Origin of the sequence: Halorussus pelagicus (assembly GCF_004087835.1) — an archaeon.
In the GTDB taxonomy this organism is placed as follows: Archaea; Halobacteriota; Halobacteria; order Halobacteriales; family Haladaptataceae; genus Halorussus; species Halorussus pelagicus.
Genome location: NZ_CP035119.1, coordinates 1173882 through 1284380, shown reverse-complemented (window position 1 = coordinate 1284380; position 110499 = coordinate 1173882). Strand labels below are relative to the sequence as shown.

Annotated in this window: 115 protein-coding genes, 1 tRNA gene and 2 pseudogenes (2 of these 118 running past the window's edge); 43 read left to right on the top strand and 75 right to left on the bottom strand. The window is 63.9% G+C overall.

Going from position 1 to position 110499, the window contains the following annotated elements; genetic code table 11:
* From EP007_RS06560 to EP007_RS06515, 10 genes are all read right to left on the bottom strand, one after another.
* Window positions 1–133 carry the 5' portion of an AbrB/MazE/SpoVT family DNA-binding domain-containing protein gene (locus tag EP007_RS06560; protein WP_128476883.1) on the bottom strand. The gene continues 170 nt to the left of window position 1, outside the view, so the window shows 133 of its 303 coding nt (coding positions 1–133); its start codon is at window positions 131–133; its stop codon lies off the left edge, out of view.
* Between the two features lie 58 nt (window positions 134–191).
* On the bottom strand, window positions 192–1160 hold the full coding sequence (argF, locus tag EP007_RS06555; RefSeq protein ID WP_128476882.1) for an ornithine carbamoyltransferase: 969 nt from the start codon (window positions 1158–1160) through the stop codon (window positions 192–194).
* A complete protein-coding gene (locus EP007_RS06550) occupies window positions 1157–2293 on the bottom strand; it encodes a M20/M25/M40 family metallo-hydrolase (RefSeq protein ID WP_128476881.1) in 1137 nt (378 codons plus the stop codon). The genes argF and EP007_RS06550 overlap by 4 nt, the downstream gene beginning before the upstream one ends.
* A complete protein-coding gene (locus EP007_RS06545) occupies window positions 2290–3426 on the bottom strand; it encodes an aspartate aminotransferase family protein (protein WP_128476880.1) in 1137 nt (378 codons plus the stop codon). Before EP007_RS06545 ends, EP007_RS06550 begins: the two co-directional genes overlap by 4 nt.
* The gene (locus EP007_RS06540; RefSeq protein ID WP_128476879.1) at window positions 3426–4409 is read right to left on the bottom strand and encodes an acetylglutamate/acetylaminoadipate kinase; all 984 of its coding nucleotides are present in this window, start codon (window positions 4407–4409) and stop codon (window positions 3426–3428) included. Before EP007_RS06540 ends, EP007_RS06545 begins: the two co-directional genes overlap by 1 nt.
* The gene (gene argC, locus EP007_RS06535) at window positions 4406–5500 is read right to left on the bottom strand and encodes an N-acetyl-gamma-glutamyl-phosphate reductase (RefSeq protein WP_128476878.1); all 1095 of its coding nucleotides are present in this window, start codon (window positions 5498–5500) and stop codon (window positions 4406–4408) included. Before argC ends, EP007_RS06540 begins: the two co-directional genes overlap by 4 nt.
* Window positions 5500–6372 carry a lysine biosynthesis protein LysX gene (gene lysX, locus EP007_RS06530; RefSeq protein ID WP_128476877.1) on the bottom strand — a complete coding sequence of 291 codons (873 nt, stop codon included), beginning with the start codon at window positions 6370–6372 and terminating at the stop codon, window positions 5500–5502. Before lysX ends, argC begins: the two co-directional genes overlap by 1 nt.
* 1 nt (window position 6373) lies before the next feature.
* Window positions 6374–6538: a lysine biosynthesis protein LysW gene (gene lysW, locus EP007_RS06525; RefSeq protein ID WP_128476876.1), complete on the bottom strand. Its 165-nt coding sequence runs from the start codon at window positions 6536–6538 to the stop codon at window positions 6374–6376.
* A gap of 171 nt (window positions 6539–6709) precedes the next feature.
* Complete coding sequence (argH, locus tag EP007_RS06520) at window positions 6710–8161, bottom strand: argininosuccinate lyase (protein WP_128476875.1); 1452 nt, start codon at window positions 8159–8161, stop codon at window positions 6710–6712.
* A gap of 4 nt (window positions 8162–8165) precedes the next feature.
* On the bottom strand, window positions 8166–9416 hold the full coding sequence (locus EP007_RS06515) for an argininosuccinate synthase (RefSeq protein ID WP_128476874.1): 1251 nt from the start codon (window positions 9414–9416) through the stop codon (window positions 8166–8168).
* A 392-nt stretch (window positions 9417–9808) separates the two neighbouring features.
* Here EP007_RS06515 and EP007_RS06510 point away from each other — a divergent pair, with 392 nt between their 5' ends.
* Complete coding sequence (locus tag EP007_RS06510; protein WP_128476873.1) at window positions 9809–10315, top strand: 2'-5' RNA ligase family protein; 507 nt, start codon at window positions 9809–9811, stop codon at window positions 10313–10315.
* Between the two features lies 1 nt (window position 10316).
* On the opposite strand, the gene EP007_RS06505 is transcribed toward EP007_RS06510, so the two are convergent.
* The 3 genes from EP007_RS06505 to EP007_RS18145 form a co-directional block, all read right to left on the bottom strand.
* On the bottom strand, window positions 10317–10598 hold the full coding sequence (locus EP007_RS06505) for a hypothetical protein (RefSeq protein ID WP_128476872.1): 282 nt from the start codon (window positions 10596–10598) through the stop codon (window positions 10317–10319).
* A gap of 28 nt (window positions 10599–10626) precedes the next feature.
* Entirely contained in the window at window positions 10627–12822 is a 2196-nt protein-coding gene (locus EP007_RS06500; protein WP_208023566.1) for an ATP-dependent DNA helicase, read from the bottom strand.
* 63 nt (window positions 12823–12885) lie between these two features.
* The gene (locus EP007_RS18145) at window positions 12886–13017 is read right to left on the bottom strand and encodes a hypothetical protein (protein ID WP_281062941.1); all 132 of its coding nucleotides are present in this window, start codon (window positions 13015–13017) and stop codon (window positions 12886–12888) included.
* 399 nt (window positions 13018–13416) lie between these two features.
* Here EP007_RS18145 and EP007_RS17885 point away from each other — a divergent pair, with 399 nt between their 5' ends.
* Window positions 13417–13623, top strand: a complete 207-nt coding sequence (locus EP007_RS17885) for a helix-turn-helix domain-containing protein (protein ID WP_243700457.1) — start codon at window positions 13417–13419, stop codon at window positions 13621–13623.
* Window positions 13624–13645: 22 nt separating this feature from the next.
* Here EP007_RS17885 and EP007_RS06485 read toward each other — a convergent pair whose 3' ends face one another.
* Window positions 13646–14620, bottom strand: a complete 975-nt coding sequence (locus tag EP007_RS06485) for a cation diffusion facilitator family transporter (protein WP_128476869.1) — start codon at window positions 14618–14620, stop codon at window positions 13646–13648.
* A gap of 85 nt (window positions 14621–14705) precedes the next feature.
* Between EP007_RS06485 and EP007_RS06480 the strand changes: the two genes are divergently transcribed.
* Window positions 14706–15245 carry a metallophosphoesterase gene (locus EP007_RS06480; protein ID WP_128476868.1) on the top strand — a complete coding sequence of 180 codons (540 nt, stop codon included), beginning with the start codon at window positions 14706–14708 and terminating at the stop codon, window positions 15243–15245.
* A gap of 253 nt (window positions 15246–15498) precedes the next feature.
* Here EP007_RS06480 and EP007_RS06475 read toward each other — a convergent pair whose 3' ends face one another.
* Window positions 15499–16155 (bottom strand): ArsR/SmtB family transcription factor, encoded by a 657-nt coding sequence (locus EP007_RS06475; protein ID WP_128476867.1) that lies wholly within the window; start codon window positions 16153–16155, stop codon window positions 15499–15501.
* 95 nt (window positions 16156–16250) lie between these two features.
* Here EP007_RS06475 and EP007_RS18140 point away from each other — a divergent pair, with 95 nt between their 5' ends.
* Complete coding sequence (locus tag EP007_RS18140) at window positions 16251–16385, top strand: DUF7859 family protein (RefSeq protein WP_281062940.1); 135 nt, start codon at window positions 16251–16253, stop codon at window positions 16383–16385.
* 50 nt (window positions 16386–16435) lie between these two features.
* On the opposite strand, the gene EP007_RS06470 is transcribed toward EP007_RS18140, so the two are convergent.
* Window positions 16436–17464 carry a threonine aldolase family protein gene (locus tag EP007_RS06470; RefSeq protein ID WP_128478526.1) on the bottom strand — a complete coding sequence of 343 codons (1029 nt, stop codon included), beginning with the start codon at window positions 17462–17464 and terminating at the stop codon, window positions 16436–16438.
* Between the two features lie 168 nt (window positions 17465–17632).
* Here EP007_RS06470 and EP007_RS06465 point away from each other — a divergent pair, with 168 nt between their 5' ends.
* Complete coding sequence (locus tag EP007_RS06465; protein WP_128476866.1) at window positions 17633–18727, top strand: aminopeptidase; 1095 nt, start codon at window positions 17633–17635, stop codon at window positions 18725–18727.
* Between the two features lie 608 nt (window positions 18728–19335).
* Here EP007_RS06465 and EP007_RS06460 read toward each other — a convergent pair.
* A tRNA-Arg gene (locus EP007_RS06460) sits at window positions 19336–19441 on the bottom strand.
* 146 nt (window positions 19442–19587) lie between these two features.
* On the opposite strand from EP007_RS06460, the gene EP007_RS06455 reads away from it, so the two are divergent.
* The 3 genes from EP007_RS06455 to EP007_RS06445 all read left to right on the top strand — a co-directional run bounded on the left by EP007_RS06455 (window position 19588) and on the right by EP007_RS06445 (window position 30213).
* Window positions 19588–20160 carry an AAA family ATPase gene (locus EP007_RS06455; RefSeq protein ID WP_128476865.1) on the top strand — a complete coding sequence of 191 codons (573 nt, stop codon included), beginning with the start codon at window positions 19588–19590 and terminating at the stop codon, window positions 20158–20160.
* Window positions 20161–20166: 6 nt separating this feature from the next.
* The gene (locus EP007_RS06450; RefSeq protein ID WP_128476864.1) at window positions 20167–20586 is read left to right on the top strand and encodes an RNA-binding domain-containing protein; all 420 of its coding nucleotides are present in this window, start codon (window positions 20167–20169) and stop codon (window positions 20584–20586) included.
* A 288-nt stretch (window positions 20587–20874) separates the two neighbouring features.
* The gene (locus EP007_RS06445) at window positions 20875–30213 is read left to right on the top strand and encodes a S8 family serine peptidase (protein ID WP_128476863.1); all 9339 of its coding nucleotides are present in this window, start codon (window positions 20875–20877) and stop codon (window positions 30211–30213) included.
* A gap of 96 nt (window positions 30214–30309) precedes the next feature.
* On the opposite strand, the gene EP007_RS06440 is transcribed toward EP007_RS06445, so the two are convergent.
* Entirely contained in the window at window positions 30310–31311 is a 1002-nt protein-coding gene (locus EP007_RS06440) for an alpha/beta hydrolase (RefSeq protein WP_128476862.1), read from the bottom strand.
* Window positions 31312–31800: 489 nt separating this feature from the next.
* Here EP007_RS06440 and kynU point away from each other — a divergent pair, with 489 nt between their 5' ends.
* Both kynU and EP007_RS06430 read left to right on the top strand, forming a co-directional pair.
* On the top strand, window positions 31801–33117 hold the full coding sequence (kynU, locus tag EP007_RS06435) for a kynureninase (RefSeq protein ID WP_128476861.1): 1317 nt from the start codon (window positions 31801–31803) through the stop codon (window positions 33115–33117).
* A gap of 151 nt (window positions 33118–33268) precedes the next feature.
* Complete coding sequence (locus EP007_RS06430) at window positions 33269–33763, top strand: hypothetical protein (RefSeq protein WP_128476860.1); 495 nt, start codon at window positions 33269–33271, stop codon at window positions 33761–33763.
* A gap of 73 nt (window positions 33764–33836) precedes the next feature.
* Here EP007_RS06430 and EP007_RS06425 read toward each other — a convergent pair whose 3' ends face one another.
* The 4 genes from EP007_RS06425 to EP007_RS18135 all read right to left on the bottom strand — a co-directional run bounded on the left by EP007_RS06425 (window position 33837) and on the right by EP007_RS18135 (window position 36667).
* Complete coding sequence (locus tag EP007_RS06425) at window positions 33837–34394, bottom strand: magnesium transporter (protein WP_128476859.1); 558 nt, start codon at window positions 34392–34394, stop codon at window positions 33837–33839.
* Complete coding sequence (locus tag EP007_RS06420) at window positions 34395–34982, bottom strand: magnesium transporter (RefSeq protein ID WP_128476858.1); 588 nt, start codon at window positions 34980–34982, stop codon at window positions 34395–34397.
* Between the two features lie 43 nt (window positions 34983–35025).
* Window positions 35026–36423 (bottom strand): signal recognition particle protein Srp54, encoded by a 1398-nt coding sequence (locus EP007_RS06415; protein ID WP_128476857.1) that lies wholly within the window; start codon window positions 36421–36423, stop codon window positions 35026–35028.
* Between the two features lie 121 nt (window positions 36424–36544).
* On the bottom strand, window positions 36545–36667 hold the full coding sequence (locus tag EP007_RS18135) for a hypothetical protein (protein WP_281062939.1): 123 nt from the start codon (window positions 36665–36667) through the stop codon (window positions 36545–36547).
* A 420-nt stretch (window positions 36668–37087) separates the two neighbouring features.
* On the opposite strand from EP007_RS18135, the gene EP007_RS06410 reads away from it, so the two are divergent.
* Entirely contained in the window at window positions 37088–37321 is a 234-nt protein-coding gene (locus tag EP007_RS06410; RefSeq protein ID WP_166035464.1) for a hypothetical protein, read from the top strand.
* A gap of 42 nt (window positions 37322–37363) precedes the next feature.
* Here EP007_RS06410 and ftsY read toward each other — a convergent pair whose 3' ends face one another.
* The 13 genes and pseudogenes from ftsY to EP007_RS06355 form a co-directional block, all read right to left on the bottom strand.
* Complete coding sequence (ftsY, locus tag EP007_RS06405) at window positions 37364–38470, bottom strand: signal recognition particle-docking protein FtsY (protein ID WP_128476855.1); 1107 nt, start codon at window positions 38468–38470, stop codon at window positions 37364–37366.
* A gap of 6 nt (window positions 38471–38476) precedes the next feature.
* On the bottom strand, window positions 38477–38938 hold the full coding sequence (pfdA, locus tag EP007_RS06400) for a prefoldin subunit alpha (RefSeq protein ID WP_128478525.1): 462 nt from the start codon (window positions 38936–38938) through the stop codon (window positions 38477–38479).
* Window positions 38938–39114 carry a 50S ribosomal protein L18Ae gene (gene rpl18a / locus EP007_RS06395; RefSeq protein WP_128476854.1) on the bottom strand — a complete coding sequence of 59 codons (177 nt, stop codon included), beginning with the start codon at window positions 39112–39114 and terminating at the stop codon, window positions 38938–38940. The genes pfdA and rpl18a overlap by 1 nt, the downstream gene beginning before the upstream one ends.
* A 60-nt stretch (window positions 39115–39174) precedes the next feature.
* Entirely contained in the window at window positions 39175–39537 is a 363-nt protein-coding gene (locus EP007_RS06390; RefSeq protein WP_128478524.1) for an arsenate-mycothiol transferase ArsC, read from the bottom strand.
* 44 nt (window positions 39538–39581) lie between these two features.
* Window positions 39582–39764 carry a hypothetical protein gene (locus tag EP007_RS06385; protein ID WP_128476853.1) on the bottom strand — a complete coding sequence of 61 codons (183 nt, stop codon included), beginning with the start codon at window positions 39762–39764 and terminating at the stop codon, window positions 39582–39584.
* Between the two features lie 81 nt (window positions 39765–39845).
* Window positions 39846–40973 carry an anthranilate phosphoribosyltransferase gene (locus tag EP007_RS06380; RefSeq protein WP_243700456.1) on the bottom strand — a complete coding sequence of 376 codons (1128 nt, stop codon included), beginning with the start codon at window positions 40971–40973 and terminating at the stop codon, window positions 39846–39848.
* Window positions 40970–41824, bottom strand: a complete 855-nt coding sequence (cobA, locus tag EP007_RS06375) for a uroporphyrinogen-III C-methyltransferase (RefSeq protein WP_128476852.1) — start codon at window positions 41822–41824, stop codon at window positions 40970–40972. Before cobA ends, EP007_RS06380 begins: the two co-directional genes overlap by 4 nt.
* On the bottom strand, window positions 41821–42297 hold the full coding sequence (locus EP007_RS18325) for a hypothetical protein (RefSeq protein ID WP_394346048.1): 477 nt from the start codon (window positions 42295–42297) through the stop codon (window positions 41821–41823). Before EP007_RS18325 ends, cobA begins: the two co-directional genes overlap by 4 nt.
* 3 nt (window positions 42298–42300) lie before the next feature.
* A pseudogene (locus EP007_RS18320) lies at window positions 42301–42504 on the bottom strand (DR2241 family protein); the annotation flags it as partial.
* A gap of 57 nt (window positions 42505–42561) precedes the next feature.
* Window positions 42562–43425 (bottom strand): annotated as a pseudogene (locus EP007_RS18315) (CbiX/SirB N-terminal domain-containing protein); the annotation flags it as partial.
* Window positions 43418–43747 (bottom strand): DUF6360 family protein, encoded by a 330-nt coding sequence (locus EP007_RS06365; protein WP_128476850.1) that lies wholly within the window; start codon window positions 43745–43747, stop codon window positions 43418–43420. The gene EP007_RS06365 and the pseudogene EP007_RS18315, both read right to left, overlap by 8 nt.
* The gene (locus EP007_RS06360; RefSeq protein ID WP_128476849.1) at window positions 43748–45523 is read right to left on the bottom strand and encodes a nitrite/sulfite reductase; all 1776 of its coding nucleotides are present in this window, start codon (window positions 45521–45523) and stop codon (window positions 43748–43750) included.
* Window positions 45524–45661: 138 nt separating this feature from the next.
* The gene (locus EP007_RS06355; protein ID WP_128476848.1) at window positions 45662–45997 is read right to left on the bottom strand and encodes a hypothetical protein; all 336 of its coding nucleotides are present in this window, start codon (window positions 45995–45997) and stop codon (window positions 45662–45664) included.
* A 248-nt stretch (window positions 45998–46245) separates the two neighbouring features.
* Here EP007_RS06355 and EP007_RS06350 point away from each other — a divergent pair, with 248 nt between their 5' ends.
* Both EP007_RS06350 and EP007_RS06345 read left to right on the top strand, forming a co-directional pair.
* The gene (locus EP007_RS06350; protein ID WP_128476847.1) at window positions 46246–46425 is read left to right on the top strand and encodes a hypothetical protein; all 180 of its coding nucleotides are present in this window, start codon (window positions 46246–46248) and stop codon (window positions 46423–46425) included.
* Window positions 46426–46548: 123 nt separating this feature from the next.
* Window positions 46549–46749: a helix-turn-helix domain-containing protein gene (locus tag EP007_RS06345; protein WP_128476846.1), complete on the top strand. Its 201-nt coding sequence runs from the start codon at window positions 46549–46551 to the stop codon at window positions 46747–46749.
* A 4-nt stretch (window positions 46750–46753) separates the two neighbouring features.
* On the opposite strand, the gene EP007_RS06340 is transcribed toward EP007_RS06345, so the two are convergent.
* The 4 genes from EP007_RS06340 to thpR all read right to left on the bottom strand — a co-directional run bounded on the left by EP007_RS06340 (window position 46754) and on the right by thpR (window position 48518).
* Window positions 46754–47419 carry a translation initiation factor IF-6 gene (locus EP007_RS06340; protein WP_128476845.1) on the bottom strand — a complete coding sequence of 222 codons (666 nt, stop codon included), beginning with the start codon at window positions 47417–47419 and terminating at the stop codon, window positions 46754–46756.
* A 4-nt stretch (window positions 47420–47423) separates the two neighbouring features.
* On the bottom strand, window positions 47424–47702 hold the full coding sequence (locus tag EP007_RS06335; RefSeq protein WP_128476844.1) for a 50S ribosomal protein L31e: 279 nt from the start codon (window positions 47700–47702) through the stop codon (window positions 47424–47426).
* On the bottom strand, window positions 47702–47854 hold the full coding sequence (locus EP007_RS06330) for a 50S ribosomal protein L39e (RefSeq protein ID WP_128476843.1): 153 nt from the start codon (window positions 47852–47854) through the stop codon (window positions 47702–47704). Before EP007_RS06330 ends, EP007_RS06335 begins: the two co-directional genes overlap by 1 nt.
* Window positions 47855–47960: 106 nt before the next feature.
* Window positions 47961–48518, bottom strand: a complete 558-nt coding sequence (gene thpR / locus EP007_RS06325; RefSeq protein WP_128476842.1) for an RNA 2',3'-cyclic phosphodiesterase — start codon at window positions 48516–48518, stop codon at window positions 47961–47963.
* Between the two features lie 150 nt (window positions 48519–48668).
* On the opposite strand from thpR, the gene EP007_RS06320 reads away from it, so the two are divergent.
* The 3 genes from EP007_RS06320 (at window position 48669) to EP007_RS06310 (ending at window position 50149) form a co-directional block, all read left to right on the top strand.
* Entirely contained in the window at window positions 48669–48998 is a 330-nt protein-coding gene (locus tag EP007_RS06320; RefSeq protein WP_128476841.1) for a YbjQ family protein, read from the top strand.
* A gap of 108 nt (window positions 48999–49106) precedes the next feature.
* Window positions 49107–49862 carry a tetratricopeptide repeat protein gene (locus EP007_RS06315; protein ID WP_128476840.1) on the top strand — a complete coding sequence of 252 codons (756 nt, stop codon included), beginning with the start codon at window positions 49107–49109 and terminating at the stop codon, window positions 49860–49862.
* Window positions 49859–50149: a DUF424 domain-containing protein gene (locus EP007_RS06310; protein ID WP_128476839.1), complete on the top strand. Its 291-nt coding sequence runs from the start codon at window positions 49859–49861 to the stop codon at window positions 50147–50149. Before EP007_RS06315 ends, EP007_RS06310 begins: the two co-directional genes overlap by 4 nt.
* Here the strand turns inward: EP007_RS06310 and EP007_RS06305 are convergent, their stop codons facing one another.
* Window positions 50150–50374 (bottom strand): hypothetical protein, encoded by a 225-nt coding sequence (locus EP007_RS06305; protein WP_128476838.1) that lies wholly within the window; start codon window positions 50372–50374, stop codon window positions 50150–50152.
* A gap of 184 nt (window positions 50375–50558) precedes the next feature.
* On the opposite strand from EP007_RS06305, the gene EP007_RS06300 reads away from it, so the two are divergent.
* The 3 genes from EP007_RS06300 (at window position 50559) to EP007_RS06290 (ending at window position 54192) form a co-directional block, all read left to right on the top strand.
* Window positions 50559–51797 carry an aminotransferase class V-fold PLP-dependent enzyme gene (locus tag EP007_RS06300; protein WP_368408100.1) on the top strand — a complete coding sequence of 413 codons (1239 nt, stop codon included), beginning with the start codon at window positions 50559–50561 and terminating at the stop codon, window positions 51795–51797.
* Window positions 51798–52246: 449 nt separating this feature from the next.
* Window positions 52247–52891: an HD domain-containing protein gene (locus tag EP007_RS06295; protein WP_128476836.1), complete on the top strand. Its 645-nt coding sequence runs from the start codon at window positions 52247–52249 to the stop codon at window positions 52889–52891.
* 128 nt (window positions 52892–53019) lie between these two features.
* Window positions 53020–54192 (top strand): hypothetical protein, encoded by a 1173-nt coding sequence (locus EP007_RS06290; RefSeq protein WP_128476835.1) that lies wholly within the window; start codon window positions 53020–53022, stop codon window positions 54190–54192.
* Window positions 54193–54217: 25 nt separating this feature from the next.
* Here the strand turns inward: EP007_RS06290 and EP007_RS06285 are convergent, their stop codons facing one another.
* A complete protein-coding gene (locus EP007_RS06285; protein ID WP_128476834.1) occupies window positions 54218–54670 on the bottom strand; it encodes a hypothetical protein in 453 nt (150 codons plus the stop codon).
* A gap of 148 nt (window positions 54671–54818) precedes the next feature.
* Here EP007_RS06285 and EP007_RS06280 point away from each other — a divergent pair, with 148 nt between their 5' ends.
* Both EP007_RS06280 and sufU read left to right on the top strand, forming a co-directional pair.
* Window positions 54819–55265 (top strand): hypothetical protein, encoded by a 447-nt coding sequence (locus EP007_RS06280; protein ID WP_128476833.1) that lies wholly within the window; start codon window positions 54819–54821, stop codon window positions 55263–55265.
* 54 nt (window positions 55266–55319) lie between these two features.
* Window positions 55320–55748 (top strand): Fe-S cluster assembly sulfur transfer protein SufU, encoded by a 429-nt coding sequence (gene sufU, locus EP007_RS06275; RefSeq protein WP_128476832.1) that lies wholly within the window; start codon window positions 55320–55322, stop codon window positions 55746–55748.
* Between the two features lie 204 nt (window positions 55749–55952).
* On the opposite strand, the gene EP007_RS06270 is transcribed toward sufU, so the two are convergent.
* From EP007_RS06270 to htpX, 4 genes are all read right to left on the bottom strand, one after another.
* Complete coding sequence (locus tag EP007_RS06270) at window positions 55953–56942, bottom strand: AI-2E family transporter (protein WP_128476831.1); 990 nt, start codon at window positions 56940–56942, stop codon at window positions 55953–55955.
* A 98-nt stretch (window positions 56943–57040) separates the two neighbouring features.
* A complete protein-coding gene (radA, locus tag EP007_RS06265; RefSeq protein WP_128476830.1) occupies window positions 57041–58075 on the bottom strand; it encodes a DNA repair and recombination protein RadA in 1035 nt (344 codons plus the stop codon).
* A gap of 139 nt (window positions 58076–58214) precedes the next feature.
* Window positions 58215–58838: a PspA-associated protein PspAB gene (pspAB, locus tag EP007_RS06260; RefSeq protein ID WP_128476829.1), complete on the bottom strand. Its 624-nt coding sequence runs from the start codon at window positions 58836–58838 to the stop codon at window positions 58215–58217.
* 69 nt (window positions 58839–58907) lie between these two features.
* Window positions 58908–59768 (bottom strand): zinc metalloprotease HtpX, encoded by an 861-nt coding sequence (htpX, locus tag EP007_RS06255; protein ID WP_128476828.1) that lies wholly within the window; start codon window positions 59766–59768, stop codon window positions 58908–58910.
* A 213-nt stretch (window positions 59769–59981) separates the two neighbouring features.
* Here htpX and EP007_RS06250 point away from each other — a divergent pair, with 213 nt between their 5' ends.
* Window positions 59982–60203, top strand: a complete 222-nt coding sequence (locus tag EP007_RS06250) for a DUF2243 domain-containing protein (protein ID WP_128476827.1) — start codon at window positions 59982–59984, stop codon at window positions 60201–60203.
* Between the two features lie 66 nt (window positions 60204–60269).
* Here the strand turns inward: EP007_RS06250 and EP007_RS18130 are convergent, their stop codons facing one another.
* Window positions 60270–60392, bottom strand: coding sequence for a hypothetical protein (locus tag EP007_RS18130; protein WP_281062938.1), 123 nt, complete (start codon window positions 60390–60392; stop codon window positions 60270–60272).
* Between the two features lie 312 nt (window positions 60393–60704).
* Here EP007_RS18130 and EP007_RS06245 point away from each other — a divergent pair, with 312 nt between their 5' ends.
* Complete coding sequence (locus tag EP007_RS06245; RefSeq protein ID WP_128476826.1) at window positions 60705–61832, top strand: 60S ribosomal export protein NMD3; 1128 nt, start codon at window positions 60705–60707, stop codon at window positions 61830–61832.
* Between the two features lies 1 nt (window position 61833).
* Entirely contained in the window at window positions 61834–62874 is a 1041-nt protein-coding gene (locus EP007_RS06240; RefSeq protein ID WP_128476825.1) for a class I SAM-dependent methyltransferase, read from the top strand.
* A gap of 31 nt (window positions 62875–62905) precedes the next feature.
* Here EP007_RS06240 and EP007_RS06235 read toward each other — a convergent pair whose 3' ends face one another.
* The 7 genes from EP007_RS06235 to EP007_RS06205 form a co-directional block, all read right to left on the bottom strand.
* Window positions 62906–63121 carry a hypothetical protein gene (locus EP007_RS06235; protein WP_128476824.1) on the bottom strand — a complete coding sequence of 72 codons (216 nt, stop codon included), beginning with the start codon at window positions 63119–63121 and terminating at the stop codon, window positions 62906–62908.
* Between the two features lie 41 nt (window positions 63122–63162).
* A complete protein-coding gene (locus EP007_RS06230) occupies window positions 63163–63879 on the bottom strand; it encodes a type 1 glutamine amidotransferase (RefSeq protein WP_128476823.1) in 717 nt (238 codons plus the stop codon).
* Window positions 63880–64007: 128 nt separating this feature from the next.
* Window positions 64008–65393: a class I adenylate-forming enzyme family protein gene (locus EP007_RS17350; protein WP_166035462.1), complete on the bottom strand. Its 1386-nt coding sequence runs from the start codon at window positions 65391–65393 to the stop codon at window positions 64008–64010.
* Between the two features lie 67 nt (window positions 65394–65460).
* The gene (locus tag EP007_RS06220; protein WP_128476822.1) at window positions 65461–65820 is read right to left on the bottom strand and encodes a type II toxin-antitoxin system PemK/MazF family toxin; all 360 of its coding nucleotides are present in this window, start codon (window positions 65818–65820) and stop codon (window positions 65461–65463) included.
* Window positions 65820–66053 carry a hypothetical protein gene (locus tag EP007_RS06215; protein WP_128476821.1) on the bottom strand — a complete coding sequence of 78 codons (234 nt, stop codon included), beginning with the start codon at window positions 66051–66053 and terminating at the stop codon, window positions 65820–65822. The genes EP007_RS06220 and EP007_RS06215 overlap by 1 nt, the downstream gene beginning before the upstream one ends.
* 76 nt (window positions 66054–66129) lie before the next feature.
* Entirely contained in the window at window positions 66130–66942 is an 813-nt protein-coding gene (locus EP007_RS06210; RefSeq protein WP_128476820.1) for an alpha/beta fold hydrolase, read from the bottom strand.
* A gap of 44 nt (window positions 66943–66986) precedes the next feature.
* Window positions 66987–67373, bottom strand: coding sequence for a hypothetical protein (locus EP007_RS06205; RefSeq protein ID WP_128476819.1), 387 nt, complete (start codon window positions 67371–67373; stop codon window positions 66987–66989).
* A 289-nt stretch (window positions 67374–67662) separates the two neighbouring features.
* Between EP007_RS06205 and EP007_RS06200 the strand changes: the two genes are divergently transcribed.
* Window positions 67663–68826, top strand: coding sequence for an HD domain-containing protein (locus tag EP007_RS06200; RefSeq protein WP_128476818.1), 1164 nt, complete (start codon window positions 67663–67665; stop codon window positions 68824–68826).
* A 54-nt stretch (window positions 68827–68880) separates the two neighbouring features.
* On the opposite strand, the gene dps is transcribed toward EP007_RS06200, so the two are convergent.
* Together dps and citZ are read right to left on the bottom strand one after the other, a co-directional pair.
* Window positions 68881–69669: a DNA starvation/stationary phase protection protein Dps gene (gene dps / locus EP007_RS06195; RefSeq protein WP_208023563.1), complete on the bottom strand. Its 789-nt coding sequence runs from the start codon at window positions 69667–69669 to the stop codon at window positions 68881–68883.
* Window positions 69670–69877: 208 nt separating this feature from the next.
* Complete coding sequence (gene citZ / locus EP007_RS06190) at window positions 69878–71017, bottom strand: citrate synthase (RefSeq protein ID WP_128476817.1); 1140 nt, start codon at window positions 71015–71017, stop codon at window positions 69878–69880.
* Window positions 71018–71132: 115 nt separating this feature from the next.
* Here citZ and EP007_RS06185 point away from each other — a divergent pair, with 115 nt between their 5' ends.
* Together EP007_RS06185 and EP007_RS06180 are read left to right on the top strand one after the other, a co-directional pair.
* Window positions 71133–72350, top strand: coding sequence for a potassium channel family protein (locus EP007_RS06185; RefSeq protein WP_128476816.1), 1218 nt, complete (start codon window positions 71133–71135; stop codon window positions 72348–72350).
* Window positions 72347–73267, top strand: coding sequence for a hypothetical protein (locus EP007_RS06180; protein ID WP_243700455.1), 921 nt, complete (start codon window positions 72347–72349; stop codon window positions 73265–73267). The genes EP007_RS06185 and EP007_RS06180 overlap by 4 nt, the downstream gene beginning before the upstream one ends.
* A gap of 186 nt (window positions 73268–73453) precedes the next feature.
* On the opposite strand, the gene EP007_RS06175 is transcribed toward EP007_RS06180, so the two are convergent.
* From EP007_RS06175 to EP007_RS06165, 3 genes are all read right to left on the bottom strand, one after another.
* Window positions 73454–73720, bottom strand: a complete 267-nt coding sequence (locus EP007_RS06175) for a DUF7536 family protein (RefSeq protein ID WP_128476815.1) — start codon at window positions 73718–73720, stop codon at window positions 73454–73456.
* A 222-nt stretch (window positions 73721–73942) separates the two neighbouring features.
* Window positions 73943–74911: a hypothetical protein gene (locus EP007_RS06170; RefSeq protein ID WP_128476814.1), complete on the bottom strand. Its 969-nt coding sequence runs from the start codon at window positions 74909–74911 to the stop codon at window positions 73943–73945.
* A gap of 50 nt (window positions 74912–74961) precedes the next feature.
* Window positions 74962–76290, bottom strand: coding sequence for an MFS transporter (locus tag EP007_RS06165; RefSeq protein ID WP_128476813.1), 1329 nt, complete (start codon window positions 76288–76290; stop codon window positions 74962–74964).
* Window positions 76291–76381: 91 nt separating this feature from the next.
* On the opposite strand from EP007_RS06165, the gene EP007_RS06160 reads away from it, so the two are divergent.
* The gene (locus EP007_RS06160; protein ID WP_128476812.1) at window positions 76382–78424 is read left to right on the top strand and encodes a hypothetical protein; all 2043 of its coding nucleotides are present in this window, start codon (window positions 76382–76384) and stop codon (window positions 78422–78424) included.
* A 324-nt stretch (window positions 78425–78748) separates the two neighbouring features.
* Window positions 78749–79435: a DUF7504 family protein gene (locus tag EP007_RS06155; protein WP_128476811.1), complete on the top strand. Its 687-nt coding sequence runs from the start codon at window positions 78749–78751 to the stop codon at window positions 79433–79435.
* A gap of 344 nt (window positions 79436–79779) precedes the next feature.
* On the opposite strand, the gene EP007_RS06150 is transcribed toward EP007_RS06155, so the two are convergent.
* Window positions 79780–80217: a hypothetical protein gene (locus EP007_RS06150; RefSeq protein ID WP_128476810.1), complete on the bottom strand. Its 438-nt coding sequence runs from the start codon at window positions 80215–80217 to the stop codon at window positions 79780–79782.
* Between the two features lie 110 nt (window positions 80218–80327).
* Here EP007_RS06150 and EP007_RS06145 point away from each other — a divergent pair, with 110 nt between their 5' ends.
* From EP007_RS06145 to EP007_RS06130, 4 genes are all read left to right on the top strand, one after another.
* The gene (locus EP007_RS06145) at window positions 80328–81110 is read left to right on the top strand and encodes a hypothetical protein (RefSeq protein WP_128476809.1); all 783 of its coding nucleotides are present in this window, start codon (window positions 80328–80330) and stop codon (window positions 81108–81110) included.
* 92 nt (window positions 81111–81202) lie between these two features.
* Window positions 81203–82159 carry a succinylglutamate desuccinylase/aspartoacylase family protein gene (locus tag EP007_RS06140; protein WP_128476808.1) on the top strand — a complete coding sequence of 319 codons (957 nt, stop codon included), beginning with the start codon at window positions 81203–81205 and terminating at the stop codon, window positions 82157–82159.
* Between the two features lies 1 nt (window position 82160).
* A complete protein-coding gene (locus EP007_RS06135) occupies window positions 82161–83321 on the top strand; it encodes a threonine synthase (protein WP_128476807.1) in 1161 nt (386 codons plus the stop codon).
* A 13-nt stretch (window positions 83322–83334) separates the two neighbouring features.
* On the top strand, window positions 83335–83859 hold the full coding sequence (locus tag EP007_RS06130; protein ID WP_128476806.1) for an NUDIX hydrolase: 525 nt from the start codon (window positions 83335–83337) through the stop codon (window positions 83857–83859).
* Here EP007_RS06130 and EP007_RS06125 read toward each other — a convergent pair whose 3' ends face one another.
* Window positions 83860–85191: a tRNA(Ile)(2)-agmatinylcytidine synthase gene (locus tag EP007_RS06125; protein WP_128476805.1), complete on the bottom strand. Its 1332-nt coding sequence runs from the start codon at window positions 85189–85191 to the stop codon at window positions 83860–83862.
* Window positions 85192–85341: 150 nt separating this feature from the next.
* Between EP007_RS06125 and EP007_RS06120 the strand changes: the two genes are divergently transcribed.
* Window positions 85342–86301, top strand: a complete 960-nt coding sequence (locus tag EP007_RS06120) for a transcriptional regulator (protein WP_128476804.1) — start codon at window positions 85342–85344, stop codon at window positions 86299–86301.
* 83 nt (window positions 86302–86384) lie between these two features.
* Entirely contained in the window at window positions 86385–87893 is a 1509-nt protein-coding gene (locus EP007_RS06115; RefSeq protein ID WP_128476803.1) for an SIR2 family protein, read from the top strand.
* 26 nt (window positions 87894–87919) lie between these two features.
* Here EP007_RS06115 and EP007_RS06110 read toward each other — a convergent pair whose 3' ends face one another.
* Window positions 87920–88177 (bottom strand): glutaredoxin family protein, encoded by a 258-nt coding sequence (locus tag EP007_RS06110; RefSeq protein WP_128476802.1) that lies wholly within the window; start codon window positions 88175–88177, stop codon window positions 87920–87922.
* Here EP007_RS06110 and EP007_RS18125 point away from each other — a divergent pair.
* A complete protein-coding gene (locus EP007_RS18125) occupies window positions 88176–88298 on the top strand; it encodes a hypothetical protein (protein ID WP_281062937.1) in 123 nt (40 codons plus the stop codon). The genes EP007_RS06110 and EP007_RS18125 overlap by 2 nt on opposite strands.
* A 234-nt stretch (window positions 88299–88532) precedes the next feature.
* Here the strand turns inward: EP007_RS18125 and EP007_RS06105 are convergent, their stop codons facing one another.
* The 6 genes from EP007_RS06105 to EP007_RS06080 all read right to left on the bottom strand — a co-directional run bounded on the left by EP007_RS06105 (window position 88533) and on the right by EP007_RS06080 (window position 94227).
* Window positions 88533–89969 (bottom strand): arylsulfotransferase family protein, encoded by a 1437-nt coding sequence (locus EP007_RS06105; RefSeq protein ID WP_128476801.1) that lies wholly within the window; start codon window positions 89967–89969, stop codon window positions 88533–88535.
* Between the two features lie 68 nt (window positions 89970–90037).
* Entirely contained in the window at window positions 90038–91459 is a 1422-nt protein-coding gene (locus EP007_RS06100) for an NCS2 family permease (RefSeq protein WP_128476800.1), read from the bottom strand.
* Window positions 91460–91605: 146 nt separating this feature from the next.
* On the bottom strand, window positions 91606–92322 hold the full coding sequence (locus EP007_RS06095) for a phosphoribosyltransferase family protein (RefSeq protein WP_128476799.1): 717 nt from the start codon (window positions 92320–92322) through the stop codon (window positions 91606–91608).
* Window positions 92323–92484: 162 nt separating this feature from the next.
* Window positions 92485–93006: an orotate phosphoribosyltransferase gene (gene pyrE / locus EP007_RS06090; protein ID WP_128478520.1), complete on the bottom strand. Its 522-nt coding sequence runs from the start codon at window positions 93004–93006 to the stop codon at window positions 92485–92487.
* Window positions 93007–93120: 114 nt separating this feature from the next.
* Window positions 93121–93480, bottom strand: coding sequence for a winged helix-turn-helix transcriptional regulator (locus EP007_RS06085; protein ID WP_128476798.1), 360 nt, complete (start codon window positions 93478–93480; stop codon window positions 93121–93123).
* A 201-nt stretch (window positions 93481–93681) separates the two neighbouring features.
* On the bottom strand, window positions 93682–94227 hold the full coding sequence (locus EP007_RS06080; RefSeq protein WP_128476797.1) for a CDP-2,3-bis-(O-geranylgeranyl)-sn-glycerol synthase: 546 nt from the start codon (window positions 94225–94227) through the stop codon (window positions 93682–93684).
* A 199-nt stretch (window positions 94228–94426) separates the two neighbouring features.
* Between EP007_RS06080 and EP007_RS06075 the strand changes: the two genes are divergently transcribed.
* Together EP007_RS06075 and EP007_RS06070 are read left to right on the top strand one after the other, a co-directional pair.
* Window positions 94427–95263, top strand: coding sequence for a proline dehydrogenase family protein (locus EP007_RS06075; RefSeq protein ID WP_128476796.1), 837 nt, complete (start codon window positions 94427–94429; stop codon window positions 95261–95263).
* Window positions 95264–95394: 131 nt separating this feature from the next.
* Entirely contained in the window at window positions 95395–96003 is a 609-nt protein-coding gene (locus EP007_RS06070) for a DUF502 domain-containing protein (protein ID WP_128476795.1), read from the top strand.
* 32 nt (window positions 96004–96035) lie between these two features.
* Here the strand turns inward: EP007_RS06070 and EP007_RS06065 are convergent, their stop codons facing one another.
* The 3 genes from EP007_RS06065 to EP007_RS06055 form a co-directional block, all read right to left on the bottom strand.
* Entirely contained in the window at window positions 96036–96971 is a 936-nt protein-coding gene (locus EP007_RS06065) for a branched-chain amino acid transaminase (RefSeq protein ID WP_128476794.1), read from the bottom strand.
* Between the two features lie 147 nt (window positions 96972–97118).
* Window positions 97119–97817 (bottom strand): 3,4-dihydroxy-2-butanone-4-phosphate synthase, encoded by a 699-nt coding sequence (ribB, locus tag EP007_RS06060; protein WP_128476793.1) that lies wholly within the window; start codon window positions 97815–97817, stop codon window positions 97119–97121.
* The gene (locus EP007_RS06055) at window positions 97814–98521 is read right to left on the bottom strand and encodes a DUF120 domain-containing protein (protein ID WP_128476792.1); all 708 of its coding nucleotides are present in this window, start codon (window positions 98519–98521) and stop codon (window positions 97814–97816) included. The genes ribB and EP007_RS06055 overlap by 4 nt, the downstream gene beginning before the upstream one ends.
* Here EP007_RS06055 and EP007_RS17880 point away from each other — a divergent pair.
* On the top strand, window positions 98511–98798 hold the full coding sequence (locus tag EP007_RS17880) for a cupin domain-containing protein (RefSeq protein ID WP_243700454.1): 288 nt from the start codon (window positions 98511–98513) through the stop codon (window positions 98796–98798). The genes EP007_RS06055 and EP007_RS17880 overlap by 11 nt on opposite strands.
* A gap of 1 nt (window position 98799) precedes the next feature.
* Here EP007_RS17880 and twy1 read toward each other — a convergent pair whose 3' ends face one another.
* On the bottom strand, window positions 98800–99777 hold the full coding sequence (twy1, locus tag EP007_RS06045) for a 4-demethylwyosine synthase TYW1 (RefSeq protein WP_128476791.1): 978 nt from the start codon (window positions 99775–99777) through the stop codon (window positions 98800–98802).
* Between the two features lie 210 nt (window positions 99778–99987).
* Between twy1 and EP007_RS06040 the strand changes: the two genes are divergently transcribed.
* Together EP007_RS06040 and argS are read left to right on the top strand one after the other, a co-directional pair.
* Window positions 99988–101550 (top strand): Na+/H+ antiporter NhaC family protein, encoded by a 1563-nt coding sequence (locus EP007_RS06040; protein WP_128476790.1) that lies wholly within the window; start codon window positions 99988–99990, stop codon window positions 101548–101550.
* Between the two features lie 134 nt (window positions 101551–101684).
* Window positions 101685–103460, top strand: coding sequence for an arginine--tRNA ligase (argS, locus tag EP007_RS06035; protein ID WP_128476789.1), 1776 nt, complete (start codon window positions 101685–101687; stop codon window positions 103458–103460).
* Here the strand turns inward: argS and EP007_RS18120 are convergent, their stop codons facing one another.
* Both EP007_RS18120 and minD read right to left on the bottom strand, forming a co-directional pair.
* Entirely contained in the window at window positions 103461–103595 is a 135-nt protein-coding gene (locus EP007_RS18120) for a hypothetical protein (RefSeq protein WP_281062936.1), read from the bottom strand.
* Window positions 103596–103637: 42 nt separating this feature from the next.
* Window positions 103638–105431, bottom strand: a complete 1794-nt coding sequence (gene minD, locus EP007_RS06030) for a cell division ATPase MinD (RefSeq protein WP_128476788.1) — start codon at window positions 105429–105431, stop codon at window positions 103638–103640.
* 250 nt (window positions 105432–105681) lie between these two features.
* Between minD and prf1 the strand changes: the two genes are divergently transcribed.
* Window positions 105682–106923, top strand: a complete 1242-nt coding sequence (prf1, locus tag EP007_RS06025; protein ID WP_128476787.1) for a peptide chain release factor aRF-1 — start codon at window positions 105682–105684, stop codon at window positions 106921–106923.
* A 503-nt stretch (window positions 106924–107426) separates the two neighbouring features.
* On the opposite strand, the gene EP007_RS06020 is transcribed toward prf1, so the two are convergent.
* Entirely contained in the window at window positions 107427–108419 is a 993-nt protein-coding gene (locus EP007_RS06020) for a radical SAM protein (protein ID WP_128476786.1), read from the bottom strand.
* 149 nt (window positions 108420–108568) lie between these two features.
* On the opposite strand from EP007_RS06020, the gene EP007_RS06015 reads away from it, so the two are divergent.
* On the top strand, window positions 108569–109672 hold the full coding sequence (locus EP007_RS06015; protein ID WP_128476785.1) for a DUF373 family protein: 1104 nt from the start codon (window positions 108569–108571) through the stop codon (window positions 109670–109672).
* 26 nt (window positions 109673–109698) lie between these two features.
* On the opposite strand, the gene EP007_RS06010 is transcribed toward EP007_RS06015, so the two are convergent.
* Window positions 109699–110499, bottom strand: the 3' portion of a protein-coding gene (locus EP007_RS06010) for a polyprenyl synthetase family protein (RefSeq protein ID WP_128476784.1). It continues 42 nt past the right edge of the window; only the last 801 of its 843 coding nucleotides appear in the window; its start codon lies off the right edge, out of view; the stop codon is at window positions 109699–109701.

Below are 110499 nucleotides of genomic sequence, written 5' to 3'. Positions count from 1 at the left end.
CGTCCTCGGTCTCTCGAAATCGAACACGTCCGGGGGCGTCGATATCGAACTTCTCCCGGAGCGGCTTCGGAATCGTCGTCTGTCCCTTCTTGGAGACGCGAACGACTTTTCCGCCGTCCGTTTTACTGCTCATCTTGTCTTACTCTACTCTCGGTTAAGACAAAAAAGTTTGTACTACTTTCCCACCGAACTTACTTCTCGCCGAGCAGATGGGTCAACAGCGCCTTCTGGGTGTGCATCCGGTTCTCGGCCTGCTCCCAGACCATCGACCGGTCGCTCTCCAGCACGTCGCCAGTTATCTCCTCGCCACGGTGGGCGGGCAGACAGTGCATCACGCTGGCCTCGGGCGCGGCCGCGAGCAGGTCGTCGTTCACCTGAAAGCCCGCGAAATCGTCCAGTTTCGCCTCGCGTTCGTCCTCCTGCCCCATGCTGACCCACACGTCGGTGTAGACCACGTCCGCGCCCTCGACGGCCGCCTCGGGGTCGTGGACGACCTCCGGGACCTGCCCGGATGCGTCGGCCCGCGCCAGCACGTCCTCGTCGGGTCCGTACCCCTCGGGCGTCGCCATCGTCAGGTCCACGCCCGCCATCGCGGCCCCGACGGCGAACGACTGCCCGACGTTGTTCCCGTCGCCGACCCACGCGACGGTCACGTCCTCGAACCCGCCGAACTGCTCGTAGACGGTCAACAGGTCCGCGAGCGTCTGGCAGGGGTGAGCGGCGTCCGAGAGACCGTTGATTACCGGCACCGTGGCGTACTCCGCCATCGCTTCGAGCGCGCCGTGGTCGAACACGCGGGCCATCACCGCATCGACGTACCGCGAGAGGGCGCGAGCGGTGTCGGCGACCGGTTCGCCGTGGTCGAGGTGGGTCGTGTCCGGGCCGAGATACACGGCGTGGCCGCCCAACTGGGTCATCCCCGTCTCGAAGGAGACCCGCGTCCGGGTGCTTGGCTTCTCGAACAGCATGGCGAGGCTCTGGTTCGGCAGGACCGCGTGGCTTTCTCCGGCGTGATGGGCGCGCTTCAACTCCGCGGCGGTCGAGACCAACTCGGCGAGTTCGTCCGCCGAGAGGTCGTCGATTTGCAGGAAGTGGTTGGCTGGCGGTTCGGTGTTGTGGTCGGTCACGTCGGTCGTGGATTCGGTGGCGTGTTTGCTCATTGATCGGCGAGGTGCTCGGAGACGCGTTCGAGAACCGCGACGGCGCGGTCGAACTCCCCGAGGTCGAGGCGTTCGTTCGGTACGTGGTCCAACTCGGAGTCGCCGGGACCGTAGGTCGCCATCGGGCAGTCCCACGCTCCGGCGTAGAGGTTCATGTCGCTGGTTCCGGTTTTGCGGAGGAGTCGGGGATCGCCCCCGACTCGTCGTATCGCGGTCCGGAACGCTCGCGCAACTTCGCTCCGGGGCGTCTCCATCACGGGCGGAATCGGCTTCCGCCAGTCGATTTTCCCTCCGTCCAACTCGCGCTCGACGGTCTCCCGAATCCCCGCCGCGGTCTCACCCTGCGGAATCCGGAACTGCGCCTCAACGGTCGCCTCCACCGAGAGACCGTCCGCGGCGACGCCACCCGAGAACTCGACGGGCTTGGCGGTCACCTGCTCGAAGACGGCCGGTTCGTCGCTGTCGTCTTTCTCGGCGGTCCCGTTTTTCTCTGCATTCTCGGTGTTCCCGTCTTTCTCGGCGGTCTCGGCGTTCTCGTCGTCGGCCGACGACGAGAACGCCGTTTCGACCGATTGCCACCACGCCATCGCGTCCTGAATCGCGTTCGGGTCGGGCCGCGATGTGTGGGCCGAGTCCGTCTCGACGGCGTACTCGCCCGCCAGAAGGCCCCGGTAGCCCAGCGTCACGCCGTCCCACCCGGAGGGTTCGCCGTTGACCACGGCGTCGGGTTGCTCGCGGTCCTCGACGAGGTGGCGCGCGCCCCGCGAGTCGGTCTCCTCGCCGACGACGCCGACGAAGCTGACGCCGGTTTCGACTGCGGCCGCGGCCATCGCGGCGAGCGGACCCTTCGCATCGACGCTTCCGCGGCCCCAGAGCTCGCCGTCGGTGACTTCGACGGAAATGTCGCCCGGCACGGTGTCGATGTGCGAGGTCAGCAGGACCGAGTCGTCGGCGGGCGCGCGGACGTTGCCGACTTCGTCGAGCCAGACTTCTCGGCCGCGCTCGGCGAAGAAGGCCGCGAGGCGTTCGGCGCACTCGCGCTCGTCGCCGCTCGGCGACTGGATTTCCACGAGGTCGCAGAGGAGTTCGCGGGCCGCCCCGTCGGTGACGCCCGCGTCGGCGCTCTGGCTCACGTCTTCGCCTCCGCGAGGACGCTTTCGAGCGCCGCGACTACCTCGTCGGCGTGAACTTCCGAGACGGTCAGCGGCGGGAGCAGGCGGACCACGGTCCGACCCGCGGGGAGCGCCAGAATCCCGTGGTGCATCGCCAGTTCCTTCAGGACGCGGTTCGCGCCGCGGCCGACCTCCGCGCCGAGGAGCAGACCTTCGCCACGAATCGTGCGAATCGGTAGCTCGGAACCCCTCAGTTTCGACTGGAGATAGTCGCCAACCTGCGCGGCGTTCGCCGCGAGGTCCTGCTCGGCGACGACCGAGAGCGTGGCGTCGGCGGCCGCGCTGACGACCGGCCCGCCCGAGAACGTCGAGCCGTGCGGTCCCGCGTCCTCGGCTATCCAGTCGGCGCAGAGGGTCGCCCCTATCGGGAGACCGCCGCCGAGTCCCTTCGCCGACGTGAGAATGTCGGGCACGATGCCGCGCTTCTCGCAGGCCCAGAGCGCGCCCGTCCGGCCGAGTCCGGTCTGAATCTCGTCCAGAATCAGCGCCGAGTTCGTTTCCTCGGTCACCTCGCGGGCAGTCTGGAGATACCCCTCTGGTGCGGGGTTGACGCCGCCCTCGCCCTGAATCGGTTCGAGCAGGACCGCGGCGGTGTCGTCGTCCACGGCGTCGGCAAGCGCCTCGTCGTCGCCGTAGGGGACGAACTCGAAGTCCTCGGCGAGCGGTTCGAAGGGCTTCTTGTACTTCGGTTTCCACGTCGCCGAGAGCGACCCCATCGTCCGGCCGTGGAACCCGCGCTGGGCCGCGACGATTTTGGAGTTTTGCGTGGCGCTCCGTGCGAACTTGATGGCCGCCTCGTTGGCCTCGGTGCCGGAGTTACAGAGCCAGACGTTCCCCATGTTGCCGGGCGCGACCGCGGCCAGTTTCTCGTAGAGCGCGTCGCGCGCCGAGTTGGGATAGCTGGCCTGCACGAAGGTCAACTTCTCGACCTGCGATTGGACGGTCTCCACGACTTCGGGGTGGCAGTGGCCGACCGCGGCGACCCCGTAACTCGCGCCGAAGTCGAGATATTCGTTTCCGGCGTCGTCGTAGAGGTGGACGCCCTCGCCCGACTCTATCTGAATCGGTTTCTCGGAGTAGACGAATCCGGACATTATCTCACCGCCTCCGGTTCGAAGGTGGTTCCGTGGCCGGTCCGGGCCGCAGTGATGGGGTCGCGGTTGTTCGCATCCGCGACCGTCACCGAGGCCGCGCCGCCCGCTAAGGCTTCGACCGCGGCCATGACCTTCTTGATCATGAACCCCTCCGCGGCGTCCTCGGCGGCGTCCAGTTCCGCGGGGGTCCCGACCGATTCGATGAGCGTGTCGGAGTCGTCGGGGTCCTCGTAGACGCCCGCCACGTCGGTCAGAACGACCAACTCGCCGCCTAACGCCCCCGCAATCGCGGCGGCCGCGCGGTCGGCGTCGGCGTTGACGGGCGTGTACTCGGTCGCGCCCGCGCCGCCTCCCTCGCCGGTTTCGTCACTGCCGCCCTCTTCGGCCAGCATCGGCACCGTGACGACCGGGACGTAACTTCCGGCCAGCAGTTTCGAGAGCAGGTCGTCGTTGACCGCCTCGATTTTCCCCGAGTGGTCGCCGCGCTTTATTTTCTTGCGGCCGTCCTCGACGACCTTGACCGCGGACTTGCGCGGGCCGGTCAGGAGTTTCCCGTCCGCGCCCGAGAGACCGACCGCGTTCACGCCCTGATTCTGGAGTCCGGCGACGAGGTCGGTGTTGAGTTTGCCCGGAAGCACCATCTCGAAGACTTCCATCGTCGTCTCGTCGGTGAAGCGCCCGACGACGCCGCCGGGCGTCTCGACGTACTCGGACTCCTCGCCCATGCGCTCCAGGGTGTCGTCTACCGCGGTCGAACCGCCGTGGACGACCACGACCTCCTCGCCGTTGGCGACGAGGTGCGCGATGTCCGCGAGCGCCCCTTCGGGGTCCACCGCTCGCGCGCCGCCGATTTTGACGACGACGGGCGGGTTCTGCTCGTCGTCCACGAGACCCCCATCAGTCCGCAGTCCGTCGTCGCCGAGGTCGTTGTCCAGTAGCTCTGCGTGTGCCGCTTCGAGTTCCGATTTCGTGTAGTCCGTCATGGGCTTCCCACCGGGTGGAGTCCCTGAAAGTCAAGTCCCGCTGTCTCTTCGAGACCGAGCGCGAGGTTGGCGGCGTGGACCGCCTGCCCGGCCGTTCCTTTCACCAGATTGTCGATGGCGCTGAAGACGACGACGCGCTCGTTACCGGGGTCCAACTCGAAGCCGACCTCCGCGTAGTTGGTCCCCGCCACGGCCTTCGGTTCGGGGTAGCGATAGACGCCCGACCCGCCCGACTGCAGGCGGACGAACGGTTCGTCGTCGTAGGTCCCGCGGAAGGCTCCCCAGAGGTCGCCCTTCGAGACGGGCGAATCCGGGAAGACGTGACACGTCGCGGCCGCACCGCGGACCATGTCCACGGCGTGCGCCGAGAAGGACACCGAGGTACCGAGTTCCTGCTCGATTTCGGCCTCGTGGCGGTGGCCGGTCGGCGCGTAGGGCCTGACGACGCCCGAGCGCTCGGCGTGACTTCCGGCCTTGCTCGCGGTCGCGCCGCCCTCCGAAGAGCCGACTTTCACGTCTGCGACGATTTGCTCGTCGCCCGCCCCGTCCAGAACTCCGGCGTCGAACAACGGACAGAGACCCAGAATCGTCGCGGTGGCATTACAGCCGCCAGCGGCGATGAGGTCCGCGCCGGGCAGTTCCTCGCGGTGGAGTTCCGGCAGGGCGTAGACCGCCTCGTCCAGATACTCGGGCGCGTCGTGGCCGTCGTACCACTCCTCGTACTGCGCTTCGGTGTTCAATCGGAAGTCGGCGCTCAGGTCCACGACGGTATCGGCCGACTCGTAGAAGGCGTCTATCTGTTCCATCGAGACGCCGTGGGGCGTCGCGGCGAACAGCACGTCCACCGAGGCGAGGTCCGCGGGGTCGGAAAAGCGCAGGTCGGTCCCGCGCAGGTTCGGGTGGACCGACCCGACGGACTTGCCCGCGTACTCGCGGCTGGTCGCACCCGCGAGGTCAACGTTCGGGTGGCCCGCGAGAATGCGCAGGAGTTCGCCGCCAGCGAATCCGCTCGCGCCGACGACGGTTGCCGAGAGCGCTTCGCTCGCGGCCGACGCCGTGGCGTCGGCCGCGTCCGCGTCTCCGACCGCCATCAGGCGACCACCTCCTGCTTCGCTTCCTGTGCGGCCTTCGCTTCGAGCCAATCGACCACCGTCGCGGGCACGTCAACGTCTGCGGCGTCGTTCAGCGCCTTGAACTCGACGGTGTGGTTGACTTCGTGGACGGTGTACGAATCTCTGGTCTCCATCAGGTCCACGCCGAGCAGGCCGCCACCGACTGCGTCGCTGGCCTGCTGGACCAGCTTCTCGGCCTCGGCGTCGAGTTCGAAGGTCTCCGTCTCGGCACCCTTCGCGGCGTTCGTGAGCCAGTGGTCCGACGAGCGGACCATCGCGGCGACGGGGTCGCCGTCGGTCGCCAGTACGCGAATGTCACGTCCGGGCTTGTCCACGAACTCTTGGACGTAGAACACCTTGTGTTCGTAGTGGCCGAGCGTGGCCTTGTGTTCGAGAATCGCCTCGGCGGCGCTCTCGGAGTCAATTTTCGCCATCAGGCGACCCCACGACCCGACGACGGGCTTGAGGACGCAGGGGTAGCCGAACTTCTCGATGCTCTCCATCGCCGACTCCGTGGTGAACGCCACGTCCGTCGCGGGCGTGGGCACGCCCGCCCCGGCGAGCGCGAGGCTGTTTTGCACCTTGTCGGCGCAGGTCCGTGCCGTCTCCGCGGAGTTGACCACGGGGACGCCGTACGCCTCGCAGAACTTCGTGGCGTAGAGGCTCCGACTCGTGGCGAGACAGCGGTCCACCACCACGTCGAGGTCCGCGAGGATTTCGGGCGCTTCGTCCAGCCCGAACTGCAACTCGCGCACGTCGATTTTCACCACGTCGTGGCCGCGCTCGCGGAGTTCGGAGAGCAGGAGCTTCTCGTCTTTCCGAATCCGGGAGTAGAGTAGTCCAACCTGCAACTTACTCCCCCCAGTCCTCTTCGAGCTCCGGGGCTCGCTGGAGGACTGGCGGGGTTCGCTCGACGAGTTCCAGTTCCGCGCCGCAGGTCGTGCAGTCGAGTATCTCTCCTACTTCGGCATTGTCGTGCAGGGTCACGTCGGCCCCGCATTCGACGCATTCGGTCATAGCAATCCATTGTATCCCGCATAACTACTTAAAGACATCGAAAGTGTCAAAGAATTTATGTTGCGCAAAAACGTCTCTAACGGTGGAAAATGGCAAATACCGAGTCAGACGAAACCCGATTTCGGACTTCGATAGGTTATAAATGTGGTCCCGAGGGGGACCGGTCGCGGTTCAGGCATATCGACTCACCTCCTCGTCGAGTCGGTCGGCGGTCTCGGCCAGTGCGCCGCGGGCGTCGGCCAGCGTCGTCTCGTCGGCCGCGACTGTCTCCTTGGCCTCAGTCAGGCCCGCGGCGACCGCCTCGGGCGCGGGACCGCCAGTCGAGTCGCGCGACGCGACGCTCTCGGCGGGGTCGAGCGCGGCCTCGACCGCCTCGCGCTCGACGTAGGCCGACAGCGAGTCGTCCAGAATCTCCTCGGCCGCCGCGTCGAGCGCAGCGTAGTCGCTTCCGGTTTCAGCCGCGCTGGCCACCATCTCGTGCGCCTTCCGGAAGGGGACCCCGACCATCGCCAACAGGTCGGCGACCCCGGTCGCCGTCGAGAACCCTTCCCCGGCCGCCTCGGCGAGCGCGTCCTCGTCCCACGTCGCGGTCGCCGCCGCTCCGGCGGCGACCGCGACCGCCTCGCTCACCGCGTCAACGGTCTCCCACGCATGGGGCGTGGCGTTCTGCAAATCGCGGTTGTACGCGCGGGGCAGACCCTTCAGCGTCGTGAGCAGGCCGTTCAGCCCCGCCGCGGCGTCCCCTGCGGTCGCGCGGACGAGTTCGAGCGTGTCGGGGTTCTTCTTCTGGGGCATTATCGAGGAGGTCGAGGAGTAGTCATCGGACAGTTCCACGAGGCCCTTGTTCGAGAACACCACGAGGTCTTCGGCGAGTCCCGAGACGGTCGTAGCGAGGTTGGCGAGCGCGGCGACGACCTCCACGAGGAAGTCGCGCGACGAGACTGCGTCCATCGAGTTCGCCGCGACTCCGTCGAAGCCCAACAACTCGGCCGTGCGCTCCCTATCTACGTCGAAGGGCGTGCCCGCGAACGCCGCGGACCCGAGGGGTGATCGGTTCACGCGCCCGTAGGCGTCGAAGAGGCGCGCGGTGTCGCGGGCGACCGCCTGCTCGTAGGAGAGCAGGTAGTGGCCGACGGTCGTCGGCTGTGCGGGCTGGAGGTGGGTGTAGCCGGGCATCACGGTCTCGGCGTGAGTCTCGGCCACCTCCGTGAGCGACTTGCGAAGCCCGAGGGTCGCCTCCACCATGTCCAGCACGTCTTCGCGCAGGCGATAGCGGATGCAGGTCGCCACCTCGTCGTTGCGCGAACGAGCGGTGTGCATCTTCCCGCCAACGTCGCCCACACGGTTGATGACCGCGGTCTCGATGGCGGCGTGTACGTCCTCACCGTCGGGCAACGCATCGAAACCCGCCTGCTCGACTTCATCGAGCGCCGAGAGGATAGCGGTGGCTTCCTCGTCGTCCACGATTCCCTGCTCGGCCAGCATCACGACGTGGGCGCGGTCGGTAGCGAGGTCGGCCGCAAAGATGCGTTCGTCGTCGGCCATCGAGGAGAGGAACCCGCGGGCGGGACCGCCACTGAAGCGGTCGCGGCGAACCACGTCGCTGGATTCCTCGCTCGCCATCGGTCTACTCCTCCGTCTCCGCGTCGTCGCCGCCGTCGGCCAGCAGTTCCGCTTTCTTCGTCTCGGCGTTCGCGGTGACTTCGTTGGCGAGACGCGACTGGAACCCGTGGTACTTCGCCACGCCGGTCGCGTCCGATTGGGCGATGCCGTCAACCGACTCGGTGTTGAACGAGGCGGCCGACTCCGAGTAGACCGCGTAGTCGCTCTCGCGGCCGACCGGACGGGCCTGTCCGCCCTCGAACTTGACGGTGACGGTGCCCGTGACCTTCTGTTGGGTCGTGTCTACGAATCCGTCGAGGGCGTCCACGAGCGGCGCGGACAGGAGGCCTTCGTAGGCCTTCTCGGCCCACTGCTGGTCTACCTGCGTCTTGAACGCGCGCTCTTCCTCGGTGAGGACGAGTCCTTCGAGCGCCTCGTGGGCGTTGAGCAGGGTCGTCGCGGCCGGATGCTCGTAGTTCTCGCGGACTTTCAGGCCGAGCATGCGGTCTTCCATCATGTCGGTGCGGCCGACGCCGTGGCTTCCGGCGAGGTCGTTGAGATATTCGATGAGTTGGACGGCGGGTAGCTCCTCGCCGTCGATTGCCACGGGCTTGCCCTCCTCGAAGGCGATTTCGATGGTCTCTACGTTCTTCCCGCCGGGCGCGTCGGTCCACTCGTAGATGTCCTCCGGCGGAACGTAGCCGGGGTCTTCGAGGTCGTCGCCCTCGACCGAGCGACTCCAGAGGTTCGTGTCGATGGACCAGTCACCCTCGTTGCCGCCCTCGACGGGCAGGTCCTTCTGGTCGGCGTACTCCATCTCCCACTCGCGGGTGAGGCCGAGTTCGCGGACGGGCGCGATGACCTCCAAATCGGACTCGCGCCAGACCGCCTCGAAGCGCAACTGGTCGTTGCCCTTGCCGGTGCAACCGTGCGCGATGGCGTCGCAGTCCTCGTCTTTCGCCACGTCGAGGATGGCTTCGGCGATGACGGGGCGCGCCAGCGCGGTTCCGAGCGGGTAGCCCTGATACGTCGCGTTGGCGGCCACGGCGTCGAGGCACTGTTCGGCGAAGGCGTCCTTCGCGTCCACGACGTAGTGGTCGAGGTCGAGGGCTTCGGCGGTCTCCTCGGCCTCGTCGAACTCTTCGGCCGGTTGGCCAACGTCTACGGTGACGCCGATTACTTCGTCGTGGTCGTACTCCTTTTCGAGCAGCGGGACGCATACGGTGGTGTCGAGTCCGCCCGAGAAGGCGAGCGCGACTTTCGATTTATCTGTCATTTTGGGTGGTGTGTGTTGTCAGCGTGTCTGGTGGATAGTTCGCGGACGATACGGGTGTCGTCGTGGGGACGAAACCAGCGGAGTCAGGGGGTAAGGATACTAGTGGGGCTAAAGACGCCCCGGTCGTCGTCGCGCGAGAACGAGGGTAGACTCACGGCTCGGGGAAAGCGAGCGCGTTCCCAGACCGCGAGTCTCGGTCATCGATTACTCCTTGAGAGCCAAGGGTTTTAAACTCTTTCGGGGCGGCAACGTTTGCAGTCGCGGATTCGACAGATTTGGGCCGAAAAGAAGTAACTTTCCAGTCCGACAACGCTTCTCTCTTCGCCGACGACCGTCCTCTCCTCGCCCGACGACCGCTATCCTCATGTGTCACTACGCCCGACTGTCCGACAGTGTATAGCCTCAACGTCCCGGTTCCCGGCGAAGTCGAACGCCTCGCCGAGGACCTCCGGCCCGTACTGCTTGAGTTCGACAGCATCCGGGAGCGCCACACCCTCCTCTGCAAGCGCCTCGGCGACGCGCCGCCCGGCGGTACCCCGCGCCTCCGCGAGCAGGTCCGGACCCAACTCGCGGGCGCGCCAGCCTTCGAGGTCCGGGTCACGGGCATCGACTGCTTCGAGTATCCGCCGGTTGGCGAGGGTCCGGTGGTCTATCTCGCCGTCGAGAGTCCGGGCCTGCGTCGGGTCCACGACCGACTGCTCGACGGGTTCTCCGCAATCGATGAGTTTCAGGGCGACGACTACGTGCCCCACGTCACGCTAGCCCGCGGCGGCGACGTGCTGGCGGCCCGCCGACTCGTGGAGCGCGACATCGACCCGGTGACGTGGACGGTAAACAGACTCGCGCTCTGGGACGCGAGGTACGAGGAGGAAGTCGCCACCTTCTCGCTTCCCGGTTGACTCAGTCGTCGTCGCGGTCGGTGCTATCCTCTTCGGCGTCGAACGGTTCCATCCCGGCCGCTTGCCACGCGCCGACGATTTCCTCGGTCAGGCGCTCGACGCCGATTTCCGCTATCGCCTCGGCCGCCTTCGCGGCCTGCTCGGCGTCGGTCGCGTCGTCGCTGGTTGCGTCGGCGTCAGTCGTTTCGTGGTTGGTTCCGTCGCTGTCGGTCGCACCGCCGTCGCTGTTCGGTTCGTGAGTCGTCGCTTCGTCGTCTCCGTCGTCGTTCGATTCCTGACTCATCGTTTTCCTCGGAGTTCGTCATCGCGTCTCATGGCGTCGGGGGTTCGCCGCGCCACGCGTCCTTATCGCTGTAGAAGTTCAACATGGCGAACTTCAACTTCTCGGCTTGCACGTCTAACATCTCGGCGCGCTCCTCGGGCGGAAAGGTTCCGCGGACGCTGTACTTGCCCATCTCGCGCTCGCCCGCCTCGGTGTAGCGTTTGTCCACCAGCACGCGGACGCCGAAGTCGTCGGGCGAGCGAATCACTCGGCCGAGCGCCTGCCGAGTCTTGCGAATCGTCGGAATCTCGACAGCGTACTCCCATCCCGAGTCGCGGCCAGAGCGGTCAGCGAACGTCCGGTCGTAGGCTTCTTGGACGGCATCCATCCGGTCGTTCAGGTGCGGGTAGGGCACGCCGACGACCGCCACCGTCCTGGCTTCGTCGCCGTCGAAACTGACGCCCTCCGCGAGGGTGCCCCACAGCGAGGTGAACAGCGCGGCGTCGTCGTCGGCGACGAACCGCTGGCGCAACTCCTCGACCGACGTGCCGGGTTCGTCCATGTAGAGCGTCGTGTCCGAGCCGTCGTTGCCGAGTTCGCGGTTCAGTCGGTCGTAGTAGCGCTCTGCTTCCGCATAGCTCGGGAAGAACAGCAGGGTGTTGCCCGCCGTGAACTCCACCGAGTCGCGGAGGACGCCCGCGATGGCCGCTTGGGTTTCGGGGTCGTCGCGCTCGCTGGAGAAGAGCGCGGGCGTCTCGACGGCGAACGTCCGGCGGTTCTGTTCGGGGAACTGAAGCCCGTAGGCGATTTCGACGGGGTCGTCCAGGCCCAGCACGGCCGCGCTCACGTCGAACGGCCGGAGGGTCGCGCTCATCAACACCGTCGCGTACACCTCGCCGAAGAGGTCTTCGGTGACTTCTCGGGGGATACAGGTGTACAGTTCCGCCCGGCCGTACACCTCCTCGGTCGCCTCGTCGCGCCGTACCGAGACCACGGGGTACTGGCCCAACTCCGCACTCTCGTCCATGAACGACTGGATGAACGTCGCGGCCTGAAGCGTCTGGCACTCTTGGCGCGTCGTTGACTCGCCGTTTTTGTACGCCTCCTCGTACTCCTCGTCCAACTCGCGGCCGAGGTGGACCGCGAGTTCCAACTCGGTGTCGATTCCCTTCCCGGTGTACTGCTGGAGGAACGCGAGTGTCAGGTCGTCGCGCTTGTCGTCGTTGGCGATTGATACGTCCTCCCAGTCGTCGCCGACCTTCTCTCGGTCCCCGAACCCGAAACTATCCTCGTAGGTCGCTTCGAGCGCCGCGCGGAACGCCGAAACGACGTTGTAGGCGGGTTCGCTCCGCGCGTCGTCCGAATCCTGTAACTCGTCGAGCGCGGAGTCGAGGGTGTTCTCGGTCAGCGTCCGGGTCGCGTGTTCGCGGGCGGTGTCCTCGACGTTGTGCGCCTCGTCGAAGATGGTAATCACGTCCTCGGGGTCCCGGTCTAGCCATCGGAAGAACTGCTCGCGTATCATCGGGTCGAGCAGGTGGTGGTAGTTACAGACGACTAAATCGACCCCCTCCATCCCGTCTTTCAGGAGTTCGTAGCCACAGAGTTGCTGTTGCTCGGCGAACTCGTAGATGTCGTCGGGCGTGCGCACGTCGTCGTAGAGCCACGAATAGAACTCGTCGTTGTCCCCGACGAGGTTGTTGTAATAATACTCGCAGGTGTTTTGCTCCTCCAAGCCCTCGACGCGCTCTTGGACCTGCTCTAACTCGTCCATGACCGCGCTCCGGGCCTCGGCCGCGCGCTCGTCGCCCTCCCGACTCGCTTCGAGCAGTTCCTCTTGGCGGTCCTCCAACTCCGCGAGGTCACTCTCGGCGTCCACGACCTCGTAGGTGTTGTCTCGCAGGACCTGACACTCCTCGAAGCCAACGTCGATGTGACACATCGACCCCTTCCCGCGGAAGACGACGGCGCGAATCGGTTCCTCCTGGGTAATAGCCCGCGCGTCGGCCACGAACTGGCGCATCTGCTGGTGGACGTTAGTCGTGATGACGACCGTCTTGTCCTCCTCGCGGGCGTACTCCAGCGCGGGCACGAGCGACGACAGGGTCTTGCCCGTCCCGCAGGCCCCCTCGAACAGCACGTCTTGCCCGCGGGAGAAGGCGTTGTAGATGCGGTCCATCGCCTCCCGCTGGTTCTGGTACGGCTCCTCGTAAGGGAAAAACCGCATGTACCCGTTCGTCTCTGCCACGGAAGGGGTTTGCTCGGCTTTACGTTTAAACTCTCGCTTGCGAGTGGAAGTGTCAGGAGAGGGTTAGTCGAACCCGAACGGTACGTTACCGTCGTTCGATTTCAGGAACTCCACTGCGTCCTCCTTGCTGGTAAGTCGGACGTTGTCCCGACTTCCTCCGTAGCCCTCGATTGGACCGTCTGGGTCACGAATCATCTCTCGAATGAGTTTCTTTCCTTGACCCTGCTCGTGACTCGGGAGATACCGATTAACTGCCGTGTCAACTCGGATTTTATGACTTCCGATGATTCTGTTTCGGAGAAGTTTCTCCACTATTCGGTTCTGGATATGCTTCTCTGTCATTTTCGCATATCGTCATAATTGACTCACGTCCTATATTTAAGTATGTTGCTTGGAAACTACGATATAGTATTATATGGACAACGCTTATTATGTCGGAGTGTATCTATCCATGTAGCCAAAATGTCCCTCGTCAAAGAAGACAGTGACACGGATTCCTATGCTGAGGACAGCCCTTTCGTCTCTCTTTTCGGCCAACCGGCACGAACCAAAATTCTCGCCGCGTTCGTGAGCGAACGCGGCCGCGATCTGAACGTGAGCTACGTCGCAGACCTCGCGGGGGTTGCCAGAAGCACGGTATACGACCACCTCGATGACCTACAGGCCCTCGGCGTCGTCGAACACACCCGCGATGTGGGCGGAAGTCCGATGTACCAACTGAGCGAGGACAGCGAGATTGCGGAGGAATTAGTTCGACTGGAGGGGGTGACTCTAAATCGGTTGTTCGAGATGGACGACTAATCGACCTGTCGGTGCTGTCCTCCTATTCCGCCGCTTCCCCGCGCCTGCTCTGCCGCCCCTTCTCGGGTTCGATGTAGACCTTGAACACGCTCTTGTTCGACTCGACCAGCGCGTCCTCGATGTCGGTAATCGTCTCGTCCATCTCGGCGGTGGCGATGCCCTTCTCGAAGGCGATGTCGGCGGTGACCAGCACGTCGTCGGGACCGAAGATGACCGTCCGGAAGTCCACGATGCGGACCACACCCTCCCACTCCTCGACGATTCGGCGAAGCTCCTGTTCCTCGCTTTTCGGAAGGCTCTCGCCGAGAAGGAGTCGCTTGTTCTCCCACGCGAGCGCGACGGCGAAGCCCATCAGCATGAGACCGATAAGCAGAGCGGATACGGCGTCGTAGATGGGGTTGCCGGTGGCCCGCGAGAGGTAGACCCCGACCAGCGCGAACCCGGCCCCAGCCATTGCGATGGTGTCCTCGGTGAACGCGGTCAGCGTGGTCACGTTCGCGGTCTTCTTGAACGCCTCGACCAGACCGCTCCACTCGTGTTCCTCGATGTCCTTTTGCATCCCGGCGTAGGCCTTCTTCAGGGCGTAGCTCTCGAACGCGATGGCACCGAGGAGGACGCCGTAGTTGACCCAGACCGCCGGGAACGTCGCACCGACTAGCGTCGCCGACCCCTGTTCGACGGGGTGTGGATGCATGATGGCGCTGTAGCCGTGCTTCGCGCTCTCCCACCCGGCGATGCCGAACAGCAGGACGCTCACGAGAAAACTGTAGAAGAATTCGGCTTTCCCGTACCCGAAGGGATGTCCCCGACTCGCGTCCTTTTCGCTGTAGCGCAGACCGATGAGCAGGAACACCTGATTGCCGGTGTCGGAAACCGAGTGATACGTCTCCGAGAGCATCGCCGCGCTCCCGGTCAGCAGGAACCCGAGAAACTTCAGTATCGCTATCGCCCCGTTGGCGATGAGCGCGGCGACAACGACGGATTTGCTTTCGGCCATTGACCTATCTTCTCGGCCGCCGGGTAAGAAAGTGATTGCAAGCCGGACGGAAACGCTCAGGACCCCGCCGACCGTATGTCTGGCCATGATTACCGTCCTCTCGGACACGCACAGTCGTTCGGGCCACGAACTCTCCGGCCGCGCGAGGGAGGCCGTCGAGCGGAGCGACGCCGTCGTCCACGCGGGCGACTTCCTGAACGCGACCGCGCTCGATGCCTTCGAGTCGGTTTCCCCCCGACTCTACGGCGTCTACGGCAACAACGCCACGCCCGAGGTTCGAGAGCGTCTTCCGCCCGAACGCACATTCGAAATCGAGGGCGTCCGGTTCGTCCTGACTCACGGCGACGACCGCGGCGCGACCGGTCTCTCGCTGTTGGGTCGCCAGCAGGCCGCTGACGTGGTGGTGTTCGGCCACTCCCACCGCCACGCGGCCACCGACGCCGACGACGTGCTCCTGCTCAATCCGGGCAGTCACGCCGACCCGCGCGGGGGTATCCCGACCCACGCGGAACTCAGGCGGCCGACCGAGAACGGCGACCGCGGCGACGCGGCGACCGACGCGCGACTCGTCGGCGAGATTCGCCACCGCGACGGCTCGGTCGTGGAGTCGTTCGAAGTCGAGTGACACCTCCTCGGCGGAGTTGTCGCTCGACGAGTCGAGTATCGGGCGACCGCCCCGCCGCGAGAGGCACAGGAGAGGGCAGTGGAGGGCGCGGCGACCCGTTGGCGGGGTACGTACGGAGCGGGTCAGCGGTGGTGGAGGGCCGAAGCGGGGCGGTACGGTACCCACTACATTCTGGGCTATCAAATAGCTCCCGTAAGCTCAAAAACCCGTTTTAGTTATCCGCTCGGTTGTTCAGTTCGCGCTCGCCAGCGCCTCACTCGCCGCCGTTCGCGTAGTACCACCACGCGAACCCGAGCGCAAGGATCAGCGCGCCCCCGGCGAAGAAGACCAGCCCCGGCGGGATGGCGTTGGCCGCGGCGTCAGCGGCCTGTCCGGCGGCGTCGGTGGACTGGACCGAGATGCCGCCACGGCCCCCGGTCTCGGACATGCTTTCGCCGCCGCTTCCGGCGAGACCGAACAGTTCTCCGAGTCCGTCGCCGTAGACCTGCTGGACCGCGGCGCTCAGGAGACCGAGCGCACCGAACGCGCCCAGCAGGCGCGAGAGCGCGGACTCAAGGCCGGTCGTCTTCTCCTCGTTGCCAGCGAACACGACGAGTGGTCGGTCGGCGGGCGCATACACCTTCATCTCGCGGCCCTTCTCGGAGTAGACAGTATCGGCGACCTGAATCACGTCCGCGTCTTCCAGTTTGCCGAGGTGGTACTGGGTGTTCTGGAGCGAAGTGTCGATGGTCTCGGCGAGGTCGGAGGGCGTCGCGGGGTCCTCGTGGAGCGCCGCCAGCAGTTCGCGGGCGGTGTCCGACGAGAGCGCCCCGAGCAGGTCGTCGGCGTCGTCGCTATCGACGCCGATGACCCGCGGTTCGGAGGACTGCGGAACCGTGGCGTCCGACGTGGAGGGCAGCAAATCAGCCATGTCTCGGCGTTGGCTCCCACGTCTCATGAATTTTGTTCCCTACACGCGACACGAACGTCGAAACGAATTTGTTAGCCGAACGGCAATGGCGACACATGGCATCAGTGTTTAACGACCCGCTCGTCCTCGGTTTTCTGGCCGTCCTGCTCGGGTTCGTCCTCTTCATGTATCTGTTCGTTCGACGAACCATCACTGGATTCCGAGACGGCGTGAACAACGGTCGCAAGTAGCCGACGATTTCCGACGATACCCGACGAGTCGCTTGCCTGCCCGCCCTCGCTCAGTCGAGTTTTTCGACGGCCTCGCTCACGCGCTCTGGGACCGTCTCTACATCCTCGCGGTCCACGTCCCAGTGCGTGCAAAAGCGCGCGACGTGCGTGTCGAACTGGGTGCCCTCTACTCCTTCGTCGGCGCACGCGTCGAGGAACGCGTCCGCTTCGTGGCCCGTGCCCTCGGTGTTCACGAGGACGATGTTCGTCTCGGGGTCCTGAACGGACAGGCCCTCGACGCCCGCCAACTGCTCGGCCAGCACGCGGGCGTTCTCGTGGTCGTCGGCGAGTCGCTCGACGTTCTCCAGCGCGAGTCGGCCCGGTCCCGCGACGATTCCGGCTTGGCGCATCCCGCCGCCGAACAGTTTCCGGTTGCGCCGGGCGCGGTCGATAAACTCCTCGCTTCCGGCCAGTATCGACCCGACAGGCGCGCCGAGTCCCTTCGAGAGACAGAACATCACCGAATCGACGCTCTCGGTCATTCGCTCCGGAGCCACGTCGTGGGCCACCGCGGCGTTCATCACTCGCGCGCCGTCGAGGTGGACCGGGACGCCGAGGTCGCTCGCGGCCTCAGCCGCCGCGTCGATTTTCTCGGGTGCGACGGCGACCCCGCCCTTGCTGTTGTGCGTGTTTTCGAGCGTCAGCAGGCCGGTTCCGGGTCGATGGAGGTCCTCCTCGACGTACTCCTCGCGGACCTGCTCGGGGGTCGGTACCCCCCGCTCGCCGCCGTCGAGCGTCCGGACCTGTAGGGTCGAGAGTTGGGCCATCCCGCCGAGTTCCCACTTGACGACGTGGCTCTCGCGCTCGGTCAGCACCTCTTGGCCCCGCTCGGTGTGGGTCCGAACCGCGACCTGATTGCCCATCGTTCCGGACGGCACATAGAGGGCGTCCTCCATGCCGACGAGGTCGGCGGCCTCGGTCTCTAACCGGTTGACCGTTGGGTCCTCGCCGTACACGTCGTCGCCCACGTCGGCGTCGCGGGCGGCCTCGCGCATCTCCTCGTCGGGCGTCGTCACGGTGTCGCTCCGGAGGTCCATCATGTCACTTCCTTGTCCGCGACGGGTGAAATACCCCGCGGTGGCGGCGAGTCGATTCACCTCGCCCCGCACTGCCGCGAGTTCGACCGTCGCTACCACGCGTCAATAGCGGCGTTCGCCTCGCTGTCCCGGACCGAAAGCGGTTTGCGGCTTTCCCCGTCATCTTTCGGTATGGACTCCCGAGTCAGAGAGCACGCCGAAATCGTCGTCGATCACTCCACCGAAATCGAGGCCGGTGACAACGTCGTCGTCAGCGCCTCGTCGGCCGCCGAGGACCTGACGCTCGCGCTCTGCGAGACCATCGGCGAACGGGGGGCGTTCCCGTTCCACGTCTCGTTCCGCAAGGACCGAAGCCGAGCGGCGTTTCTCGAAGCCGTCGCCCCCGAGGACATCGACACGCCCGACCACGAACTCGCGCTGGCGGAAGCCGCCGACGTATGGATTCACGTCCGTGCCCACGACAACGTTGCCGAGATGAGCGCGGTCGATAGCGACACCATGTCGGCCTTCCGGAAGGCCCAACTCCCCGTCCGCGAGGAGATTCTGGACACGACGTGGGTGTTGACCCAGTACCCCGCGCCCGCCGACGCCCAGAACGCCGAGATGAGTACGGAAGAGTACGAGGAGTTCGTCTGGTCGGCCATCGGCAAGGACTGGGACGAGCAGAAGGCCCACCAGCAACAGATGGTCGAGATTCTGGACGCTGGCGAGGAGGTCCGCATCGTCTCGGGCGACTCCACCGACCTCACCATGAGCGTCGAGGGGATGACGACTATCAACGACCACGCGAAGAACAACCTGCCCGGCGGCGAGGTGTTCACCGCGCCGGTCGCCGACTCCGTGGCGGGCGAAGTGCTGTTCGACAAGCCCCTCATCCACGAGGGGCACGAGGTCACCGACGGCTACCTCCGGTTCGAGGGCGGCGAGGTCGTCGAGTACGGTGCCAGCAAGAACGAGGACGTGCTGGGCCAGATTCTCGACACCGACGAGGGCGCGCGCCGCCTCGGCGAACTCGGCATCGGGATGAACCGCGACATCGACCAGTTCACCTACAACATGCTCTTCGACGAGAAGATGGGAGACACCATCCACCTCGCGGTCGGCCGCGCGTACGACGAGTGTCTACCCGAAGGCGAGACCGGCAACGAGAGTGCGGTCCATGTGGACATGATCGTGGACATGGCCGAGGATTCCTACATCGAAATCGACGGTGAGGTCGTCCAGCGCAACGGTACGTTCCGGTTCGAGGACGGTTTCGAGGAGTAAGGCGGTTTTGGGGCGGTCTTTTTCATCGACGTTTTTGCGAGGAGAGTCGCCGAAGGCGACGCGACGAGGAAAAAGGTCGGACTGGGAGGTTCCGGTTCGAGGACGGTTTCGAGGAGTAAGGCGGTTTTCGAGGGGGAGTGGAGAGCGTATTTTCACTGACGTTTTTCCCGGCCCAATTTGAATCCGAGCCTGTGAATCGTTAACAGGAATACTTTCGAAGCTCAGTCCGGCACTCGAAGATTTATTTCAATCTACTTTGCGCACGAGCTAACGAAGACCGGTGATTTTCGTCCGTACTGGCCGTAAGATTTCTCTATTAACCTTACACTGCAATTTAAGTGTTTGGGCCATAGACACACACCCTGTGACGAAGGTAGCGTGTCCCGACTGTGGTCGCAGTATCGCAATGCACGAACTCGAAACGCGAACCGTCGCGCAGCGTAACGACTTCCAGACTAACTATCGGTGTCCGTTCTGTCGGTCGGACATCAACGATGTCGGCGATTTGTTTTGACCCCGCGGTCCGTTTGTTTTCTTGCTCCGTCGTTGTAGGCGTCCGGGAAGTCGTCGTTGGGAGCACCGACTGTACGAGCGCAGTAACAGGTTGACGGGCACGATGGGATTTGAACCCACGACCGTCGGATGTCTTCCCCACTCGGCCGAAACCGACCGGGATAGAAGTCCGACGCTCTTTCCAGACTGAGCTACGTGCCCTCGTTTCTCCGTATATCACCGGGTGGCAAAAGAACTTAGGATTCGTCCACACCGACTAGCGAGGACTGCGGTCCCGACCGACGCCGTCGCCGATTCCCTTCACCGGAACACAGCGTTTAAGCGCCGCTCACCACTACCAGAATCCAATGAGAGTAATCGGAACCGTGGGTCTACCGGGGAGCGGCAAGGGCGAGGCCGCCTCGGTCGCCGAGGAACACGGGATTCCCGTCGTGACGATGGGCGACGTGATTCGCGCGGAGTGCCGTGACCGGGGACTGGACCCTGCCGAACACCACGGCGAAATCGCGGGCGCGCTCCGCGAGGAGAACGGTCCGGACGCCATCGCCCAGCGCTCGCTCCCGATTATCGAGGACGAACTCGACGCGAACGAGACCGTCCTCGTGGACGGCATCCGGGCGGGCGTCGAAGCCGAGCGCTTTGAGGAGGCCTTTGGCGACGACTTCACGCTGGTCAGCATCCACGCGCCGTTCGAGGTCCGGGCCGACCGCGTCCAGTCGCGGGGACGAGACGCCACCGACGCCGAGACCCTGCGCGAGCGCGACGAGCGCGAGCGCGGGTTCGGCATGGACGAAGCCATCGCCCGCGCCGACGCCGAGATAGACAACACCGCGACGCTGGAGGCGTTCCACGAGAAGATTCGCGCCCTGCTGGCCGAGGGCGTCGAAGGACTCGAACGCGAACGCGCACAGGAGGCCTGATTCACCATGATTTACAGCATCGACGTGCAGATTACGGCACCCGTCAAGGACACCGAAATCGCCGACCGCGTTTCGACCGCCGTCGCCAACGTCTTCCCTGGTGCGGAACCCGAGGAACGGCACGGCGAAGTCGTCGCGGAGGTCCACTCGCTCGACCACTTCTCGGAACTGCTCCACCGCCAAGAGATACTCGACACCGCTCGCGGGGAGTTTTTCAGCACGCGGCGCGGCGACACCTTCGCGTTCGACCTGAAGAAGCAGGCGGCCTTCGAGGGCGTCGTCAACTTCGCGGTCGGCAACCCCGACGAACTCGGCGACATCCACGTCCGGGTTCGCGTCGAGCAACCGTCCGTCGAGGAGTTCATCGACCACATCGCGCCGCCGACGGAGGAGGGGAAACCCGTCACGCAGGACGACTTCGAGTAAGGCGACGTTCTCTCCCGCTCTATTCCGATTCTCGTCCCTGAAATCGCTGGCTTGACTGTGGTTCTACTGATAGACTATTACTATTTTATCGACTAATACTTTCAATTACAAAATTCTTATATGCAACTACTATAATTTGGAGTTAATGAACGTACAGAGATACATTAGGAAGCGGATAAGAGACGACGCGGCGGTTCGCTCTCGTGCTTTCGAGCGTCTCGTCGCTCCGTTTAGGTCGTCGGTTCCGACCGCGGCGACTCGAACGACCACCTCGGTCAAAGGGTCAGCATGACCGACGACCGCCTCTCCGCAATCGTCTTCTCGGTTCTACTGGTCGTCTCGGCCGCGACTGCGGCAGTTCCGGCCGCGGCAGTCACCTCCGCGGGGTCGCTTTCGGTCGGGAACACCGCCGGGAACACGTCGGGCAACACCCCGACGACGACTCTCACGGAAACGACTACGACGGCGGGCAATACGGCGACCACGACGGTCGTAGAAACGACCACGACAGCAGATAACACTGCAACGACGACTCTCACGGAAACGACCACGACGACTACCGTTGACGACACGTCGAACGAGACGACGGGACAGCAGACCCTGCCAGTACCGAAGTCCGACCCCAAGGTCTCGTCGTCGCTTCTCACTCGGGTCGAATCGAGCGAGCGCGGCCCGTCCGCTCAGAGCGTCGGCGGCACCGAGTTCGTTCAGGTCGTCGTTCGGGCGACGCCCGGCCGGAGCGACGACGTTGCCGGACTGGTCGGCACGAACGGCGGCGACGTACAGGTCCGCCACGAGAACTTGGTGCAGGCGCGCGTCCCCGCGGCGGCCGTACAGGCGCTCGCCGACTCTGGCGCGGTCGAGTTCGTTCGCCAGCCACAGAAGGCGTTCACCACCGATGTCACGAGCGCCGGGTTGGAGAACATGGACGTGGGCAACGTCCACGACGCGAACTACACCGGCGACAACGTAACCGTCGCAGTGGTTGACCTCGGGTTCGACGTTACGAACCCCGAAATCTCGGACCAACTCGTGAACTGGCGGAACTTCAGTTCACCGGATAGCCCCCGAACGATGGCGAACGAGAGCGGTCTCCACGGTACCGGGACGGCGGAACTCGTGGCCGACACCGCACCGAACGCCTCCATCGTCGCGGCGAAGGTGAACTACCCGCTCGAACTGTACGAGGCAATCGACTGGATACGGGAGAACACGTCCGCCGACGTGGTCTCGATGTCGGTCGGCTGGTACAACGTCGGTCCGCTTGACGGAACCGCCGAAATGAACCGCGAGATTGGAGAGTCGGTTGATTCGGGCACGCCGTGGGTCATCTCCGCTGGCAACGAGGCGAACGGCGGCCATTGGAACGGTACGTGGTCGGACCGCGACGACAACCAGTGGATGAACTTCGACGGACTCGACGAGCGAATGAACGTCACTCCGGCCGGTGGTTCGGGGAGCGTTCAGATGGCGATTAGCTGGGACGACTGGTCCGCTAGCGACGAGGACTACGATGCGATACTCGTCAACGAGAGCAACGAAATCGTCGCCTCCTCGTCAAACGTTCAGAACGGGACACAGCGACCGACGGAGTACATCTCTCACTACGCCTCCGAGAACGTCTACCTGCGGCTCTGGAACGCCGACGCCAACGGGTCGGCGGATTTCGACGTGTTCTTCGGGGGGAGCGCCGACCCCGAGTACGACACGGACGCGCGGAGCATCACCGTCCCGGCGACTGGTCCGCGCGCCATCACGGTCGGGGCAGTCCACTACAGCAATAACGAACTCGAAGGCTTCTCCTCTCGGGGACCGACCATCGACGGCCGCCTCAAGCCCGACGTGGTCGCGCCCGACGGCGTCCCGACGGACGTGTATCCCGACGGCTTCTACGGCACCTCTGCCGCCGCACCCCACACCGCTGGCGTCGTCGGGTTGATGCTTGACGCCGACCGGACTCTCACGCCCGCCGAGGTCAAGTCGCGGCTTCAGTCTTCGGCGACGCCGCTTCGCCGCACCGAACCGAACAACGAGACCGGATACGGACTCGTCGATGCCGACGGGGCGATTCCCTCGGTCGAGGAAACGTCACCCAACCACGTCGAGTATGCCGGGACCGTCTTGGACGCCGACGGCAACCCCTCCACCGACGACGGAGTCTACGCCGATGATACGACCTCGGAGAGTAGCCACCTCGCCGTCACGAACTCGTCGGGGAACTTCTCAGTAGCGGGCATCGACTCCAGAACGCGCTACAGCGTCGGCTACTTCCAAGACTGGAACGCGACCACCGTCTTTCCGCAGGACGGGACCGCCGACATCTACGTCCTCGACGACGTGAACGCCACCGAGGACGTGAACGTCGGCTCTCGGACGGTACCGGACGCATCGCTCCTCGACGTGCAGGTCGTGGACGAGGACGGCAACCCTGTTCCCGAAGCGAGCGTCTCGGTCACGCATCACCGTCTCGGCGCCTCCACCGGCTTGGGTAACCTCTCGATGAACTCGCAGGGGTACATCACTCCCGGTGAAGGCCGGGGCATCGAGATGACCGGCAACGTCACCGTCGAGGTCACTCCGCCGGATAACGGACTCTACGTCAACCAAACCTACACACGCGACCTCGACGTGACGAGCGATACCGACCTCACGGTCACGCTCGAAGACGACGCCGTGTCGTACTCCGGACAAATCCGCGAGACCGACGGCGACCCCGCAGTGAACGACGACGTAGTCGCCGCCCAACGCGCCGGACGCGACAAGTTCTCCACGACCACCGACGACACGGGGAACTTCTCGGTCCGTGCGGCCGACGAGAATCTCGCGTACGCTATCCGGTACTATCAGGGCGACCGCGACCAGCACGGGAGCGAGTTCATGCCCCGCGACGGGTCGCCCGACCTCTACACGGTGGACTTGGTCAACGGGACGAACTCGACCGACATCGGGAACACGACGCTCCCCGAGGCACACGTCCTGAACGTCTCCGTCGTGGACGCGAGCGGCGACCCCGTGCCGAACGTGACCGTGTACGTCGGTCACGTTCGCTCGGAAGACGGTATCGGTGCCGGAACCGGATTCTTCACTCCGACCGGCGAGAACGGAGCGATTTCGCCGGGTGACGCGCCCGGTATCGAGGTTCTCGGGGATGTCACAGCACGGGTCCACGCACCGGACTCCGACCGATTCGTGGACCAGATATATTCGCGGAACTTCCGCGATCTCTCGTCAGACGCTAACGTCACGTTCAGGCTACAGGAGAAGGTCGATGTCTCCGGGCAGGTCAACGCGCCGGACGGAAATCCGGTGAACGAGAGCTTCGTGTCCTTCGACAGTCCGTCGTCCAGTCGGTTCCTGTACGACTACACGAACGCCGACGGAGGGTTCACCGTCAGCGACGTTTACACCGGGCAGCCCTACAGCGCCACCTTCTTCCAAGGCTTCGGTAGCGACGACAATCCGTACCCCCACGACGGCGTTCCCGACGTGTACGCGCTGGACAGCGTGAACGCGACGGCGGACGCCGACCTCGGTCAGCTCGACCTCCCTAACGCGTCGATGTTGAACGTCCGGGTCGTAGACGAAGTTGGGAGGCCGGTGGAGAACGCGAGCGTGGACATCACCCACCATCACGCGAACGCGACGGCTCTGTTCGCCTTCACGCCGACGGACGCGGAGGGGTACATGACTCCGAGGCGGACCGGCCGTCGAGGGATGGAGTTCGCGGGCAACGTGTCGCTCGCGGTCAGTCCTCCGGAGAACAGCACGCGATTCCCGAATCAGACACAGAATAAGTCGTTCACGCTGACCGACGACCGAAACGTCACGGTCACGCTCGAAACCCCCGAACCGACCATCTCGGCGTTCGACGTGACCGCGATCGGGCAGGACACGGACGTGACCTTCGTGTCGAGCGAGCAGTTGTCGAACGTCACGGTCGGACTCGGCGGTGACGCGTCGGGGACCTTGACGCGCGCGGACTTCACGGAGAACGAATCCGGTCCCTACATCTACCGCGCAAACGTCTCTGAGGGCCAAGACGGGACGTTTGAGGCCACGCTCCTCGATGCGGAGGACGCAGACGGCAACGAGGGCGCGAGCGGACAGACAGACTCGGTGACGGTGGACCTGAACGCTCCAACGCTGTCGGTGAACCTCACTGACGCCACCGACGGCAACGGCGTCGTGAACGACGGCGACGAGGTCCGAATCGAGGCGACGGTGACCGACAACGGTAGCGACATCGACGCTGTGACCGCCGACGCGACCGAGCTGGCCGCTGGAAGCGTCACGCTTGCACACGCCAGCGGGGACACCTACGCGGCGACCGTAACGGTCGCCGACGCGGGCAACGGTACCCAGAACGTCACGGTGACGGCCACCGACGGCAACGAAAACGCGAACAGCGAGAGTGGTTCCGTCGTCGCGGATAACGCCGGAGCTAATATCCCATATTTCAATCTCCAATCATTTGTCAATCAGGAAAACGAATTAGAACTCACGTTCAACTCAGATGAGAAATTAAAAGCTACTCGTCTAACTCTGAGTGACGGCGACGGTAACGTAGTGAAAAATGTCACGAGGTTGAGTACCGACAAAAGTCTTGACTCCTACGAGTATAATACGACGTTCACCGTTTCTAGTGACGGCAGGTATCGAGCAACGTTAGAAGAAGCCACGGACGCGGCTGGCAACGAGAACTTCACCGGAACGACGACTGACACCACCACCGTCGATACGACCGCACCGACCGTCTCGAACTTCTCGGCGGAGATGTACCCCGGAAGCGTGAGAGTCTCGTTCGAGTCTAGCGAGGACTTGGACACCTCTGCGATAGCCGTCGAACTCATCAACGGGTCGGGACAGACCGCTAGCACCGTCACATCGTTCTACAAACTATCCGGGACGTACCGCGCCCAACACGACATACCAAGCGGTCTCGACGAGACGTGGACCGCGAATCTGACGCGGGCAGAGGACAACCACGGCAACGACGGCGCTGACGGACAGACCGACACGACGCCCGCCGATACGACCGCGCCGAACATCTCGGACCTCGACGCGACGCTCGACGACGAGACGGTGACAGTCACCTTCGACTCGGACGAACCGCTGAACCAGACGTTGACGACAGTGACGGTCACGAACGCGAACCAGAGCGAGGTCGCAACGCTCGAATCCTTCGAGGTGTCCGGGTCGTACACCTACACCGCGACCTACGAGGTGCAGTCCCGCGTAGAGGAGTCTCACACGGTCGAACTAACATCCGTCTCCGACCGTTACTGGAACGGGGCCACCTACGACCCAGTGGCGAACGTCGAGGTCGATACGCGCGCGCCGACGGTGGCGAACTTCGATGTCGTCGCCGACGGACAGAACGTTGACGTGGTCCTCGACACCGACGAGGACCTGAGCGAACTGAACGTCTCGCTCGGCGGCGACGCCGACGGAACGCTCTCGCTCGCGGCGTTCGACGAGACGTACGACTCCGCTTCGAACCTGTACACCTACCGCGCGAACGTCTCGGCGGGTCGGGACGGAACGTTCGAGGCGACGCTCCGGAACGCCACCGACGACGATGGGAACGTCCGCGTGAGGGGCCAGACCGACTCGGTCACGGTGGACGTGACTGCTCCGACGTTATCCGTGAACCTCACCGACGCCACCGACGGCGACGGCGTCGTGAACGACGGCGACGAAGTCCGAATTGAGACGACGGCGACCGACAGCGACACCGGCGTGGACTCCGTGACTGCCGACGCGACCGGTCTCGGCGCTGGTAGCGTCACGCTCGCACACGCCAGCGGGGACACCTACGCGGCGACCGTGACGGTTGCCGACGCGGGCAACGGCACCCGGACCGTCACAGTGACGGCCACCGACGGCAACGAAAACGCGAACAGCGAGGATGATTCGGTCGTCGCGGATAACGAAGCGCCACACATACGTCAGCTAGATATCTCCTCGTACGACTCGGAAAAGAGTGTTGAGATTTCGCTCGTTACAGAGGAAGAACTCGATACTCTTCGTCTATCTCTCGCTGAGAGCGACGGAAATGTACTCAAATCGCTTGAAAAGAATGATATGGCGGTCCGAGACGTTTCTGTTGGATACAAATATCAGTTCTCTAACGTTACGGATAACGACGGCACGTATCGAGCAACGTTAGAAGAAGCCACGGACGCGGCTGGTAACGAGAACTTCACCGGAGCGACGACTGACACCACCACCGTCGATACGACCGCACCGACCATCTCGAACTTCTCGGCGAAGATGTACCCCGGAAGCGTGAGGGTCTCGCTCGACTCCAGCGAGGAACTGAATACCTCTGCACTGGCCGTCGAACTGACCGACGCGTCGGGCCAGACCGTTGGCACCGTCTCGTCGTTCTCCAGATACGGCGAGACGTATTACGCCCAGTACGACGTGTCGAGCGGTCTCGACGAGACATGGACTGCGACCCTGACGCGGGCAGAGGACGACGACGGCAACGACGGCGCTGACGGACAGACCGACACGACGCCCGCCGATACGACCGCGCCGAACATCTCGGACCTTGACGCGACGTTCGCCGACGAGATGGTGACAGTCACCTTCGACTCGGACGAACCGCTGAACCAGACGTTGACGACGGTGACGGTCACGAACGCGAACCAGAGCGAGGTCGCAACGCTCGAATCCTTCGAGGTGTCCGGGTCGTACACCTACACCGCGACCTACGAGGTGCAGTCCCGCGTAGAGGAGTCTCACACGGTCGAACTAACATCCGTCTCCGACCGTTACTGGAACGGGGCCACCTACGACCCAGTGGCAAACGTCGAGGTCGATACGCGCGCGCCGACGGTGGCGAACTTCGATGTCGTCGCCGACGGACAGAACGTTGACGTGGTCCTCGACACCGACGAGGACCTGAGCGAACTGAACGTCTCGCTCGGCGGCGACGCCGACGGAACGCTCTCGCTCGCGGCGTTCGACGAGACGTACGACTCCGCTTCGAACCTGTACACCTACCGCGCGAACGTCTCGGCGGGTCGGGGCGGAACGTTCGAGGCGACGCTCCGGAACGCCACCGACGACGACGGGAACGTCCGCGTGAGGGGCCAGACCGACTCGGTGTTCGTCGATGTGACTGCGCCGACCGTCAACACCCGACTGGTCTCTGTCGGAACCACGAACGGGTGGCACACCTCGGCCGTCGAGGTCAACGTCTCGGCGTTCGACGCCACGTCAGGCGTCGCCGAAACGGAGTACCGCGTGGGCGGCGACTGGCAGACTTACGACGGCAACGTCACCATGTCCGCGGACGGACGCCACACCGTCGAGTACCGAAGCACCGACGAAGTCGGAAACGCCGAAACAGGCTCCGTCTCGTTCAAAATCGACACGTTCACGCCGACGACGAGCCTCACGACCAACGTCACCGAAAACCGTCGAGGCTGGTACACCTCCGACGTGAACGTCACGCTCTCGGCAGTCGAACGGCCCGGCGGCCTGAACGCGACGAAGTACCGCCTCAACGGCTCGGAGCAGTGGACCGAGTACGACGAGAGCGAGGGCATCGAACTCACGACCGACGGCGAGTACACCGTCGAGTTCTACAGCGTGGACGAGGCGGGCAACCGCGAGACCACGCAGTCCGAGACCATCAAGATTGACACCCAGAAGCCGACGGTCAGCGGGACGCACCTGTCGAACCGAACCGAAATCCTGCCCGAACACGGAGTTCCGGTCACGGTCAACGCGACCGACAACATCGGCGTCGCGGAAATCGAGGTCGGCGGCGACCGAATCGGGACGGACGGCGACGGCTTCGCTCAGGCGGCGTCCCCGCTCGGCAACCACACCTTCGAGGTGGTCGTCCGCGACGCGGCGGGCAACGAGAAGGTCGTGCAGACCGCCGAGTACAGCGTCGGGCAGAATGTCGAGATGAGCGAGACGGCAAACGACACGCTCGCGGCCGAGACGAACGACACGAACGTCAACGAGGTGTCCATCGAGACGAAGACCGACACCGGCGAGGCGAACGTGACGGTCGGGACGGCGACGACGAACCCGGACCCGGAACGGACCGTCACGAACGGGACCTCCCTGTACTTCCCACAGATAGACACCTCGGTGTCGAACGACAACATCGGTAACGCGACGGTCACGGTGACCGTCGAGCAGTCGCGCGTCCGCCAGCGGTACATCACGCCCGGCACGGTGAAGTTCTGGGTCGAAGAGGAGAACGAATCGACGGGATGGGAGAAAGTTGACGCCGAGCGCGTTGACGCCAGCGAGACCGACGGCACGTACACCTACGAAATCGAGGCCCCGCACTTCTCGACGTACGCCATCACCGGCGAACAGGAATCGACGCCGCCGACTGCCTCGCTCGCCGTGGCGACTGACGACCTCACGCCGGGCGACGTGACCCTCTCGGGGTCGTACGCCGACGACTACTCCGGCGTGGACCCGGCGAACGTCACGCTCCGGTTCGAGGGCGAGAATGGCGGCGAGGATGTGACGAGTGAGGCGACGGTGACCGACGGGGAGGTTTCGTTCACCCGGAACCTCTCGGCGGGGAGCTACGAGGCCGCGCTCGTCGTGACCGACGACGCGGGCAACTCGCTCCCGGAACCCGAGACGGTCTCGTTCACGGTCGCTAACGAGTCCTCGGTCGGAAGCGACGGCGGTAGCTCCGGCGGCGGAGGCGGTGGCGGCGGTGGCGCGGTAGACATCCCGGTGCCGGACGTGCGCGACGACGTGACCGACCTGTCCCCGAGCGGTTTCCGAGGGAAGATTCTCAGCGCCCGGTCGGACTCGCCCGGTCGGCTTTCGCCCGAGGGCGGCGTCTCGGCGGGCGACCTGACCGTTCGGCGGGTGTCGATTCGTCCGAGTAGCGAGGACCCCGTCTCGGAGTTCTACGTTGACGCCAGCGTCGCCGCGAGCGCACCGGGTGGCGCGGGCGCGCCCGACGTGCCGACGCTCGGCTACGTCGAGGTGGCGACGACCGACCTCTCCGCCTCGGCGCTCGAACGCGCGGGCGTCAAATTCTCGGTGCCCGCGAGCGCGGCCGCCGCACCGGAGAACGTCGCGCTCTACCGACTCTCCGGAGAGTCGTGGGAGGCGGTCGAGACCGAAGTGGTCGAGACCGGCGGCGGGCAGTACGTCCTGCGCGGCACGGCCGCGTCTACCGGCACCTTCGCGGTCGGCGTCCGGAGCGGCGCGCTCTCGGTGACCGACGCGTCGGTCGGCGCGACGAGCGTCGAACCGGGCGAGCGCGTCGAAGTCACCGCGACCGTCGAAAACGACGGGTCGGGCACCGCCAGCGACACCGCGGCGGTCTCGGTGGACGGCGAAGTCGTCGCCGAGAAGAGCGTCGAACTCGCGGGCGGCGAGTCGAAGCGCCTCACCTTCGAGGTGGCGCTTGACTTGCCGGGCGAGCGGGAACTCGCGGTTGACGGCGAATCGGCCGGGTTGGTCTCGGTCGCTGACAACGGGACCGACGCCGGGTCGGGCGACGCCGACGGGACGGCCAGCGAGACGACGGACGGCGGCAGTGGCTCTATTCCCGGATTCGGCGTCTCAACTGCGCTGGCCGCGCTACTAGCCGGTCTGGTCGCCGCGCGTCGGCGACTCGACTGACCCCTCGGACGAGATTTTTCGTCCAGCGCTTCTGACGGATACGACTTTTTTCGAGCCAATCAGACCGCATCGAGACCTAACTGCGACGAAAACGGCCTACAGCGACCGCAACTCCTCGCCGATTTCGTCCAGCGCGGCGTCCGCCGCGGAGACCGACTCGGACATGCTGAGGAAGCCGTGTGGCTGGTCGGGGTGGTGGTCGTGGCGCACCTCGACGCCCGCCTCCGCGAGTCGATTCGCGTAAGCCACACCCTCGTCTCGCAGGGGATCGAACCCGCAGGTCACGACCGTCGCGGGCGGGAGGTCGGCGAGGTCGGGCGCGCGGAGCGGCGCGGCGTAGGGGTTCGCGCCGTCCACCTCGCTCCGGAGGTAGCGGTCCCAGAACCAGCGCATGTCGGTCTCGGTTAGGAGCGGGCCGTCGCCGTTCTCGGCGTAGGAGTCGGTGTCGAAGGCGTAGTCGGTGATGGGGTAGAACAGAAACTGGCGCGCGATGTCCGGGACCGATTCGTCGCGCTCGGGGTCCCGTCGCGCGTCTCTCACCCGCATCGCGGTTACGGCGGCCAGATTTCCGCCCGCGCTGGTGCCGCCGACGGCGAGGCGGTCGGGGTCGCCGCCGAACGTCTCGGCGTGGTCGGCGACCCACTGGAGCGCGGCGTCGGCGTCCTCGACCGCGGCGGGGAAGGGGTGTTCGGGCGCAAGCCGATAATCGACCGAGACGACGACGCACTCCCCGCGGCGCGCGAGGCGGCGACAGACGCCGTCGATTGAGTCGAGCGTGCCGAGGACCCATCCGCCGCCGTGGTAGTAGACGAGGACGGGCGCGGGGTCGCCTTCGTCGGTCGCGTCGAGAGCGGCGTGACGATACACCCGAATCGGAATCTCGCGCCCAGAGTCCTCCGCTGACGCGCCCGGTCCCGGAATCGACAGGTCTCGGACGAAGCCGACTTCCGGCGGGTCGCCGCCGGAGAACACCTCGTCCTCGACGCGCCGCGCGGACTCGACCGACATGGCCGACCACTCGGGGACGCCTGCGGATTCGATGTCCGCGATTACTTCCGCGACTTCCGGGTCCAGTTTCGTGCGCAGGGGTTCGGTCATGCCGGGGCGTAGGGAGGCGAGCGGGAAAGGAAGCGGTGGTCGGCGGGCACTCGACCGACGCGGCTGTCGGCGCACTTCGGTCCCGGCGTCTGGACGGACCGCGGTCGCTCGCGCTCGCCGCGACGTTCTTCACGCCGAACGTCAGGCATGCGAGTCACGACTGCTCTGAAAGGACTCGGCGCGGCCGCGGTCTGTCTCGGCGCGGCCGTCGCCGTGGGTCACGCCCGACGACCTCGCACAATCCCCGACCGTACGCGAGTATCTCGACGACGCTATCGCGGACGGCCCACCGTACGTCCGAGTCGTCCGAACCGAACAGCGCGGCGAGTTCCCGCCTCGGCGGTCGGGACGCACCGTGGAAACCGATGGAAGCCACCCAGCACTTCACCGTCCGGCCGCCGGGGTTCGTATCGAAAAACAGTTTCCGAAACAGACGACTCACTCGCTAAAGTCCAAACGACTAACCCGATTCCACCGTTCGCTCCCATCATGAACGCAGACCACGAGTTCGAACTCGGGACCGACTACGTCGCCGAACTGGACGCGGCCGACCCGCTCGCCCACCTCTCGTCGCGGTTCTACGACCCCGACGACGAGTGGTACATGGACGGTAACTCGCTGGGTCTCTGCTCCGAGGAGGCCGAGGAGGCCGTAGACCGAGCGGTCGCCGAGTGGAAGGAGCTGGCCATCCGCGGGTGGACCGATGCCGACCCGCCGTGGTTCTACTACGGTGAGCAGTTGGGCGACCGACTGGCACCGCTCGTCGGTGCCAAGCCCGAGGAGGTCGTCGTCGCCAACTCCACGACGGTCAACATCCACACGCTCGTCGCCACCTTCTACGACCGCGTTCGGGACGCAGACCCCGAGCGGACAAAAATCGTCGTGGACGACCTCGACTTCCCGACCGACCACTACGCTGTCCGCGCCCAGTTGCGCCAGCGCGGCGTGGACCCCGACGAGGCGTTGACCGTGGTCGAGAGCCGCGACGGCCGGACCATCGAGACCGAGGACGTTATCGACGCGCTGGACGACGACACCGCGTTGGTCTTCCTGCCCTCGGTCCTCTACCGGAGCGGCCAGTTGCTCGACATCGAGCGAATCACCGAGGCGGCCCACGAGCGAGGGATTCTGGCGGGCTTCGACCTCGCGCACTCTGTTGGCGTCGTGCCCCACGACCTTTCGGAAATCGGCGTCGATTTCGCGGTCTGGTGCAGTTACAAGTACCTCAACGCCGGGCCGGGGGCTATCGCCGGTCTCTACGTCAACGAGGAGCATTTCGGCGAGACGCCCGCACTCGCTGGCTGGTGGGGCCACGAGAAGGAGACTCAGTTCGAGATGAACTCGACCTACACCCCCGCCGAGGACGCCGGGGCCTACCAGATTGGCACGATTCCGATTCTCTCGGCCGCGCCCCTCGCCGGGTCGCTGGAGATTTTCGAGGACGCGGGCGAGGCGAGCGATTGCTCGGGAATCGAAGCGGTCCGCGAGAAGTCCCTCCGGCTCACGGCGTATCTCACCTTCCTCGCGGACGAGCGCCTGCCCGACTGCGATATCGGGACTCCTCGGGACCCCGAGCGCCGCGGCGGCCACGTCGCCGTCGAACATCCCGAGGCCTACCGGGTCAGCGAGGCGCTGAAGGAGCGCGGCGTCGTCGTGGACTTCCGGCCGCCGAACGTCGTCCGCATCTGTCCCTCGCCGCTGTACACGAGTTTCGAGGACGTGTGGGAGGTCGTCGAGCAGTTGCGGCAGGTCGTGGAAAACCGGGAGTACGAGAACTTCGAGACTCGGGGGAGCGGGGTGACCTAATGGTAGGTAGTGCGATTTCTCTATTCAGAATCGGCCGCGTGACTGTCGCTTAAGACGAAGAAGCGACGGTCCCATACTGTGGATCGGAACGGTGCGCCGACGTTTGTGAAGTCAGGACAACACTTAACAGTTAGTTAAACAACCTCCCTCCATGGAAAATCATCGACTCGTTCCGGTGGTGATGGCTGTCGCTGGATGTGCGGCCGTCGTCGTCGGCGTGTATCAGGGATTAGTTCACGTTGCGCCGGGGTACGAGGGGGCTATCGTATCCGGTTGGGGCGGAGACCTCAATCACGAAGAGGTGTTGCTCGCACAGTTGGGCGTCGTCGGTGTCGGGGGTGCGATTGGTGCCCTCCGGTGGAAACGTCTGGCGAGCGTCCCGTTCGTGATGGGCGGTGTCGTCCTGTTCTACGCGCTCCGAGCGGTATTCAATCTGTTTCAGTCATCCAGAAGGCCGCTCTATCGAGAGTTCTCGCCTCAGGCCCCCGGTTTCGAGGGAGAGACTGTCGTGTTCGTCCTCGGGGCAGAGCCGTTCCTGCTGGCCGGTGGCGCGCTTCTGCTCATCGGTGCCGGTATCGCGGGGTCGAAACTGCGAACTCCCGCCGAGAGCGGCGACGAGGTGACACCCCCGTCGTCGCAAGCGTAGGTCTCTCCGACACTCATCGCCAGTTTGTCCACACGATACTTGCCGGTTGAAAGACCCGCGTTCCTAACTATCCCTAGACCATCACCTGAACCACCGCGAACAGCACCACGACGCCCAGCACGTCACAGACGTTCGTCACGACCGGAATCACCACGTCGTCGGGGTCCAACTCGAAGCGATACGCCGCGTAGGTCGCCACCAGCGTCACCGCGACGGCGACCACAGCGAGCGCCGCGCCGCTGGCAAGCGCCACCGCGACAACAGTGTGCAGAGGCAACTGGGCGTTCCCGAGTGCGAGCGACAGCACCCACGCGCCCGCGCCGACGACTGGAAAGATGGTCAGTGCGAGCGCTACCGTCGCCACCGCGTTGCCCGCGAGTTGTTCGTCTGAAGGGTCGAACGAGAGCGTCCCGAGATGAAATGCCGTCGAGAGTCGCGCCGCGAGGATGCTCCCGAGATTTCCGGCGGTCCCGATGGTCACAGGCACGAGCGTCAACAGCGAGGGGTAGGTCAGCAAGGTCGCCTCGAAGCTCCCCAAGACGAGTCCGCTCCCGATTTCGACCACCGTGAGCGCGAGCAAAATTGGGAGCGTCGCCCGCGTGATTGCCTGGACGCGCCACTCGGTCTGCATCTACGCCCCTCCCAGCGCCAGCACGAACCGGACCGCGAGCAGGAGGAAGGCGATACCGAACACGTCACCGGTCGTCGTCACCAGCGGGCCGACCAGCGTGTCGGGGTTGTACCCGCGCCGGAACCCGACGAAGACGACCGAGACGACTGCGACCGTCAGCGCGACGCCCGAGAGCAGGCCCGCGACCAGCGCGATGGCGAGCAGAGTCGCCAGCGGCGCGACCGGTTCGGCGAGCAGGGTGAGGACCAGCACCGCGACGGTCGCCGCGAAGAGACTGGCCAAGATTCCGTTGGCGAGCGCGGCGGCCACCGCGGCCGTCACTCGACTGTCGCGGTCGAATACCGACCCGAACGCGGGTTCGACAAGCCCCTGATGGAGACCGGTCGAGAGGCGCGCGCCGAGCGACCCGTAGACGTTCCCGCGGGTGGCCAGCAGGGCGGGCACGAGGACGAGCAGGCCGGGCACGGCGCGCAACTCCGCGCGCATCCCGCCGAGGACGACCCCGGCGAACAGGCCGCCGACCACGCTCGCGGCCAGCGCGGGGAGGGCTTCTCGGTACGCCTGCGCGGCGACTTCGCGGACGGACATCTATGTTGAACAGGTGGTCCGGAGTCAAAAAAGCGGTGTGTCGTCAGTCGCCGAACGGACCCATGCCGCCCATGCCGCCGCCACCGCCGCCGCCACCGCCCTGCATCTTCTTCATCATGCGCTCCATGTTTCCTTGGCCCATGCCTTGGAACTGCTTGAGCGTCTGGGACATCATCTTGTGCTGTTCGAGGAGTTCCTGAACGCGCTCCTCGTCTTTCCCGCTCCCGCGGGCGATGCGTTCGACCTGACTCGCGCCGATGGCGCGCGGATTTTCGAGTTCCAACTCGGTCATCGAGTCCATGATGACCTCGAAGCTCCGCATCCGGTCTTGGGTCACGTCCATCGCGTCGTCGGGGAGTTCGTCCATCAGACCGCCGCCGCCCATGCCCGGAATCATGTCCATCACTTGGTCGAGCGGTCCCATGTTGTTCATCGCCTGCATCTGGCGACGCATGTCTTTGAGGGTGAACTCGCCTTTGAGCATGTCCTCGGGGTCCCAGTCCTCCTCTTCCTCCTGGGTCTCCTCCATCGCGCGCTCGACGCGCTCGGTGAGTTGCTTCAAATCGCCCATCCCGAGCAGGCGCGAGATGAACCCCGACGGCTCGAAGCGCTCGATGTCCCGGACTTCCTCACCGGTACCGAGGAAGGCAATCGAGGAGTCGGTCTCGTTGACCGCGGTCAGCGCACCGCCACCTTTCGCGGTCCCGTCGAGTTTCGTGATGGCGACGCCGTCGATGCCGATGGAGTCGTCGAACTGGCTCGCTTGGTCTTTCGCGCCCTGTCCGATGGCGGCGTCGAGGACGAGCAGGTTCCGGTCGGGATCGACGACGCGCTCTATCTCCTCGATTTCGGCGATGAGGTCGTCTTCGAGCGCGTGGCGACCCGCGGTGTCCACGATGTGAACGTCGGCCTCGCTGGTCGCTTCGAGGCCCTTCCGGGCGATTTCCACGGGGTCCTCACAGTCGGGGTCGCCGTAGAAGTCCACTTCGGCGCGACTCGCCATCTCCTTGGCTTGGTCGTACGCACCGGGCCGGAAGGTGTCGGTCTGGACGATGGCCGGTCGGAGTCCCTTCTTGGCGAACCACCACGCCATCTTCGCGGACGTGGTCGTCTTCCCCGACCCCTGCAAGCCAGCGAGCAGGATGGTCTGGTTCTCCAGCGGAATTTCCGTACTATCGCCGACGAGGGCGACCATTTCCTCGTAGACGATGCTCAGGACGTGGTCCCGAGCGGAGGTGCCTGCCGGGGACTCCTCCTCCAGCGCGCGCTCCTTGATGGAATCGGAGAGGTCCATCACGAGGCTGACTTCCACGTCGGCCTGCAGGAGCGACCGCTGAATCTCCTTGACGATGTCCTCCACGTCCTCCTCGGTCACGCGGGACTGCCCGCTGAGTTTGCCGAGGGAGTCACGGAGGGAACTTCCCAAGTCGTCGAGTACCATTGTTACCGTAGGATAGACCGCGCGGGCGTTAAAGCCTTTTTCTACCGCTACAAGTGAAGTGGCGGCTATCGAGTCAAGGACGACCGCGTTCGGAATCCGACCAAGGCAGAGACCCCTCGCCCTATTCGGGATTATCGGGGTCGCTGTCTGCCGACACGGTCAGACCCCACGGCCTGACCTTCAGGTCTACGCTTTCCCAGCGTCTCGGCACGAACCGGAGACTGAGAACACCGACTACGACCATCGCTACCAGCGAAGAGGCTAGCCACAACATGTTTTTTCTCATGCGCAACGTCCTAGCGTTGCGCGAATGTGGATTTCGACTATATTACTTAAATGTTGTAAAAAGAGTTCACGAACCAAAAATCCTATATGGGTAGAACGAATACGAATCGCTGTAGCCGGAGACCGAGACTACTTCGGCCATCGCACCCAGAAGGAAGTCCACATCATCGTTGCGCGGTGTCCTAGCACCGCGCGATTTTCCGTTCTACGGAGACTTTCTAGTAACCTCTCCACACAGTTTTCGACGGTATTCGGTACCTCGTCCAGCGACAACTCCGCCGTTGAACCGGCCGGTATCCTTATTACGTATCGTCAGGGACTCCCGTCCGCATAAGTTCAATGTATGGCACGCGATTTAAACAAGACACGCGATAACTCGGTGGGAACGACGGGCGAGCGCACCGGCGTGGCAGGCGACGCGAGTGACGGAACGACTAGTCTGGCGAGCGAACTGGCTGCCGAACCATACAACATCGTCGCCGCGCTCGGACTTCTGTTGACGGCCTACTGGCTCCTCTTTCGGAATCTCCCGGTCGAACTGTTCACGCTCGGTCTCGTGACCCTGGCGCTCACCGTGGCGAACGTCGTGGTCGCGTTGCGATACCGCGGCTGAACGGGTCAATTCCGAACCTGACGCGAAAAATGGCTCGCCGAACTACTCCTCACCGAGGAGACTTTCGACGAGTTCCTCGGGTTCGAACTTCTCGATGTGGTCGTAGCCCTGTCCGACACCGAGGAAGAGGATGGGCTTGCCCGTGACGTGGGCGATGGAGATGGCCGCGCCGCCTTGGGAGTCGGCGTCGGCCTTCGTCAGCACCGCGCCGTCGATTTCCGCCGCTTCGTTGAACTGCTTGGCGCGCTGGACCGCGTCCTGCCCGGCCACGGCCTCGTCAACGAAGAGGGTCATGTCCGGGTCCACGACGCGCCCGATTTTTTCCAACTGGTCCATCAGGCCCTCGTCGGTGTGCAGGCGACCGGCGGTGTCGCCAAGCACCACGTCGATGTCGTTCGAGTCGGCGAACTCCACGGCGTCGTAGATGACCGCCGCGGGGTCGCCGCCCTGCTCGTGGGAGATGAGCTTTTTGTCGAGGTTGTCGGCGTGTTCCTGAATCTGCTCGTTGGCCCCGGCGCGGTAGGTGTCGCCATTGGCCAGCACCGCCGAGAGACCCTGTTTCTCGAAATACTTCGAGAGCTTTGCGATGGTCGTCGTCTTGCCGACGCCGTTGACGCCCGTGAAGATGATGGTGACGGGCTTGTCGGCCTCCCTGATTCGCTGGTCGAAGTCGAACTGGCCGACCGAGATGACCTTCAGCAGGGAGTCGTGAAGCGCCTGCTCGACCACGTCGGCAGTCTCGCTGCTGAACGACCGCGTCGCGCCCACGAGGTCCTCGCGGATGTTCTCCAGAATCTCGTTGGCGACGTTCATCTCCACGTCGCTCTCCAGCAGAGCCATCTCTAACTCCCAGAGGGGGTCTTCGAGGTCCTGCTCTTCGATGACGATTTCGCCTTTGGCGAACGACTTGGCCTTCTGCGCGAAGCTCCGGCCGGACGAGGCGTCGGACTCGTCGTCCGACGACTCCTCGGACTCCGCAGTTTCAGGGTCGGCCGCCGCCTGCGCCTCGGCGTCGGCCGTCGTCTCGGGTTGGGCTTCGGGTTCCGCGTCGGCGTCCGCGTCCGCCTCGGCTTCCTCGGCCTTCTCCTCGGTTGTCTCCTCTACGTCTTTCCGGAAACTCCCGAGTTTGTCCTTCAGGCTGTCGAACATCGCCGATTACTCGTCCTCGTCGTTCTGCTCGCCCTGCATCTGCTGCATCTGCTGTTGCATCTGCTGTTGCTGGAGTTGCTGGGCCTTCTGCTCCAGTTCCGAACTCTGCTCTTCGACTTCGCTGACTTCGTCTTCGAGGTCCGAAATGCGCTCGTCGAGGGTGTCCTGCTTGTTTTCGAGGGTCTCGACCGCGTTCTCCTCGTCGCGCTCGGCGGCGTAGCCGCCGCCCAGTTCCACGACGATTTCGTCGAGGTCCTGAACTTCCGCGCGGACGTGTGCGCCGCCGCCGAGGGGAACCTGCACGATGGAACCGGTGTCCAGCGCGCCGATGGTCTCGATGGCCTCGTCGATGTCGCCCTTCTCGTCTTCGAGGTCCTCGATTTCGCCTTCGAGTTGTTCCTGTTGCTCTTCGAGTTCCTGAAGCTGCTGGGACAGTTCCTGCAGTTCGGGGTTGCCGCCGCCGCCCATCATTGTCCTTCGACCTCCTCGATCTCGACCTGCGTCCGCTTCAGACCGTGACGACCGCCGAAGTTGGTGTAGGTGCGCTCCTCGGCGACGTTCTCGTTCTCTGCGTTGACACTCGTCTCGAACTCTTGCCAGCCGTCTCTGGCTTGGAACTTGCCGCGTACAGTAAACTCACTCATGGGCCAATCTGGGACACGCGGAGGGAAGAATCTTCCTACTCGGGGACGACAGGTCCCAGTTCAGTCCGCGAGTTCGTCGAAGAGGTCGGCCACTCGCCCCTCGATTTCGTCTCGAATCGCCCGCACGGCGTCGAGACTCTGCCCGTCCGGGTCGTCTAACCCCCAATCGCGGTTCTCGCCCGACCACGTCGCGGGACAGACATCCTCGGCCGAACAGCCCATCGTGATGGCGTAGTCGCAGTCATGCAACTCCTCGCGGGTCACTTCGCGGGGCGTCCGGTCCGAGAGGTCGAAGTCGCGCTCGGCCATCACTTCGACCACTTCCTCGTGGACGTGGTCGGCGGGGTCGGTGCCGCCGGTGACGATTTCGACGGACTCCGTCTCGCGGTCCGCTCTTTCCTGTTCCGCGAACGCGGTCGCCATCTGACTCCGCCCTGCGTTTTGAACGCAGACGAAGGCGATTTTCGTCACGCTTCGACCTCCGAGTCGTCGCCCGCTTTGGTGGCGACGACTCGTCGCTGGGCCGCGTCTCGTTGCACGAATCGTGGTCTTTCTTCTACCGTCTTAGCTCTTTTTCCAGTCTCAGAAACGACGACAATCGTCGCGTCGTCTCGTCGCCCCGCCGTCGATTCGCGGTCGCTCTTAGCCATCTTTGAACAACGTAAAACTAACTATATAATTGTCTAAAACCGCAGAACAACTGTTAAAGACGCACGTAGCTGTCCACCGGCTCACGGCTCGAACGCGCGGAGCGCGTCGAGCCGTTTCGCCGCGCTCCCGTCGGCAAGGGCGTCTCGCGCTCGCTCGACGCCCGCGCCGACCGATTCCGCGCCGCCGCCCGCGTAGATTCGGAATCCAGCGTTGAGCGCCACCGCGTCGGCGAACGGTCCGTCGCGCTCGCCCGAAAGCACCGCCTCGGTGACGCGCGCGGAGTCGGCGGGCAGGTCCTCGACCCGGAGGTCATCGCGCTCGAACTCGACGCCGAAGTTCGCCGTCTCGACTTCGTCGTCCTCGATTCGACCGCCTTCGGTTCCCGACTCGGCGGCCCACTCGGCGACTCGCGTCGTGCCGGGGCGCACGTCGTCGTACCCCTCCATACCTTGGGCCATCACGACGCGCTCGAAGGGCAGTTCCGTGCTCTCGCGGACGGTGCCCGCGATGCGCTCGGCGTACGAGAGGTGGTAGAAGCTCCCGAAGTGAACGGGGGCGTTCGCCGGGTTCGCCAGCGTCTCGACAGTGTTGATGGAGGTCCGGACGCCGACTGACTCGCGGGTCTCCCGCAGGTCGTGGACCAGCGGGTTGAACCGCGACTGGGCGTAGAAACCGAAGCCCACCTCGTCGGTCATCGCTGCGCTGTCTGCGGGGTCGAGGTCGGTCGGAACGCCCAACGCCGCCAGCACGTCGCCGTAGGTCGTGCCGTGCTTGGCGGGGAGCGACGGCCCGCTGTGGGCGACCACGGGCGTCCCCGCCGCGGCCGCGACCAGTCCCGAAGCGACGCCCAGCACCGCGGTCTTTTGCTTGCCGTCGTAGTTGCCCCCGCAGTCCACTGGGTCGGCGTCGGGGGTCGCCGAGACGACCGACCGCTCGCGCATCGAGTCGGCGAACCCGGCCAACTCCTCGGGGGTACTCTCCTTCCAGCGATTCGCCAGCAGGAACGCGCCGAGCGTGGCCGGGTCCGGATTTCCGACCAGTACGCGGTCGAACGCCTCGCGCGATTGCTCGTAGCTCATGTCGTCGGCGGTCTTCGGGCCGGAGCCGATACCCCCTTCCGTCAGGAGGCGGCGGAGCGGCCACTCGCCGTCGATTTCCGGGGCGTCGTCGGCACCGACCGCGCCATCCCGAACTCGCTCGCCGCTCACGGCTGGTTCACCTCGATTTCCTCCTCGGCGCGACCCCCGACGCCGACCGCCGGACCCAACTCGCCCGCGGCCCCGCCGAGGCAGTCCGCGACCGTTTCGCGGACGTTCACCACGTCGCCGACGACGGTGACGGCCGGGGGTTCGATGTCCGTCGCTCGGGCGCGCTCGACGATGGTGTCGAGGGTGCCGGTCACGGTCCGCTCGCTCGGGAGCGTCGCGCGCTCGACCATAGCGACCGGCGTCTCCGTGCCGACGCCGCGGTCTTCGAGCGCGGCGACGTTGTCGGGGAGTCGGCCCACGCCCATCAGCACGACGAGAGTTCCGCCTGCCGACACGATGTCGGCCAGCGCGTCCCAGTCGATGGCGCTGTCCTCCTTCGTCGGGTCCTCGTGGCCCGTGACGACCGCGAGCGCCGAGGCGTGGTCGCGGTGGGTCGCCGGGATGCCTGCGGCGCTCGGTCCCGCAATCGCGCTGGTCACGCCCGGCACGAACTCGAAGGAGACGCCGTGGCGCGCGAGGTATTCGGCCTCCTCGCCGCCCCGGCCGAAGGTGGTCGGGTCGCCGCCCTTCAGTCGCACCACGTCGCGGCCCGCTTTCGCCTCGCGCACGAGCAGATCGTTGATTTCGGCTTGGGGCGTCCGCTCGCCGCCGGGTCGCTTGCCGACGTTCTCGACGGTCGTGCAGTCGGGAATCGTTTCCACGAGGGCGTCGCCCACGAGGTTGTCGTGGAAGACGGTGTCGGCCACGTCGAGCAGTCGCCGGGCTTTGACGGTTAGCAGTTCGGGGTCGCCCGGTCCCGCGCCGACGAGGGAGACGGTGCCGGTAGTCGCGTTTTGGTTCGGGTGGCTCATGGTTCGGGTCGCTCCGTCTGGCCGTCTCGCGCCCGGCGGTACCGAACCCGGTAGACGTTCGCCGGGTCGGTCAGGTCGCCGCGAGGCACGGACGGGTCGCTCTCGGTCGGTCGGTCGTCGGTCGATGCCTCTCCGCTCGATTCGTCGTCGCTCGCGTCTCCCTCGTGGCGGTGGAACTCGCGGGCCGCGGCGACGAGGAACGAACACGGCTCTCGGCAGGGGAGCGCGGTCTCTTCGCCGGACTTACTCTCCGGAGATTCGCCCTCGGCGTCCCACGCTCGCCGCTTCGCGCAGTTGCCGCAGGTCGCTTTGACGGCTCCCGACACTTCCGCCCGCGAGCAGTCGCTCACACAGTCGTAGATGCCAGTCTGGCGGTCGGCGACCGCCCGGAACGGAACCGGGTCGAGGTCGCCAGCGCGCTCGGCGGCCCACTGTTCGACTCCGGCGGGGTAGACGGTCGAAACGGCCTGCAACAACTCGCCGCGGTCGAGACCCGAGGCGACCCATCCCGACGGGAGCGTCGCCTCGCCAGCGAACGGCCGGTATCGTCCGTCGTCGGCGTACCGGACCTCTTCGCGCAGGTCGGCGACGGACCGCGATTCGAGGTCCGCCTCGGGCACGCCGCGGTCGCTCCGGTGGCGCAGGTCGTAGCCCTCGGTCTCGCCGTCGGCCATGCCGACGGCGAGTTCGCCCCAGACGCGGGCGTTGGGAATTCCTTCGACCCACGAGACGAAGGCCTCGCCCGCCGTCTCGCGGACGAAGCGCGAGTCGGTCGGCGTGGCGGAGGCGTCCACGTTTCCGCCCGCCTCCGCGGCGCGTTCGAGAACCACGTCCACGACGAGCGGGTCGGTGCCGACCGCCGAGGAGTACCAGATGCGGCGGTCCTCGACGGTTCCGGGGACGGGATAGCCCGTCTTCGGGTCGTCGGTCAGGCCGAGCAGTTCCGGAATCTCGTCGCGGGTGTGGAACCCGTCGGCGGTGAACAGCGGGACGACGGCGATTTCGTCGGCGTCGAACTCGTCGAGAACGTCCTCGACGTAGGGCGCTTCGTCCATGAACAGCGCGCCGACCGCCGCGAACTCGCTCCCCTCGCGGAGCGCCTCGACGTGGTCGTACACTGCGTCCGCGCTGTTCGGGTTGCGCTCGGTGCCGTGTCCGACGACGGCGAGCGCGGCGTCTTCCGCCGACGCGGCCGCCTCGTCCGCCGACGCGTCGGCGGACTCACCGCCGAGCATTCGCCGAGCGCGCGCCGCGATAACTTCGGTCATCGCGGGATGGGTGCCGATGGGGTCGGCGTAGCGCAGCGTCGGCGCGTCGTCGCCTTCCCCGGCGCGGTCCTCCTCGCCGAGACCGAACTCTCGGGGGAGGACCTGCTCGACGAAGTAGCCCTCGCTGACGAACAGCGGAACGACGATGGCCTCCGCGGCGTCTACGGTGTGGACGACTTCGCGGAGCGACGGCGCTTCCTTCCAGAACGCCGGGCGGACCTCGGCGAAGGAACCGTCATCGCGGGCCGCGGCGACCGCCCGGTGGACCGGGGTCGCCGAATCGGGATTCCGGTGGGAGCCGTGGCCCGCGATTATCAACGCCTGCTCAGTCATCGTCGGCGGTGGTTCCGCTTTCGGCTCTCTTGTCGTCGGCACTCGCCTGCGCTCGCTCGACTCGCTCGGCGTGTTTCTCCAAGTCGGCGGCGAGCGTCCGGGCCTGTTCGGGCGAGAGAGCCACGCTGTCGGCGTGGGACGGGAGCGCGTCGAGGTCCGTGTTGTCGAGTTCGAGTTGCAACTCGACGCGCTCGGGGGCGTTGCGGGCCGCGGTCGCGTTCAGCGTGGCGTACGCCGACTCCTCGAAACCGTGGCCCTCCACGCGGGCGTCCACGAGGTCAAGCGTCGTGTACGCGTTGACCTTCAGCACGCGGTCGGCCATTCAGTCGTCCCCCGAAAGCGGCGCTCCCTGCCCGTCGGTCGGCGCTGGCGAGTCGGCCATCGCGTCCTCATCGGCGTAGGGGTACCACGTCATCTTCGTGTTGTGCATGTAGGGGTCCTCGTAGTCGGTCTCCTCGGGGTCGGCGAGGGCCTGCATTTCGTCCTCGTCGCGGTCCCGAACGAAGTCACGGAAGCTCTCGCCCTCCTCGCGGTCCTCCTCGTAGGTCGCCAACAGATTCCGGATGTAGCCCGGCACCTCGTCGGCGGGGACGCGCATCTCCACCCAGTCGGCGAACTCGGGGTTCTCGCCGAGACCACCGCCGAGACCAACGTCGAAGGCTTCGACCGGTTCGCCGTCCTTGCGAGCCTTCATGCCGCGCAGGGAGATGTCCGCGATTTGGGGCTGTGCGCAGGAGGCCGTACAGCCCGAGAGGTGGATGTGGAAGTCCTCGACGCCCTCGGGAACCGGCACGTTCTCCTTCAGCCAGCGGCCGTACCGGACCATCCGATTCTTCGTCTCCACGATGGAGAGCGAGCAGTATTCCGTTCCGGTGCAGGCGATGGACCCCCGGAGGAACGGATGGGGTTCTGGTGAGTGGTCGTCGAGAAGCGGTTCGTCGAGGAAGTCGTCGAGGTCGTTGTCGGCGATGTCGCCGACGATGAGGTTCTGGCGCTGGGTGACGCCGATCATCTCCGAGCCGTACGACTCGGCGAGGTCGGCGAGTTCGATGACATCCTCGGCGGCCATCCGGCCGACCAGTACCGAGAGACCGACGAAGTTGTCGCCGTCGTGCTGGTCGTGGACGCCTACGTAGTCGCCGGGCGAATCGGCGCGTCCGGCGTTGTAGTCGTACTGCTCGCGCAGGTTCTCGCCCGCGGTCGGGAGTTCGTACTCGACGTACTCTTCTTGAAGCGTCTCGCGGACCTTCTCGGTGCCCCACTCGTCCACGAGGAACTTCATGCGGGCGTTGAAGCGGTCGTCGCGGTCGCCGTAGTCGCGGAACAGCCCCGAGAGACCCGCGGCGACCTCGCTGGCGTTCTCCGGGCGGCAGAACACGTCGATGTCGCGGGCGAACCGGGGTTCCTTCCGGGCGAGACCGCCGCCGACCCGGACGTTGAAGCCCTCGATTTCCTCGCCTTCGACGGTTTTAACGGCCGGTTCGAACGCGAGGTCGTTGATGTCGCCCTGTCCCGCGCCGCGAGTGTCGCCCGTCACCGCGACCTTCCACTTGCGGGGCAGATTCTCGTAGAGGTCGTTGCCCTTGAACTCGTCGTGAAGCTCCTGTACGATTGGCCACACGTCAAGCAGTTCGTCGGCGTCCCGACCTGCGACCGGCGAGCCAACGATGTTGCGCCACGAGTCGCCGCAGGCCTGAATCGTCGAGAGACCGACCGACTCCAACTTCTCGAAGATGTCGGGCACGTCTTCGACCGTTATCCAGTGGAGCTGAATCGACTGGCGCGTCGTGAAGTCGGCGTACGCGTCGCCGAACTCCGGATTCTCGACCGGGCCGGTCGCGTACTCGCGGGCGATTTCGCCGACGACGCGCAACTGCTCGGGCGTCAGGCGACCCATCGGCACGCCGACCCGCATCATGAAGTAGCTCTCTTGGCCCTTCCGCTGGTGGTACAGGCCCCACCACTTGAACCGCTCGAACCACGCGTCGTGTTCGTCCTCCGGGATGGCGTCCCACCCCTCGTCGGCGAAGCGTTCGAGGTGGTCCCGAACGTTGACGCCGTAGAGTTCGTCCTTCCAGCTTTCGACTTTGCTCGGCATGGGAATGCCAACGCGAGGGGGCTGTAAAGGCGCGATTGCTCCGTCAAACTTGCCCGAGGCTCCCGCCAATCGGCGGGCGTTGCCGGTGTTCGAGACGCCCGATTCGGTCTCCGAGGGCGGCCGGTCGGGTGCGCTCGGTCACTCCGGCGTCGCCAACTCGGTCCGGCGCTCGGGGATGTGGACGCCAGAAGGGTCGATTCGACGGAACTCCCCGGTCTCGCGCTCGACGCGACCCAGCGCCAGCCACCCGGTGACGCCGCTCGCGCCACAGCGCACGCACTGCCCGGCGATGCGACCCTCCACGTCGGGCCAATCGACGCCGATTTCCACGAACCCCTCCGCGAGGAAATCGGCGAGGTCGCAGTCGCAGAAGTCGTGGCGCGCGAGCAACCAGAGTTCGCTCACCGGGACCGACCGCGAGTCGTTGACGCTCAGCCACGCGCCGTCGTCCAACTGGTGGATAGAGACGACCATGCTCCCGTGGAGGGCGACCCGGCGAGTAAGCGTGTCGTCGCCCGCGACTGTTGCCGAGTGTCACGCAATTTGTTGACGGCTCCCCGACGCCGAAACTATCCCGAACCGGCGGCTCGAAGGCTCTCCTGATTATTCGTGCTGACCGACGGCCGTCGCGGGTACCGGAAAGAACCGCCTCCGAGCGAGAGCATCGGTAGCGATTACGCCTGAGCGCGGGTTTATTCGGTTCGTCTCCTTATCTGGTATCAATGACCACCGAGGAAACACTCGACGAGCAGTCCGCGGGCGAGGAGTCGGCCGACGGGGACGCCGACGTAGAACGAGACCACCTGACGGACGTGAAAGACGGTGTGGGATGTACGGAAATCTGGGAACACCTGAGCGAGCGCCGCAGGGACGGCGAGGATGACGAATCTGACGAGGAGTAGCGCATCGAAAGCGTGTAGCCAGTGATTACGTGGTCGAAGCCACGAGACCGGTTCTACGCCCGACCCGACCGTTAAAGATAAATTTAATGGTACGTTATATCTTCCCCGCCAGAAGCACGAGACGTGACTACTCGACAGCAAGAGACTTCGGCGAGCGAGTTCGTGAGCGCAATCGAAACGGTAGACTTAGCAACGACGATGAACGTCGCTGAGGAGGTCGGACGCGAGTATCGGTCCGCGTACTACCACCTGAATAGACTTGAAGAAGACGGCGTAGTCGAAAGCAAAAAAATCGGCGCTCATCTCCTCTGGCACACCGAGTAAGACGCTACTCGATGTAACCCAGAGATTGCTCGATGCGGCCCAACTCCGGCCCGGTCGTCTCCTGTCCGACGACGTAGCCGTGTTCGTTGGCGAGCAGGCCCGACCCGACCAGCGGCGCACCGTAGTTGATAGTGCCGATGTCGGCGGGCACGTCCAGTAGGTCCTCCAGTCGGTCGAGTTGGGCGTCGGTCGTCTTCGGGTGACAGAGGACGCCGTGGTTCGTGGCGACTGCGGCGGTGCCGACCGTCCGAACGTCGGCGAGTTCGCCGCGTTCCACATCGACCTCCAACGCGTCCTTGACGGCTTGGACCGCGTTCCGCGAGAGGTCCGGATGGACGTATGCGCCGTTGTCGTTGGCGAGGACGACGTTCCCCGCGGCGTTGATTTTCCCCGGCAGTTGGGTTACGTCCACGTCCGCGGTCTCAGCGATGCGGTCGCACTCGCGGTCGGTGGCGCGACTGCTGACCAGCAGGCCGTTCTCGTTGCCGACCGCCAGCGCGCCGACGGTCGCAGAGCCGCCGACCGTGGTCTCGATAGCGTCTACATCGAGTTCGTCGCTCGCGTCGGCAATCATCTCGTCGTCTATGTCGGGGCGAACTAGCAGATACTCGTCAGTGGCGCGAGCGAAAACGCCGACGTACGACGACCCGACGAAAGCGGCGCGGAGCAACGCTCTACTCGGCGTGTTCCGCTTCGACGACCGTCTCGCCCTCTTCCTCGAATCGGGCGGCGCGGACGCGAAGCTTGCTCGGGGGCTTCTTGCGACCGCGCGACCAGACTTCCTCGTTGATCGAGGGGTCGAGGCGGACTTCGTCGTCGTCTACTTTGAAATGCTGTGCGAGATGGTCGCGGACGAGCGTCATCGCCTTGTCGGCGCGTTCGTGCTTCGCCGCGGCCTTGGCGTCGCGGAGCGGGACAGTGATAACGCGCTCCTCGAAGTCGTTGGCACTCATTATTCGTCGGTGTCGTTACGCCGCCAGTTTCGGCGCTTGGGGTTGCGCTGGGTCTCGCGGTCGGTCTTCATGATGACCCACGCGGGAACGCGGCTGTTCTGCCGGTCGAGCTTGGACAGGCGCTTTTTCTTCGCCTTCGATTTCTTACTCATGGTACCATGCTCTTCCCCGTCGTAGCTTAAAATCGTGTTGCTTTGGGGCCGGTCGGCGTCGTCGGTCCGTGACCGACGACTCACCCGCCGAAAGTACGCTTGGCGGTCACTCCAGCGCGAACGACTCGACGGTCGAGTATTCCGGGCCGTCGTCGGTTAGGACGCTCTCGGTCAGCCGAATCTCGGGCACCTCGGTCGTCCCCACGGTCGGGTCCAGTTGCTCGACGTTCTCTTGGACGAGTTCCTTGCCGCCCGCGTGTTCCATCCGCGCGAGGGTGACGTGGGGCGTGAAGTCGTGGTCCTCCGGGTCGAACCCGAGCCGCGTCACCTCGCGCTCGGTGGCCTCGTGGAGCGCCGTCATCTCTTCGCTCCCGTCGCCGACGCCGAGCCAGAGGACCTGAATGTATCCGAGGTCGGGAAAAACGCCCAGTCCCTCGTAGGTCGCCTCGAACGGTTCGACCTCGGCCTTCTCGATTGCGCGCCGAAGCGCGTTTTTCACCCGCGGGAGTTCGCCGCCATTCACGTCGCCGAGGAACTTGAGCGTGACGTGGGCCTGTTCGGGGTCGGTGAAGCTGAGGCCCGAGGCGTCCGCGAACTCGTCTTGGACGGTCTCGATGTCCGCGGTGAATTCGTCGGGGAGGTCGATGCTGACGAACAGTCGCATGGTTGTCTACTGGTCGGCCGAGGGCTTGAAGATGGGTGGTCAGCGTAGCGGGCGCTCCGTCGGTCGGACAGCCTCCTTTGCCTTCTCAGTGGTCCGTGCTTTCTGTTCTCACGGCGAATTTATCTCCTCGTCCGTCTAACATCAATTCGTATGACAGACATCACTATCACGACGACGGACGGGCTTGACGGACGCGAAGTATCGGAGTATCTCGGCGTCGTCTCGGGCGAAGCGGTCATCGGAGCGAACGTTGTCAGCGACATCGCGGCGGGCATCCGCGACGTGGTCGGCGGCCGAAGCGACTCCTACGAGAAGAAGATAGAGACGGGCCGCGAGGAGGCCATCAAGGACCTCCGGGCGGACGCCGAGGAGTTGGGTGCTGACGCCGTCGTCGGCGCGTCGTTCGACTACGAGGAGATGGCCGAGGGCATGCTGTGGGTCAACCTCTCGGGCACCGCGGTTCGGACGCGAAGTGAGTAGCCGACGGTCCCACTGACAGGGTCCTGCCCCGATTTCTCGACGGAAACGACTATCCCCCGAATATCGATAGCGTAGTTCTTAACCCCGCCGAACGCCAAAGACCGAGACATGACTGACCCCGAGGACCACAACTTCTCCGAGGACGACCGGTTCGACGACCCCTACGAGGGGTTCGACCTCGACCCGCCCGAACTCGACGTGGACCCCGACAAGGTGGACCCGGTGGACTCGCGCGTCGTCGCCGACCTGCTGGACGACCAAAGCGTCCCCGCCGACGAGGTAGACGTGGAAGAACTCGTGGACGTGGGCCTGAGCTACATGAAAATCAATCGCTTCGAGCAGGCCGCCGACACTTTCGAGCGCGCCGCCCAGTTCGCGCCCGACGACAGCAAGCTCGAACAGGAGGCGTGGACGAACAAGGGCGCGGCCCACGCCGAACTCGACGAGTGGGACGCCGCTATCGGTGACTACCGCGAAGCGATTCGCATCGACGAGGAGAGCGAACACGCCGCCACCGCCGAGACGAATCTGGCCTTCGCGCTCTGGGAGGCGGGCCAGAGCGAGCAGGCGCTCGAACACGCCGAGAAGGCGGTCGAAATCGACGAGCGATTCGCCGAGGCGTGGTTCAACCGCGGGTTCTTCCTGCTCGAACGCGGTCTCGCCGAGGACGCGCTGAACAGCCTCGAAAACGCCATTCGCCTCGGCCTGCGGAACTCGCAGGTGCTGGACGAGAAGGCCCGCGCCCTCGAAGAACTCGGCCAGTACGACGAGGCCGAGGAAATCGCCGAGGAGGCCGAGGAGTTGCGCGAGCAGGCCGAGCAGGAACTCATCGACGAGGAGCAGGCACAGCGCCAGGAGCGATGATACTGAACGAGCGCCGAACCGACGAGGGCCTGCTCGTGGCCGTCTGCGACGACGACGTACTCGGCGAGACCTTTGAGGACGACGGCGTCTCGATGACCGTCACCGAGGAGTTCTACGGCGGCGAGGAAGCAGACGAGCAGGCCGTCGTGGACAGTCTCGCCCGCGCCTCCGTGGCGAATCTCGTGGGGACCGAGGCGGTCGAACTGGCGATTCGGGAGGGATTCGTGGACGAGGAGAACGTCCTCGACGTGGAATCGACGCGCCACGCGCAGTTCGTCCGGATGTAGCTATTTTGCAGTCTCGTCATTTTCACCATCTCTACCGTCGCCGCTTCCTTCGCCGAGCGCCGGGAAGTTGACGACCATCAGCGACAGCACGGCGACGCCCGTCACGCCCGCACCGACGGAGGCCAACCCCGTGTCGTAGGCAACCGCCAGAACCGCGTGGGCCGCGCCGACGAACGCGAGACCGAGCAAAAGCAGACTCGCACCGAGTCGTCGTTTCGAGACCATACGGTGTCATCGGGTCGCAGGCTTTTAATCCCGTTCCCGCGGGCGGTCGTGCCCTCCGGTGGCGCGCGCTGGATTCGGTTTCTCCCCCGGACGCTCGGCCGCTCACGAAACCGATTCCGGTTGCGGAACGTCGCCGGGACCGAAGGAATGTTCTTGCTCGAACCCCTACCTTTGTCCAATGGGACTGCAACAATCGGACGCGCTCGACGTGGCGCGCATTCGGGAGGACTTCCCCATCCTACAGCGGGAGTTCGACGGCGATCAACTCGTCTATCTCGACAACGGCGCGACGAGTCAGACGCCGAATCAGGTTATCGACGTCATCTCGGACTACTACCGGACGAACAACGCGAACGTCCACCGCGGCATCCACCACCTGAGCCAAGAGGCCTCCATCGCCTACGAGGAGGCCCACGACACGGTGGCGGAGTTCGTCGGGGCCGACGGCCGCGAGGAGATGGTGTTCACGAAAAACACTACCGAGGCCGAGAACTTGGTGGCTTACGCGTGGGGACTGAACGAACTCGGGCCGGGCGACGAAATCGTCCTGACCGAGATGGAACACCACGCCTCGCTGGTGACGTGGCAACAAATCGGCAAGCGCACCGGCGCGGACGTGAAGTACATCCCCGTCACCGAGGAGGGGTACCTCGACATGGACGCCGCCGCGGACCTCATCACCGACGACACCGAAATGGTCAGCGTCGTCCACGTCTCGAACACGCTCGGGACCGTCAACCCGGTCTCGGAACTCGCGGACATCGCCCACGACCACGATTCCTATATCTTCGTGGACGGTGCCCAATCGGTGCCCAACCGCCCGGTTGACGTGAAAGATATCGACGCTGACTTCTACGCCTTCTCTGCTCACAAGATGGCCGGACCGACCGGCATCGGCGGTCTCTACGGCAAGCGCGAAATTCTGGAAGCGATGGAGCCGTTCCAGTACGGCGGCGGCATGATCGAAAAGGTCGAGTTCGAGGACTCGACGTGGCACGACCTGCCGTGGAAGTTCGAACCCGGAACGCCGCTCATCGCGCAGGGCATCGGCTTCGCCGAGGCCGTCGAGTATCTGGACGACATCGGAATGAGCGCGATTCAGAACCACGAGGAGACGCTGGCCGAGTACGCGCTCGACCAGATGGCCGAGTTCGACGACATCGACATCTACGGCCCGACGGACCCGACCGACCGCGGCGGACTGGTCTCGTTCAACCTCGATTCGGTCCACGCCCACGACCTCGCGTCCATTATGAACGACCACGCCGTCGCCATCCGGGCGGGCGACCACTGCACCCAACCGCTTCACGACAAACTCGGCGTGGCCGCCTCCGCGCGAGCGTCGTTCTACCTCTACAACACGACCGACGAAATCGACGCGCTGATGGACGCCATCGACAGCGCACGGCAGTTGTTCGCCTGATCGCGTAGAATCGCTATTGGGGTTGGAACAACACAAAAATAATAGTGGGGTAGAGACGGAACTCTACTTCATGTTGGATACAATTAATATCGACGACCCAGTCACGAAGGGAGTAGCTATTGGAGTGTTAGCAATTGGTTGTTGTTTCTATTTTCCGCCTGTTTCACCAGCCGTTACGATTTATCTTTTCTACCAAGGTGGTCGCTGGTACATCGCTTCAAATCCTAAGCACACTAAAGCGGGTATCTCTCTGCTTCTTCTCGGAGCGCTTCTAGCTGTATTTTCCTACGTCGCAATCACTGGATATTTCACAGAACCTGGATTTAAATCCTATTAAACAGACACTAACCGGCAGCAACGGACCGACAGAACGACTCCGGAAGCGGTTACTCTCTTCACACCCGGCGAGGAGTCGGGCGTTTTTTCTCTCGCTCGTCTCTGGATGGGGTATGCACGACGAGGTACGCGAGCGCGCCGAACCCTACTTCGAGGGCGCGTCCCCCGCCCACGACTGGCACCACGTCCGGCGAGTCGCCAGACTCGCCGAGACGCTCGTTGAGTCGGACAAAGAGAGCGGAGCAGAGGCCGTGAACGAGGACGTACTCTTCGCCGCTGTCTGGCTTCACGACGTTGGCCGGACGAAGGAGGACCGCGGCGAAATCGAGGACCACGCCGAGTGGGGCGCGAGGGAGGCCGCCGACATTCTCGGGGACCTCGGCGCGGACGACGACACCGTCGAGGCGGTCCAACACTGCATCCGGGCGCACCGCTACTCCAACGACGTGGAACCGGAGACGCGAGAGGCCGAGATTCTCTCGGACGCCGACAACTTGGACGCGCTCGGTGCGGTCGGCATCGCACGCACGTTCAGTTACGGCGGCGAACTCGGCCAACCCATCCACGACCCGGACCTCCCGCCCGAGGCGGACGATTCGTCCGCCGGAGCGACCCAGTTCAACCACCTCCACGAGAAAATCCTCTCGCTCCGCGACCGGATGTACACCGACGCTGGCCGAGAGGTAGCCGACGAGCGCCACGCCTACGTCGCCGAGTTCGCGGAGCGACTTGACCGCGAGGCGATGGGCAAGCGGTGAGGACGCTCTGCAGTTGACCTGGTGATTTAGGTTTAAATTATTTGGTATAAAAACCAACATAAGGATAGATAATATTATATTAATTAGATAAAAGATTAATTTATCATCTCTGCTTTTGTTATATTGCAATGGTAGATGAAGGAACTTTCACGAGGCGTAACACGCTTAAGACGATTGCAGGTAGTGCAGCCGGTCTCACCGCGTTCAGCGGGGCCGTTTCGGCGAACGGATCGAATTCGACTCCGAGCCCAGTAGTTGTTCTTGGCGACGAAGACAACCCGCTCACTCGCGGAGATATCACTTCCGCAGTAAAGCGATACAAGAACGAGTACCGACAGGCGACCGGTGAGAAGTCGCCTAAGGGCTTCCCTTCTCCTGACTTCGACGATAGCGACCAGTACGTCTCTGGATACGTCTATTATATCGGCTCCGACGGCCTCCCGATGGCGCACGTCAGTTATGGCTATCCTATTGGGGAACCGAGCGGCGATGCCTCAACCGATAGCATCACGACCACTACTAGCGCCGTCCCCGGCCACAAACGGGCGAAACAGCAGGCCAAGCAGTTCGAGTCTTCGGGTTCGGCAGGAACCTACAGTATAAGTCCGGATGCGTCTGGCGACGTTAGTACGGCAGCTGACCAAGACGTAACGTCCGGCGAAGGGTGGAACTCTCACGGCGTCGTCACCGGTTCCGGTGAGGCGTCGGATTGGGGCGAGGTCACCATTCAAGGCGAATTATTCCATCTTTCCGAGGATTATGAAGCGTATGACAGCAAGGACGCTTGGGCGATGGTCGGAACGTATCAGGCGAACAACAACGCTTGTAGCAGCTGTTGGGGTGACCGAACTATCAAGGACGCCGAAGTGAATCAGGCTTGGTCGTCGTCCACCATCGAAGTCAAAGAGCCAGAAGTATCCAACTACGTGCCAAGTACGTCCGACTATGGTCGAATCACTGGTACTACCGTTGAAATCGGAGCGAGTGCCAGTTCGAGCGGCGGTACGGCCGGTGGTGCCGTCTCGTGGACGTACCGACAGCCGAAGATGGACACGAACGTTCTGGTAGACGCAGCAGGACACAATAACGACGCCTTCTGGCGATTTAAATATAACGAGGACAACCACACTAACTTCCTCGTTAACCCCGGCAGCGTCTGTTGGCTTGACGACCAAGTCGACAACATCCGGGACAGCTATGCACCTGCTGGTGGGACGGACTTCACCACGAAGTTCTGGGACGATTGGGATGGAAGCACGAAAGAAGTGAACGCGTCTATCATTTGGTCGGCCGAGTACTGAGAGATAGCGCAGTTTGACCGGCAAACTATTTTTTCGGAAGGAGCTTAGTGTAATGGATAGACAGCGAACCGGAAGGCTTGAACTCTGTGTGGCTACTCAGACTGACATCGTTCTCGCTCTGGCCGATTTCACCCTCTAGTGTGACGGAAATCGGGTCGCCGAAGCTAGGATTCGAGACGACGGCTTCGCCCTGTAATTCGTTATCTTCGTTGAATCTAACGACCATCTCGCTCGGTTCGATATCCTCAGTAGCTCCGGTTAGCGTCGTCGTCACGCCGATTTTGATTCCGGAGTCGGACCATTCTTCGACCGTCGCGTCGAACGTCTGGTCTATCGATTTCGGGATACTCGCACGAATCTTTTGGGGCGGCCGTTGGGTTCGAGTCTCAAGCGAGGACTCGGGATTTCTTTGACAACCTGCAAGGCTAGCGGCACTACCAGCGAACAATGTTCGAAGCACCGCTCGTCGAGAGAGCATGTATCTACTATCTCTTCTTCCCAACATATGCTTTTTTTATCCGTAGAGTGGAGTATTTTTGCTAACTCTGGCGAAAGAGGGAGATCTAATTATCTCACCTCTCTCCAGAACCGGCCGCTTTTTGGCGGTTCCGTCACATCCTCCCGACATGGTAGATTGGACGATTGCGGCCGTGATGGCGATTCACGTACTGATGGCGGTCCTCTGGACCGGCGGCTATCTCGTGACGGGAATGTTGGTCTTGCCCGCGGCCCGGCGCAACAACGCGCCGGAGTTCGCGCTCGACGTGCTGGACTCGCTGAAGTGGTTCGCACTCGGCGGTATCGTCGTGATGGGCGCGTCGGGCGGCGGCGCGCTCTGGCTCCTCTACAACAACGAACTCCCCGAGGGGACGCGCGGGACCGCCCTGATAGTGATGATGACCCTCTACGGTATCTTCGCGCTGACGAGCGTCTGGTCGTGGTACGAGACCAAGAGCGCCCGCGAGGACGGCGTCCGGGAACTCCCGACGCGACTGAAGATGTCGTTCCGGATGAACTCGCTGGTCGCCATGCTGCTCGTCGTGGACGCCGCGCTCATCGGCTACGTGGTGTAGCGCAACCGGTCTGCGGAACCCTTTTGGTCCGGACCGGCCTAGATGGCAGTAACAATGGGCATGGGCTCGGATATGTATCGCCAGCAGATTCTTGACCACTACAAGAGTCCCCGAAACTACGGGGAACTGGAGGAGAAGACCTTCTCCCACGCTGGCGAGAACCCGATGTGCGGCGACGAGATAACGATAGACGTGCAACTCGACGAGGACGACGAGGTCATCGAGGGCGTCGCGTTCCGCGGCGACGGCTGTGCCATCAGTCAGGCCAGCGCGAGCATGCTGTCCGGCGAGTTGCAGGGCATGACCGTCGAGGAGATGCAGGACCTCGACCGCGACGACGTAATCGACATGCTCGGGGTGGACATCTCCCCGATGCGTGTCAAGTGTGCGGTCCTCGCCGAGAAGGTGGTACAGGACGGCGCGGACATCTACGAGGGCGAAAAGCAGTTGGAGAAGACGACGACCGAAGACGACGAGGAATAAGCGAGCGGGTCGGTTTCGGGTCTCGCTAGTTACATTTTCCCGAAAACGTCGAGGGTGTTTCGAGGATGCTACGAGGACGCTAGCTTCAGGCGTGAGCAAATGATACCGCACTGCGACCGCACCGCCCACATCGCACCGCGACAGCAGGCCTCACACCGCGAGGCCGCGCCAGCGCGCGCCGAGTCGTTCGCAAGAGTCGGTGCGCTATTCGAGGTCGTAATACTCGCTGAACACCTCGATGGTCTCTTTGAACAGCGCGAGGATGATGGGACCGACGAAGATGCCGATAGCGCCGAGGAAGTACGCCGCGCCGAACACCCCCAGCAGGACGACTCCCGAGTGGAGCGACGACTCCTTGTCGATGACTAGCGCCCGGAGGTAGTCGTCGGTCACCGCGACGACGGTCATGCCGTAGACGACCAGCAGTGTCGCCCCGAGCAGTCGCCCGTCCGCGACGAGATAGATGGTCGCGCCGCCGAGGACCGGCGCGACGCCGACGATGGGAATCATCGCCAGAAACATCATCACGACCGTCCAGAACTCCGCGTTCGGAATCCCGAGCGCGATGAGTCCGAGACCCGACACGAACCCCTGAATGGACGCGACGAGGACGTGACCCTTCAGCACTGCCCACGTCGCTTCCTCGGCCTCGGCGTAGAGGTTGTCTTGCACATCTCGCGGAAGTGGGGTGACATTCTTGGCCCATCGGACCAGCGTGCCGCCGTCTCTGAGCAGGTAGTAGAACAGAAACAGCAACAGCAGAATACCGAGCGTGAAGTGAATCCCGGCGCTCGCCAGTCCGGAACTCCGCTCGGCGACCGCGGAGGTGAAACTCCCGAGCAGTTGGTCGAACCGTGCGCCGATTCGGATGCCGACGACGTTCTCGACCACTCCCTCGATGGACCGATACGTCGGCAGGTCGCTCACGCTGGTCGGCAGATTACCCACATCCGCGAGCGCGACCCGCAGGAACAGGCCGACCGGGCCGACGAACAGCACGACGGTCAGCGTGACGAGCGCGAGCGCCGAGAGTCGCGGGCCGATTTCCGGCGCGAGTCGGCGCTGGGCGGGCCTGAGGACGAACGCCAGTAGCATCGCTCCGAGGACGTAGGTGAGAAACGGTCTGACGACGAGAACCGATAGCCACGCGAGAACGCCGACCAGAGTGGCGGCGAACACGGTCCGCGCCTTCATGTATCCGCACGGACGCTATCGCGGCCTAAAGGCCAAGCGGCCGATTCGAGCGTCCGGAGAAACGTTGAACCGCGAGAGGAAGGAAACTAGAACGTCGCTTACTCGGGCTTCAGTCCGGCGTCTTCGACGCGCATGACCGCCTCGCCGTCGGCGAGATTCGGCGCGTCCACGAGGCGGACGATACGCTTGTCGCCCTTCGACTTACGGAGATACATCCGGAACGTCGATTTGTGGCCGAGGATGTTGCCACCGATAGGCTGGGTCGGGTCGCCGAAGAACGAATCGGGGTTCGAGGCGACCTGATTCGTCACGACGACGGCGGTGTTGTGGAGGTTGCCCACCTTGTCGAGGTCGTGGAGGTGCTTGTTGAGTTTCTGCTGGCGCTCGGCGAGTTCGCCGCGGCCGACGTACTCCGCCCGGAAGTGGGCCGTGAGCGAGTCCACGCAGAGGAGTCTGACCGGGTACTCGTCGTCTTGGGTCTCGTTGGCCAACTCTTGGGCCTTCTCCGCCAGCAACATCTGGTGGTTGGAGTTGAACGCCTTGGCGACGTGAATCTTGTCGAGGAAGTCCTCGACGAGGTCGTCCATCGCCTCGTCGTCGTCGGGCGTGCCCTCGATTTCGCGCTCGTCCATCGCGGCCTGAAGCGCCTCGTCGGGGAGTCCCCGAACCATGTCGTCGATTCGCTCGGGCCGGAAGGTGTCTTCGCTGTCCACGAACATGGCGCTCCCGCCGAGACCGCCGTGTTCGCGCGGCAGTTGGACGTTGACCGAGAGTTGGTGGGTGACCTGTGACTTCCCGGCACCGAACTCGCCGTACACTTCCGTAATCGACTGGGTCTCGACGCCGCCGCCGAGGAGTTCGTCCACCTCGTCGATTTTCCACTTCAACTTCCCGATCTTCTCACGGCGCTCCAGCACTGTCGCGCCGGTCTCGAATCCGCCCACGTCGGCGGCGTCGCGGGCCGCCTGCACGATGTCGGCGGCGGTGGAGTCACCCACGTCGGCGGTGTTTGAGAGTTCGCTCGGGGCCGCGACTGCGAGGCCCTCGTAGGAGTCGTAGCCTGCGTCTCGGAGCTTTTCTGCGGTCGCCGGACCGACGCCCGGCAGTTCTTCGAGGTCTACGTCTGCTGCCATCGTATCTGTGCCTTGTGCGCCTCTTCATATAAACCCCCGCTAACACCAAAGTGAAAGTGAAAATGGCGGAGGGAGTCGAGGTCGTGACGTTCGTCCCACGAGGTTTAAAACGAGAAGCGTCGAACCGGTTCGTCCCGCGCTACTCCCACGGATGCCTGCCGGACGTACTCGGCAGAAGCGCGTACCAGTATTCTTTGTTTCCCTCGATGTCGAGTTCGCCGTCGAGGTTGCTCTCCAGTTTGAACTCCGCGCTGGAGTCGCGGTCGTCGGTCCCCTTCGGCGCGAGGGGGTAGTACGCGCCCCGGCGGAACGAATACACCCAGTAAGCGTACTGGCCGCCCTTCTGTCGGCCGGAGGTGTCTTCGAAGGCGAACAGCGCCGCGAGGAGTCTGGACCCGTATCCGCGCTCCATCAGCGTGTCGGCGGCGAAGTTGAGGCTAGTCACGAGGTCCTCGAAGTCGTCGTCCCGCAGAATCACCCACGAGTAGCCGTAGTCGTCGGTGCGGGCCTCGGTCTCGGTGCCGGTCTCTTCGGCACCGACTTCCAGAATCTCGTGGACCTCCTCAACGGCGTCCGAGAAGTCGGCGCTATCGACCTCTGAGAAACAGAGCGCCGCCTCGCCGACTGCCTCGTAGCCTAACTCAGCCTCCATGGTGACGTAGGCCGTACTCATCCCGAACAGGTCCTCGGGGTCGGCCTTCCGAGTCGCGTCGGTCTCGGCCCGGATACCCAGCACTTCTCGCAGTCCGTCGAACAGTCCCATGTCACTCTCTTCGGGTTCGCGGATAAAAAGGGTCGTTCTACAGTTCGCGGTCCCGTTACAGTCCGCCGCCTACATCTGGCGTTCGAGGTCCCGCAGTCGCTCGACGCGCTTCTCGGTACTGGGGTGCGTGCTGAACACCTTGCCGATGAAGTCGCTCTTGAACGGGATGATGAAGAACGCGTTCATCTCGGACTGCTCGCGGATGTCCTGCTTGGGCACCTTGCTCATCTTGCCGTCGATTGTCATCAGCGCGGAGGCCAGCGCCGAGGGCTTGCCCGTGATGGTCGCGCCCCCGCGGTCGGCCGCGAACTCGCGGTAGCGCGAGAGCGCCCGGATGAGGATAAAGCTGAGTATCCAGACGACCAGCGACGCCGCGATGGCGACCCAAACCTGCGGTTGGCCTTCGTCGTCGCCGCCGAACCACCAACCCCACCGGACCACGAGGAACGCGATGGTCGAGAGGAACGACGCGACGGTCATCACCATCATGTCGCGGTTCTTGACGTGGGCGAGTTCGTGGGCCAACACGCCCTCTAACTCGTCGCTGTCGAGCGTGTTCATCAGGCCGGTCGTGACCGCCACGGCGGCGTTCTTCTGCGAGCGCCCGGTGGCGAAGGCGTTGGGCACGCGGCTATCGACGACGGCGACCTTCGGTTTCGGCAGGTCGGCCTGCTGGGAGAGGCGGCCGAGCGTCCGGTGGAGTTCCGGATACTCGTCTTCGGTGACCTCCTTTGCACCCATACTCCATAGCGCCAGTTTGTCGCTGAAGAAGAACTGGGCGATGGAGAAACTACCCAGTAGCGCGACCGCGAGGAAGATGTCCATGAACTGCGTACTCAGGATGCCGATGAAGGCGACGTACAGCGCGAACAGGAGGAACATCGTCAGGGCCATCCGCCCCCGAAGTCCCCAATCTGCTTTCCACTTCATATCCGCCCGTAGGGTCTCACACCGTTTAAACGTTCGTCGCCCGCTCTCCCGGCGACGATGCCTTGCTCGTCGGATTCGTGCGTCTTGTGGCGTCCTCGAACGACCGCTGACTCACTCTCCGTACTTCGACAGTTCTTGGCCTAAGCCACAGCGACCGTCGTCCCCACTGACCCCGGCCACGGACATTTTGACGGGTCCGACCGAACTCGGCGTGTGAGTCCTCGAAACGGCCGCGAGCGCCGCCTGGTCCTCGGGAGCGGAACGCTCGGAGGTCTGCTCGTCGGTGCCGGACTGTTCACCGTCTTCGACGGCGTCGTGGACCACTACGTGCTGGAGAGTCACGACGCCGTTCACGGCACGCAGGCGTTCAATCCCCACCGAGTCGGCGCGAGTCTGCTGATTTCGGGCGTGGGGATTCTGGTGGTGACGCGGTAGGGTCTATAAATGAGATAGCTATCAAACACGAAAGGACCCAGCTCTGGAGTACCGGGGTGGGTTCCCTTAGTAGACGCCCAGAAGGACCAGTCGTCCTCCGTAGTAGGCCGCCATGAGGACGTACGCCACTGTGCGGGCCCACTTGGGAAGTCGCTCAGGTACTGCCGTGTCGTCGTTGTCAGAACGCATATTCTCGACTCCGACCGGGGCTTCGCCACTGGACCAGAACTGGCAGGGGCTACCACCCCGGTGGGTAGTTCTGCTGTGTCCGACACCAAAATAGTCTCGATTTATATTTTTAGACCATTATCCTTTTATATGGTCCACATGTATATTGTACTGTCGTCAGAACTGGCAGGGGCGACTCACTGCATTCGCAGTGGGGAGTCTGAGTCAGAACGCATACCTTTCTGAACCTTTCACCAAGAGTCACATCTCCACTGTACTCCGAACGGAGTTCCCTTCTTCAGACTTAAACCCGCCAACCTCCTATCCACTTCCATGACTACCGATGCCCGCGAGTTCTGTCCGAACTGCGGGGACCCCATCGAAAACGACCCCGCCGAGCGGACGCCCCTGCCCGACGCCGTCGGCAAGCGTGGCAAGGAGCAGAAGCTCTGCGATTCGTGTTACTTCGACCGATTCGACCTCGTGGAAGCGCCCGACCGCATCGAGGTGCTGGTCTGTGCGCGGTGCGGTGCGGTCCACCGCGGCAACCGCTGGGTGGACATTGACGCCCGCGACTACACCGATATCGCCATCGAGGAGGTCAGCGAGTCGTTGGGCGTCCACCTCGACGCCTACGACGTGTCGTGGCAGGTAGACCCCGAGCAGGTAGACCAGAACACCATCCGGATGCACTGTCAGTTCTCGGGCATCGTCCGCGAGACGTTCGTCGAGGAGGAGGTCGTCGTCCCGGTCAAGATTTCGCGCCAGACCTGCACGCGGTGCGGTCGCATCGCGGGCGACTACTACGCCAGCACGGTACAGGTCCGGGCGCGCGAGCGCGACCCGACCAGCGAGGAGGTCGAACGCGCCGAGGAAATCGCCAACGAAATCGTCGAGGAGATGGAGGAGACCGGCGACCGCAACGCCTTCGTCACCGAGGTCAGCGAGACCGACGACGGCGTGAACATCAAGGTCTCGACCACCAACATCGGGAAGAAAATCGCAGCGAAGATGATAGAGGAGTTCGGTGGTAACTACTCCGACTCCGAGACGCTCGTGACCGAGGACGAGGACGGCGAAGAAGTCTATCGCGTCACGTACGCGGTCCACCTGCCGCCGTACTCGCCCGGCGAAATCATCGATTTGCAGGACGACGACGATGGTCCGGTCGTCGTCAGGAGCGTCCGCGGGAACCTGAAGGGGACGCGACTCACCACCGGCGAGGACTACGAGGCCAGATTCGAGGAGGGCGACGCGCCCGACGCCCGGCGACTGGGCCGGGTCGAAGACGCCGAGGAGACGACGCTCGTCGCCGTCGAAGACGAGCGCGCGGTCCAAGTGCTGGACCCCGAGACCTACCGGACGAAGACCATCGCGCGACCCGACTACATGGACACCGACGCCGAGATGGTCCCGGTGCTGAAGAGTCGCGCGGGTCTCCACGTCGTCCCTGACGAGTAACATGGAGGAAAACGACGAACTCGCGCTCGCCGCCCTCGTTCGCAAACCCGACAGCGAGGCGACCATCGCGGCCCTGCAAGCCGAAGGCGTCTACGACGCGACCCGGAAAGTCCGGGAACACGCCGAGGAACTGGTCGAACTCCCCGTCACCGACCCACCCAGCGAGACCGACGTTCTCGATGTGGTCGAGCAGGTCGCCCCTGAGCGCCGCCTGTCGGACCTCGAATCGCACCTCCGCGAGATGGGGTGGACCGACGAGGAGATAGCGCGCGCGCCGGGGTCGTGGGCGGTCGTCGGAAGCGTCGTCCTCGTCACGTTCGGGGACGAGGACGCCCCCGAGGAGGAACGACTCGACCGCGAGGAGGTCGGTGAAGCTCTCCTCGCGCTCCACGGCGAGGCCGACACCGTCCTCGCCCACGAGGGCGTCTCGGGCGACCACCGCGAACCGACCGTGTCGGTCGTCGCTGGCGCGGGCGACACCGAGACGGTCCACACCGAACACGGTACGCGCTACGCCCTCGACTTCTCGGAGGTCATGTTCTCGCCGGGCAACAAGGCCGAGCGCGCCCGAATGGGCGAAACCGTCGAGTCGGACGAGCGCGTCTTCGACATGTTCGCCGGTATCGGCTACTTCACCCTGCCGATGGCCCGCGCCGGGGCCGACGTGACCGCGGTCGAGCGCAACCCTGCGGCGTTCCGCTTCCTCGTCGAGAACGCGATGCTCAACGACGTGTCCGAGCGCGTTTCGGCGTTCCGCTCGGACTGCCGTGATGTCGAGATGGACCCGCGAGCGGACCGCGTGGTCATGGGCTACTACGACGCGTGGGAGTATCTCGACGCGGCGCTCGCGGCGCTGAAACCCGGCGGCGTCGTCCACATGCACGAGGCGACTCCCGAAGACCTGCTCTGGGAGCGGCCGGTCTCGCGCCTGCGCGAGGCGGCCGCGGACGCCGACCGGGAAATCGAGGTGCTGGACCGCCGGAAGGTCAAGAGCCACAGCGAGGGCGTCTGGCACGTCGTCGTGGACGCCCGAGTGGAGTGAGGGTCGGCCGCCTGCACCGAGGTGGAGACAGTCAGTCGTAGTTCCCGGCCCACCACAGCAACAGGACGAGCGTGCCGAGACAGAGCGCGACGAGGTAGAACGCGAACTCCGTGAGACCGAGCGGAAGGCTCACCACGTAGCCGACGAGTTGCTTCACGGTCCAAACCCCCACGACGAGGACGAGCGTGACCCTCGTCAGAAGCCACTCGCACTCTAACCACGCGTCGAACTTCTCGGACGGGGTCATTAATGACGACGTGTCTGGTTAAAAAGATAAAACGCTCGCCACTACGCCGAGACGGGTCCGCTCTCGCGCTCGGCGTCGTCGTCCCGGACCTCGCGCACGAAGTCGCCGAAGTTCTCGAAGACGAGTTTCGCCTCGCAGGCCGCCCGATAGTTCTCGTCGGTGATGCCCGCCAGCACGTCGTCCATTCGGTCGTCGGCCAAATCCTTGTCCTTCGTCACCGACTCGGCGGTCTCGGCGTCGTACTCGGGGTGGAACTGTAGGCCGAACACGCGGTCTTTGCGGAAGCCGTGGTTCGAGTAGTCGTTCACCGCGATTTCCGCCGCGCCCGGCGGGAGTTCGGTCACGGCGTCGGAGTGGGTTGTGAACACCGTGAATCGGTCGTCGATGCCGTCGAACAGGCGCGAGTCGCCGGTGTGTTCGACCTCCCGGTAGCCGATTTCGTACTCGCCCATGTCGGCGACTTCGCCGCCCAGCACGTCCGCGAGCAGTTGGTGGCCCCAACAGATACCGAGACAGGGGAGTCCGGCGTCGATGGCCTTGCCGACCCATTCTTTGGTCGGTTCTATCCACTCTTCGTCCCAGTAGACCGACGACCGCGAGCCGGAGATTACCACACCGTCGAAGTCGGTGGTCTCGGGCAACTCGCCGCCGGTCGCGTCGAACTCCACGAGGTCGGCGTCCAACTCCCGCCGGAAGTTCCGCCGGGTGTCCGCGCCCTCGTGGGCAGCGTTGACGAACGCGATTCGCAATCGGCTCATTACCGGACACCAAACGCTTCGGTGCCAAAAGGTGTTCCCCTGTGGGGAGTGCTGCCGGTACTCCTTTCGGCTGGCAATACTCGCCGGTCGGGCGACTCGCCCGACTGACCGACCGAGAGCGAAGCGCCTCACTCCCCGTCAAAGCGCTCCTCGCCGCTCAGTTGCCGCCGGAGCGCCGCCCGGTCTAATTCGCCAGCGTCGCCGAGCAGGTAGTAGTCGCCACCCTCGCGGTAGCCGAGGTCGCCCGACGGCACCCACTCGGGGAACGCCTCGGTCGCGTCGTCTCCGCCGTCGCGCTCCAGATACCCCCGCGGCGTCACGGCTCCGCGGAACCGGAGTTCCCCGACCTCGCCCTCCGCCAGGGGGGTTCCGTCGTCGCCCGCGACGCGGACCTCGCAGTCAGGGACCGGTCGGCCCACGCGGTCGGCGTCCGGCGCTTTCGCTGCCTTGTGCGCTCCCGGTACGTTCCGTACGCCCTGCGCTCGCTCCTCGATTTCCGGGGGCACGAACAGGTTGTTCGGTCCGGTCTCGACCCGGCCGTAGGTCCGGACCACGGGCGCGCGCCGGGCCAGTTCCTCGCGGGCGTCCGCTGGGAGCGCCGACCGCGTGGCGATCCACTCGACGCCGTCGAAGTCGGTCGCCGCGAACTCGTCGCCAGCGACGAGTTCGCGGTACTCGGTCGCCCCGGCGAACAGCGCGCTCGCGCCCTCCTCGGCGACCGCGGCCAGCGCGTCCGCGGGGCTGAACGCCCGGAGAAGCGCGACTCGCCCGCCGACGTAGAGAAGCGGAAGCGTGAGGCCGAGGAGTCCGTCGGCGTCCGAGAAGGGGAGCAGCGAGGGCGCGCAGTCGTCCCGGCCCAGTCCCCACGCGGCCGCCGCGGTGATGCAGTTCCACTCGACCGCTCGCGCCGGGAAATCGACCACGCGCGTCGCCTCCGTCGCTCCCTCGCTCAGCGACTCGTCGCGCCGCTCGCGCTCCTCGTCCTCATGAGTCTGCGAACGAGGGGTCGTCGAACCGTGTTCGACGGCGTCTTCCCCGACCACGCGACGGTCGGTCTCGGCCTTCGTGTGAAGGTAGAGCAGCGACTCGTCGGGGTCGCGGTCAGTGCGCTTGTACTCTTCACCGTCGTCACGGCCCAACTCCTCGAAGGAATGTGTCCGCTCGTCGGGCAACTCTCGAACGAGGTCGCGCTGTGCCGCCTCGTGGACGACGACCTCAGGGTCCACGGCGTTCAGCGGTCCCTCGACGGTCGCGGGCGTGAGTCGATGAGAAATCGGCGCGAAGACGCCGCCGAGTCGCCGGACGGCGAAGAAGAGCGCCAGCGTCTCGACGCGGTTGCGCGAGAGGACCGCCACGGTGTCGCCGGGTCCGACCCCGAGCGCCGACAGTTTCCGCGCCATCGCGTCGGTCTCCGAATCGAGGTCGGCGTAGCTTACCCGGCGGTCGGCGCTCGCGTCCACCACCGCAGTTCGGTCCCCCCAGAGCGCGGCCCGGCGTTCGAGCGAGAGCGTCATACCGGAGGTTCGGCGTCACCGACCGTAGGCGTTGTTGCGAAGTCGGGTTCGGCTAGTTGCCGATTCGTCAGTCGAGACCGAGACTCAGTTTCAGTGCATCGTCTATCTCGGCCATTCGCTGTTCGTCGAGACGACCGACAACGGAGTGGATTCGAGAGTCGACGGAAACGACTCGAATTTGGTCAAGACGAACCGATGAGTCCGATTCAAACGGTGAATCGTCCGCTTCTACCAGTACCTCGAAGGGGTACCCCCGGTGAGTCCTCGTCGCCGGAGCAATTATGGTCGTGTTGGCGTTTCGGTTACCGATATCGTTCTGTACGATGACGGCGGGTCTGGTCTTCTTCATCTCGCTTCCTTCGGCGGGGTCCAGTCGGACGATTACGACATCACCCCGACGAACCTCGGGTTCGGTGTCGCCGGTCATCACTCTAAGTCGCCCCACGCTTCGCTTGATGTGTCCTCCCACTCTTCGGTGAGCTTCTTAGCACTCTCAGACGCATCGCGGTACGCGGCGGCCAGTTCCTCTTCGTCAGGGTTGTCCGCTTCAACTTCGACTACGGCGACTGTTACGCGTTTGTTGGCATACTCAGTACCGAGATAGATTCGACCTCGGTCGTCCGTCTCGTTGGTTCGGAGATCGTCAGTGTTCACCTTCATCGTACGCTTACGGACGTTCTGCCGACGAATAAGTATTACCCACTATTACCCACTCTGCCGAGGCAGAGGTTGTTTTTCACTCCTCGACTTGGTCGGTCAGGAACCCGACCAGCGAGTCGTTGACCTCCCGCGAGCGTTCGACGTAGAACAGGCGCTCGCCGGGGAACTCCTCGAACTCGCCCTTCGGAAGCCCCTCGGCCAGCATGCGGCCGTCGTCGGCCGGAATCACGCGGTCGTCCGCGCCGTGGCAGACGAGCGCGGGAATCGTAATCTCGTAGAGGCTGTCGCTGGCGTCGAACTCGGCCATCGCGTCGAAGTGCGCGCGTTGGACTGCCTTCGTGGCGTCTTCCTCGCGCCGCCACCCGACGATTCGCTCCACGAGGTCGTTGCTCTCCATCAGTTCCGCGCTGGCGACCGGTTCGAGCGACTGTCGGAGCGCGGCCGAGTCGTCGGGACTCGCCAGCAGTCGCTTGCGCACGCCGTCGTCGATGGGCGTCGCGCGCGGACCACCCGGTGAGGTGCCAAGCAGGGAAAGCGACCGGGCGCGCGAGAACTCAAGCGCGTACCGGAGCGCGACCATCCCGCCCATCCCCGCGCCGACGAGGTGGGCCTTACGAGCGCCGTGGTCGGCGAGAACCGCTTCGAGGTCCGCGGCCATCGGGTCGATGCTGTACGAGTCGGTGGCGTCCGGGGCGTCCGAGTCGCCGGTCCCGCGCGTGCTGGGGACGACGACTTCGAAGGGTCCGGCGAGCGCCGAGAACTGCCAGCCCCATTGCCACGGGCCGTAGCCCGCGTCGGCCAGCAGGACGACCGGCGCGTCGCTCTCGACTGCGCCGTCGCCGCCGACCTCGTAGTGAACGGAGACGCCGTCGTTGTCCGCGTAAGGCATGGCCGGAGATTCGGGACCGGGGCGTTTCAGTGGTTCGCTCCGGGTTAGCCGCGCGTCGTCATCAGAATCGCCCACGCGAGAAGCGCGAGTCCAGTAATGGCGCTGGTCGCCGCGATGACGGTGACGCCGAAGAAGGGGTACGTCGCCCGGAGGTACCCCGCGAACGCGACGAAGCCGAGACCGCCCACCCCGGCGAGCAGGTGGACGAAGCGATTGGTCAGGAGCGAACCGCGCTTGTAGGACTCGACGGCCGCGCCCACGGCGAACAGGACGCCGAAGAACGCCGGAAAGACCGCCCCGACTTGGCCGTTCTTCGCGTAGAGACCCGCGGCCGCGAACGCAACGAGCGCGATGACGGTTCGGACGCGCGGGTCGAACCAGAGCCGCCGGAAGCGCGAGGACCCGGCCCGCAACGTATGAAAGGTACCCAAGAGTGCCCATGTAGCGACGACCCTGCGTACGCTATCAGACGGCGCGTACACGCCGGACACGGACGCGAGACCGACGACTGCGGTGGCTCCGAACAGCAATAAGCCACCTGCAAATTCGGATTTCGAAGGTTCGCGCGACGCCACGGAGTTGTTCCAGCTACTAGTTGTCAACCGAAAAACGTCTCGGTCCGGCATTCGGGAGTGAGTCGCCTCGCTGACCGACTCGACTCGCCGACCCGCCCGCGACGAGACGGGCCACTTTTGGCATCGGTCTATCAATCCGAACGCAATGAAGGCCATCAAGGACAGCGTCCACGACCACGTCCCCATCTGCGACCTCGCGTCCGACCTGCTCGACACGCCCGAACTCCAACGACTGCGCCACATCAAGCAACTCAGCACGGTCCGACTCGTCTACCCCTCCGCGAACCACACCCGGTTCGAACACAGTCTCGGCGTCTACCACCTCGCTCGAAAGGCCTGCTCGCTCCTCGGTATCGAGGGCGACCGGGCGCTGGCGGTCCGGGCGGCCGCGCTCCTTCACGACGTGGGCCACGGACCCTACGGTCACCAGACCGAGGGCATCATCGAGCGCCGACTCGGCAGGCACCACGACGAGGTGGCCGACCTGCTCGGGTCTGGCCGACTCGCCGAGGTGCTGGAGCGCCACGGACTCGACCCCGCGGAGGTCGCCGCGCTGGTCGAGGGCCGCGGGCGACTCGGCCAGTTGGTCGCCGGGGAACTCGACGTGGACCGGATGGACTACCTCGTCCGGGACGCCCACCACACCGGTGTCCCCTACGGCACCATCGACCACTCGCGCCTGCTTGCGGCGCTCCAGTTCCGCGACGACGACCTCGTCCTCTCGGAGGGCAACGTGCAGACCGCCGAGGGGACGCTCGTGGCGCGGACGCTGATGAACGCGACGGTCTATCGACATCACGTCTCGCGCATCGCTGGCGCGATGCTCGAACGCGCGGGCGAGCGCCTGCTCGATGCGACGGACCTCGACGCCGACCAGTTCGCCCGGATGACCGACGACCGTCTTCTCGGGGCGTTGCGGGACTGTCCGGCGACGGCCGACGCCGCCCGGCGACTCGAATACCGGGACCTCCACAAGCGCGCGGTCTGGGCCAAACTTGAGGCGGTGCCCGAGGATGTCGTGGCGGCCGACTGCGAGGAGGTCCGCGCGTTCGAGCGCGACATCGCCTCGGTCGCGGATGTGGCCCCGGAGGACGTACTGGTCGATACGCCCGGCGAACCGAGCATGCCCGAAACCTCGACGCGCGTGGTCGTGGACGGCGAGATTCGGCGACTCGCCGACGAGTCACCGCTGGTCGAGGGCCTGCGCGCGGCCGGACGAGCGCAGTGGCGACTGGGTGTCTACGCGCCCGAGGAGTCGCTTCCCGAGGTCGAGGCCGCCGCCGAGCGAGTGCTGGGACTGGCGACCTGACGGCGCGAAAGATTGTGCGAGAGGCGAAGTGGATTCGGGGCGTCCGCGCCCAAGCTACCTTCTGCTTCCGCCGTATCGACGCTGGTGCGTCGTCCGTCCCGCCTGTCGCTGAGTGTTTGTCCCCAACTGCTCACGGTACTGGGACGGCGTTCCTCCGTCGGATTGCTGGCCGCCCTGCACTGACGCGCCCGGACTGTCGGGAATCGCGTCGGGAGCCACCGCTTGCAGGTGCGCTTCGAGGAAGTAGAGTTGCTTGTCCACCTCGCGGGACAGTTCGGTGTACATGTCGGCGGTATCCTCGTCGTCGCGTTCGACCGCAATCTCGATTTCGCGCCGGAGGTTGTTGGCGTGGATGCCCACGCGCTCGACCAGTGCCGCGACGTACTCCGGTCCCGTGGTCGCGTCCGGCGGAATCTCGGGAATCCGGGTCGCGCTCGCAGCATTCCGGACGGTGCCGGTCGCCTCGCCGCCTAGTGCGGTCGTTCGCTCGGCGACGATGTCCGCGTGGTCCTCGAACGTCTCGGCGAGTTCGTCGAACAGGAGATGCAACTGGTAGAAGTTCATCCCCTTGACGTTCCAGTGAGCGAACTTGCACTGGGTCATCAGGTCGGTGGTGTCGGCGAGGCTCTGGTTGAGCATCCCCACCATCGCCTGCCGGGTCTCGTCGGGAAGCCCCACCGCGCTCCGGTACATCCGGCCGTGAGACCGGCCGGACAGTCCGTAAAACTGCTCGGACTGTCGCTGAGTCTGACCGGACCGTCCCTGAGACTGCCCGGACTGCGCTCGCTGGCTCCTCTGCCACTGCTCGCCGCTCCGTCGGCGTCGTGACTGTCTCTGTGTCATTCTCTCTCCCCAGTGCGAGGACAACGACGCCGGACAAGAAGGTTCGGGCGTGGCCGACGCCATTGTTCAGATTCTAACTCGACTCAGTCGCTACATTCGTTGAGGCGGTCGAAGTCCTGCATAGAACACTACGAATCCCACCGCCTCATTCTTCACTGCTTATCTGAACAGTACCCTTCTACTGGAACACTGCGCCAGTTGTTCTGACTTACCGCTCGCTAATCGGCACCCACTCTTCGTCCTTCGACCCGGTGTACTTCGCGCGCGGCCGAATCAGGCGGTTGTCGTCGTACTGTTCGAGGACGTGACCGATCCAACCGCCGACCCGCGACATGGCGAAGATGGGGGTGTAGAGGTCGATGGGGATGCCCATCTGGTAGTACGTCGAGGCCGAGTAGAAGTCCACGTTCGGCGCGAGACCCTTCTCGTTTTGCATGTACTCTTCAATGTCCGCCGACATCTCGTACCACTTGGTGTCGCCCGCGGCCTCGCCCAACTCCTCGCTCTTCTCGCCGAGAATCTTCGCGCGGGGGTCCTTGACGTTGTAGACGCGGTGACCGAAGCCCATGATGCGCTCGCCGCGGTCCAAGGCGTCGTCAACCCACGTCTTGGCGTCCTTGCCGCTCTCGTCGAGTTCCTTCAGCATCTTCATGACGTTGGCGTTCGCTCCGCCGTGGAGCGGTCCCGCGAGCGTCCCGACCGCGCTCGTGACCGCGCTGTGGAGGTCCGACAGCGTCGAGGAGGTGACCATCGAGGAGAACGTCGAGGCGTTCAGGCCGTGGTCGGCGTGGAGAACCAGCGCCATGTCGAACGTCTCGGCCAGCACCTCGTCGGGTTCCTCGCCATTGAGCATGTAGAGGAAGTTCTCGGCGTGGTCGAGGTCTTCGCGGGGTTCGACCGGGTCGTCGCCGTCGCGGATGCGCTTGAACGCCGCGATGATGGTCGGAATCTTCGCGGTGATGCGACGACCCTTCCGGAGGTTGACCTCGCGGTCGGTCGGGTCGGCGTCCGAGTCGTCGGGGTCGTTGGCCGAGAGCATCGACACCGCCGTCCGGAGCGCGGCCATCGGTTGTTCGTCGGCCTCGGCGAGTTTCCGCACGGTATCCAGTACGTCCTCGTCGAGTTCGCGCTCGGCGGCCATCTCGCCGGAGAACTCGTCGAGTTCGTCCTGTGTGGGGAGTTCGCCGTGCCAGAGCAGGTAAAGAACCTCTTCGTAGCTCGCGTCACGAGCGAGGTCCTCGATTGCGTAGCCGCGATAAATAAGGCGACCCTCGTCGCCATTGATGAAGCTGAGTCCTGATTCTGCGACGACGACGCCCTCTAGCCCTTTCTTGACCTCTTCTGACATGCGTTGAAATTCTCGTCATGAGCGGAAAAGCATTATCTTTCGTTTCTCTTTGAAACCGGTCCCATCCAAGGTGTAGCGACGAACGTTTTTACCGAATGGCGTCCAACACCGGCCTATGGAACCGTCCGGCGGCGAGGTCGAGTACGAACCCGTTAGCGTCAAGCAGGTGCTGGCGGAGATGAAAGACACCGCGGAACTCCTCATCGACCTCTCGTTTTCGGCCGTCCTCAACGGGAGCAACGATATCGCCGCCGAGGTGCTGGCCCTCGAAGCCCGGATGGACGTGCTACAGATGCGCGCCAGGATGAGCCTCCTGATGGCCGCCAGAAGCACGGACGACGCCGAGCAGTTGGCTCCCGTGCTTGGCGTCGTCGGCGCGGCCGAGAAAATAAGCGACGCCGCGGGCGATGTGGCCAAGGTCGTCTTGGAGGACATCGGCCTGCCCGAGGCGATGCGGGCCGCGCTCCCCGAGGCCGTCGAGACGCTCGTCCGCGCGGAAGTCGCCGACGATTCGGTCCTCGCGGGCCGGACCCTCGGGGAGTTGAACGTCGAGACCGAAACCGGCGTCCGAATCATCGCCATCCGACGGCGGGACGACTGGCTCACGAACCCGGACCGCGACACCGCCCTTGAAGCGGACGACACCGTTCTCCTGCGCGGTCCCAACGAGGGCATCGCTGACCTGTATCGTCGCGCGACCGGCGACGCCTACGAACCACCGTCACCGCCGGAACCCGGCGACGAGGACTTGGAGCGGGCCGTCGATTCCATCGTCCTGATGAAGAATATCAGCGAACTCGCGGTAGACTTGGCCTACGGGAGCGTCCTCTTCGACAGCGCGGAGGTCGCCGAGGAGGTGGTCGAACTCGAAGCCGAGGTGGACGCCCTCCAGTCGCGGTTCGAGGCGTGGACGCTCCGCGCTGCCGCACGCGTGGACGACCCCGTCTCGCTCCGCGGTCTCGTCCACCTCGCCAACGCCACCGAGGTCATCAGCGACGCCGCGGTCGAAATCAGCGAGGGCGTCCTCCGCGGACTGGGCACCCACCCGGTCGTCGAGCAGGCAGTTCAGGAGAGCGACGAGGTCATCGTCCGCCTGACGGTCGCGCCGGGAAGCGAGTTCGACGGCGTGACGCTGGGCGACCGGGAGGTCAAGACCGAGACCGGAATGCGCGTCATCGCGGTCCGGCGCTCCGTGGACGGCGAACGCGACTGGGTGATTCAACCCGGACCGGAGACGGAACTGCGCGCTGGCGACGTGTTCCTCGCAAAGGGGACGCGCTCGGGGACAGAGCGACTGGCGACGTTGACCAGCGCGGAGTATTCGGCGGAGTGACAGGTGTCGGTATCACTTGCGCCAGCTCTTCGGCCTTATCTAATTCACCGAATATAATTGTCCGCCGTGTCCACACACTGACGAATAGGATGCAGGATTTCGTGGTCGACGACGTGAGGGCGTCGCAATCCATCGGGTTCGACGCGACGAAACGCGAGAACCTGACCGTCACCGTGGGGGTTCTGGTGAACCGAACGCAGGAGGCGATGCTTCTGGACGCGCTGTACGAAGAACTTGGCGAGGACGGCTATCTCCCGTTTCGTACCAAGAGCCGAGACCTATCGCTGTCGTCTGACGAGATTCGAAGCGTAATGCGCCGCTGTACCGGGAGAATCGGTATCTGCATCGATCAAGACGAGGTGACGCTTTCATACGCCGAGGCGACTCACTCTGCAATCCTTCTATCCGAACTGAACGTCCCGACGGACGGTACGATTGCTATCGTCGATGGCGACAGAAGCCGAGCGGATTTGCTCTATCACGCGGCGTCGGGAATCGACATCGTTCCCCCTGCGGTCGTAAACTGTACGCAGTCGGAGTTTTACTATCCACACCTCCTGCTGGCCGACCTCATTGCAGGCAACGTCGCCGACCAAGTGGAGACGGACCCGATGGTAGCCACCCGTGTTTCTCCGGAAGGTCCGGTCGAAGCGGTGGCAGATACGACGACGAACTCCCGAAACGGCCGGTGGGAACGGGGCTACTCTGCTAGCGCACGTAGTGAGGGCGACGTGCAACGGCCGACCTTCGAACAGCGATACGCGGATTCGCTCCGAAAGCGCGTTTCGTGTTGGTTCCGCGGTTCGTTCGGGGACCGCGATTCCCATCCACCGACCAGTGACGGAGTTGCACCCGTAGTCGGGCGACTCGAGGCGTTAGACTGTACAGATATCGCTACGTGGCTTGACGACCAGTAGTGAAACGGTACGGATTCCCGCCTCCGCCCCCGTTTCCACGCGGGACCTGTCCGAGGGCGCGAAACGTCGCGTCCCCCGTTCGGGCCGCGTCTTACCGGGATGGCAGGAGCGGTGCGACGGGCTTCGAACGCCGGTACCTCGGCGCTCCGTTCGAACCATTATCCTCTCGTCCCTTAGAGGTTTTCCTCAATCGAGGTCCGTCTCCTGCGCCAACCGATACGCCGAAATCAGCGTCAGCACCGTCGTCGCCAGCGCACCAAGCGACGTGACGAGGACGAACGCCAGCCCCAGATAGTACGGGGTCGGCTGTCGGGTCCCCGGTTGGACGACGAACACCGCCAGCACCGCCGCGGTGAACAGCAGGCTGAAGCCGAACCCGCGGATGGCGTTTCGCCGGACGTTCAGCGCGGCCACGAAGTTCGCTCGCGGTCGCTCGGGGACGCTTTCGGACACGCTCGGAGATTAGGACGGCCGGATAAAAGGCGCGTCGGTTCGGGAACCGAGCGGTAGTCCCGCGCCGCGCCACCCTCGGCGACCGGTCCGCCGAGTCGCCGACCGGGGACTGCCCGGACTGCGGCGCGGTGGTCGAGGGCGACGCCTGCGACTATTGCGGTCGGTCGCTCTCGGAGCAGTCGGAGTGTTCGCCGATAGGGACTTCGACTCTCGGCGATAGAGTCACCCGAAGTTACACCCGTCGAGCGCGTCCTGCGCTCCGCTCGCTTTCTGCTGTGCGAGTTCCGTGTCGCCTCTGTCGGCGGCGCGCGCGCTCTCCTCAAATAGTCGCGTTCCGTCCACTAGCGCACTCGTGTAGCAGGTCAACTCGGCAATGTCGGACTCGATACTGCCGACTGCGGTGTCAGCGTCCTCGATTTCGGTGAACGTCTCGTCGGAGTTCTGGAAGTGGCTCTGGGCCTCCGCGAACTGGTCTGCCGCCTCGACGTAGTTTTCGTTCTCGTACGTCTCGGCTGCTGACAGAAAGTCCTGCATTCCCTCTATCATCGGCTCGAATCCGTCCAGCGTCGATTCCAAGAGGTCCAGTCGGTCCCGGATCATCGAGAGGTCGGCCGAGATACTGTCGTACGTTATTTTGCCGCTCTCGTCAAACGAGTCGGCGTCTACGGACGTAAGTGCATTGTCGGCGTCGCCGACGTGCGTCCGAATATTGGAGAGAAGCGTCCGACCCTCATCTATCGCTTCGAGTGCTTGGTCGTATCGCTCGCTGTCGAAGTACGTGTTCATCGTGTCGATTTTGTGATTCAGTGCGACGATGTCCTCGAACGCCTTAGCGAGCGCCGTCTGGTACTCTCCCACCTTTCGAAGAGAATCGATGTACGATTGCTGGTCTTCCGTCGCGTACTCCTCGGCTTCGTCCAGTTTCAGGTTCGCTTTCTCGATCCGAGAACCAACGTCCGCGGCGTCGAACTCGTTGGGGAGTTCCTCGTCGTTCTCGAACGTCTGGCTGATATCGTTCAGTTTGTCCGTGTTTGCCGATATCTTCTCGTTGGCGCTCGATAGGCGTTCGCTCGCCTTCTCGGGTTGCGTGTCGTCGTTCTCGGACTGGCTCTCGTCCAACATACCCGTACAACCGGCTAGCGACGATGCGGCGACGACGCCGCCTGCTCGGAGGAATTTTCGTCGGTCCATAGTTTGACAGCTCGTCGGAAAAAGATAAGTTCTTGGAAGGTGCCTCAATCTCACCGATACGCCGGAAGCTCCTCCCCGAAGAGCAGGAAGTAGCCCGTCCCGACTAACCCGATTACCGTCGCCAGTCCGAACGCCAACTGGGGGCCGCCCGGCGAGAGACCGTACAGCCACCCGCCGAGAGCGGCGCTCGGGATTACCACCGCGTTGCGCGCGAGGTAGTACGAACCCACGACACGGCCTCCGGCGTCGTCCTCGGCCGGGCCGACGATGAGCGCCTTGTGCGCCGGGAGTCCCGCGAACCGGAGACCCGAGAGCGCGAACAGGAGCGTGACGAGCGCGGTCTCCGAGAGGGCGATTCCGGCGACGGTCAGGCCGCCCTCGGGCGCGTTGACCAGCAGGGCCGGAAAGACGGCGTAGACGACGAACCCGAGCGCGACGACCGGCTTGAGACCGAACCGCTGGGCGGCCTTCGAGACGGGAATCATCACGAGTAGCGCGACGGCCATCTCGACGGCGAGCAGGACGCCGAAGAAGGCGTCGGGACCGAGGAACCCGACGATTGGAAGGGTCGCGCTCACCTCCAGCACGTTCGTCACCACGAGGACGACGAAGACGTAGACCATCCCGTTGGCGAAGCGGACGAGCGTGTCGCCGACCAGCAGGGGCCGGAGCGTCGCGGGCATCTCCCGGAGGTCCGAGACGACCTGTTCGACGCCCTCGAAGGACTTGCCCAAGGAGTCCTCGTTGGCGTCGTAGAGGAAGTGCTGGACCAGCGTGGCGAGCAGACCGAACCCGGCCGCGACCGCAAGCACGTACCGGAAGCCAACCTCGAACTCGTAGACCGCGAGCAGTCCCGCCGCGACGAGGGGACCCAGCAGGAACGCGGTCCGGCGGAACGTCTCGGTGCTGGCGAACCCGGTCGCCAGTTCCTCGGGCGGGACGCTCTGTTTGACGATGGCGAACGTCGCGCCGAGACCGAACGACTTCCACGCTTGGGCGAGTAGGAGACCGACGAAAATCCACGCCCAGACGGGAATCGGCAGGAGGTCGAACTCGGGGGCGAGAAACCACAGCAGAAAGCCGAACGTTGAAGCGAGACCGAAGGCGGTCAGCGCGGTCCGGGAGCCGATTCGGTCCGAAATCGCGCCGCCCGGATAGGGGTAGACCGCGCCGATGAGGTTGCCGAGACTCCCGTAGAGTCCGATGACGAGGCTCTCCGCGCCGAGGACTTCGAGGTACCGGCCCATGTATCGACCCGTCATCTGGAAGCCGAGGCTGAACGCGAACATCGCCAGCGAGAGGACCAGCACGTCGCGCTCCAGCGCGAGGAACTGCCGGAACGCCGCGAAGGGGTCCGCCCGTTCTCGGTCGGTTGCCATGTGGGAGTAGTCGAAGTCGGTCGTCAAAACGTTGGAGGTCTCGCCGACCTGCACCGCATATTAAGTAATCTCGGTGACTACTCGTTCGTCAATGAATCCCGAGTTCACCGCTCTCGTCGAACCCGACGGGGTCCGAATCACCGACCCCATCGAGCGCACGCAGTTCGACCTGCACGCTCCGGCCGCCGTCTCGCCACGGGAGACGGACGCGGAGTCGTTCTATTTCCCGGTCGATACGGTCGTTTCTCTCTCGACGCGCTCGCTCCGGACGACGAAGGGACTCGACGTGTACGTCCGCGACGCCGACGGGGAGATGGTCGGACAGTCGAGCGGTGGGTCCGAACTCGACCTCCCGGTGGACGCGTACAACCTCGAACTCGCCAACACGCAGATGAAGGTGTATCTGGCCGTCGAGAGCGAGGTCTCCGTCTCGGGGAGTACCGAGTCCATCGAGATTTCGTTCGGCGGAGAGACCCGCGTCGAGGTTGGTGCGCGGTCGCTCCACGAGAGTCCCGCGGGGACGATTACGGTGCCCGACGACACCGGAGCGCTGATGGACGCCGTGTCGCTGTTGGGGTCGGCGCTCAAGACGACGACCTGCGAGCGGTCGTTCCCCACGCTGCGGGGCCATCCGCCGCTACTCGAACCCGGCGAGGAGTTCACTGTCGAGGGGACCATCGAGAGACCGGACACCGGGGTCAAAATCGAGGTTCCCGAGCGGCGAGAGGCGATTTACGCCGCTGCGCCGCTGGCGTTCTACCTCGGCGCGAGCGTGGTGCCGGGCGAGACACCGCGCCTGCTGACCGACGAGTTGTCCTACTCGCTCGATGCGCCCGACGGGTTCGAGTCGGCGGTCCGGCGCGTTCTCCAGCAGGTGTTCTTCCTCGACTGCGTGACCCGGACCGAAGGCTACTACGAGGTGGACCTCCGCGAGCGCGAACTGGTCGAACCCGACGTGGACCTCGATTTCGAGTCGCTGTATGACGAGCCGTTGGCCGAACAGCTCCGCCGGTATCTCGAAATTCCCTTCGAGGTGGTCGAACCGCACCTGCCCCAGTGGAAGGTCACGATGGACATATCGCCGACCCACGAGAACGTCGCGGTGCTTCCGTTCGCGGCGGACGAACTCGCCTTCGTCCGGTGTCCGGGCGAACCGGACCCCTCGACAGTCAAGCCTGAACCGAGCGAGTTGGAGGCGTTCTATCGCTCGTTCGACGGCGAGGACGCCCCCGTCAGCGACGTGATTCAGCCGGACCCGGTTGATACCATCGAACACGTCTGGGTCGGCGAGGAGATGCCAATCGGCGCGAGCAAGGCGACGCCCGAGGCGCTGAAACGTCGCCTCGACGTGACGCCGAAACACCACATCTCGGTGGACGTGGTCTGCAACGACGAGCGCATGCGCGAGGAGGACGTGGTGGGCGACATCTACGGGACGCGGGACCTCTACGACTTCGACGTGTCGCTGCACAACGACCTGACGACCGGCGAACTCCGCGATTTGCTCGAATCCCCGACGGATTTCCTCCACTACATCGGCCACGTTACCGACGAGGGCATCCAGTGTTCCGACGGCATGCTCGACGCCCGAACACTGTCGCGCTCGGGCGTCCGCGGATTCATCCTCAATGGCTGTCGGTCCTACGAGCAGGGCGAGATGCTGGTCGAGAAGGGGAGTCAGGTCGGCGTCGTGACGCTGACGAAGGTCGGCAACGAACCGGCCACCGACGTGGGCAAGGAGTTGGCGCGGTTGCTGAACCACGGGTTCTCGATGCAGAGCGCGCTGTCGGTGGTGACGAACGTGAACACGCTTGAGCGTCAGTACGTGATTATTGGGGATGGAAGTGTTGAGCTTGTTAAACCGAAATGTGGAAGTCCATCGGTTATAAAACCGAATAGAAACGGCGAAAAAATCTCAGTCGAAATGGGTCCGTATCCTAATCTAAACTATCCAGTAGGCTCACTTGCGACACTAAAAATGGGCAACCATAAATACTGTTTCTTAAACTCCACAGTTTTTCAGACAAAAATTGATGATGAGTCTCTGAGAGAGTTTTTTAATGAATCGTCGGACCCAGTCTGGATTGACGGTAAAATTCGTTGGACTGATGAAATCAAGCTAGATGATATTTAGGGTCCCCTCACGCCGCACTTGGCACAACCCAATGGTTCAACAATCTCAGACAGGTAAACTCCGAAAGAGAAAATAACCCCAATCGCCCACGGATGTCGTTCTAACCACGTACCAATTTTGCCTCTGACCATGTTCGTACTCACACAACCACCGGCAAAATCTTTTCCTTAAAATTCACGTCCGAAATGATGGACAAGTTACTGACTATTTTACCCACCACGTAACTCCTCGTCGCGGCCATCGCCTGAACTCACCCACTATTGATATTATGTCTACACTCTGGGTAACAAATTTTAAATAATATGTAGTAGTTTATAGTTCTATATGAGCGACGACACGACCGGTGTTCCGATAGGCGAGGTGCGTTTGAAACTCCGACGGTTGAAACAGCGGGGCTGTAACCTGCTCGTGACCGGAAACGTCCGCGAAGAGGTGTCTCGGCGCGCGACGCGGAAACTCCTCGGTGCGCCCGAGGTCTCGCGCAGTCGCCTCCTCGCGCTGACCGACCGCGACAGAGAGGATGCGGTCTCCCTGCTCCCCGACGATGTCGGCGTGACTGACGAGCGCGTGCGCTTCGTCGGATACGACTGTGACACGCGGACCGCGGCGTCCTCGGTCGCTTCCGAGTCGGTCGCTACCGACGCGTCCCAGTCCGCGTGCGACCTCGACGGCTTTCAGACCGCGCTCTGCAACGCGATGACGACCGCCAAGATAGCCCAGTCGGGTCTCGAACCCGCCGAGTTCCGCCTCTCGCTATACACGCTCTCGTATCTCGTGAACCGCCACGACGAGACGGCGATAGACCGATTCCTCAGCGCGCTCGGCGACCACGTCCGCGGCGTCGGCGGGATGGCCCACTACCACCTGCCGGTCGCCGACGACTCGAAGCCAGTCCAGCGATTCGGCCCGCTGTTCGACGCGCGAATCGAACTCCGCGAGAAAAACGGCCGCCCGGAGCAACGCTGGCACTTCCCGGACGACGACTGCTCGACGGTCTGGTTCGGCCTGTAGGACGCCCGACCGCTCGCACCGAACACCATTCCGTCGCTCCTCGTCGCTTTTTCTTTGTTCGTCGTCTCGGCGTCTGCCTTGTTTTTGAGTATAGCTTCGTAGTCGGTTGTCTGCGAACGCTCGTCCTTTTTCGCTGATAATGAAGGCGGTCAGCATGACCTTCGAATCGGTACAATCTAAAATTACAATATAGATTATAGATGAATAAATTGATGTGGGTGGATATAATCCTATAGGAACGGCTGAAGAGAGCCGTTACACTCCGCACTTTCGGATAACAGCGCCTATACTGACTAGTATCCGGAAATCTGGGGCTCTCGATACTATCGAGTTAAGAGCTACCGTTATCTCGAATGGGTTGCAACTACTTCCTCTTTGAGAGGTGTATTATGAATAATATCTACAGATGAAATAGACGAGTTAATAGAATTAACTATTAATTCATAAGTGACTATCGAGTCACAGTTGACGCAGTGTTCTCCCTCGGGGGTCTGTTCGAACTTTATTTCTATAGTTGCGGTAGATTCGTCACTAGGTCCGAGCGATTCGATGATTGTTTTATAGCATCCCTTTGGGAGTACGGCAGTACCGGTAATCTCCACGCCGGATTCATCCCAATCTGCCTGTGTATTCGGCTCACCTTCACCACATTGTGTACTAGTCCAAGTAAATGTAGAATTTACTTTAGGTTCTACTCTATCGTCTTTGAATAATGAACTGCAACCACTGAGGCATGTTATAATTCCAACTCCGGATAGACGGGCAACTGTTCTTCGACGCATGGAAATTCCTACGGGAGGTATATATAAAAAGATTATCAGCTCCATAGTCAAAAAACATTATAGATAATTCATTTAGAAAGATATAATATAGAATAGAAAAAGATAGGAATATGAATCGTAGAAGATTCATAAAATCAATTGGTAGTGCAGGACTTACAACCAGTGCTCTTAGCACGTCAACCGTTTCGGCCTCGCCCGAGAAAGGTATATACGCTGCTTTAAAACAGCTTTTGCGAAACGGGAAGACCGAGCAGGCAAATAAGCTCTGTGATCAGCACGGAATCAATTACACTTATAATACAAAACCGTTCTCGCAGAAAGTAAAGAGGCACAATAAGAAGTCGAATGGTGATGTCTCGACTGAAAAAAGGTTTGCTGACCCAGATGATGACCCTGACTCCAGTATTAGTATCGGTGGGTATTCTGTCGGTAATGATAACGGCGACGGTCATCAACACTTTGTCTTCCAGTGGGACCTTGCATCCGCACGTGGCGTTGATTGTCACGGTCCTTACGACGGGGCCGCAATCTCGTTCTCGGAGGATATCTATCGAAACATTCCCGATACCCAAACTGGATCAGACGGTCTTATCGCTGAAAAGAAGACATCCGTACATGGCTACTACGCCAAAATTAAGACAGGAAACAAAGTCGGCTCTTACACACCGAAAACAGGCTTTATCGAATGCGAAGTAGATGCTCGAGACGATGAACAGGGTTCGGATACAACCATTTACGGTCAGTTCATCCATACTTGGGATCCTTTCTGCGCACCGTCTAATTGGAGCGTTAGCTGGGGTCTTCCGGGTGCTAACTCATTCGATGTCGGTATTACTGGTAGTGCTCAAAAGTGGAGTTCATATGTGGATGCCACACATACAGCAGTAGAATAAATTAGTTAGTACCTCTATTTTTCGATGCTTATATGACTCTCACTTCGCCAAGACCGAACCGCTAAAGGGCGTGTAGGCGTCCGTTATGGGTAATGAAGACGCTCGGAACGGCGAGTGCGGCCCCCGGCGAAATCGACACCGGGCGGTTGCAGGTTGGCGAAACGCGCGACGGCGGCGAGTTCGGTCTCCCCGTCGCAGTCATCAACGGTGCCGCGGACGGGCCGACGCTGTACGTGCAGGCCGTCAGCGACGGCGACGAACTGAACGGTCTCGGCGTGATTCAGCGGGCCATCCCCCAAATTTCGCCCGCTGACCTTTCAGGCACAATTCTCGTGGTCGGCATCGTCAACTACCACGCCTTTCAGGTCGCCGAACACCGCAACCCCATCGACGACACCAAGATGAATCGCACCTACCCCGGCGACGAGTCGGGGTCCTCCAGCGAGCGCATCGCGGCCGCCACCTTCGAGGCCGCGTCGCGGGCCGATCTGATTCTGGACCTGCATCAAGGCTCTACGAGCCAGATGCTCAACGAGGTCCGCGTTCGCTGTGGCCAGCGCCATCGCCTCCACGAGGAGTGTCTCGAACTCGCCAAGGTGTTCGGGTGCGGGCACGTCCTCGACCAGAAGGGACCGGACGGCCAACTCGCCCGCGCCGGTCCCGACGAGGGAATCCCGACCATCGACCCCGAACTCGGCGGCTGTGTCGGGTGGGACGAAGAAAGTATCCAGTACGGCGTCGAAGGTGTGTTCAACGTCCTGCGCTACTACGGCTTCCTCGACGGTGACGTGGACCTCGAACCCCAGACGCGCGCGACCGGCTTCGACCGCTACGGGTCGCCCTCGGGCGGTCTCGTCCGATTCCGGAAGGACCTCGGCGACCGGGTCACGGTCGGCGACGTTCTCTTCGAGGTGACTGACCCCTTCGGCCAGTTGAAGGCCGAAGTCACCGCCGACGACAGCGGCGTCTTCTGGCGCTCGCGCCGACTGCCCCAAGTGGCGACCGGCGAGTACGTTTGTTCGGTCGGCACCAGCGTTGACGAGTTCTGATATGTCGAGAGACCGCTCCGACACTGAGGACGCGGCCGCTGGCGACCCTGCTTGCCCCGACCTCACCTGCCCCGACTGCGGCCGAAGCTACGACGCTGGACCGGACGAACCGTGGCGCTGTGACTGCGGCCATCCCCTCGAACTCGCCGCCCGACCGCTTCCCGAGGGTCCCGCGCCCGACTTCACAGACCTCGACACCCGCGCTGGCCTGTGGGCCTTCGAGAAGTTCCTCCCGTTCTCGGCCGCGGTCACGCTCGGCGAGGGGTTCACGCCCCTGCAAACCCCTGACTCCAAATCGTGGGGTGAGAACGTCCAGTTCAAACTGGAGTACGTCTTCCCCTCCGGGAGTTTCAAGGACCGCGGCGCGACCACGACGCTCTCGCGCGCTGCCCAACTCGGCGTCGAAAAGGTCGTCGAGGACTCGTCGGGCAACGCGGGCGCGGCCATCGCCCAGTACGCCGCCCGCGCGGGAATCGACGCCGACATCTACGTCCCGGCCGACGCCAAGCAGTCGAAACTCGCCGCCATCGAGCGCGTCGGGGCGACACCAGTCCGAGTCGAGGGTACGCGACAGGACGTGACCGACGCCTGTATCGAAGCCGTCGAATCCGACGACGAGGCTGGCTGGTACGCCAGCCACGCGTGGAACCCGGCGTTCTTCGCGGGCACCGCGACGTTCGCCTTCGAAGTCGCGGCACAGCGCGACTGGGAGGTTCCCGACGCCGTGGTCACGCCGCTGGGCCACGGCACGCTCTTTCTCGGGGCTTACCGGGGCTTTCGCGCCCTGAAGGACGCTGGCTGGACCGACCGGATGCCCCGCCTGTTCGGCGCGCAGGCCGCCGGGTACGCGCCAATCGCCGCGGAACGCCACGGTGCTGACGAAGCCAGCGGCGACAACTCGGTCGCCGACGGCATCCAGATTCTCAACCCCGCCAGAAAGAGCCAGATTCTCGACGCCATCGAGGCGACCGGCGGCGACGCAATCGCGCTTGACGCCGAGCCGGTCGCCGACGCGCTCGACTGCCTCCGCCGCGGCGGGTTCTACACCGAACCGACCTGCGCGGTCGCGCCCGCCGCCCTCGCACAGTTCCGCGAGCGCGGCGCGATAGCGCCGGACGACGACGTGGTGGTTCCGCTGACGGGGAGCGGATTGAAATCATGAGGGGTGAGAGGGCGTGACGACCTATCCCGCGAACTTCTGTCCGCACTGCGGGACGGCGCTCTCGACCCGCGAAATCGAGGGGCGCGAGCGCCAGTTCTGCCCGGACTGCGAGCGCGCTATCTGGCGGAATCCGGTCCCGACGGCGGGCGTCGCCGTCGTCGGAAGTCAGGGCGTTTTGCTCACCGAGCGTGCGGTCGAACCGGGCGTCGGTGACTGGGCGGTCCCCGGCGGTCATCTCGAACTCGAAGAGTCCCCGCGAGAAGCCGCGGTCCGCGAACTCCGCGAGGAGACCGGCGTCCGCGCCGACCCCGCGGACCTGACGCTCCTCGATACGTTCTCGGTCACGCAGTTCGAGGGCAAGCGAGTCGTCTCCGTCGGGTTCGCGGTTCAACGTGAGGACACCGACGGCGAACCCCACGCGGGGACGGAGGTGACGGACGTTCGGTGGGTCACGCCCGACTCGTTCGCCGAGACCGGCGAGGCCTTCCTGCCGCCACACGGCGAGCGATTCCGAAAGGCGTGGGACAGTCTGGGATAGCTACTTCTCGGGGTGAATCGGCGCGTCGAACCCGCCCCGAATCAGGGGCTTGGCGATGTGTCTGCGCGCCTCCGGGGGCACCTCGTACCATCCGACCGCCAACTCCCGTTCGACCTCGCACTCTACCTTCCCGTCAGCACTCGTCTTGCAGTCCCGACAGCGGTAGCCCTGTCCGGTCCCGGCGCTCTTCATCGACCGGCCACAGTCCGGGCAGTCCGGCGTGGCGAGTTCGGTCCGATTCAACTCGCGGACCGCGAACTTTTCGAGTTTGAGGGTGCCGTCCGAGACCTCGCCGCAGGCCGCGATGCGGTCGCCGGGCCGGAGCGCGCGCACTCGGTCCCGGAAGCGTTTGGTCGGTTCAAAGGCGGCGCACCGAATCTCTGCGTCCGACTCGGGGTCCGCCAGTTCGAAGAAGACGTGGCCGCCGCGCCGGGTCTCGGGCGCGTCTGCGACCGTGCCCTCGACGCGGTAGGCCCGGCCGTCCTCAACCTCGCCAATCGCTCCGTCTCGGAGATGCGCGTCGGTCCCCTGATTCGTCACGAACAGCGCCCTGTGCGAGACCGGTTCGCTCTCGATGGCCTCGGCCACCTCTCGGACGGTCTCGGGGTCGTCGCCGCGGATGCCGTGGAGAATCGGGCCGGGCGTGTGCGGAACACAGACCAACTCGCCGGTCTCGCGGTCCACGGTGTCCCACGCCGCGGGATACGCCGCGGTCGCGGCGTCGAAAACCGATTCGGCGTCCACCTCGCGGGGCGTCCCGACGCGCTCGGGGTCCCGATACGAGATGCACTCGTAGGTCCAGTCGGCGCGGGCGACTCCGCCGGAGTCGCCCTCGTCAGTCGCAGGGCGAGCGTCGTCTCCGCCGCCGAACGCCGCCCACGCGCCGACCGCCGCGAGCGCCCCGATTTTCCCGCGGCCCACCTTCCACCCCGCGCTCCGGTAGCCCGCGGTCTCGATTAGCTCCTCGGCGTCCGCGACCGCGAGTCGGTCGCGGACCGCCTCACAGGCGAACTCGGCCACCGAGTCGGGAACCTCCTCGGGAGACTCCGGCGCGACGACGAGACCGGGATTGGTCCGCGGGTCGTCGGTCTCGGCGACCGCCGCGACCTCCTCGCGGGCGATTTCGAAGGCGGTCTCGGGGTCGGCGTCGGTGTGAACCGCGAGCGCGGCGTTTCCGCGGGTCTTGTGCTCGACCGCGGGGTTGAGGCGGACGAGGAGCGACCGCTCGACGGCGGCCTCCGCACTGACGCGGTCGGCGATTTCGGCCGCGAGATACGTCGTACACATCCCCAGTTCGCGGGAGTCGGTGTCGTCGATACCGATGACTGTCACTGCTCTCGCTTGGCGCGTCCCGGACTAACGGTTTTCGGAGCGGTCACGTCTATGGTTATCAAACTATCGCCGCTCGTCCGGCCAATCGCAAGCAGGAGCGGTGATACGGCCAGCACAACGCATTTATAGGGGAATCACTTACATGCGGGTATGTCCCGGTCTGCACTGGTCGGGAACGTGACCGCGATGCTGGAGGACGCGGGATTCACCGTAAGTGACCGGTGCGCAATCCGACCCAAGAGCTTCGACGTGGCCGCGCGGCGCGGACGCGACCTGCTCTTGTTGAAGGTTCTGGCGAACGTGGACGCGTTCGACGGAGCGACCGGTCTGGAGATGCGACGACTCGGCGAATACCTCAACGCCACGCCGGTTGTCGTCGGCCTTCGGACCCGCGACGAGGAACTGGAACCGGGCGTCGTCTACTTCCGACACGGCGTCCCGGTATTGAGTCCTGACACGGCGATGGAACTGTTCGTGGAAGGAATGTCGCCGCTGATTTACGCCGCGCCCGGCGGTCTCTACGTCACCATCGACGGCGACGTACTGCGCGACGAGCGCGAGGAACGCGGCTGGAGCCTCGGCCGCCTCGCCAAGGAACTGGGCGTCTCGCGGCGAACCGTCTCGAAGTACGAGGACGGCATGAACGCCAGCGTGGAGGTCGCGCTCGAACTCGAAGACATGTTCGAGGGCGACCTGACCAGCCCCGTGGACGTACTCGACGGGGCCGACGAGGTCCGCGAGGGCGACCCCACGCCAGACGACCCCGAACCCGAGGACGACGACGAGCGCATCGTCACGGTGCTGACCCGCGCGGGCTTCGAAGTCCACCCCACAGTCCGCGCGCCCTTCAAGACCGTCAGCGAGGACAACGATAGCGAGGAGAACGTCCTGACGGGTCACTCTGCGTTCACCAAGGCCGCCGAGAAGCGCGCCCGCATCATGTCCTCCATCGGTGAGGTCGCCCAGACGCGCTCGGTCTACTTCGTGGACGAGGCCAAACGCGAGAGCGTCGATGGCACGGGCTTGGTCGAGCGCGAGGAGTTAGAGGACATCGACGACCCCGACGAACTGCGCGAGTTGATTCGGGAACGCGGCAAGAACCCGGCGTAACAGTTGCTTTTGAAGATCTCATACTCTCGACTACCAACTGCATAATAAGATTTTTACGCTCAGCATCTATAAAGGAGTTAACAATGACTGATGGGGAGATTAATACAGCAACTGTAACACAGTTAATCAGAGCTGTGAAAGAACGCAAAAACTACGCATTTCTTATAGGTGCTGGGACGTCACGACCTCGTCCAGCTGAAATTCCTACTGGCGGCGAACTAATCGAAATCTGGCAGAAAGAATGCTATGATCATGAAAATCCTAAGGTTGAATTTGATAACTGGGTTGGTAATAAACAGAAAGAGATAGATTATGACAAAAGTAGATATGGGTTTTGGTTTGAACAACGTCATCCAACTCGCGGAGAACGAAGAGAAAGGATTCAAAAACTTGTAAAGGATGCGGATCCAAATTTCGAACACGTCATTCTTGCTTCTTTGATGGCTGAGAATTTTGTTCCCCATACTCTCACACCGAATTTCGATGATTTGCTGTTCAAAGCGTTTTATTTATACTTGGAAGATAAACCGCAAGTGATAGATCATCGGGCTATTGCGCCCGAGTTTAGACTCACACATAGTAAATCGGCAATTGTGAAACTCCACGGGGATTACCTTTATGACAATCTCCGAAATACTACTAACGAGACAGGATCAAATGCATTAGACGAAGCGATGAAAGATGCGCTTCAACAAACAGTAGAGGAATATGGGTTAGTAGTTGTTGGCTATAGTGGGGAAGATGACTCAATTATGGATCCTCTTATTGAAGCTGAACTTTCAGAGTATGGCATTTACTGGTGTGTCCTGGATTCTAACGCTGTTTCTAAGAAGGCAGGAAAACTGCTAGAACAACCAAACACATACTTGGTGGAAATTGATGGATTTGGAAGCTTGATGAGAAAATTCGGGAGCCGAATTAATGATCTCGAACCTCCTAAGCCAGATGAAATTATTGAAAGAGCTGAACAAAGAGCCGATATGCTAAAAGGAACTTTGGAGGAAAGTAAAGAAGCAGCAACTGACGATGAAGAAGAAGAGTATATAAGTAAAATATCAAGGCTCTGGCAGTGTGAAACCCTTATTAAGAAGGGAGAATGTAAAGAAGCAATTAATCTTTGTAACGAAGTTCTTGAAGAAGATCCCGAATTTGGCGACGCTTATGGCCAGCGTGGACTTGCAAAACATAAACTAGGTAACTATGAGGGGGCAATTAAGGACTACAGCAGGGCAATAGAGTTCGGGGCTGACCCAACATTCGTCCTCCATAACCGCGCGGAGGCAAGAATACAAGCGAATAAGTTTAAGAAAGCAGAGCAGGATGCAGCCAAAATAAAAGAGGAGAGTGAATCAATAGAACACATTGCATCAGGAACACTCCTTCGACTTATATCGAGAATAGCAACTGGGGAAGATATAACCGGCGAGGAAGAAGATGAGTATCGGGACTTTTGTGAGAAAGAATTTTCTACAGCATGGGAATTTGAAGAAATTGACTCTTGGATAAAAGATTCAAATCTTGGATCGGAGAAGAAAGTCAAAATTGAAGAACTGGTCGACTTACTCCGCGAACATAAAGATAAATCTAATTAAAAAATGATTAATGTGGTAAGCGGTTATTACGCCGCGCCGCTACCGTACTCCTCGTCGAGGTACTCCACGATGTCGTCGCTCTCGGGCATCCCTTCGACGCCGTTCTCGTTGTCCACCAGCACGGGGACCCCGCGCTGTCCGCTGACTGCCTCCACTTCGTCGCGCTCGGACTTGGGACCGGCGACCTTGTGCGACTCGTAGTCGAGACCGAGTTCGTTGAGTTTGTCTACCACTTTCGCGCAGTACGGACAGCCGTCGAGTTCGTACAGTTCGAGATTCGCCATGTTTGTGCGTAGGAACGTTGTGGGCAAGAGCGTGGTGGTCGCGGAAGGGTGTGACGCGAACTCGGGAGACGCGGTTTTGGTGGTGCTGGTTGCTTTCGACGCCGAGAAGTTGTCGCTGTGAAGAATGAAGCTGACTCGTCGGCGCTAGCTACTGCCGACGCCAATCAAACCGCAACTGCGCCGCACCGCACAGCACCGCATCAGCCTCATACCTCCCCAACCTCCTGCGTTGCTCGGTCTCCGCTTCGCTCCGACCTGCGCTACTCGTCCCTCGCGCGGTTGGCGCGGCCCACGAGGGGCCGCGCCCCACGCGCCGGGCCTGAGACGTTCCGGAGAGCGCACGCCGAGGAACCCCTCACTCGGTCGCTCGCCGGACCCGACCGGCCAGTCCCGAAAGCCCGCGGCGAATCCGCCGTCGCTGATACACCGCCTCGCCGAGACCCCACACGAGGAGGACGCCGCCCGCCAAAACTGCCCCAAGGAACTCCCAACTCGTCATCCATATCGGGCGAATCCACGGCGTGACGTGCGCCCACGTCCGGGCAAGTTCGTCGGCCTGCGTGGCGACTGGCGTCCCCTCAAACGTCTCGTCAAGCCAGAACGAGACCGTCTTGCTGTCCTCGCCCGTGACCTTCAGGCCGCTCCCGCTGAGGTTGTAGTCGCCCGATTTCCCGAGGTCACGCATCGTCGGCCCGCCGGGTTCGTCGCCGTACTGGATGCGCTCTACGTCGTAGGGTGCCCACGGCGCGTGGAACTCCCAGACGATTTCGCCCTCGGGCGTCGTCTCGAAGACGCGGTGGTGCATCGTGTCCACGACGAGCGTGTTCCCGTTGGGCAGGCGGTCGGCGTCCCGCGGCCAGTTGAGACCGCGCGTGCCGACGCTCCACGTCTCGGTCCATCCGCTTCCGACCGCGGCGTCGCCGTCGGTCTTGGCGTACTCCACGAGGCGGTCGTTCTCGCTGTCGGCGACGAGCATCGTCGGGGTTCCGTTCTCGCTTTCGAGGTACTGGGGGTTGTGCTGTTCGTACAGCGTGTCGTAGTCGCCGTCGCTCCCCAGTCGCGTCGTCACGCTGTCGGTCGAGCGGTTCACGACGATGACTTGGTCGAAGTTCCGCGGCGAGACCAGATACTCGCCCTCCCCGATTTTGTCCACGTCGTTGACGTGGGTCCAGTCAGCTTTCCCGCCGCCGCCCGAAGTCTCGTAGCCGTGGGTCTTGAACTGCCACTCCCAGACCGTTTCGTCGGTCGTTCGGTTGTAGACGAAGATGCGGTCCTCGCGGTCCGGCGCGCGCATGTTGGCGACCAGCAGTTGGTCGCCGTTGATGAGGTCCACGTCGTGAGTATCGTGAATGGGCAGGCGCTCGGTCCAGACGCGCTCTTGGGTTTCGGGGTCGAGTTCGTAGACAAGCGTCGCGTTCGGCGTCGTCGCGGTCACGAGGAGATTCCGATTTTCGAGTGGGTCCACGTCGTAGAACCAGCGGGCGTCGAAGCCTGAGCCGTCGTGGACCCACTTTACGTTCCCGCGGGGACCGACCGCGACGAGGCGCGCCGGTTTGTCCTCGTTGGCCATCCCCTGAAAGTGAAAGCCCTGAATCGAGATGATGGTCGTGCCGTTTGCGGGGTCGTCCACGGATGCGCGGAGGTTCGTCGGGTTCTCCGTCGTGGCGACGTGGGTTGCGCCGGAGATGGCCGCGGGCGCGACCAGCGAGACGACCAGCAGGGCCGCGACGCCGCGGACGACCCACCGGCGCGAAACGTCGCGGAGCGAGTCGGGGCGAGAAGACGGGGTCATGTCACCGACCACGAAAGCGACCGAATTAAAATTGGGTGTCCGGCGGGGAACCCGACGGCGGGCGTCGATTAGACGTTACCTTGCAGTATCCCGCTCGTCCGGACGAAAAAGTAGAGGACGAACGCGGCCGCCAGCGCCCAGTGGCCGGGCCGGGTGTCCTCGAGTTCGCCCGCGGCGAGTTTGACGATGGGGTACGAGACGATGCCCGCGGCGATGCCGTAGGCGATGGAGAACGCGAACGGCATCAGCAGGATGGTCATGCCCGCGGGGACGACGTTGGTGATGTCGTTCCAGTCGATATCCACTACGTTCTGGAACATCACGACGCCGATGACGACCAGCGCGATGTGGGAAGCGTACATCGGAATCGCCGCCGCGATGGGGATGAACGCCAGCGCGAGCAAGAACAGGATTGCGACGGTGAGTGCGGTCATGCCGGTTCGACCGCCCTCCTCGACGCCGGAGGCCGACTCGATGTAGGTCGTGACCGTCGAGGTGCCGAGCATCCCGCCGACCGTGGTTCCGACGGCGTCGGCCATCAGCGGCCTGTCGATGTCCGGGAGATTCCCGTCCTCGTCAAGGAAGCCCGCCATCTGCGAGACGCCCGTGAGGGTGCCCGCGGTGTCGAAGAAGTCCACGAAGAAGAACGTGAAGACGACGAGCGAAAACGAGAACGCCTCGATGTTCTCGATGCCGGTGAGGAAGGCGCCTGCCAGCGGCGCGATGTTGTACGTCGCTTGCGTCGAACCGGGAGTCAGCGTTCCGCCGGGCACGACGCCGAACCACTCCAGACCGTACCCCAGCGCGGACGTAAAGATGATACCGAGGATGATGGAGCCGGGAGTCCCGCGGGCGTACAGCGCGAAGGTGACGAACAGACCGACGACTGAGACGATTGCGACTGGACTCTGTCCGATAGGGGCGAGCGCGACGATGGTTCCGGCATCGCCCGTGATGATGCCCATCGCTTCGAGTCCGATGATTGCGAGAAAGAGTCCGATACCGGTTCCCACCGCCAGTTTCACCGGTTCCGGAAACAACCGAATGACGTACTCGCGCGCCCCGACCGCGGTGAGCGCGATGAAGACGATTCCCTCGACGACGACGGCCGCTAAGGCCGTCTGCCACGAGATTCCCATCCCGAGGACGACGGTGAACGCGAAGAAGGCGTTCAGGCCGAGTCCCGGCGCTTGCGCGAACGGGCGGTTCGCGTAGAACGCCATCACCAGCGTCGCCACCGCGGCGGAGATGAGGGTCACGACCGCCAGCATCGACTGGGTCTGGCTCGCGGAGTATCCCTGTAGTTGGATGGCCTGCGCGAGGATGGAGGGGTTGACCACGACGATGTAGCTCATCGTCAGGAACGTGGTCACGCCCGCGAGAATCTCCGTCCGAAGGTCTGTACCGTGTTCTTCGAAGCCGAAGTACTCCGCGAGCGCACCGGTCGCACCCGAGTCGGAGCGAGAGTCCGTGGTTTCTTCAAGCCCCATGTTGCACGACTGGGCATAGTCCCGAAGGCGTACTTAAAAATTCCCATCGGAACCCGTCACGTATGCACAAGTGTGGGTATATTTTGGATGAATTCCGTGATGAAACCCGAAAGTCTGCACGGACGTGCCTATACTCGGCGCTTCGACTACGCCTCGTAGGTCGTCAGCGCGCCCACCGGGGCGTCGGTTCGGCCTTTCGCGCGGTCAAGTCCCTCGTCTCCGGCCGCGATGAGCGCGAAGACGCCGCCGACGCGGGCGTCCGCGCGGTCCACGATGTCCAGCAGTAGCTCTTGGGTCTCGCCCGACCGGATGAGGTCGTCCACGACTAGTACGGTCTCTCCGGCGTCGATGGCCGAGGACGGCAGGTAGTAGGTGAGTTCGATGCCCGACTGGAGGCGCTGGCGCGACTCGATGAACTCCTCGACGGCGGTCTCCTTGGACTTCTTGGCGTAGGCGACCCGCGCGTCGAAGTTCCGGGCCATCGCGGCCCCCAGAGTGATGCCGTCGGTGGCCGCGGTCAGCACCACGTCCGGGCGCTCGAAACCGAGGCTTTCGGCCGCGACGGGAGCCACGAGGTCGAGAAACGACTGGTCGAAGACGACGCTGGAGTTGTCCACGTACCCCTCGTCGTCGATTCGAATCCGGGCCTCCAGCTCGGCGGCGAGTTCGTCGCGGCCGACACCGCCGACGATGTCCTCCGCACGGTCCACGCTCGGCAGGACGTGGCCGTTGACGTAGCGGTTCAAATCGCCCGCCGGGAGGTCGGTCACCTCCGCGAGTTCGTCGTACGTTCGCGTCTCTTTTAACATTCGGAGGACGGCGACCGCCTGCAACTGCAGGGTCGCCTTCTCTGCGCGGTTCATATCCCGTTCAGTCGTATTCCACGAACTTGAATAGACCGATAGGCGATGCCAAGGATTTTGGCAGAAGTGCGCAATCATGTGTAGGCGCGGTTACGTGATCGTGCATCTTCGTGAGTGCGTAACCGCGCGTCGTCGCGCGCAGTCGAAATATCGAAATCGCGGTTACTCGGCGTCGAGCAGTTCGCTCGCGGTCAACAGCGATTCGAGTTCCACGTCGTGGGCGGCCAGATTCTCGGCCGCGCCCTCCTCGCGGTCCACGACGACGAGGACGCGGTTCACCGTCGCTCCGGCGTCGCGCAGGGCTTCCACGGCGTCGGCGGCGCTCTGGCCGGTCGTGGCGATGTCTTCGAGGACGACAACCTCCTCGCCCTCGTCCAGTCGGCCCTCCACGAGGTTGGCTGTCCCGTACTCCTTTTGCTGTTTCCGGGCGATGACGTAGGGCGTGCCAGTCTCGACGCTCGTAACCGCCACGAGCGGGACCCCTCCGAGCGCGACGCCAGCCAACTTTTCGTCGTGGACGCGCTCGGCGAACGCTTCGGCGATGCGTTCGAGACAGTGAGGGTCGGTCTCGAAGAGGTACTTGTCCACGTAGTAGTCGCTGGTGCCGCCGTGGGAGAGTTCGAATTCGCCGTACTTGACCGCTTCAGCGTCACGGAGCGCCGCGATGAGTTCGTCGTTCGTCACCGCGGTGTGGTCCTCGCTCGTCATGTGGAGGACTCGGGGCGGCGGGAGTGATAAGGAGTTCCGTTTGCCGCGAAGCGACGCCGCTCCGACGGTCGCGTTCGGGCGAGCGCGACCCTACTGCTCGGCGGCGCAGGTCTCGACCCACTCGTCGGCCCAGCCTTCCAGTTCCGCGAAGACGGGACAGAGCTGTCGGCTTTTCTCGGTCAGACTGTAGTAGGTGGCGATGGGCTTGTCCTCGACGCGGCGGTTCACGAGACCCACTTCCTCCAAGTCGTCGAGGACGCGCGAGAGCGTCCGTGAACTCGCGTCGGTCGAACGCTGGAGTTCGTTGAACCGCTTCTCGCCGTCGCCGTGGAGGTCGTGGAGGATGATGAGTCGCCACTGCGAGCCGATTTGCTCGATGGCTTCGACCACCGGGCAGGCCTCGGCGTTCTTCGTCTCGGTCGTCTCGGACTGGGAGTGGATGGACGACATAGTAGTAGCTACTCTCCGTATCATCGGCAAGTCCACAAATAGGTTCCGACTAGAAGTAGGTAACTTCTCGAAACCTACTGTCGAAGTTCTAGTTCGGTCGAACGTCGGCCTCCGAACGCACCGCGATTTGCAGGAGATTTCGCCGCGTGTGTTAGCGAGCGCAATCGCCGTCGGCGACTGCGCTCGCAATAAAATGGTCCTCTACCACGGTTCGTCTTTCAGACCGAGGGCGTAGGCGATGGCGTTCGTCACCAGATGCAACAGCGGCGTCACGACGACGACGACGGCGACCACTGGGAGGGTGAACACGTCGCCGAACCACGCGGGCGCGGCCAGAAACGCGAACAGGAGCGCGAACACCACGAAGTCGAGTTGGTCCACGCCGGGGAACGCCGCGCCGCGCTGGCGGCCGGTCCGTCGCTTGAGGAACGACGCCGCGATGTCGCCAGCCATCGCACCCGCCGGGAGCGCCAGCAGGACCGTTGCCGGGAACGTCGGCAGCGAGACCCCGAGCAGGTCCGATGCGTTCGACGCGACTGCGTTGAGGACCAGTCCGAGCGCCGCGCCCACGAGGGTTCCTACCGCGGTCCCCCGCCACGTCTTGCCGTCGCCGAGGACTCGGCGTCCGTTCCACGTTCGCCCGCCGTCGATGGGGCGGCCGCCGCCCGCCAGCACCGCGGCGTTGTTCGGGACGTACGCGGGCAACATCGCCCACAGCGCGATTGCGACTGTTTCGAAGACACCCATGTCTCGGTACGCGAAGGCCGGGACCTTAACGCGGGTGGTTCGCTGGCAGCGTCCCGACGCGTTTTCGCCCCGAAGTCGCCGGGCGTTCGAGTCCGGAACGAACGTCTTCGGATGTCTCCCGCCCGGAAATTTACTGCTCGGCGCACTATCGGCGACGAATCGGCCAAGTTAAAGACCCACCGGTCACAAGCCCCGATTAATGATACCACCTATCGCTAGCAAGTTCGTCGCTGGCGAGTCGCCCGCCGAGGCAATCGAACACACGCGGGACCTGAACGACCGGAACGTGAAGGCCATCCTGAACCTGCTCGGCGAACACTACCACGAGCGCGCCCCCGCCGACGAGGACGCGGAGGCGTATCTCCGTCTGGTGGACGACATCGAGAGCGCGGACGCGGAGGCCTGCATCTCGGTCAAGCCCTCGCAGGTCGGTCTCGACGTTGGGACGGAAGTGTTCCACGAAAACGTCGAGCGCATCGCCGACTACGCCGCCGACCGCGGAGTATTCGTCTGGATAGACATGGAGGACCACGACACGACCGACGTGACCCTCGACATCTTCGAGAAAGTGGCCCGGAAACACGAGGGCGGCGTCGGTCTCTGCGTGCAGTCGAACCTCAAGCGGACCGGCGACGACCTCGAACGCCTCGCTGATCTCCCCGGCAAGATTCGACTCGTCAAGGGTGCCTACGACCCGCCCGCCGAAGTCGCGCTTACGGAGAAGTCGAAGGTCAACGCCGCGTACAAGCGCCACCTCGAATACATGTTCGAGCATTTCGAGGGCGGTATCGCCGTCGGGAGCCACGACCCCGAGATGATCGAGTACGCGACGGACCTTCACGAGGAGTATGGCACCGACTTCGAGGTTCAGATGCTGATGGGCGTGCGCGAGGACGCTCAGTACGACCTCGCCGAGGAGTACGAGGTCTGGCAGTACGTCCCCTACGGCGACAAGTGGCTCTCGTACTTCTACCGGCGAGCGATGGAGCGCAAGGAAAACATGCTGTTTGCGCTCCGGGCGGTCATCGGTCGGTGAGAGCGCCTCGGTTCGCTTTTCTCCGAGACTTCTCGACGGTGGCCGACTCGGGACCGGTCGCACCGATTCTGTCTCGCTAGTCGAACGGATAACATCTAGTTTATAATCCTGCGCTCGGATACCTCCGACAAATGTCCTCGTGGAAACGCGACGTTGCGAGCGGTCTCATCGTCATCCTTCCCCTCCTCGTTTCGGCGTACATTATCGCGTACCTCTACTCGGCCATCGCGGGGATTCCCGTCCTTCAGGACATCGACCCGCCGCTTCGCGTGCTGACGGTCCTCACCGTCTTCTCGATGCTGGTCCTCAGCGTCGGCTACATGATGCGGACAGCGGTCGGGTCGCTCGTGGAGAACGCCATCGACGGCGTGATGAATCAGGTGCCGGGTCTCCGCGTCATCTACAACGCCTCGAAGATGGCGGCCGAGACGGCGCTCTCGGACACGACGGACCTACAGGCCCCCGTCAAAGTCGAAGTGTGGGACGGAATGCGGATGACCGCGTTCAAAACCGGTAAATCGACCGACGACGGCCGCGAACTACTCTTTCTCCCCACCGCACCGAACATCACGACCGGGTTCGTCGTTGAGGTCGAACCCGCCGACTTCGAGGAGACCGACGAGAGCGTCGAGGACGCGCTGACCCGCGTTCTGAGCGCCGGATTCGGCGAGACCAGCGAGGCGGGTATCCCTATCGACGTGCAGGACGAGAAAGAAAAACAGTCGCCGCCGCCCCAGTAGGCGGCGTTATCCGGCCGAAACCCGCTCGCGCGCTACTCTTCGACGTACTCGAACCACTCTTCGTAGTCGTCGGTCCGGCGGTTCACGATATCGAAAAAGCGCGACTGAATCTCCTCGGTGACGGGACCGCGGCCACCCTCGCCGATTTCCACGTTGTCCACCTGCCGGATGGGCGTGACCTCCGCGGCCGACCCGGTGAAGAACAGTTCGTCGGCGGTGTTGAGTTCGCCCCGCGAGATAGTCGCTTCGTCGTGGACCTCGTAGCCCATCTCCTCGGCCAGCGTAATCACCGAGTCGCGGGTGATGCCGTCGAGGATGCTCTCGGCGAGACCGGGCGTGTAGAGTTCGCCGTCCTTGACCATGAACAGGTTCTCGCCGGGACCCTCCGCGACGTTGCCCTCCTTGTTCAGGACGATGGCCTCCGCGAAGCCGTTCCGGCGGGCCTCTTCGCCCGCGAGCATGCTGTTGACGTACAGGCCGGTCGTCTTTGCGTTGGTCGGAATCTGGCTGGAGGCGTGCTTGCGCCACGACGAAATCATGACCTCGACGCCGTTTTCCAGCGCGTCGTCGCCGAGATACGCGCCCCACGGCCACGCCGCGATGGCGGTCTTGGTCGGGCAGTCGCCCGGACTCACGCCGAGGCTCTCGTAGCCGTAGAACGCGATGGGTCGGACGTAGCAGGACGCCAAGTCCTGCTCGCGGATGAGCGTCTCGGTCGCCTCGGTCAGTTCCTCCGGGTCGTGGTCGATTTCGAGGTCGTAGGGCTTGCAGGAGTCGTACAGTCGCTCCAAGTGCTCTTCCCAGCGGAAGAGTGCCGGTCCGTTCTCGGTGTCGTAACACCGAACGCCCTCGAACACGCCGCTCCCGTAGTGCAGGCCGTGCGTGAGGACGTGGATCTGCGCCTCGTCCCAATCGACGAACTCGCCGTCCATCCAGATCGTGTCCACGTCCATCTCGTCGAAGCTCATACGTGCGGACGAACGGACGCCTCCGTTAAGAGTGTTCACGGTTCGTCACGGACGATGACCGAAATCCCCGGCATCTTCCGGAACGCATTGCCGCAAAATCGTTGTGAGCCTCGCCGTCGTCTGCTTGCGCGACGAGCGCGGCCCGACTTACTCGACGTACTCCACGACTTCCGAGCCTTCCACGTACGCGAGTCCGTGGCGCTCGGCGTAGGCCTTCGCGTCCTCGGGCGCGAGCGCCTCGCCGGTCTCGTCATCAAGCATCTCGCAGACGACGACTGCGGGTTCCCGCCCGGCGGCCGCGGCCAGCGCGATTCCCAACTCGGTGTGACCCTCGCGGTCGGCCAGCAGGTCCGGGGCGGCCCGGAGCAGGTGGATGTGGCCCGGCGCGCGAAACTCCGCGGCGAAGTCGATCTCGGTGGGGGCGCTCGCGGTTTCACCGCTCGCATTCGAGGTGCTTTGCACCTCGCTAGCGGCCGCGGCCAGTTCGGTAATCGTCGTCGTGCGGTCCTCGTCGGTGATGCCGGTGTAGGTGTCCCGATGGTTCACCGGGAGCGAGAACGACGAGCGCTCGTCGTAGCCCAACTCGTGGGCCGCGCTCGCGGGGTGGTCCAGCGTCTCCTCCAAGAACGGCAGGTCGAAAGCAGTGGCCACTTCGTCCGAGAGCGCGACGCAGATGAGACCCCCGGCGTCGTTGCGCATCCGCGACACGTCCTCGGGCGTGACCGCGCCCGCGGGGTAAATCAGGTCGGTCTCGCCCTCGCGGTCGGCGGCGTCGTGAACGAGGACCGGCGACCCCTCGCGGAACGCCTCGACAGCGGCCTTGACGCCTGCGGCGGCCTGACTCATGGGTTCTCCTCGATGTGAACGGTTACGTGGTCGCCGTCCTCTAGTCCCAGTTCTTCGCGGAGTTTGATGGGCGCGATGATTTCCAACTGGTCGTCGTCGTGGTGGGTGCGCTCGGGCGCGATGGTGTGAGCCTCCTCGTACACCTCCCCGTCTTGGGTCTCGACCACCGCGGGGTAACACACCGCAGGACCGTAGGTCCGGTCGTCGTCCTCCCACCCGTCTATGGGTACGGGGTCCAGCGCCTCCATCGCCGACCGCGCGCGCAGGCTCTCGTCGGTCAACTCGACGTTCAGCGTGCCGAGGAACGGTTCGTACCCCAGTCGGTCCTCGAACTGCTCCATGTATCCGGGCAGGGAGATGTAGTGGCGTCCTTCGCCCATTCCGCTGGTGACGGTCCCCGTCAAATCGACGCCAGCGGGCATCTCGAAGATGCGACGGTAGTCCTCGTACTCGCGCTTGAGCGACCACTCGCCGTCCTCGGTGATGGTGACCCACTGGCCGTCGCTGACCATCTCGCGCTCAACGAGTCCGGCGTCGTCTAGCCGCTGGAGTCGCCGCGAGGCGGTCTGGTTCGAGGCGTCGAGTCGGTCCGAGAGACCCGAGCAAGAGACCTTCACCTCGCCCTCCAACCCGCCGTCGAGCGCGAGGAGTTTGAGTGCCGCGAGTTCGTCGTACCCGACTGCACGCGGCCGTGTGGTTGACATACTCGACACTCGGGCCGCGCTCGGTTTAAGGATAACGGATGCGGTACGGTTCTCAGAAATGGAATGGTGTGCCGGGACCGGAACGACGAACCTCGATTCGGTTTGGAGCTTTGGACTTCTCGTACCTGTTTCTTCCGGAGTCATTCCGGCAGGGGTCGAACACCGCCCGGTCGCCGACGAGGGTGAGGCCGAGGTGTTGCTCTTTGACCCGACTGAGACAAAGAATACGGGAAACGTCGAGAGTGAGGAGACCGAAGACAAGTTAGAGCGGGTTTGATTTACTCCCCACTCACGGCATCCCGCGCCCAGAACTCGCTGTCTTTCTTCAACTTCGGCACCCACGTATCGTCGGTTTTCGACAGTAACGCCACGCGCGAGACCGGCACGTCCTTCAGATACTCGTGGTCGGGCATGTGTTCCTGAATCCGCTCGGTAAACTCGACGACATCCTCGTGGTCGAGCATCGACTCGCGGGCCACCCGGTCGCGCGACTCGCCGACGTGCATGTAGGATTTCAACTCCACGAAGTCGGGGTCCGCGCGCTGGTAGAATCCGGCGTACCAGTCGGGATGATGGACGTTCTCACCGCCGACCAGCGTGGTTCGGAGGACGGTCCGAGTCTCGTCTTTCTCCGCCAGCACGTCCATCGTCTCGACCAACTTCTCCCACGCGTCGTCTTCCATCGCCTTCACGACCTCGTCGAAGGTGTGGCGCTCGGGGGCGTCCACGCTGACGTAGAGTTGCGTCGGGTCGCATTCCCTGAGGATGTCGGGCCGGGTGCCGTTGCTCACGAGGAACGTCGTGATGTCGCGGTCGTGGAACGCCTCGATGAGTTCCGGGAGATAGGGGTAGAGCGTCGGTTCGCCGTCGAGGCTGATGGCGACGTGGCGCGGTTCCATGCTTTCTTCGAAGCGCTCGCGGGGCACCTCGTCGTTGCCGCCGAACCCCGAGAGGAGTTTCTTCTGGAGTTCGATGCTGGCATCGACGACCGCTTCGGGGTCGTCCCACTCTACGTCGCCGAGTTCGTAGGCGTGGCCCGCGTGGTCGCGCCAGCAGAAGACACAGCGCTCGTTGCACTTGACCACGGGCGTCATCTGGATACAGCGGTGAGACTCGATGCCGTAGAAGATGTTCTTGTAACACTTGCCCTCTCCTCGCAGGGCGTTGGCGGTCCATCCGCAAGTCTGGGCGGCGGTGTGGTTCTCGTGGTGGTACTCCGGCGAGTCCACCTGTTTCGGTCCGTCCGATTCGCTCATTGTGGGTAGGATGTAGTCCAACGGTAAAACGTTCTTTCCTCCGTCGCCCTCGTTGCTCACGTTTCCTCGCTCCCGAGTCGCGCGTCTTTCGACGCCCCTCGAAGCAACCGGATGTTGAGAAACGTGTGAAAATTGAGGGCAATAACGCTGTTTTAGGCAGGATAATTGAACAAGGTTTAACCCACCGCCCTAGGAAACGCTTCGAGCGTAATGGCATCAGAAACGTACGGCATGATCAGTCTGCTTCCAGCGCTGTTCGCTATCGTGCTGACGCTGGTGAGCAGACAGGTGTTGCTCTCACTGTTTGCTGGGATTTGGATAGGTGCGACCATCTTGGTGGGTTGGAATCCGGTCACCGGTGCGGCCCACTCCCTCCAGTTGGTTATCGATAACATCACGGCGTCGTTCAACAGCAAACTCTTGTTGTTCACGTTCCTCTCGGGAGCGATGCTCGGGATGATCTTCCTCTCGGGAGGGATGAAAGCCCTCGCCGAGCGCATCATCTCGCGGATTCGGACGCGCCGACAGGCCGAACTCGGGACGAGCATCCTCGGGATGCTCATCTTCGTTGACTCTTACGCGAGTACGATGATAACCGGGTCAGTGATGCGCCCCATCACCGACCAGTTCGACATCAGTCGAGAGAAACTCGCCTATCTCCTCGACTCGACCACCTCGCCCGTCGTTAGCGTCGCCGTCGTCTCGACGTGGGTCGGCTTCGAGGTCGGTCTCATCCGGGAGCAGTTCACGGCGCTCGGCATCGACCAGAGCGCGTTCGTGGTGTTCCTCCAGAGCATCCCGTTCCGCTTCTACAGTCTCCTCGCGGTCGTCCTCGTCTTCATCGTCGTCATCACCGGATGGAACTTCGGGCCGATGAAGCGCGCGGAGACCCGCGCGAAGGAGACGGGAAAGGTCCTCCGCGACGACGCGGACCCGCTGTTGGAGACCCGCGAGGAGGATATCGTCACGCCCGACCACGTCGATTCGCGCTGGTGGTACTTCGCGGCCCCCATCGTTGCGCTCGTGGCCGTCACGGGTCTCGGACTGCTCACTTCCGGCGGATGGCCGGGCGTCGGCCCGGTCGAAGCGCTGAAGGACGCCGCGACGGCCGACGCCATCCTCTGGGGCGTCTTCTCGGCCTGCGGCCTGCTACTGGCGATTCTCGTCGGGCACGCGCGCGTCGGACTCGACGACATCAGCGACTCCATCTTCGAGGGATTCAAGATGGTGATGTTCCCGGTCGCCATTCTCTCGCTGGCGTGGACCATCGGGTCGGTCAGCGAAGCGCTCGGCGTCGGTCCCTACGTCGTCTCCGTCTCCGAGGGCGTCATCACCGCCGAACTGCTCCCCGCGGTCGTCTTCCTCGCGGCGGCCGTCATCTCGTTCAGCATCGGCACCTCGTGGGGAACGATGGGAATCATGTTCCCCGTTGCCGTGCCGCTGGCGTTCAACCTCGGCGCACCGCTTCCGGGCGCAGTCGGTGCCATTCTCACGGGGTCGCTGTTCGGCGACCACTGTTCGCCCATCAGCGACACGACGGTGCTGTCGTCGATGTTCGCCGGAGCGGACCACGTTGACCACGTCAACACCCAGATTCCGTATGCCGTCCTCTGTGGGACCGTTGCGACGTTGCTGTTCCTCGCAAGCGGATACAATATCTCGCCGCTCCCGCTCCTCGCGGTGGGCGTCGTTCTCCTCGGAGCCGCGGCGTACGGTCTCTCGGAACATACCACGGTCAGGATGCCGCGCGTGTTCGGCTCGGACGCCGACTGATTGTTCGAACGCGGTTTCATTTTTTCGCACGCAGTCCTCGCGCCCGGAGAGACGCGACCGAACCGACGGTCTCGCGGACGGACTCACACGCTTCAGAAACCCATTTATCCGCCGGTCGAAAATCATCGGGTAACATGTATCTCCAGTTCCGGGACGACGTGGAGGACGCGCTCGTCTCCGCGCTCGAAGCGCTCGACCTCCCGACCGACGACCTCGGCGTCGAGGACCCGCCGGAGGGCGTCAACGCTGTGTTGGCTTCCAGCGCGGCGTTCCGACTCGCGGGCGAGGTCGGCGCGCCCCCGCCGCAGGTCGCGGGCCAGATCGCCGACGAAATCGACGCGAGCGAGTACGACCTCATCGCCGCCGCGACGCCGCAGGGTCCCTACGTCAACTTCGCGCCGAGCGACGCCTACTACGAGGGCACCGCCGAGGAGGCCCAGCAGGCGGACTTCGGCCACCTCGAACCGACCGGCGAGGAAGTCGTGGTCGAACACACGTCCGCGAACCCGACCGGCCCGGTCCACGTCGGCCGGGCGCGCAACCCCATCGTCGGCGACGCGGTGGCGCGGGTCCTCTCGTTCGCGGGCCACGACGTGGACCGCCACTACTACGTCAACGACGCGGGCCGTCAGATGGCCGTCTTTACATGGGCCTACGAGACCTTCGACGAGGCGGACCTCGACGCCGACCCCGAGCGTGACAAGGACGACTACGACCTCGTGCGCTACTACCGCAAGGGCAACGACTTCCTCGAAAACGGCGACCCCGACGAGGTCGAGGAGGCCGAAGACGAGATTCAGGCCATCATGCAGGGTCTCGAAGCGGGCGACGAGGAGACCTACAAGCGCGTGCAGAACGTCGTGGACACCGTCCTCGGCGGGATGCGCGAGAGTCTCGACCGCCTGCCCGCCGAGTTCGACGAGTTCGTCAAGGAGACCCGGTTCCTCCGCGACGGGTCGGCCGACGACGTGGTCGAGCGCCTGAAGGAACTCGACGAGGCCGTCTACGAGGACGAGGCGTGGCAACTCGACTTGGCGGAGTTCGACATCGAGAAGAACTTCGTGTTCCTCCGGTCGGACGACACCACACTGTACGCGACCCGCGACCTCGCGCACCACGAGTGGAAGTTCGACAACTACGACCGCGCCGTCACCGTCCTCGGCGAGGACCACAAGCTACAGGCCCGCCAGATGAACGCCACGCTCGACCTGCTCGGCAACGACACCGACCAGTTGCGGCAGGTTATCTACTCCTACGTCAACCTCCCCGAGGGGAAGATGTCCACTCGCGCAGGCACCGGCATCGACTTGGACGACCTGCTTGACGAGGCCATCGACCGCGCCCGCGAAGAGGTCGAGACCCGACTCGACGACCGCATCCGCGACGACGACCTCACCGAGGAGGACGTAGAGCGCATCGCCGAGCAGGTCGGCATCGGCGCGGTCCGGTACGACATCGTTTCCAAGCAACCGACGAAGGCAATCACCTTCGAGTGGGACCGCGCGCTCGACTTTGAGGCCCAGAGCGCACCCTACGTCCAGTACGTCCACGCGCGCTGTTGCGGGATTCTCGAAGAGGCGGGCATCGACCCCGTCTCCTCGGACCCGGTCGCGGAGGGCTTCGACGCCTCCCTGCTGGAGACGGCGGCCGAGCGCGAACTGCTGGAAGTCATCGCGCGCTTCCCTGCGGTCATCGAGGAGGCCGCCGAAGACCTCGAACCCCACGTCGTTGCGACCTACACCCGCGAAATAGCCGAGACGTTCAACACCTTCTACCGGGAGTGCCCCGTGCTGGCCAACGACGTGGACGACGACCTGCGCGACGCTCGCCTCGCGCTCGTCGCGGCGTCGAAACACGCGGTCGGCAACGCCCTGCAAGTGCTGGGCGTCGCCGCGCCGCGGTCGATGTAGTCACACCGGGAGCAGGACGCCAACCGACCCGACCAACTCTCCGCCGACGAATAGAATCGCTCCCGCGGCGACTCCGAGCGTCAGTATCACGAAAACCACGATCCACCAGAACGGCACCGCGGTACGCTCTGCCATACTGATACGTTCCGCCGCGAAGCCCCTTATTGGTTCGCGCCGTCACTTGAACAGCGACCCGATGCGGCCCAGCACGCCGCCGCTCTCCTCGGAGTCGTCGTCCTCCGAACTGTCGGATGCCGGAATTTCGTCTAGTTCGGGGTCGGCCCGCGCCTCGTCCGCGAGCGTCTCGCGCGCAGTCTCGTCACGGTCGTCCTGTGTCTCCTCGGTGTCGCCAATCGGAGCGTCGCTATCGAGGGAGTCACCGTCCGCGGACCCGTCGGTTGAAGACTCACCGACTTCGGAGTCGCCGTCCGCGGACCTCCCCGACTGCGCTCGGTCGCCCTTCGCCGAACCGCCGCGGTCCTCGAAGGGAACTGCCTCGGAGTCGCTTCGCTCGCTCGGCTCGTCACTGTCCTCCCCGGTAACGTCGTTCTCTCGGCTGTCTCCGGCGCCGAGAGGGTCGTCGTTCCCGAACGGGATGCTCGCGTCGCCGTCCGGCGAGTCGCCGCTCACGCCGCCAGCGAGGGGGTCGTCTTGCTCGTCGCCAGCGAGGGGGTCATTTTCCTCGTCGCCAGCGAGCGGGTCGTCGGAGCTATCGCCTGCGAAATCGTCACCCATCCCGGCTAACCGGTCGTCGCCGTCGGAGGCCTCACCGAGGCGCTCGTCGCTGATGTGTTCGCTTATCAGGTCGTCCACGCTCCGTGCCTCGCTGGCGTCCGCCGAGTCGCCGCCGGTCTCGTCGGTTTCGTCGGTGTCCGCCGATTCTGCGGCGGCGCTCTCGGAACTCGCTTCCGTCTCTTCGTCGGTTGACTGGCCGCCGAACAGCGCGTCAGCGTCGCCGGACTCGTCGCCGAGCGCCCGCCGGACGTTCTGGGCGGCGTCGGCACTGAGCGGGTCGTCGGCGTTGGTCTCTACCGCCTCGCTCGCAGACGACTCGGCGTCCGACGAGGATGCGCCGTCCGCTGTCGCGCTATCCGTCGATACCGCGTTGCCCGCCGACGCCATGTCGAATGCATCGCTCTCCGTCGGGTCGGTGGCGCTGCCAGCGTTCTCGTCGGCGTCTTCGTCGGTAGCGCCGCGGCCGTCGGCGGGACCGACTCCTTCGTCGGTCTCCCCGTCGGCGACCGCTTCGAGTTCGGGGTCGGGGTCGGCTTCGCCGATGAGGATCGCCGCGAGGTCGCGGTAGGCCTGCCCGGCGGGCGCGTTGGGGGCGAACGCGGCGAGCGGTCGCCCGGCGTCGATACCCATCGGAACCGCCTCGTCCTGCGGGACGACGCCCAGGACTTCCGCGCCGAGGGTTTCCTCCACGTCGTCGGCGTTCAGAATGTCGCTACTTCGCTGGGTCAGGACCGCGCCGCGGACCTCGCTCTCGACGCGCTCGGCGAGTTCGCCGGTCTTGGCGGTATCCCGGACCGAAGCCACGTCGGGGGTCGCCACGAGGAGGACGCCGTCCGCGAGCGCCAGCGGAACGAGCGTGTCGAAGCTGACGCCAGCGCCCGTGTCGAGCAGGATGTAGTCGTACGTCTCGCGGAGCGATTCCACGACGCCCTGCAAGTTCGCGGGGTCGGACTTGACGAACGCCTCGATGTCGGTCGCGCTCGGTAGCACGTCGATGTCGCCGGGCGCTCGGTAGACGGCCTCCTCGACATCGGCCTCGCCCGCCAGCACCTCGTGGAGCGTCGGCGTCTCGATCTCGAAATCGAGGAAGTCCGCGAGGTTCGCCATCCCGAGGTCGGTGTCCACGACGACGACGGAGTTGCCCCGGTCGGCCAGCATCGCCCCGAGGTTGATCGCAGTCGTCGTCTTCCCGACACCTCCTTTGCCGCTCGCTATCGCGTAAACCGTGTCGGACATGATACTCGTTGTCCCAATCGAACCATGACACGCATATAAAGTTAGTCCGTCGGAGGCGACATATTTGGGTGTTTGGGGTGACTGTGAGCGCGTCGGTTCCGAACGCGAGAATAATCGCAGATGAATCGTACGAACTTGTCCCCCGAAATTGACAGGGAACGATTCGGAGACGACGCCTCGCTCGCAGACACTATCGGCTTAGACGCGAGGTCAAAGGTTACTTACCCTTCGGAGGGGCTAGAACGTAGTAATGAGCGAGCAGGAAGGCGAGCAGTCCGACAGGAAAAAGTACGAGTTCCAGAAGGTCATCGAGGACCTCAAAGACTACGAGGGCTCCGGGACTCAGCTCGTCACCATCTACATCCCGCCGGACAAGCAGATTAGCGACGTGGTCGCGCACGTCACCCAAGAGCACAGCGAGGCGAGCAACATCAAGTCCAAGCAGACCCGGACGAACGTCCAAGACGCGCTCACGTCCATCAAGGACCGCCTGCGCTACTACGACGTGTTCCCGCCGGACAACGGCATCGTCATCTTCAGCGGCGCGATAGACAGCGGCGGCGGCCGGACCGACATGGTCACGAAGGTCCTCGAAAATCCGCCGGACCCCGTCCAGTCGTTCCGCTACCACTGCGACTCGGCGTTCCTCACCGAACCCCTTGAGGGCATGCTCGCGGACAAGGGGCTGTACGGTCTCATCGTCTTAGACCGGCGCGAGGCCAACGTCGGGTGGCTGAAGGGCAAGCGCGTCGAACCCGTCAAGTCCGCTTCCTCGCTGGTGCCGGGCAAACAGCGCAAAGGTGGTCAGTCCGCCCAACGGTTCGCTCGCCTGCGACTCGAAGCCATCGACAACTTCTACCAAGAGGTCGCCGAGATGGCTAACGACCTGATGGTCCCCAAGCGCGGCGAGTTAGACGGCATCCTCGTCGGCGGTCCCTCCCCGACCAAAGACGAGTTCCTTGACGGCGACTACCTCCACCACGAGCTTCAGGACCAAGTGCTGGACAAGTTCGACGTGGCCTACACCGATGAGTCGGGTCTCTACGACCTCGTAGACAGCGCGCAGGACGCGCTCGCCGACGCCGAGGTGATGAAGGACAAAAAGGAGATGGAGGAGTTCTTCAAACAACTTCACGACGGCAACAAGGCCACCTACGGGTTCGAGCCGACTCGCCAGAACCTCGTCATGGGGTCGGTTGACCGTCTCCTCCTCAGCGAAGACCTCCGGAAGGACGTGGTGGTCTACGAGTGTGGCGACAAAGAGGAGTACGAGTTCATCGACCAGCGCCAAGACACGCCCGCCCACACTTGCGAGGACGGCACCGAAGTGGAGTCCGAGGAGCGCGAGGACGCCATCGAGTTCCTGATGAACATCGCCGACCAGCGCGGCACCGAGACGAAGTTCATCTCCACAGACTTCGAGAAGGGCGAGCAGTTGCAGTCGGCGTTCGGCGGCGTCGCCGGAATTTTGCGCTACTCGACCGGCGTGTAAGCGGTCTCTCTTAGCTCTCACGCGCCACTCTTTTCCCTAGATTTAATATAGTGTGGGAGCATAGTCTAGATTGGTGCCAACGGTACACCACACGGGAAAAGCCTCTGACCGCGACGGCGTTTCAGGTCACGCTGCTCTCCAACTGGTGCCATTTCCTCATCCGAGTGCTGGAGGGTGCTGGGTGAACCGATGCCAAGGGCACACCGTCCTCCAGCAGCTATATCGACTATTTTGACTCACTAAAGTCCACTCTTTTTGATTCGGCTACGACTCGAAAGAACCGACGTTGTTCTCCGACTCCCGATTTTGACCGTCAGAACGTTGTTCGTCCACTATCCGGCCGATAGATCCCTTGACCGGAGTTCTACAACCTACTCCGACAGCGGATTCACTCAGTATCGCAGACGACGGATTCTATCTTCCGAAAACAACTATCGAACTCTCGACGGTGGCCGCGGGACGTTCGAAGCCGAACCCACACGAGAAGGCCGGTCCGCACACCGTCACGCCAGCGGCGTCCGCTCGACGACCTGCCCGTCCACGGTCGGATACTGCTCGACGATTTCGCCCTCCTCTACGTCGCCCTCCTCGACCATCTCTTCGAGGAGCCACCACGCCAGTTCGACGTGGTCGGACTTGACGGTGTAGAACTCCTCGGGGACGCCGAGTTCTTCGAGGCGGCGCTCGGGTTCCCATGTCTTGCCGTAGACGAGCGTCCCGTCGTCGGTCACGTCGTCGAACTCCCGGCGGATGTTCTTGGCCATGCGCTTCATCCGGTTGCGGTGCTGGGCGGCGTCCTTGAACACGGAGGTACAGAAGTAGACGCGCTCGTGGTCGCCCATTGTTTCCAGAATCTCTTTCGACCCCTCGACGGCGCTCATGTGGCCGTCCTGCAACTCGTAGCCTTCCTCTTGCATCCGGCGGAAGTTACCGTCGCTCATCTCGAACTCGTTGACGTTGCAGAACTCGGCCGCGCCCTCGTCCAAGAACTCTAAGAACTCCTCTTCGGCGCGGATGCCCGGAATCTCGAAGGCGGGGGTCAGTCCCTCCTCGCGGGCGATGTAGAGGATGTCCTCCCACTCGGTGCCGTGCATGTCGCCCCAGAGGTCCAGCGGCGGGTGGAACCGAATCTCGTCGAGTCCGGCCTCCGAGAGGCGGCGCATGTTCTCGCGGCCGCCCGTGATGCCGGTGTAGAGGTGCGTGTGGTGGTCCTCGCCGAACTCGTCTTTGAGAAGCGAGAGATACCGACAGGTCTTGTTCATCGCCTCCTGCGGTTCGCCGCCGGTGATGGAGGTTCCGAGCGCGTCCATGCGCTTGGCCTCGGTAATCACGTCCTCGTCGGACTCGACTTTCCGCTCGTTGGCGTACACGTCGGTGACGTTCTTGCGATTCTCGCCGAGGGGACAGTAGAAGCAGTCCCGCTGGTCGCAGTAGCCGTAGACGAAGAGCACCATCTTGCCTCCTTTGGCGCACTGTTCGCAACCCTTCGAAATCATTCGTTAGTCGTGGTTTATTCGTCGGACGCGGAAAAAGTGTGCGAATCGGGGTTCGGCCGCAGTCCGTTCCGCTCGGCGTCGGACGCCCAATTCCGACCGCTGGCAGGCGTCCCGAAAGAAGTTAAACCCCCGACCCGTACGCCCGCCTAATGCTGCTGGTCCTCTGCGTGGACCTCGACGACGACCTCGGCCGCAAGACCGACTTCGACACGCCCGTCGTCGGCCGCGACAACGTCGAAGCCGCGGCGGTCTCGTTAGCGACGACTGACCCCGAGGACAGCGACGTGAACGTCATGTTCGAGGGCGTCCACCTCGCGGACCGAATCGAGGACGAGCGCGTCGAAGTCGCCATCGTCACGGGCACCGAGGCGGGTGACGTTGCGGCGAACCGCGCGGTTGGCGACGAGGTAGACGAGGTGCTGGCCGGTCTCTCGACCCGCGAGGAGGTCCAAGCGGTCATCGTCACCGACGGCGCGCAAGACGAGAGCGTGATTCCGGTCATCCGCTCGCGGGTGCCCATCGACGGCGTGCGCCGGGTCGTCGTCCGGCAGGCCCAAGACCTCGAATCGATGTACTACACCATCAAGCAGGTGCTGGACGACCCCGAGACTCGCGGGACCATTCTCGTTCCACTCGGAATCCTGCTTCTCATCTACCCGCTGGCCATCATCTCCGATTCGCTCGGACTTCCCGGCGCGGCCGTCTTCGGCGTCACCTCGGGGCTACTCGGTCTCTACGTCCTCGGCCGAGGACTGGGCGTCGAGCGCCTGCTCGACCGCGCGGCCGAGAAGGCCAGAAACAGCCTCTACGCCGGTCGGGTGACGCTCATCACGTACGTCGTCGCGGCCGCCCTACTGGTCGTCGGCGGCGTCCGCGGTGTCGAGACCTTGGAGTCGGTCGAGACCACGACGAACGGAGCCATCAGCCCGCTCGAAGTGCTGGCCGCGCTGGTCAACGGCGCGGTGACGTGGTTCACCGCCGCGGGGGTCACCACCAGTCTCGGCCAGATTACCGACGAGTATCTGGCCGACCGCTTTCAGTGGCGCTACCTCAACGCCCCGTTCTACGTCCTCTCCATCGCGCTCGTCTTACACGCCATCAGCGCGTACTTCCTCCACCGGGTGCCGGTCGAACTCCCGCGACTCACCTACCTCGCGGTGATGCTCACGGTCGGGACCCTCCTTGGACTGACGAGTACGCTCGCGTTCGCCATCGCAGAATCTCGGCGGTCGCGGCGCGCAGAGCCGAGTTGAAAACTGCTCGCAGAAATCGGAAAGCGTCAGTGTTCTCGCGTCACGACGAAGGCCGCCAAATCCCGGAGGTAGTCGGTCGCGGTCAGGTCGGGCGTCTCGGCTCTGTCGAGTGCGGCTAGCGCGGCCTCGCTCTTCTCGTGGGCCAAGGCGTCGGCCTCCTCGGCGTCCAAGTCGGTCACGCGGACTATCGACGGGCGGCCCATCTCGGCGTCGTGGCCGGTGGGCTTGCCGAGGGCCGCTTCGTCGGCCGTCGCGTCGAGTACGTCGTCACGAATCTGGAACGCGACGCCGACCTTCTCGGCGTACTCGCCGAACGCTTCGACAGTGGCGGGGTCGGCGTCGGCCGCTATCGCGCCCAGCTCCGCGGCGGCACGGAACAGTGCGCCGGTCTTCCGACGGGCGAGTTCCATGTACCCCTCGCGGTTGGTCGGCCGGGCGACGAGTTCGGTCGCCTCGCCCTCGCCGAGTTCGACCATCGCGTCGGCGACGGCCTCCATCGCCCGCGGGTCCGGCGAGAACAACTCGAAGGCCTCGCCGATGAGTCCGTCGCTGGCGACGATGGCGGGCGAGTAGCCGTACTCGGCCCACGCGCTCGCGCTCCCGCGTCGGGTGTCCGACCGGTCGATGATGTCGTCAACGACCAGCGAGGCGTCGTGGACGAGTTCGACGCCGACCGCGAAGTCAACGGCGGCCTCGGCCTCTCCCCCTGCCGATTCGCACGAGAGAACGGTGACGGTCGGCCTGACGCGCTTGCCCCCCGATAGCGCGACGTGGCGGACCTCGTCGGCGAGTTCCGTCGGTTCGACCCTGTCGAGGACCGTTTCGAG

Bases quoted from the DNA above. Each gene is read 5' to 3' on its own strand.
- argF (WP_128476882.1), bottom strand. From the start codon at position 1,160: ATGAGCAAACACGCCACCGAATCCACGACCGACGTGACCGACCACAAC.
- EP007_RS06545 (WP_128476880.1), bottom strand. From the start codon at position 3,426: ATGTCCGGATTCGTCTACTCCGAGAAACCGATTCAGATAGAGTCGGGC.
- EP007_RS06540 (WP_128476879.1), bottom strand. From the start codon at position 4,409: ATGACGGACTACACGAAATCGGAACTCGAAGCGGCACACGCAGAGCTA.
- argC (WP_128476878.1), bottom strand. From the start codon at position 5,500: ATGGCGGTCGGAGACGCGGACGCGGCCGACGCCACGGCGTCGGCCGCG.
- lysW (WP_128476876.1), bottom strand. From the start codon at position 6,538: ATGACCGAATGCGTCGAATGCGGGGCCGACGTGACCCTGCACGACAAT.
- argH (WP_128476875.1), bottom strand. From the start codon at position 8,161: ATGGCGAGCGAGGAATCCAGCGACGTGGTTCGCCGCGACCGCTTCAGT.
- EP007_RS06515 (WP_128476874.1), bottom strand. From the start codon at position 9,416: ATGACAGATAAATCGAAAGTCGCGCTCGCCTTCTCGGGCGGACTCGAC.
- EP007_RS06505 (WP_128476872.1), bottom strand. From the start codon at position 10,598: ATGAGTCAGGAATCGAACGACGACGGAGACGACGAAGCGACGACTCAC.
- EP007_RS18145 (WP_281062941.1), bottom strand. From the start codon at position 13,017: ATGATTCGTGACCCAGACGGTCCAATCGAGGGCTACGGAGGAAGTCGG.
- EP007_RS06485 (WP_128476869.1), bottom strand. From the start codon at position 14,620: ATGGCCGAAAGCAAATCCGTCGTTGTCGCCGCGCTCATCGCCAACGGG.
- EP007_RS06480 (WP_128476868.1), top strand. From the start codon at position 14,706: ATGATTACCGTCCTCTCGGACACGCACAGTCGTTCGGGCCACGAACTC.
- EP007_RS06475 (WP_128476867.1), bottom strand. From the start codon at position 16,155: ATGGCTGATTTGCTGCCCTCCACGTCGGACGCCACGGTTCCGCAGTCC.
- EP007_RS18140 (WP_281062940.1), top strand. From the start codon at position 16,251: ATGGCATCAGTGTTTAACGACCCGCTCGTCCTCGGTTTTCTGGCCGTC.
- EP007_RS06470 (WP_128478526.1), bottom strand. From the start codon at position 17,464: ATGATGGACCTCCGGAGCGACACCGTGACGACGCCCGACGAGGAGATG.
- EP007_RS06465 (WP_128476866.1), top strand. From the start codon at position 17,633: ATGGACTCCCGAGTCAGAGAGCACGCCGAAATCGTCGTCGATCACTCC.
- EP007_RS06455 (WP_128476865.1), top strand. From the start codon at position 19,588: ATGAGAGTAATCGGAACCGTGGGTCTACCGGGGAGCGGCAAGGGCGAG.
- EP007_RS06450 (WP_128476864.1), top strand. From the start codon at position 20,167: ATGATTTACAGCATCGACGTGCAGATTACGGCACCCGTCAAGGACACC.
- EP007_RS06445 (WP_128476863.1), top strand. From the start codon at position 20,875: ATGACCGACGACCGCCTCTCCGCAATCGTCTTCTCGGTTCTACTGGTC.
- EP007_RS06440 (WP_128476862.1), bottom strand. From the start codon at position 31,311: ATGACCGAACCCCTGCGCACGAAACTGGACCCGGAAGTCGCGGAAGTA.
- kynU (WP_128476861.1), top strand. From the start codon at position 31,801: ATGAACGCAGACCACGAGTTCGAACTCGGGACCGACTACGTCGCCGAA.
- EP007_RS06430 (WP_128476860.1), top strand. From the start codon at position 33,269: ATGGAAAATCATCGACTCGTTCCGGTGGTGATGGCTGTCGCTGGATGT.
- EP007_RS06425 (WP_128476859.1), bottom strand. From the start codon at position 34,394: ATGCAGACCGAGTGGCGCGTCCAGGCAATCACGCGGGCGACGCTCCCA.
- EP007_RS06420 (WP_128476858.1), bottom strand. From the start codon at position 34,982: ATGTCCGTCCGCGAAGTCGCCGCGCAGGCGTACCGAGAAGCCCTCCCC.
- EP007_RS06415 (WP_128476857.1), bottom strand. From the start codon at position 36,423: ATGGTACTCGACGACTTGGGAAGTTCCCTCCGTGACTCCCTCGGCAAA.
- EP007_RS18135 (WP_281062939.1), bottom strand. From the start codon at position 36,667: ATGGTCGTAGTCGGTGTTCTCAGTCTCCGGTTCGTGCCGAGACGCTGG.
- ftsY (WP_128476855.1), bottom strand. From the start codon at position 38,470: ATGTTCGACAGCCTGAAGGACAAACTCGGGAGTTTCCGGAAAGACGTA.
- pfdA (WP_128478525.1), bottom strand. From the start codon at position 38,938: ATGGGCGGCGGCGGCAACCCCGAACTGCAGGAACTGTCCCAGCAGCTT.
- rpl18a (WP_128476854.1), bottom strand. From the start codon at position 39,114: ATGAGTGAGTTTACTGTACGCGGCAAGTTCCAAGCCAGAGACGGCTGG.
- EP007_RS06390 (WP_128478524.1), bottom strand. From the start codon at position 39,537: ATGGCGACCGCGTTCGCGGAACAGGAAAGAGCGGACCGCGAGACGGAG.
- EP007_RS06385 (WP_128476853.1), bottom strand. From the start codon at position 39,764: ATGGCTAAGAGCGACCGCGAATCGACGGCGGGGCGACGAGACGACGCG.
- cobA (WP_128476852.1), bottom strand. From the start codon at position 41,824: ATGAGCCACCCGAACCAAAACGCGACTACCGGCACCGTCTCCCTCGTC.
- EP007_RS06365 (WP_128476850.1), bottom strand. From the start codon at position 43,747: ATGGCCGACCGCGTGCTGAAGGTCAACGCGTACACGACGCTTGACCTC.
- EP007_RS06360 (WP_128476849.1), bottom strand. From the start codon at position 45,523: ATGCCGAGCAAAGTCGAAAGCTGGAAGGACGAACTCTACGGCGTCAAC.
- EP007_RS06355 (WP_128476848.1), bottom strand. From the start codon at position 45,997: ATGGTCGTCTCTATCCACCAGTTGGACGACGGCGCGTGGCTGAGCGTC.
- EP007_RS06350 (WP_128476847.1), top strand. From the start codon at position 46,246: ATGACCACCGAGGAAACACTCGACGAGCAGTCCGCGGGCGAGGAGTCG.
- EP007_RS06335 (WP_128476844.1), bottom strand. From the start codon at position 47,702: ATGAGTGCCAACGACTTCGAGGAGCGCGTTATCACTGTCCCGCTCCGC.
- EP007_RS06330 (WP_128476843.1), bottom strand. From the start codon at position 47,854: ATGAGTAAGAAATCGAAGGCGAAGAAAAAGCGCCTGTCCAAGCTCGAC.
- thpR (WP_128476842.1), bottom strand. From the start codon at position 48,518: ATGCGACTGTTCGTCAGCATCGACCTCCCCGACGAATTCACCGCGGAC.
- EP007_RS06320 (WP_128476841.1), top strand. From the start codon at position 48,669: ATGACAGACATCACTATCACGACGACGGACGGGCTTGACGGACGCGAA.
- EP007_RS06315 (WP_128476840.1), top strand. From the start codon at position 49,107: ATGACTGACCCCGAGGACCACAACTTCTCCGAGGACGACCGGTTCGAC.
- EP007_RS06310 (WP_128476839.1), top strand. From the start codon at position 49,859: ATGATACTGAACGAGCGCCGAACCGACGAGGGCCTGCTCGTGGCCGTC.
- EP007_RS06305 (WP_128476838.1), bottom strand. From the start codon at position 50,374: ATGGTCTCGAAACGACGACTCGGTGCGAGTCTGCTTTTGCTCGGTCTC.
- EP007_RS06295 (WP_128476836.1), top strand. From the start codon at position 52,247: ATGCACGACGAGGTACGCGAGCGCGCCGAACCCTACTTCGAGGGCGCG.
- EP007_RS06290 (WP_128476835.1), top strand. From the start codon at position 53,020: ATGGTAGATGAAGGAACTTTCACGAGGCGTAACACGCTTAAGACGATT.
- EP007_RS06285 (WP_128476834.1), bottom strand. From the start codon at position 54,670: ATGCTCTCTCGACGAGCGGTGCTTCGAACATTGTTCGCTGGTAGTGCC.
- EP007_RS06280 (WP_128476833.1), top strand. From the start codon at position 54,819: ATGGTAGATTGGACGATTGCGGCCGTGATGGCGATTCACGTACTGATG.
- sufU (WP_128476832.1), top strand. From the start codon at position 55,320: ATGGGCATGGGCTCGGATATGTATCGCCAGCAGATTCTTGACCACTAC.
- EP007_RS06270 (WP_128476831.1), bottom strand. From the start codon at position 56,942: ATGAAGGCGCGGACCGTGTTCGCCGCCACTCTGGTCGGCGTTCTCGCG.
- radA (WP_128476830.1), bottom strand. From the start codon at position 58,075: ATGGCAGCAGACGTAGACCTCGAAGAACTGCCGGGCGTCGGTCCGGCG.
- pspAB (WP_128476829.1), bottom strand. From the start codon at position 58,838: ATGGGACTGTTCGACGGACTGCGAGAAGTGCTGGGTATCCGGGCCGAG.
- htpX (WP_128476828.1), bottom strand. From the start codon at position 59,768: ATGAAGTGGAAAGCAGATTGGGGACTTCGGGGGCGGATGGCCCTGACG.
- EP007_RS18130 (WP_281062938.1), bottom strand. From the start codon at position 60,392: ATGCGTTCTGACAACGACGACACGGCAGTACCTGAGCGACTTCCCAAG.
- EP007_RS06245 (WP_128476826.1), top strand. From the start codon at position 60,705: ATGACTACCGATGCCCGCGAGTTCTGTCCGAACTGCGGGGACCCCATC.
- EP007_RS06240 (WP_128476825.1), top strand. From the start codon at position 61,834: ATGGAGGAAAACGACGAACTCGCGCTCGCCGCCCTCGTTCGCAAACCC.
- EP007_RS06235 (WP_128476824.1), bottom strand. From the start codon at position 63,121: ATGACCCCGTCCGAGAAGTTCGACGCGTGGTTAGAGTGCGAGTGGCTT.
- EP007_RS06230 (WP_128476823.1), bottom strand. From the start codon at position 63,879: ATGAGCCGATTGCGAATCGCGTTCGTCAACGCTGCCCACGAGGGCGCG.
- EP007_RS17350 (WP_166035462.1), bottom strand. From the start codon at position 65,393: ATGACGCTCTCGCTCGAACGCCGGGCCGCGCTCTGGGGGGACCGAACT.
- EP007_RS06220 (WP_128476822.1), bottom strand. From the start codon at position 65,820: ATGACCGGCGACACCGAACCCGAGGTTCGTCGGGGTGATGTCGTAATC.
- EP007_RS06215 (WP_128476821.1), bottom strand. From the start codon at position 66,053: ATGAAGGTGAACACTGACGATCTCCGAACCAACGAGACGGACGACCGA.
- EP007_RS06210 (WP_128476820.1), bottom strand. From the start codon at position 66,942: ATGCCTTACGCGGACAACGACGGCGTCTCCGTTCACTACGAGGTCGGC.
- EP007_RS06200 (WP_128476818.1), top strand. From the start codon at position 67,663: ATGAAGGCCATCAAGGACAGCGTCCACGACCACGTCCCCATCTGCGAC.
- dps (WP_208023563.1), bottom strand. From the start codon at position 69,669: ATGACACAGAGACAGTCACGACGCCGACGGAGCGGCGAGCAGTGGCAG.
- citZ (WP_128476817.1), bottom strand. From the start codon at position 71,017: ATGTCAGAAGAGGTCAAGAAAGGGCTAGAGGGCGTCGTCGTCGCAGAA.
- EP007_RS06185 (WP_128476816.1), top strand. From the start codon at position 71,133: ATGGAACCGTCCGGCGGCGAGGTCGAGTACGAACCCGTTAGCGTCAAG.
- EP007_RS06170 (WP_128476814.1), bottom strand. From the start codon at position 74,911: ATGGACCGACGAAAATTCCTCCGAGCAGGCGGCGTCGTCGCCGCATCG.
- EP007_RS06165 (WP_128476813.1), bottom strand. From the start codon at position 76,290: ATGGCAACCGACCGAGAACGGGCGGACCCCTTCGCGGCGTTCCGGCAG.
- EP007_RS06160 (WP_128476812.1), top strand. From the start codon at position 76,382: ATGAATCCCGAGTTCACCGCTCTCGTCGAACCCGACGGGGTCCGAATC.
- EP007_RS06155 (WP_128476811.1), top strand. From the start codon at position 78,749: ATGAGCGACGACACGACCGGTGTTCCGATAGGCGAGGTGCGTTTGAAA.
- EP007_RS06150 (WP_128476810.1), bottom strand. From the start codon at position 80,217: ATGCGTCGAAGAACAGTTGCCCGTCTATCCGGAGTTGGAATTATAACA.
- EP007_RS06145 (WP_128476809.1), top strand. From the start codon at position 80,328: ATGAATCGTAGAAGATTCATAAAATCAATTGGTAGTGCAGGACTTACA.
- EP007_RS06140 (WP_128476808.1), top strand. From the start codon at position 81,203: ATGAAGACGCTCGGAACGGCGAGTGCGGCCCCCGGCGAAATCGACACC.
- EP007_RS06135 (WP_128476807.1), top strand. From the start codon at position 82,161: ATGTCGAGAGACCGCTCCGACACTGAGGACGCGGCCGCTGGCGACCCT.
- EP007_RS06120 (WP_128476804.1), top strand. From the start codon at position 85,342: ATGTCCCGGTCTGCACTGGTCGGGAACGTGACCGCGATGCTGGAGGAC.
- EP007_RS06115 (WP_128476803.1), top strand. From the start codon at position 86,385: ATGACTGATGGGGAGATTAATACAGCAACTGTAACACAGTTAATCAGA.
- EP007_RS18125 (WP_281062937.1), top strand. From the start codon at position 88,176: ATGTTTGTGCGTAGGAACGTTGTGGGCAAGAGCGTGGTGGTCGCGGAA.
- EP007_RS06110 (WP_128476802.1), bottom strand. From the start codon at position 88,177: ATGGCGAATCTCGAACTGTACGAACTCGACGGCTGTCCGTACTGCGCG.
- EP007_RS06105 (WP_128476801.1), bottom strand. From the start codon at position 89,969: ATGACCCCGTCTTCTCGCCCCGACTCGCTCCGCGACGTTTCGCGCCGG.
- EP007_RS06100 (WP_128476800.1), bottom strand. From the start codon at position 91,459: ATGGGGCTTGAAGAAACCACGGACTCTCGCTCCGACTCGGGTGCGACC.
- EP007_RS06095 (WP_128476799.1), bottom strand. From the start codon at position 92,322: ATGAACCGCGCAGAGAAGGCGACCCTGCAGTTGCAGGCGGTCGCCGTC.
- EP007_RS06085 (WP_128476798.1), bottom strand. From the start codon at position 93,480: ATGTCGTCCATCCACTCCCAGTCCGAGACGACCGAGACGAAGAACGCC.
- EP007_RS06080 (WP_128476797.1), bottom strand. From the start codon at position 94,227: ATGGGTGTCTTCGAAACAGTCGCAATCGCGCTGTGGGCGATGTTGCCC.
- EP007_RS06075 (WP_128476796.1), top strand. From the start codon at position 94,427: ATGATACCACCTATCGCTAGCAAGTTCGTCGCTGGCGAGTCGCCCGCC.
- EP007_RS06070 (WP_128476795.1), top strand. From the start codon at position 95,395: ATGTCCTCGTGGAAACGCGACGTTGCGAGCGGTCTCATCGTCATCCTT.
- EP007_RS06065 (WP_128476794.1), bottom strand. From the start codon at position 96,971: ATGAGCTTCGACGAGATGGACGTGGACACGATCTGGATGGACGGCGAG.
- ribB (WP_128476793.1), bottom strand. From the start codon at position 97,817: ATGAGTCAGGCCGCCGCAGGCGTCAAGGCCGCTGTCGAGGCGTTCCGC.
- EP007_RS06055 (WP_128476792.1), bottom strand. From the start codon at position 98,521: ATGTCAACCACACGGCCGCGTGCAGTCGGGTACGACGAACTCGCGGCA.
- twy1 (WP_128476791.1), bottom strand. From the start codon at position 99,777: ATGAGCGAATCGGACGGACCGAAACAGGTGGACTCGCCGGAGTACCAC.
- EP007_RS06040 (WP_128476790.1), top strand. From the start codon at position 99,988: ATGGCATCAGAAACGTACGGCATGATCAGTCTGCTTCCAGCGCTGTTC.
- argS (WP_128476789.1), top strand. From the start codon at position 101,685: ATGTATCTCCAGTTCCGGGACGACGTGGAGGACGCGCTCGTCTCCGCG.
- EP007_RS18120 (WP_281062936.1), bottom strand. From the start codon at position 103,595: ATGGCAGAGCGTACCGCGGTGCCGTTCTGGTGGATCGTGGTTTTCGTG.
- minD (WP_128476788.1), bottom strand. From the start codon at position 105,431: ATGTCCGACACGGTTTACGCGATAGCGAGCGGCAAAGGAGGTGTCGGG.
- prf1 (WP_128476787.1), top strand. From the start codon at position 105,682: ATGAGCGAGCAGGAAGGCGAGCAGTCCGACAGGAAAAAGTACGAGTTC.
- EP007_RS06020 (WP_128476786.1), bottom strand. From the start codon at position 108,419: ATGATTTCGAAGGGTTGCGAACAGTGCGCCAAAGGAGGCAAGATGGTG.
- EP007_RS06015 (WP_128476785.1), top strand. From the start codon at position 108,569: ATGCTGCTGGTCCTCTGCGTGGACCTCGACGACGACCTCGGCCGCAAG.